This is a genomic window from Sphingopyxis sp. GC21 (genome assembly GCF_025727575.1).
Classification (GTDB): Bacteria; Pseudomonadota; Alphaproteobacteria; order Sphingomonadales; family Sphingomonadaceae; genus Sphingopyxis; species Sphingopyxis terrae_A.
The window spans coordinates 3,114,806-3,230,148 of the sequence record NZ_CP095845.1; the positions used below are offsets into that span (position 1 = coordinate 3,114,806).

The 115,343-nt window shown below is 65.1% G+C and carries 98 protein-coding genes and 3 pseudogenes (2 of these 101 running past the window's edge); 51 read left to right on the forward strand and 50 right to left on the reverse strand.

What is annotated here, in order from left to right:
* The 3 genes from murJ to MU856_RS15130 all read left to right on the forward strand — a co-directional run.
* Positions 1–1,031: the 3' portion of a murein biosynthesis integral membrane protein MurJ gene (gene murJ / locus MU856_RS15120; protein WP_263587836.1), read on the forward strand. It extends 568 nt beyond the left edge of the window; 1,031 of the gene's 1,599 nt are visible here — the last part of the coding sequence; its start codon lies beyond the left edge, outside the window; the stop codon is at positions 1,029–1,031.
* Between the two features lie 3 nt (positions 1,032–1,034).
* Positions 1,035–2,051, forward strand: coding sequence for a tryptophan--tRNA ligase (trpS, locus tag MU856_RS15125; RefSeq protein WP_062901580.1), 1,017 nt, complete (start codon positions 1,035–1,037; stop codon positions 2,049–2,051).
* Between the two features lie 114 nt (positions 2,052–2,165).
* Positions 2,166–2,867: a DUF4136 domain-containing protein gene (locus MU856_RS15130; RefSeq protein ID WP_082813247.1), complete on the forward strand. Its 702-nt coding sequence runs from the start codon at positions 2,166–2,168 to the stop codon at positions 2,865–2,867.
* Positions 2,868–2,930: 63 nt separating this feature from the next.
* Here MU856_RS15130 and MU856_RS15135 read toward each other — a convergent pair whose 3' ends face one another.
* Genes MU856_RS15135 through crtY form a run of 6 tightly spaced genes read right to left on the reverse strand, consistent with a single transcriptional unit; the run spans position 2,931 to position 8,196 of the window.
* Positions 2,931–3,452 carry an AAA family ATPase gene (locus tag MU856_RS15135; RefSeq protein WP_062903093.1) on the reverse strand — a complete coding sequence of 174 codons (522 nt, stop codon included), beginning with the start codon at positions 3,450–3,452 and terminating at the stop codon, positions 2,931–2,933.
* Positions 3,449–4,021 carry a nicotinamide riboside transporter PnuC gene (gene pnuC / locus MU856_RS15140; RefSeq protein ID WP_263587837.1) on the reverse strand — a complete coding sequence of 191 codons (573 nt, stop codon included), beginning with the start codon at positions 4,019–4,021 and terminating at the stop codon, positions 3,449–3,451. The genes MU856_RS15135 and pnuC overlap by 4 nt, the downstream gene beginning before the upstream one ends.
* Positions 4,018–4,989: a phytoene/squalene synthase family protein gene (locus MU856_RS15145; RefSeq protein ID WP_062901579.1), complete on the reverse strand. Its 972-nt coding sequence runs from the start codon at positions 4,987–4,989 to the stop codon at positions 4,018–4,020. Before MU856_RS15145 ends, pnuC begins: the two co-directional genes overlap by 4 nt.
* On the reverse strand, positions 4,989–5,570 hold the full coding sequence (locus MU856_RS15150) for a TIGR00730 family Rossman fold protein (RefSeq protein ID WP_003041684.1): 582 nt from the start codon (positions 5,568–5,570) through the stop codon (positions 4,989–4,991). The genes MU856_RS15145 and MU856_RS15150 overlap by 1 nt, the downstream gene beginning before the upstream one ends.
* Positions 5,570–7,042 (reverse strand): phytoene desaturase, encoded by a 1,473-nt coding sequence (locus MU856_RS15155; RefSeq protein ID WP_062901578.1) that lies wholly within the window; start codon positions 7,040–7,042, stop codon positions 5,570–5,572. The genes MU856_RS15150 and MU856_RS15155 overlap by 1 nt, the downstream gene beginning before the upstream one ends.
* Entirely contained in the window at positions 7,039–8,196 is a 1,158-nt protein-coding gene (gene crtY, locus MU856_RS15160) for a lycopene beta-cyclase CrtY (RefSeq protein WP_062901577.1), read from the reverse strand. Before crtY ends, MU856_RS15155 begins: the two co-directional genes overlap by 4 nt.
* A 45-nt stretch (positions 8,197–8,241) precedes the next feature.
* On the opposite strand from crtY, the gene MU856_RS15165 reads away from it, so the two are divergent.
* From MU856_RS15165 to trmB, 6 genes are read left to right on the forward strand one after another with little or no spacing between them, the layout of a single operon-like run.
* A complete protein-coding gene (locus MU856_RS15165; RefSeq protein WP_062901576.1) occupies positions 8,242–8,775 on the forward strand; it encodes a GNAT family N-acetyltransferase in 534 nt (177 codons plus the stop codon).
* Positions 8,772–9,560 (forward strand): sterol desaturase family protein, encoded by a 789-nt coding sequence (locus MU856_RS15170; RefSeq protein WP_062901575.1) that lies wholly within the window; start codon positions 8,772–8,774, stop codon positions 9,558–9,560. Before MU856_RS15165 ends, MU856_RS15170 begins: the two co-directional genes overlap by 4 nt.
* Positions 9,541–9,915, forward strand: a complete 375-nt coding sequence (locus MU856_RS15175) for a DUF2141 domain-containing protein (RefSeq protein WP_238929765.1) — start codon at positions 9,541–9,543, stop codon at positions 9,913–9,915. Before MU856_RS15170 ends, MU856_RS15175 begins: the two co-directional genes overlap by 20 nt.
* Before the next feature lie 39 nt (positions 9,916–9,954).
* A complete protein-coding gene (gene lnt, locus MU856_RS15180; RefSeq protein ID WP_263587838.1) occupies positions 9,955–11,622 on the forward strand; it encodes an apolipoprotein N-acyltransferase in 1,668 nt (555 codons plus the stop codon).
* Between the two features lie 50 nt (positions 11,623–11,672).
* Entirely contained in the window at positions 11,673–12,899 is a 1,227-nt protein-coding gene (gene metK, locus MU856_RS15185) for a methionine adenosyltransferase (RefSeq protein WP_186401608.1), read from the forward strand.
* A gap of 50 nt (positions 12,900–12,949) precedes the next feature.
* Positions 12,950–13,675 carry a tRNA (guanine(46)-N(7))-methyltransferase TrmB gene (gene trmB, locus MU856_RS15190; RefSeq protein WP_062903090.1) on the forward strand — a complete coding sequence of 242 codons (726 nt, stop codon included), beginning with the start codon at positions 12,950–12,952 and terminating at the stop codon, positions 13,673–13,675.
* 28 nt (positions 13,676–13,703) lie between these two features.
* On the opposite strand, the gene MU856_RS15195 is transcribed toward trmB, so the two are convergent.
* Positions 13,704–14,471: a sulfite exporter TauE/SafE family protein gene (locus tag MU856_RS15195; RefSeq protein WP_062901573.1), complete on the reverse strand. Its 768-nt coding sequence runs from the start codon at positions 14,469–14,471 to the stop codon at positions 13,704–13,706.
* Positions 14,472–14,582: 111 nt separating this feature from the next.
* Positions 14,583–15,509 carry a LysR family transcriptional regulator gene (locus MU856_RS15200; protein WP_003041844.1) on the reverse strand — a complete coding sequence of 309 codons (927 nt, stop codon included), beginning with the start codon at positions 15,507–15,509 and terminating at the stop codon, positions 14,583–14,585.
* 84 nt (positions 15,510–15,593) lie between these two features.
* On the opposite strand from MU856_RS15200, the gene MU856_RS15205 reads away from it, so the two are divergent.
* Positions 15,594–15,926: a hypothetical protein gene (locus tag MU856_RS15205; RefSeq protein WP_062901571.1), complete on the forward strand. Its 333-nt coding sequence runs from the start codon at positions 15,594–15,596 to the stop codon at positions 15,924–15,926.
* Positions 15,927–16,025: 99 nt separating this feature from the next.
* Here the strand turns inward: MU856_RS15205 and MU856_RS15210 are convergent, their stop codons facing one another.
* Together MU856_RS15210 and MU856_RS15215 are read right to left on the reverse strand one after the other, a co-directional pair.
* Positions 16,026–16,871: a hypothetical protein gene (locus MU856_RS15210; RefSeq protein ID WP_062901570.1), complete on the reverse strand. Its 846-nt coding sequence runs from the start codon at positions 16,869–16,871 to the stop codon at positions 16,026–16,028.
* Positions 16,868–17,947, reverse strand: a complete 1,080-nt coding sequence (locus MU856_RS15215; protein WP_238929764.1) for a GNAT family N-acetyltransferase — start codon at positions 17,945–17,947, stop codon at positions 16,868–16,870. The genes MU856_RS15210 and MU856_RS15215 overlap by 4 nt, the downstream gene beginning before the upstream one ends.
* A gap of 172 nt (positions 17,948–18,119) precedes the next feature.
* On the opposite strand from MU856_RS15215, the gene MU856_RS15220 reads away from it, so the two are divergent.
* On the forward strand, positions 18,120–18,968 hold the full coding sequence (locus MU856_RS15220) for a class I SAM-dependent methyltransferase (protein WP_062903089.1): 849 nt from the start codon (positions 18,120–18,122) through the stop codon (positions 18,966–18,968).
* Between the two features lie 3 nt (positions 18,969–18,971).
* Here MU856_RS15220 and MU856_RS15225 read toward each other — a convergent pair whose 3' ends face one another.
* The 3 genes from MU856_RS15225 to MU856_RS15235 form a co-directional block, all read right to left on the reverse strand.
* Positions 18,972–19,766 (reverse strand): TlpA disulfide reductase family protein, encoded by a 795-nt coding sequence (locus tag MU856_RS15225; protein WP_062901568.1) that lies wholly within the window; start codon positions 19,764–19,766, stop codon positions 18,972–18,974.
* A gap of 167 nt (positions 19,767–19,933) precedes the next feature.
* Positions 19,934–21,283: a sensor histidine kinase gene (locus MU856_RS15230; protein WP_263587839.1), complete on the reverse strand. Its 1,350-nt coding sequence runs from the start codon at positions 21,281–21,283 to the stop codon at positions 19,934–19,936.
* A complete protein-coding gene (locus MU856_RS15235; protein ID WP_062903088.1) occupies positions 21,280–21,936 on the reverse strand; it encodes a response regulator transcription factor in 657 nt (218 codons plus the stop codon). The genes MU856_RS15230 and MU856_RS15235 overlap by 4 nt, the downstream gene beginning before the upstream one ends.
* 127 nt (positions 21,937–22,063) lie before the next feature.
* Between MU856_RS15235 and MU856_RS15240 the strand changes: the two genes are divergently transcribed.
* Genes MU856_RS15240 through MU856_RS15250 form a run of 3 tightly spaced genes read left to right on the forward strand, consistent with a single transcriptional unit; the run spans position 22,064 to position 27,505 of the window.
* The gene (locus MU856_RS15240) at positions 22,064–23,173 is read left to right on the forward strand and encodes an efflux RND transporter periplasmic adaptor subunit (RefSeq protein ID WP_062901566.1); all 1,110 of its coding nucleotides are present in this window, start codon (positions 22,064–22,066) and stop codon (positions 23,171–23,173) included.
* A 1-nt stretch (position 23,174) separates the two neighbouring features.
* Positions 23,175–26,285 carry an efflux RND transporter permease subunit gene (locus MU856_RS15245; protein ID WP_263587840.1) on the forward strand — a complete coding sequence of 1,037 codons (3,111 nt, stop codon included), beginning with the start codon at positions 23,175–23,177 and terminating at the stop codon, positions 26,283–26,285.
* On the forward strand, positions 26,282–27,505 hold the full coding sequence (locus tag MU856_RS15250) for a TolC family protein (RefSeq protein ID WP_062901564.1): 1,224 nt from the start codon (positions 26,282–26,284) through the stop codon (positions 27,503–27,505). The genes MU856_RS15245 and MU856_RS15250 overlap by 4 nt, the downstream gene beginning before the upstream one ends.
* Positions 27,506–27,515: 10 nt before the next feature.
* On the opposite strand, the gene MU856_RS15255 is transcribed toward MU856_RS15250, so the two are convergent.
* Entirely contained in the window at positions 27,516–28,067 is a 552-nt protein-coding gene (locus MU856_RS15255; protein WP_062901563.1) for a hypothetical protein, read from the reverse strand.
* A gap of 195 nt (positions 28,068–28,262) precedes the next feature.
* Between MU856_RS15255 and MU856_RS15260 the strand changes: the two genes are divergently transcribed.
* Complete coding sequence (locus MU856_RS15260; protein WP_186401599.1) at positions 28,263–29,399, forward strand: beta-ketoacyl-ACP synthase III; 1,137 nt, start codon at positions 28,263–28,265, stop codon at positions 29,397–29,399.
* A gap of 45 nt (positions 29,400–29,444) precedes the next feature.
* On the opposite strand, the gene MU856_RS15265 is transcribed toward MU856_RS15260, so the two are convergent.
* Genes MU856_RS15265 through hisB form a run of 5 tightly spaced genes read right to left on the reverse strand, consistent with a single transcriptional unit; the run spans position 29,445 to position 33,264 of the window.
* Positions 29,445–30,527 (reverse strand): calcium:proton antiporter, encoded by a 1,083-nt coding sequence (locus MU856_RS15265; RefSeq protein WP_062901561.1) that lies wholly within the window; start codon positions 30,525–30,527, stop codon positions 29,445–29,447.
* A gap of 48 nt (positions 30,528–30,575) precedes the next feature.
* The gene (gene hisF / locus MU856_RS15270; protein ID WP_263587841.1) at positions 30,576–31,340 is read right to left on the reverse strand and encodes an imidazole glycerol phosphate synthase subunit HisF; all 765 of its coding nucleotides are present in this window, start codon (positions 31,338–31,340) and stop codon (positions 30,576–30,578) included.
* Positions 31,337–32,071: a 1-(5-phosphoribosyl)-5-[(5-phosphoribosylamino)methylideneamino]imidazole-4-carboxamide isomerase gene (gene hisA, locus MU856_RS15275; protein ID WP_263587842.1), complete on the reverse strand. Its 735-nt coding sequence runs from the start codon at positions 32,069–32,071 to the stop codon at positions 31,337–31,339. Before hisA ends, hisF begins: the two co-directional genes overlap by 4 nt.
* Entirely contained in the window at positions 32,059–32,667 is a 609-nt protein-coding gene (gene hisH / locus MU856_RS15280; protein WP_062901559.1) for an imidazole glycerol phosphate synthase subunit HisH, read from the reverse strand. The genes hisA and hisH overlap by 13 nt, the downstream gene beginning before the upstream one ends.
* Before the next feature lie 9 nt (positions 32,668–32,676).
* Positions 32,677–33,264 carry an imidazoleglycerol-phosphate dehydratase HisB gene (hisB, locus tag MU856_RS15285; protein ID WP_003041798.1) on the reverse strand — a complete coding sequence of 196 codons (588 nt, stop codon included), beginning with the start codon at positions 33,262–33,264 and terminating at the stop codon, positions 32,677–32,679.
* Between the two features lie 97 nt (positions 33,265–33,361).
* Here hisB and MU856_RS15290 point away from each other — a divergent pair, with 97 nt between their 5' ends.
* From MU856_RS15290 to MU856_RS15305, 4 genes are read left to right on the forward strand one after another with little or no spacing between them, the layout of a single operon-like run.
* Positions 33,362–33,844, forward strand: a complete 483-nt coding sequence (locus tag MU856_RS15290; protein ID WP_062901558.1) for an SspB family protein — start codon at positions 33,362–33,364, stop codon at positions 33,842–33,844.
* A 1-nt stretch (position 33,845) separates the two neighbouring features.
* Complete coding sequence (locus MU856_RS15295) at positions 33,846–34,157, forward strand: hypothetical protein (RefSeq protein ID WP_062901557.1); 312 nt, start codon at positions 33,846–33,848, stop codon at positions 34,155–34,157.
* Positions 34,154–35,569: a class II fumarate hydratase gene (gene fumC / locus MU856_RS15300; protein ID WP_062901556.1), complete on the forward strand. Its 1,416-nt coding sequence runs from the start codon at positions 34,154–34,156 to the stop codon at positions 35,567–35,569. The genes MU856_RS15295 and fumC overlap by 4 nt, the downstream gene beginning before the upstream one ends.
* Before the next feature lie 22 nt (positions 35,570–35,591).
* The gene (locus tag MU856_RS15305) at positions 35,592–35,954 is read left to right on the forward strand and encodes a hypothetical protein (protein ID WP_254535719.1); all 363 of its coding nucleotides are present in this window, start codon (positions 35,592–35,594) and stop codon (positions 35,952–35,954) included.
* Between the two features lie 24 nt (positions 35,955–35,978).
* Here MU856_RS15305 and MU856_RS15310 read toward each other — a convergent pair whose 3' ends face one another.
* Positions 35,979–36,533 carry a DUF2585 domain-containing protein gene (locus tag MU856_RS15310; protein WP_186401594.1) on the reverse strand — a complete coding sequence of 185 codons (555 nt, stop codon included), beginning with the start codon at positions 36,531–36,533 and terminating at the stop codon, positions 35,979–35,981.
* A 61-nt stretch (positions 36,534–36,594) separates the two neighbouring features.
* Between MU856_RS15310 and gmk the strand changes: the two genes are divergently transcribed.
* Entirely contained in the window at positions 36,595–37,257 is a 663-nt protein-coding gene (gene gmk / locus MU856_RS15315; protein WP_062901553.1) for a guanylate kinase, read from the forward strand.
* Between the two features lie 74 nt (positions 37,258–37,331).
* On the opposite strand, the gene MU856_RS15320 is transcribed toward gmk, so the two are convergent.
* From MU856_RS15320 to MU856_RS15335, 4 genes are all read right to left on the reverse strand, one after another.
* A complete protein-coding gene (locus MU856_RS15320) occupies positions 37,332–37,769 on the reverse strand; it encodes an acyl-CoA thioesterase (RefSeq protein ID WP_062901552.1) in 438 nt (145 codons plus the stop codon).
* A 1-nt stretch (position 37,770) separates the two neighbouring features.
* Positions 37,771–38,553: an SDR family NAD(P)-dependent oxidoreductase gene (locus MU856_RS15325; protein ID WP_058812323.1), complete on the reverse strand. Its 783-nt coding sequence runs from the start codon at positions 38,551–38,553 to the stop codon at positions 37,771–37,773.
* 117 nt (positions 38,554–38,670) lie between these two features.
* Positions 38,671–39,840 carry an acetyl-CoA C-acetyltransferase gene (locus MU856_RS15330; RefSeq protein ID WP_263587843.1) on the reverse strand — a complete coding sequence of 390 codons (1,170 nt, stop codon included), beginning with the start codon at positions 39,838–39,840 and terminating at the stop codon, positions 38,671–38,673.
* A 52-nt stretch (positions 39,841–39,892) separates the two neighbouring features.
* Positions 39,893–41,047, reverse strand: coding sequence for an acyl-CoA dehydrogenase family protein (locus MU856_RS15335; RefSeq protein ID WP_003041771.1), 1,155 nt, complete (start codon positions 41,045–41,047; stop codon positions 39,893–39,895).
* Between the two features lie 344 nt (positions 41,048–41,391).
* Here MU856_RS15335 and MU856_RS15340 point away from each other — a divergent pair, with 344 nt between their 5' ends.
* The 3 genes from MU856_RS15340 (at position 41,392) to MU856_RS15350 (ending at position 43,134) form a co-directional block, all read left to right on the forward strand.
* Positions 41,392–42,261 carry an SMP-30/gluconolactonase/LRE family protein gene (locus MU856_RS15340; protein ID WP_062901551.1) on the forward strand — a complete coding sequence of 290 codons (870 nt, stop codon included), beginning with the start codon at positions 41,392–41,394 and terminating at the stop codon, positions 42,259–42,261.
* Between the two features lie 121 nt (positions 42,262–42,382).
* Positions 42,383–42,826: a hypothetical protein gene (locus tag MU856_RS15345; protein ID WP_202988453.1), complete on the forward strand. Its 444-nt coding sequence runs from the start codon at positions 42,383–42,385 to the stop codon at positions 42,824–42,826.
* A 110-nt stretch (positions 42,827–42,936) separates the two neighbouring features.
* Positions 42,937–43,134 (forward strand): hypothetical protein, encoded by a 198-nt coding sequence (locus MU856_RS15350; protein WP_263587844.1) that lies wholly within the window; start codon positions 42,937–42,939, stop codon positions 43,132–43,134.
* Between the two features lie 76 nt (positions 43,135–43,210).
* Here the strand turns inward: MU856_RS15350 and MU856_RS15355 are convergent, their stop codons facing one another.
* Positions 43,211–43,525 carry a hypothetical protein gene (locus tag MU856_RS15355; RefSeq protein WP_263587845.1) on the reverse strand — a complete coding sequence of 105 codons (315 nt, stop codon included), beginning with the start codon at positions 43,523–43,525 and terminating at the stop codon, positions 43,211–43,213.
* Positions 43,526–43,760: 235 nt separating this feature from the next.
* On the opposite strand from MU856_RS15355, the gene MU856_RS15360 reads away from it, so the two are divergent.
* The 12 genes from MU856_RS15360 (at position 43,761) to MU856_RS15415 (ending at position 59,171) form a co-directional block, all read left to right on the forward strand.
* Positions 43,761–45,950, forward strand: coding sequence for a M3 family metallopeptidase (locus MU856_RS15360; RefSeq protein WP_263587846.1), 2,190 nt, complete (start codon positions 43,761–43,763; stop codon positions 45,948–45,950).
* Between the two features lie 187 nt (positions 45,951–46,137).
* On the forward strand, positions 46,138–47,043 hold the full coding sequence (locus tag MU856_RS15365; RefSeq protein WP_263587847.1) for an SPFH domain-containing protein: 906 nt from the start codon (positions 46,138–46,140) through the stop codon (positions 47,041–47,043).
* Positions 47,044–47,054: 11 nt separating this feature from the next.
* Positions 47,055–47,288, forward strand: a complete 234-nt coding sequence (locus tag MU856_RS15370) for a toxin-antitoxin system HicB family antitoxin (RefSeq protein ID WP_263587848.1) — start codon at positions 47,055–47,057, stop codon at positions 47,286–47,288.
* The gene (locus MU856_RS15375) at positions 47,278–48,252 is read left to right on the forward strand and encodes an alpha/beta hydrolase (protein WP_263587849.1); all 975 of its coding nucleotides are present in this window, start codon (positions 47,278–47,280) and stop codon (positions 48,250–48,252) included. Before MU856_RS15370 ends, MU856_RS15375 begins: the two co-directional genes overlap by 11 nt.
* 13 nt (positions 48,253–48,265) lie before the next feature.
* Positions 48,266–48,556 (forward strand): hypothetical protein, encoded by a 291-nt coding sequence (locus tag MU856_RS15380; RefSeq protein ID WP_263587850.1) that lies wholly within the window; start codon positions 48,266–48,268, stop codon positions 48,554–48,556.
* Positions 48,557–48,653: 97 nt separating this feature from the next.
* Positions 48,654–49,322 carry a ribulose-phosphate 3-epimerase gene (gene rpe, locus MU856_RS15385; protein WP_062901543.1) on the forward strand — a complete coding sequence of 223 codons (669 nt, stop codon included), beginning with the start codon at positions 48,654–48,656 and terminating at the stop codon, positions 49,320–49,322.
* A gap of 42 nt (positions 49,323–49,364) precedes the next feature.
* Positions 49,365–51,104: a heparinase II/III family protein gene (locus tag MU856_RS15390; protein ID WP_202988477.1), complete on the forward strand. Its 1,740-nt coding sequence runs from the start codon at positions 49,365–49,367 to the stop codon at positions 51,102–51,104.
* A gap of 202 nt (positions 51,105–51,306) precedes the next feature.
* The gene (locus MU856_RS15395; RefSeq protein WP_263587851.1) at positions 51,307–54,093 is read left to right on the forward strand and encodes a TonB-dependent receptor; all 2,787 of its coding nucleotides are present in this window, start codon (positions 51,307–51,309) and stop codon (positions 54,091–54,093) included.
* Positions 54,094–54,106: 13 nt separating this feature from the next.
* Positions 54,107–55,579 (forward strand): purple acid phosphatase family protein, encoded by a 1,473-nt coding sequence (locus MU856_RS15400; protein WP_263587852.1) that lies wholly within the window; start codon positions 54,107–54,109, stop codon positions 55,577–55,579.
* The gene (locus MU856_RS15405) at positions 55,576–56,610 is read left to right on the forward strand and encodes a phytase (RefSeq protein ID WP_263587853.1); all 1,035 of its coding nucleotides are present in this window, start codon (positions 55,576–55,578) and stop codon (positions 56,608–56,610) included. The genes MU856_RS15400 and MU856_RS15405 overlap by 4 nt, the downstream gene beginning before the upstream one ends.
* A gap of 154 nt (positions 56,611–56,764) precedes the next feature.
* The gene (gene purH, locus MU856_RS15410; RefSeq protein ID WP_062901539.1) at positions 56,765–58,357 is read left to right on the forward strand and encodes a bifunctional phosphoribosylaminoimidazolecarboxamide formyltransferase/IMP cyclohydrolase; all 1,593 of its coding nucleotides are present in this window, start codon (positions 56,765–56,767) and stop codon (positions 58,355–58,357) included.
* A gap of 163 nt (positions 58,358–58,520) precedes the next feature.
* A complete protein-coding gene (locus MU856_RS15415) occupies positions 58,521–59,171 on the forward strand; it encodes a YqaA family protein (protein WP_062903086.1) in 651 nt (216 codons plus the stop codon).
* Between the two features lie 58 nt (positions 59,172–59,229).
* On the opposite strand, the gene MU856_RS15420 is transcribed toward MU856_RS15415, so the two are convergent.
* The 6 genes from MU856_RS15420 to MU856_RS15445 all read right to left on the reverse strand — a co-directional run bounded on the left by MU856_RS15420 (position 59,230) and on the right by MU856_RS15445 (position 67,043).
* Positions 59,230–59,775, reverse strand: coding sequence for a VOC family protein (locus MU856_RS15420; RefSeq protein WP_062901538.1), 546 nt, complete (start codon positions 59,773–59,775; stop codon positions 59,230–59,232).
* Positions 59,772–60,860, reverse strand: a complete 1,089-nt coding sequence (gene hppD / locus MU856_RS15425) for a 4-hydroxyphenylpyruvate dioxygenase (protein WP_062901537.1) — start codon at positions 60,858–60,860, stop codon at positions 59,772–59,774. Before hppD ends, MU856_RS15420 begins: the two co-directional genes overlap by 4 nt.
* 122 nt (positions 60,861–60,982) lie before the next feature.
* Positions 60,983–62,866: an ABC-F family ATP-binding cassette domain-containing protein gene (locus MU856_RS15430; protein ID WP_263587854.1), complete on the reverse strand. Its 1,884-nt coding sequence runs from the start codon at positions 62,864–62,866 to the stop codon at positions 60,983–60,985.
* A gap of 48 nt (positions 62,867–62,914) precedes the next feature.
* A complete protein-coding gene (locus tag MU856_RS15435; RefSeq protein ID WP_062901535.1) occupies positions 62,915–64,465 on the reverse strand; it encodes a DHA2 family efflux MFS transporter permease subunit in 1,551 nt (516 codons plus the stop codon).
* Positions 64,466–64,473: 8 nt separating this feature from the next.
* Positions 64,474–65,616, reverse strand: coding sequence for an efflux RND transporter periplasmic adaptor subunit (locus tag MU856_RS15440; RefSeq protein WP_263587855.1), 1,143 nt, complete (start codon positions 65,614–65,616; stop codon positions 64,474–64,476).
* Positions 65,613–67,043 (reverse strand): efflux transporter outer membrane subunit, encoded by a 1,431-nt coding sequence (locus MU856_RS15445; RefSeq protein WP_062901533.1) that lies wholly within the window; start codon positions 67,041–67,043, stop codon positions 65,613–65,615. Before MU856_RS15445 ends, MU856_RS15440 begins: the two co-directional genes overlap by 4 nt.
* Positions 67,044–67,132: 89 nt before the next feature.
* On the opposite strand from MU856_RS15445, the gene MU856_RS15450 reads away from it, so the two are divergent.
* On the forward strand, positions 67,133–67,747 hold the full coding sequence (locus tag MU856_RS15450) for a TetR/AcrR family transcriptional regulator (protein ID WP_062901532.1): 615 nt from the start codon (positions 67,133–67,135) through the stop codon (positions 67,745–67,747).
* 79 nt (positions 67,748–67,826) lie between these two features.
* Positions 67,827–68,003, forward strand: a complete 177-nt coding sequence (locus tag MU856_RS15455; protein WP_186401581.1) for a hypothetical protein — start codon at positions 67,827–67,829, stop codon at positions 68,001–68,003.
* 22 nt (positions 68,004–68,025) lie between these two features.
* Here MU856_RS15455 and MU856_RS15460 read toward each other — a convergent pair whose 3' ends face one another.
* Positions 68,026–68,730, reverse strand: a complete 705-nt coding sequence (locus tag MU856_RS15460; protein ID WP_186401580.1) for a helix-turn-helix domain-containing protein — start codon at positions 68,728–68,730, stop codon at positions 68,026–68,028.
* 586 nt (positions 68,731–69,316) lie between these two features.
* On the opposite strand from MU856_RS15460, the gene MU856_RS15465 reads away from it, so the two are divergent.
* The 7 genes from MU856_RS15465 (at position 69,317) to MU856_RS15495 (ending at position 76,245) form a co-directional block, all read left to right on the forward strand.
* Positions 69,317–69,904, forward strand: coding sequence for a hypothetical protein (locus MU856_RS15465; RefSeq protein ID WP_263587856.1), 588 nt, complete (start codon positions 69,317–69,319; stop codon positions 69,902–69,904).
* A gap of 145 nt (positions 69,905–70,049) precedes the next feature.
* On the forward strand, positions 70,050–70,805 hold the full coding sequence (locus MU856_RS15470) for a hypothetical protein (protein WP_062901529.1): 756 nt from the start codon (positions 70,050–70,052) through the stop codon (positions 70,803–70,805).
* Between the two features lie 100 nt (positions 70,806–70,905).
* On the forward strand, positions 70,906–71,709 hold the full coding sequence (locus tag MU856_RS15475) for a molecular chaperone (RefSeq protein WP_062901528.1): 804 nt from the start codon (positions 70,906–70,908) through the stop codon (positions 71,707–71,709).
* A gap of 77 nt (positions 71,710–71,786) precedes the next feature.
* On the forward strand, positions 71,787–74,360 hold the full coding sequence (locus MU856_RS15480) for a hypothetical protein (RefSeq protein ID WP_263587857.1): 2,574 nt from the start codon (positions 71,787–71,789) through the stop codon (positions 74,358–74,360).
* Between the two features lie 9 nt (positions 74,361–74,369).
* Entirely contained in the window at positions 74,370–75,278 is a 909-nt protein-coding gene (locus tag MU856_RS15485; RefSeq protein ID WP_062901526.1) for a hypothetical protein, read from the forward strand.
* A gap of 138 nt (positions 75,279–75,416) precedes the next feature.
* Complete coding sequence (locus MU856_RS15490; RefSeq protein ID WP_062901525.1) at positions 75,417–75,830, forward strand: hypothetical protein; 414 nt, start codon at positions 75,417–75,419, stop codon at positions 75,828–75,830.
* Positions 75,831–75,864: 34 nt separating this feature from the next.
* Complete coding sequence (locus MU856_RS15495) at positions 75,865–76,245, forward strand: hypothetical protein (RefSeq protein ID WP_263587858.1); 381 nt, start codon at positions 75,865–75,867, stop codon at positions 76,243–76,245.
* Between the two features lie 665 nt (positions 76,246–76,910).
* On the opposite strand, the gene MU856_RS15500 is transcribed toward MU856_RS15495, so the two are convergent.
* Positions 76,911–82,571, reverse strand: a complete 5,661-nt coding sequence (locus MU856_RS15500; RefSeq protein WP_263587859.1) for an autotransporter domain-containing protein — start codon at positions 82,569–82,571, stop codon at positions 76,911–76,913.
* A 299-nt stretch (positions 82,572–82,870) separates the two neighbouring features.
* Here MU856_RS15500 and MU856_RS15505 point away from each other — a divergent pair, with 299 nt between their 5' ends.
* Entirely contained in the window at positions 82,871–85,126 is a 2,256-nt protein-coding gene (locus MU856_RS15505; protein ID WP_263587860.1) for a sensor histidine kinase, read from the forward strand.
* On the opposite strand, the gene MU856_RS15510 is transcribed toward MU856_RS15505, so the two are convergent.
* The 8 genes and pseudogenes from MU856_RS15510 to MU856_RS18775 form a co-directional block, all read right to left on the reverse strand.
* Positions 85,112–85,738 carry a response regulator gene (locus MU856_RS15510; RefSeq protein WP_263587861.1) on the reverse strand — a complete coding sequence of 209 codons (627 nt, stop codon included), beginning with the start codon at positions 85,736–85,738 and terminating at the stop codon, positions 85,112–85,114. The genes MU856_RS15505 and MU856_RS15510 overlap by 15 nt on opposite strands.
* Before the next feature lie 135 nt (positions 85,739–85,873).
* Positions 85,874–87,049: a TrbI/VirB10 family protein gene (locus MU856_RS15515; RefSeq protein ID WP_062901519.1), complete on the reverse strand. Its 1,176-nt coding sequence runs from the start codon at positions 87,047–87,049 to the stop codon at positions 85,874–85,876.
* Positions 87,046–87,258 (reverse strand): annotated as a pseudogene (locus MU856_RS15520) (TrbG/VirB9 family P-type conjugative transfer protein); the annotation flags it as partial. The gene MU856_RS15515 and the pseudogene MU856_RS15520, both read right to left, overlap by 4 nt.
* A gap of 237 nt (positions 87,259–87,495) precedes the next feature.
* Positions 87,496–88,230 carry a lytic transglycosylase domain-containing protein gene (locus MU856_RS15525; protein ID WP_263587862.1) on the reverse strand — a complete coding sequence of 245 codons (735 nt, stop codon included), beginning with the start codon at positions 88,228–88,230 and terminating at the stop codon, positions 87,496–87,498.
* Positions 88,227–88,886, reverse strand: coding sequence for a S26 family signal peptidase (locus MU856_RS15530; RefSeq protein ID WP_263587863.1), 660 nt, complete (start codon positions 88,884–88,886; stop codon positions 88,227–88,229). The genes MU856_RS15525 and MU856_RS15530 overlap by 4 nt, the downstream gene beginning before the upstream one ends.
* Positions 88,887–88,951: 65 nt before the next feature.
* Positions 88,952–89,194 carry a helix-turn-helix transcriptional regulator gene (locus tag MU856_RS15535; RefSeq protein ID WP_062901505.1) on the reverse strand — a complete coding sequence of 81 codons (243 nt, stop codon included), beginning with the start codon at positions 89,192–89,194 and terminating at the stop codon, positions 88,952–88,954.
* A 102-nt stretch (positions 89,195–89,296) separates the two neighbouring features.
* The gene (locus MU856_RS15540; protein ID WP_263587864.1) at positions 89,297–89,878 is read right to left on the reverse strand and encodes a DUF2285 domain-containing protein; all 582 of its coding nucleotides are present in this window, start codon (positions 89,876–89,878) and stop codon (positions 89,297–89,299) included.
* Positions 89,879–89,903: 25 nt separating this feature from the next.
* Positions 89,904–90,128, reverse strand: a pseudogene (locus tag MU856_RS18775) (transcriptional regulator domain-containing protein); the annotation flags it as partial.
* A gap of 376 nt (positions 90,129–90,504) precedes the next feature.
* Here MU856_RS18775 and MU856_RS15545 point away from each other — a divergent pair.
* Positions 90,505–93,585 carry a TonB-dependent receptor plug domain-containing protein gene (locus MU856_RS15545; RefSeq protein WP_263587865.1) on the forward strand — a complete coding sequence of 1,027 codons (3,081 nt, stop codon included), beginning with the start codon at positions 90,505–90,507 and terminating at the stop codon, positions 93,583–93,585.
* 134 nt (positions 93,586–93,719) lie between these two features.
* Here MU856_RS15545 and MU856_RS15550 read toward each other — a convergent pair whose 3' ends face one another.
* Complete coding sequence (locus MU856_RS15550; protein ID WP_263587866.1) at positions 93,720–95,099, reverse strand: serine hydrolase domain-containing protein; 1,380 nt, start codon at positions 95,097–95,099, stop codon at positions 93,720–93,722.
* On the opposite strand from MU856_RS15550, the gene MU856_RS15555 reads away from it, so the two are divergent.
* Positions 95,047–95,229, forward strand: coding sequence for a hypothetical protein (locus tag MU856_RS15555; RefSeq protein ID WP_263589012.1), 183 nt, complete (start codon positions 95,047–95,049; stop codon positions 95,227–95,229). The two genes, MU856_RS15550 and MU856_RS15555, sit on opposite strands and share 53 nt — an antisense overlap.
* Before the next feature lie 94 nt (positions 95,230–95,323).
* Here MU856_RS15555 and MU856_RS15560 read toward each other — a convergent pair whose 3' ends face one another.
* From MU856_RS15560 to MU856_RS15575, 4 genes are all read right to left on the reverse strand, one after another.
* The gene (locus tag MU856_RS15560; RefSeq protein WP_263587867.1) at positions 95,324–102,571 is read right to left on the reverse strand and encodes an autotransporter outer membrane beta-barrel domain-containing protein; all 7,248 of its coding nucleotides are present in this window, start codon (positions 102,569–102,571) and stop codon (positions 95,324–95,326) included.
* Positions 102,572–102,787: 216 nt separating this feature from the next.
* Positions 102,788–103,654, reverse strand: coding sequence for a hypothetical protein (locus tag MU856_RS15565; RefSeq protein WP_263587868.1), 867 nt, complete (start codon positions 103,652–103,654; stop codon positions 102,788–102,790).
* Positions 103,655–103,751: 97 nt separating this feature from the next.
* Positions 103,752–104,504, reverse strand: a complete 753-nt coding sequence (locus tag MU856_RS15570) for a LytR/AlgR family response regulator transcription factor (RefSeq protein ID WP_263587869.1) — start codon at positions 104,502–104,504, stop codon at positions 103,752–103,754.
* 8 nt (positions 104,505–104,512) lie between these two features.
* Positions 104,513–105,613, reverse strand: coding sequence for a sensor histidine kinase (locus MU856_RS15575; RefSeq protein WP_263587870.1), 1,101 nt, complete (start codon positions 105,611–105,613; stop codon positions 104,513–104,515).
* Between the two features lie 194 nt (positions 105,614–105,807).
* Here MU856_RS15575 and MU856_RS15580 point away from each other — a divergent pair, with 194 nt between their 5' ends.
* Complete coding sequence (locus MU856_RS15580; protein WP_120694184.1) at positions 105,808–106,206, forward strand: DoxX family protein; 399 nt, start codon at positions 105,808–105,810, stop codon at positions 106,204–106,206.
* Positions 106,207–106,265: 59 nt separating this feature from the next.
* On the opposite strand, the gene MU856_RS15585 is transcribed toward MU856_RS15580, so the two are convergent.
* Positions 106,266–106,721 (reverse strand): hypothetical protein, encoded by a 456-nt coding sequence (locus tag MU856_RS15585; protein WP_263587871.1) that lies wholly within the window; start codon positions 106,719–106,721, stop codon positions 106,266–106,268.
* Between the two features lie 313 nt (positions 106,722–107,034).
* Here MU856_RS15585 and MU856_RS15590 point away from each other — a divergent pair, with 313 nt between their 5' ends.
* From MU856_RS15590 to MU856_RS15600, 3 genes and pseudogenes are all read left to right on the forward strand, one after another.
* Positions 107,035–108,192 (forward strand): sensor histidine kinase, encoded by a 1,158-nt coding sequence (locus MU856_RS15590; protein WP_263587872.1) that lies wholly within the window; start codon positions 107,035–107,037, stop codon positions 108,190–108,192.
* Positions 108,193–108,360: 168 nt separating this feature from the next.
* Positions 108,361–109,278: a hypothetical protein gene (locus tag MU856_RS15595; protein ID WP_263587873.1), complete on the forward strand. Its 918-nt coding sequence runs from the start codon at positions 108,361–108,363 to the stop codon at positions 109,276–109,278.
* 211 nt (positions 109,279–109,489) lie between these two features.
* Positions 109,490–110,271 (forward strand): annotated as a pseudogene (locus MU856_RS15600) (IS5 family transposase).
* Positions 110,272–110,302: 31 nt separating this feature from the next.
* On the opposite strand, the gene MU856_RS15605 reads toward MU856_RS15600, so the two are convergent.
* The 3 genes in view from MU856_RS15605 to MU856_RS15615 are tightly spaced (at most 26 nt apart) and all read right to left on the reverse strand, a layout consistent with a single transcriptional unit that may run on beyond the window.
* Positions 110,303–111,394 carry a serine hydrolase domain-containing protein gene (locus tag MU856_RS15605; RefSeq protein WP_202988444.1) on the reverse strand — a complete coding sequence of 364 codons (1,092 nt, stop codon included), beginning with the start codon at positions 111,392–111,394 and terminating at the stop codon, positions 110,303–110,305.
* Complete coding sequence (locus MU856_RS15610; RefSeq protein ID WP_238929760.1) at positions 111,391–113,256, reverse strand: DUF885 domain-containing protein; 1,866 nt, start codon at positions 113,254–113,256, stop codon at positions 111,391–111,393. The genes MU856_RS15605 and MU856_RS15610 overlap by 4 nt, the downstream gene beginning before the upstream one ends.
* Positions 113,257–113,282: 26 nt before the next feature.
* Positions 113,283–115,343, reverse strand: the 3' portion of a protein-coding gene (locus tag MU856_RS15615; RefSeq protein ID WP_202988443.1) for an alkaline phosphatase D family protein. The gene runs 183 nt beyond the window's last position; 2,061 of the gene's 2,244 nt are visible here — the last part of the coding sequence; its start codon lies off the right edge, out of view — the gene reads right to left on this strand; the stop codon is at positions 113,283–113,285.

Genomic DNA, 115,343 nt, shown 5'->3' on the forward strand with positions numbered 1-115,343 from the left:
ACGACGACCGGATCGTCGCGCTCGCGCTCGCGGCAGCGGTCAGCCTCGCGGGGGTTGCCCAGCTTGCCTATCTGTGGTGGGCGGTGCGACGCGCCGGGCTGCGCCTGCATCTGCGGCTGCCGCGGCTGACGCCCGAGGTCCGGCGGCTGGGCATGCTGATCCTTCCCGCCACGTTCGGCGCGGGCATCTACCAGATCAGCCAGTTCGTCGACACCTTCTTCGCCACCTCGCTGCCGCAGGGGTCGCTAACCTTGCTCAAGCTCGCTGACCGGCTCAACCAGTTGCCTCTCGGCATTGTCGGCATTGCGCTCGGCACAGCGATCCTGCCGATGCTGTCGCGCCATATTCACAGCGGCGACGCCGCCGAGGCGCAGCGGTTGCAGAGCAATGCCTTTGAAATGGCAACGCTGCTCACCCTGCCCGCCGCCGCCGCGCTTGCCATTTGCGCGCCCGCCTTCGTCACCGCCTTTTTCGTGGGCGGCAAATTCACTGCGGCCGACGGCGCAATCATGGCCCATATCGTCGTGGCACTGGTCGCGGGGCTGCCGGCCTATGTGATCGTCAAGATATTGAACCCCGGCTTTTTCGCGCGCGAAGACACACGGACGCCGGTGTGGACCGCGCTCGCCGCGCTCACCCTCAATATTGCGATCAACCTCTATGTCGTCGAACGCTATGGCATCGTCGGACTCGCCGGGGCGACCGCAGCGTCGGCAAGCTTCAACTGCCTGCTGCTCTATGCCGTGCTCCACCGCCGCGGCTGGTTCCATTTTACCGCCCGGCTGGCAAGCCGGATCGCGCGGCAGATCGTCGCGGTCGCGGCAATGTCGGCGCTGCTCGTCTGGCTGATGCCCGTCGTCGCCCCCTATTATGGCGGCAATGTCGCCGAACGGGTCGGCGCGCTCGCCGCGCTCGTGCTGGCGGGCGGCGCGACCTTTTTCGCCGTGGCTTTCCTTGTCGGTGCGCTTGACAAGGATCTGGTCGCCATGCTGACGCGGCGCCGCGGCAAGCCCGCGCCAACACAGGAGTAAGACATGCGGATCGTTTCGGGCATCCAGCCCACCGGAAATTTGCACCTCGGCAATTATCTGGGCGCGATCCGCAACTGGGTGCGGATGCAGGATCAGGTGGCGAGCGAAGGCGGCGACTGCCTGTTCTTTCTGGCCGACCTGCACGCAATCTCGATGCCGCACGTCCCGGCCGATCTGACCGCAAACACCCGCGCGATGACTGCGGCGCTCGTCGCCTGCGGCATCGACCCCGACCGTTCGACCCTGTTCAACCAGGCGCGCGTCCCCGCGCATGCCGAGCTGCAATGGTTGCTCAACGGCACCGCGCGGATCGGCTGGCTGAACCGGATGACGCAGTTCAAGGACAAGTCGGGCAAGAATCGCGAGGGCGCCTCGGCGGCGCTCTACACCTATCCGGTGCTGCAGGCGGCCGACGTGCTGCTCTATCAGGCGACGCACGTTCCCGTCGGCGAGGACCAGAAGCAGCATCTGGAGCTGGCGCGCGACATCGCGCAGAAGTTCAACAATGACTATGCGAGCGCGCAAGACCCGGTCTTCACCCTGCCCGAACCGATCATCCCGCCCGACGCGGCACGGATCATGAGCCTGCGCGACGGGTCGGCCAAGATGTCCAAATCCGATCCGTCGGACATGAGCCGCATCAACCTGACCGACGATGCTGACACGATGATGCAGAAGGTGAAGAAGGCGAAGACCGATCCCGAACCGCTGCCGTCCGAGGCCGCAGGGCTGGAAGGGCGGCCCGAGGCGCGCAATCTGGTCGGGATTTACGCCACGCTTGCCGACTCGAGCACCGACGCGGTGCTGCAACAGTTCGGCGGGCAGGGCTTCGGCGCGTTCAAGCCCGCGCTCGGCGAGCTGCTGGTCGAGCGGCTGGCGCCGATCAACGCGCGCTTCGTCGCGCTCAAGGACGACCAGACGGCGCTCGACGCGATCCTCGACAAGGGCGCCGACAAGGCACGCGCGCTTGCAAAGCCGACGCTCGACACCACATACAAAGTCTTGGGGCTTTGCCGCTAAGTCATTGTCTGCGTGGAACGGAGCTGCGACGAAGCGGGTTAAACCAAGGTTCAGCCGCGCCGGCGTAGTCATGCTATAAACGGTGTGTGCTGTGCGCGCACCGAATCACGGAGCATGATGATGAGCAAGACAATCTTTCGGCGTCTGGGACTCGCCGCCATGACGGGCGCGGCGCTGGTGATGGCCGGCTGTGCCGCCACGCCCTTCCGCGCCGATGTCGCGCGCTTCCAGACCCAGCTTCCCGCACCGCAGGGGCAGAGCTTCGCGATCGAGGCGAATGACCCGGCGCTGCAGGGCGGGATCGAGTTCAATCAATATGCGACGCTCGTCGCGGGTGAACTGACGCGCTATGGCTATCGTCCCGCCGCCCCCGGCGAAAAGGCCGACATGGTCGTGCGCATGGATTATGGCATCGACAAGGGGCGCGAACGCGTCGTCTCCTCGCCCGGCTTCGGCAATCCCTGGTACGGCGGCTATTACGGCCGCGGCTTCTATTCGCCGCCCGTGATCGTGCGCGGCCCCCGCGGGCGCCGCTATATTTACGGCTGGCGCGACCCCTTCATGTGGGGCGGCTTCGGCCCGAGCTGGGGCTATAATGACGTCGAAAGCTTCACCGTCTACACCAGCGACCTCAATCTGCAGATCAGCCGCGCCGCCGACGGCTATCGATTGTTCGAAGGCCATGCACAGGCGCAGTCACGCGATAATGACCTGACGCAGATCGTTCCCAATCTTGTCGAGGCGATGTTCACCAACTTCCCCGGCAATTCGGGCGAACGGGTGCGCATCACCGTGGCGCCGCCCGAAAAGAAGTAACCGCCAAAGGTGGTTTTGTAAAAGCCCGCCTTCAGGCCGAAGGCGGGCTTTTTCGTGCGCGGGTTATCGATCAAGCCCCGCCGCCGCGATCGCGGCGAGAGCGCTTTCGAGGCGGGCGTCGCCATCGCCTTCGACCCAGGCCCAGGGCAGGCGGCGGCGGTCGAGTTCAGCGATCGCGACATCCATGAACTGCCGCCGTGCAAGGTCGCTTCCGAACAGCCGCGTGCCGTCCTCGCGCCACGGCAGGTCGAGCGCGGGGACGAGGTAGAAGTCGGCGACATCACTCCAGGCGTCGATTTCGGGCAGGCGCCGGCCGAGCAGCATGATCGCCCACGCCTGCGTCATCAGCGGATCGGTGTCCGAGATCACCCACGCCGGGGCTTGCGCGAGGGCAAGCTTCGTCGCGGCGACATGGCCGTGAAAGATGGCGAGCAGATCGGCGGCATCGAGATCGGTGCCGTTCGCCTCGCAATAGGTGCGACCATATTCGGGGATGACCACGCCGCCCAGACGCGCAGCAAGACGCGGCGCCAGCTTCGACTTGCCGGTCGATTCGGCGCCGTGGAGGCCGATATGGCGCGTCATGCCGGCATCGCTGCGGGCGCGGCGGCGGCGCGGCGCCACTGGATCAGCCCGTCGATCGACAGTCCCAGCAGGACGACATAGACCGCGCTGGTCGCATAAAGGCCGCGCCACGCGAACAGCGGCACCGCGACCAGATCGACGAGAATCCACAGCCACCAGCTTTCGACCCGGCGCCGCGCGAGCAGCCATTGCGCCGCGATGCTGAGCATCGCGATGCCGCCGTCGATCCACGGCGCCGCGGCGTCGGTGTAGCGGTGCATCGCCGAGCTCCACGCAACCCAAGCCACCCCAACGACCGCGCCCCATCGCCAGCGATCGCGGCCGGGCATCCATCCGACGGGCACGCCGCTGTCGTCGCGCGCGCGAACCCAGCTGAGCCAGCCGTAAAGATTGAGGACGAAGAAAAATCCCTGGAGCAGCATGTCGCTGTACAGCTTCGCTTCGAAGAAGACGAAAGCATAGAGGGTGACGGCAGCGAGCGCGAAAGGATAGTTCCACACCTTGCGCATCGCGACCAGCGCAACGTTGATCAGGACGAGCGCGGCGGCCAGCCACTCGAGCTGGCTCACTGCGCCGTCTCCGCGCCGCCGGCGATCCGCGGGCGGGTCCACAGCCCGTCGCGGGCGATCCGCCGCAGCGGCGGGCGGCGCAGCACCGACCAGCCGGCGCGCGCCACCCAGCCGAATTTCGCGGCGCGCGTCGTCGCGGTGCGATGGTCCCACGCATGATCGCCGCGGCGCCGCACCGCCCGCGCGATGTCGCCATAGATGCCCGCGGCCGCAAGCACCGCCCAGCGGCTGCGCGGCGGCAGCTTGCGCGCCCCCCAGCGCGCCGACGCTTCATATTCTCCGGCCATTTCCGCGAGCCATTTCGCCATTACGGCAAGACGCGGACGAAAGGCGGGATGCATATGCTGACCCGGCGGAATATCCAGCTCGACCAGCCAGTCGACCGGCAGATAGCAGCGGTCGGCCGCCGCATCTTCGGCAATGTCGCGCGCGATATTGGCGAGCTGGAAAGCTATGCCGAGGTCGGACGCACGGTCGAGCGTCGTTTCGTCCGTCGGATCGACCCCCATGACGAGCGCCATCGCGACGCCCACCGCGCCCGCGACATGATAGCAATAGCGCAACAGATCGGCCTCGCTGCGCGGGCGCCAGTCGGCGGCGTCGAGTTCGAAGCCTGCGACGATGTCGTCGATCACCGCGCGCGGGATCGCGACCTCGGTCAGCAGCAGGCCGAGCGCGTCGAAGGCGGGGTCGCCGGTCGGATCGCCGGCAAAGGCGCGATCGGTCAGGTCGCGGATGCGCGCGACCGCCGCCACCGCGTCGTGCCCCGCGCGCATGGTGCCGCCATGATCCTGCCCGTCGGTCAGATCGTCGGCGGCGCGGCACCAGGCATAGAGCAGCAGCACCCGTTCGCGTGTCCGCCGGTCGAACAGCCGGCTGGCGAGCGCAAAGCTTTTCGACCCGCGCGCGATGCTGTCGTGCGCAAAGCGGTGCAGGGCCGCCGCATCATAGCCCCCGGCCGCGGTCATTACAGATCGTCGGCCTTCATCGCGAAGATCGGCTCGTGCGGCTGGTAAGCGGCCATCTTGTCGAGCAGTTCGTCGATTCCCGCATCGACAATCATGATCCCGGCGTGCGCGGGCCGGATGAAGCCGACGTCGATCATCCGGCGATTGAAGGCGATCAGATCGTTATAGAAACCCGCCGCGTTGAGTAGCCCGACCGGCTTGGCATGATAGCCGAGTTGCGCCCAGCTGATCGCTTCCCACAATTCGTCCATCGTCCCGACGCCGCCGGGGATGGTCAGAAAGCCGTCCGACAGGTCGGTGAACATCTTCTTGCGTTCGTGCATTCCCGAAACGACGTGCAGTTCGGTGCAGCCGCGATGCGCGACCTCGGTCCCAACGAGCGCATCCGGGATCACCCCGATCACCTCGCCGCCCGCTTCCAGGGCGCTGTCGGCGACCGCACCCATCAGCCCGAGCCGGCCCCCGCCATAGACGACCCCGATTCCGCGGCTCGCCAGCGTCCGGCCGACGTGGCGCGCGGTTTCCATATAGATTGGGTCTTCGGGGGTTGCGGACCCGCAATAGACGGCAATGCGTTTCATCATTCTTCCAACATCAATTGGGCGGTCGCCTTCGCGCTGCCGACGACACCTGGAATACCGGCGCCCGGATGCGTCCCGGCGCCGACGAAGTAAAGGTTCGAAATCATATCGTCGCGATTATGGGCGCGAAACCACGCGCTCTGCCATAGCACGGGTTCGAGGCTGAAGGCGCTGCCAAGATGCGCCGACAGATCGCGGCCGAAATCGGCGGGCGTATAGTGAAAGCGCGTGACAAGATTGGCGCGGAGTCCGGGCGCGACGCGGCGCTCGACCTCTTCGAGGATCGCCTCCGCGAAACGCGCGCCGAAATCGCCGTCCCAGTCGGCCTTCGCCTTGCCGAGATGCGCGACCGGGGCGAGTGCGTAGAAGGTCGAATGGCCGGGCGGCGCCATGCCGGGATCGGTGATGCTGGGATGATGGAGGTAGAGCGAGAAATCGTCGGGCACCCTCCCGCCATAGATGTCGTCGAGCAGCCCCTTGTAGCGCGGGCCGAAGAGGATGCTGTGGTGCGCGACGTCCGGATAGTCGCCCTTCGCGCCGAAATGGATGACGAAGAGCGATGGCGACCAGCGCTTGCGCGCCAGGCTTTTGGCGACCTTTGCCCCACGCGAATGGTCGAGAAGATCTCTGTAGCTGTGCATCAGGTCGCCGTTGCACGCGACCATATCGGCAGCACCCTGCCAGCCGCCGGCGGTCACCACCCCGGTCGCGCGATCGCCCTGCGTTTCGATCCGCGCCACCGGATCGCCCAGCCGCAGCACCCCGCCCAGCCGCTCGAACAATCGCACCATCGCCGCGACCAGCGCGTTGGTGCCGCCGCGCGCGAACCACACGCCGCCGTCCTTTTCGATCGTGTGGATCAGCGCATAGATGCTGCTGGTCGTCATCGGATTGCCGCCGACGAGCAGCGTGTGGAACGAAAGCGCCTGCCGCAGCCGTTCGTCCCTCACATAAGAGGATACGATCGAATAGACGCTGCGCCATGCCTGATATTTCGCGAGCGCAGGCGCCGCGCGTAGCATTGCGGCGAAATCGAGGAAGGCGACCGAGCCGAGCTTCACATAGCCTTCTTCATAAACCCCGCGCGAATAATCGAGAAAACGCTCGTATCCCGCGATATCGGCGGGATCGAGCTTCGCGATTTCGGCGCGCAGCGCCGCCTCGTCGTTCGAATAGTCGAAGTTGGTGCCGTCGGGCCAGTTCAGCCGGTAAAAGGGGGTAACGGGCACAAGATCGACGTCGGCCGCCATGTCCTGACCACTGAGCGCCCAGAGTTCATTGAGGCAGGGCGGGTCGGTGATGACGGTCGGCCCCGCGTCGAACGTGAACCCTTCGCGCTTCCAATGATAGGCGCGCCCGCCGGGCTTGTCGCGCGCTTCGACGACCGTGGTCGCGATGCCCGCCGACTGGAGCCGGATCGCGAGCGCAAGCCCGCCGAACCCCGCACCGATAACGATGGCCCTTCGCGTCATAGCCAGTCGAAACTCCCGATTGCCCTGATCGCCCGTCCGATAGGCACCGGCGGGCGGCCCGACAAGAGCCGCAGCCGGTCGGCACCGCTCGACGCGCTGGCGTAGAAGCGCGCGATCAGTGCCGGCGACAGGCGATAGAAGCGCTGGAAGATGCAATAGCGCTCGGCCGGTTCCGCAGCGCGGAACAGCATTGCGCCGAGCATGCGGTAAAAGCGCTGACGCCGCCACGCGGTCGCCGCATCGGCGCGCAGCCGCGCGCCCAGATCGGCGCGATCGACGAGCGCGGGAAGCGCCGCCGCGGCGCGCACCGCGTCGGGCAGCGAATAGCCGGTCGTGGCGTGAAAGCGACCCGCGCGCACGCCAATACGCGCCACGGCGTCGTCCCGCGGCCAGATCGCGTCGAAATCGCCCGCCATGACGACGGGCAGCCATCCGGTTTCCTCGCGCGCGACTGCACTGACCGTCCACCCGCGCGCCGCCGCATAATCGGCGATCCGCGCGCGAACCGCGCCGACGTCAAGGTCGGCATCGTCGCCATAATAGGTGTCCTCGACGAAGACGGTCTCGGCATCGAAAGGCAGACAGTAGACAAAGCGATAACCGCCAATCTGATCGACCGTCGCATCCATCACCACGGGCTGAGCGAGGCCGTGTCCACCCGCGACGCGCAGAGCCTGCCCGACGAATTTCTGCCAGCCGCAATCGACCCCCGTGAGGTCGCCGATCCCGCGCGCGTCGATGACGTGGCGCGCGGCGAGCCGGTCGCCGCCCTCCAGCAGCACCGATTGCGGCGCGAGCCGCGTCGCCGCCTTCGCGATCAGCCGTTCGGGCGGCAACAGCGCGGCGACCGCCTCCGCCAGCGTTTCGCTGTCGATGCTGTTGTAGGGCATGGCAATCGCCCGGCGATAGGCGGGAAAGGCAACGTCATAGCCGCTCCAGCGATGCGCGATCAGCGGCTCGATCAGCCAGCGGTCGCGCGCCGCGACGTCGCCGTCGAAAAAGGACCAGAGATGATTGCCGCCGACCGGCCCTGGCTCGATCAGCCGCACGTCGAGATCGGGGCGCCGCCGCGCCAGCGCAAGCATTGCCAGCCCGCCGGCGAGCCCGCCGCCGACGATGGCAATGTCGCAAGAGTCGGAATCGGCGCCGTTCATCCAGCAGCCCTAGCGAGGCTGGCGGCGAGCGGCTATCGCTTTCGCATGGCAGCGCTAGTTCCCGTCATCCGCTCCGCGACCCCCGACGATGCCAAGGCCATCGCCGCAATCTACGCGCACCATGTCGCGCACGGAACCGCCAGCTACGACACCGAGCCGCGCAGCACGCTCGCCACCGCGGCGCTGATTTCGGAGCATCGCGCAAAGGGCTGGCCCTTTCTGGTCGCCGAGGCGGCCGACGGCGGGATCGTGGGCTATGCCTATGCCAGCCAGTTCCGCCCGCGCGCCGCCTATGCCTGGGCGTGCGAGGACAGCATTTACGTGGCCCCGACGCAGCAGGGACGCGGGGTCGGCCGGTCCTTGCTCGCCGCGCTGCTCGACGCCGCCGAAGCATCGGGCTTCCGCACGATGGTCGCGGTGATCGGCGGCGCCGAGCCTGCCTCGATCGCGCTCCATACGGCGGCGGGTTTTGTCCATGCGGGGCGCCTCGCCGGCATGGGCTGGAAGCATGGGCGCTGGCTCGACACCGTCTATATGCAGCGCCCTCTCGGCGACGGCACCGCGAGCGCGCCCGCATGAGCGCCGCGCTCGCCATCGCGCTGTCGGCGCTTGCGATGACCTTGATCGTCGGCGGACGCTATCTGCTGAGCAGCGGAGGATTTGCGCTCGCAACGCGGCTCAAGCATCCCGGTCTCTATCGCGGGCTCGAGACGCAGATGCGGCGCGAAATCGGCTGGAGCCTTGCCAGCGCAGCGATTTACGGCATTCCGGCGGGCATCGTCGCCTGGGGATGGCAGGCGCGAGGCTGGACGGGCATCTACACCGACGTCCACGCCTTTCCCCTCTGGTATCTGCCGGTCAGCCTCTTCGTCTATCTGCTTCTTCACGACACATGGTTCTATTGGACGCATCGCTGGATGCACCAGCCGCGACTGTTCCGCATCGCGCATGCCGTGCATCACCAGAGCCGGCCGCCGACCGCATGGGCGGCGATGAGCTTTCACCCCTGGGAAGCTATCACCGGCGCGATCGTCATTCCGGCGCTGGTCTTTGTCGTTCCTGTCCATGTCGCGGTGCTGGGTCTCGTGCTCGCGATCATGACGCTGATGGGGGTCGGCAATCATATGGGGTGGGAGATGTTCCCGCGCGCACTCGTTCATGGACCAGCAGGGCGCTGGCTGATAACCGCGACGCACCATGAGCAGCATCACGCTGCCTATCGGGGGAATTATGGTCTTTACTTCCGCTTCTGGGATAAGGCATGCGGCACCGATATCGGGCTGGGCAGCTTTGGCGGCGCTCGTGCCGCTGCCGGTCGCGGCGACCGCGCCGCCTCACGCTCCGATGCCCGGCCCGACGCTTGAAGTCAGCATTACCGGCCTGCGCAACGTCAAGGGACAGATTCTTGTCTGCCTGACCGCCAGCCCAAAGGCCTTTCCCGACTGCAGCAAGGACAAGGCGTCGGTGCGGATGGCGGTAAAGGCGGCCGACGCCGGCGATTTCAAAATCCGCGGAGTCGTCGCCGGAACCTATGCCATCGCGGTGGTCCATGACGAGAATGGCAACAACAAGATGGACATGGCGCTGTTCCTGCCCAAGGAAGGCTTCGGCTTTTCGCGCGACCCGGCGATCCGCATGGGGCCGCCGAAGTTCAAATCGGCGAGCTTTGCCGTCACTGGCGACATGCGCCAGTCGATCAAGATGAAATATATGCTGTGACGATTGTGGGCTGCGCGGCCGCCCGCTAAAGCAGCGCGCGTGACCGGCCTCCCCACCCGCATCGCTTCGATCGCCGACCGCTGGCCCAAAGGGCTCGCGCTGTTGCTCGGTCTGATTTCCGCAACCGGTTTTGCGCCGCTGAATCTCTGGCCGCTGACGCTGCTTGCGCTCGCCGGGTGGATGCTGCTCGTCGCGCGGAGTCCGCGGGGCACGCGCGCCTTCGGGATCGGCTGGGGCTTCGGGGTCGGCCATTTCGCGCTAGGCCTCAACTGGATTGCGACCGCCTTTACCTATCAGGCGGCAATGCCCGCGTGGCTGGGGTGGATCGCGGTGGTGTTGCTCGCGCTCTATCTGGCGATCTATCCGGCGCTCGCAGCGTGGGGGGCGTGGCTGGTATCCACGCGAGTCGCCCCCGCGAAGGCGGGGGCCGCTGGCGGCTTGTCCAGCGCCGATGGCCTAAGCCCGATTCCGGCCCCCGCCTTCGCGGGGGCGACGCTCTCCTTCATCCTCGGCTTCGCTGCGCTCTGGACGCTCACCGAATGGCTGCGAAGCTGGGCGTTCACCGGTTTTGCGTGGAATCCGCTCGGCGCAATCGCCTCCGGCCCCTTTGCCTCGGCCTCGATCTGGATCGGGACCTATGGGCTGGGTGCCCTGATCCTGCTAATAGCTGGAGGGCTGCTGCTGGCTTCCGCGCGGCGATGGAAAGCGGCCGCGCTCGTTGCGGCGGGCCCGGTGCTGATCACCGCAGCCGCCATTGCCGGTATTGCGAGTTCGAGCGTCGCCGTCGCGATCAACGGCAAGGTCCCTGGTGCGCCCCCACGTACCCTAATCACCGTCGTCCAGCCCAATGTCGGGCAGCAGGACAAATGGGAGGGCAGCAAGGCCGACGCCAATTTCGCCAAGCTCGCGCGGCTGACCGCGCCCAAATCCGACGCGCCGCGCCTGATCCTGTGGCCTGAGGCGGCGATTCCCGACTATCTCGAAACCGGCTATCCCGCGGTCTATTACGACCGCTCGCCCGCTGAGGCACGCGGACGGTTGACCGCGCTGATGAACCCCGGCGATCTGATGCTGCTCGGCGCGCTCAAGCTGGAGTTCGACCGCACGGGGCAGGCCGTGGGCGCGCGCAACGCTGTGATGACGGTCCATGCCGATGGGACGCTCGGCCCGCGGTATGACAAGGCGCATCTGGTGCCCTATGGCGAATATCTGCCGATGCGGCCGCTGCTTTCGGCGATCGGCCTGTCGCGCCTCGCCCCCGGCGATCTCGATTTCTGGCCCGGCCCCGGACCTCATACGCTCGACCTTGGCGCCTTCGGCAAGGCGGGACTGCAAATCTGTTACGAGATCATCTTTTCGGCCCAGGTCGTCGACCGCGCCCACCGCCCCGATTTCATCTTCAATCCGTCGAACGATGCCTGGTTCGGTACCTGGGGTCCGCCGCAGCATCTGGCGCAGGCGCGGCTGCGCGCGATCGAGGAAGGGCTGCCGGTGATCCGCGCAACGCCGACGGGGATCAGCGCGGTGATCGACGCCGACGGCCGGATCGTCGAAGCGCTGCCGATGCACGCCGCCGGCCGCATCGACACCATCATTCCAAAGGCGCATGCACCGACCCTGTTCGCGCGTTATGGCAACATGCTGCCCGTCGGCTTTGCCCTGCTGCTGCTCGCACTCGCCATTGCCTTTCGGCGGCGCGGGCGCTAACAGCGGCGCGACATAAAGTTTCCTTTATATTCGATTCCAAAAGGCTCCCCATGCGCAACAGCTTCCTCTTCACCTCCGAAAGCGTGTCCGAAGGACATCCCGACAAGGTGGCCGATCAGATCAGCGATTCGATCGTCGACCTGTTCCTGGCGAAAGACCCCGAAGCGCGTGTTGCGTGCGAAACGCTGACGACGACGCAGCTCGTCGTGCTGGCGGGTGAGATCCGCTGCAAGGGCGTGTTCGAAGACGGTGAATGGGCGCCGGGCGCGCTCGACGAGATCGAAGCGACCGTCCGGAACACGGTCAAGGACATCGGCTATGAACAGGCCGGCTTCCACTGGAACCAGTTCCGCTTCGAAAATAATCTGCACGGCCAGTCGGCGCATATCGCGCAGGGCGTCGACGAAAGCGCCGACAAGGACGAAGGCGCGGGCGACCAGGGAATCATGTTCGGCTATGCGTCCGACGAAACCCCCGACCTGATGCCCGCGACGCTCGACTATGCACACAAGATTCTCGAACGCATGGCGGCCGACCGCAAGGCGGGCATCGCCCCCTTCCTCGAACCCGATGCGAAGAGCCAGGTCACGCTCCGCTATGCCAACGAACGCCCGGTCGAGGCGACCGCGATCGTCGTTTCGACGCAGCATGCGCCGGGCTATTTCTTCCACGGCGGCGAAGGCGACGAGGCGAAATATCAGGAACTGCGCAAATATGTGCTCGGCGTGATCGCCGACGTGCTGCCGGCCGAATTGCTGACCGCGAACACCGTCTATCACATCAACCCGACGGGACGTTTCGAGATCGGCGGCCCAGACGGCGATGCCGGCCTGACCGGCCGCAAGATCATTGTCGACACCTATGGCGGCGCAAGCCCGCACGGTGGCGGCGCGTTCAGCGGCAAGGATCCGACCAAGGTTGACCGTTCGGCGGCCTATGTCACGCGCTACCTCGCCAAGAATATCGTCGCCGCGGGCCTTGCCCGCCGCTGCACGATCCAGCTTAGCTACGCGATCGGCGTCGCCGAGCCGCTGTCGGTCTATGTCGATCTGCACGGCACCGCGGCGGAGGGCGTGACCGAGGCCGCGCTCGAACAGCTACTGCCGCAGCTCGTCCGCCTGACGCCGAAGGGCATCCGCACCCACCTCGGCCTCAACAAGCCGATCTATCGCCAGACCGCCGCCTATGGCCATTTCGGTCGCCAGGCGTCGGGCGATGCCTTCCCGTGGGAACGCACCGACCTCACCGACAAGCTGAAAGCTGCGTTCGCTGGCTGATGCCGCCGCGGCGCTTGCCGCCTCGGCCCGAGGCGGCTAACGCGCGCGGCATGACGGCTTATAAATCCGGCGATCCGACAACGCTCAACCGCCTTTACGGGCGCGCGAAGGGCAAAGCCCTGCGCGCGGGGCAACAGGATCTGATCGACACGCTACTGCCGCAGATCGCGGTTCCGGCCGAAGGGCCGGTCACCGCGTCATTGCTGTTCGGCGACGCCGAAGGAGCCGGGCGTCCGCTGCACTTCGAGATCGGTTTCGGCGGCGGCGAGCATATGGCGGGGCGCGCCGACATGTTGCCTGACCACGGCTTCATCGGCGCCGAACCCTTCCTCAACGGCGTCGCGCAGGCGCTGGTGCATGTGTCGGGCGACCATGGCCGGAGCCTGCCGCTCGCCAATGTCCGTATCCACCATGGTGACGCGCTCGAGGTGCTGCGCCGCATCCCCGACGGGGCGCTGAGCTTCGCCTATCTGCTTCACCCCGACCCGTGGCCCAAGGCGCGCCATGCCAAACGGCGGATGATGAACGACGGCCCGCTCGACCTGATCGCCGCCAAGCTGAAACCCGGCGGCGAATTTCGCTTCGGCACCGACCATCCGGTCTACCTTGCCCACGCGCTGATGGTGATGCGGCGCCACCGCCACCAGTTCGAATGGCTGGCGCAAAGCGCACAGGATTTTCTGGTGCGCCCCGGCGGCTGGCCCGAAACCCGCTACGAAGCCAAGGCGCGCGCGCAGGGGCACGAGGTCTGGTATTTTCGCTATCGGCGCATCTAGATCGTCCGGTCGATTGCCGGCGGCCCTCTTACATCAACGCGCGATATAGTCCGAAGCAGCTCGTCGCGGTCAGGACGATGCCGACGAGTACGAGCATCAGCTTGGGGGCGATGCGCTTGGCCATGAAGGCGCCGATCGGGGCGGCGCAGACGCCGCCGATCAGCAGGCCGAGCGTCGCGCCTGCGACATCATCGAGGCCGAGGTGCCAGATGAAGGTTGCCGACACCGCGAGCGTCAGGAAAAATTCGACGCTGTTGACCGTGCCGATCACCTTGCGCGGTTCGGCGCCCTGGACGAGCAGGTTGGAGGTCACGACAGGCCCCCAGCCGCCCCCGCCCGCCGCATCGAGGAAGCCGCCGACGAGGCCGAGCGGCGCAATCACCGTCGGCTTGCGAATTTTCGGCGGATAGAGCAGCCCGCGGATCAGCAGCCACACGCCGACGGCGACGAGATAGGCGAGGACGATGGGCTTGACGATCGCACCGTCGATCGAGGTCAGCAGATAGGCGCCGGACACCCCGCCGATCAGGCCCGGGATGAGCAGGCGGAAGAAGAGGCCCCATTCGATATTGCGGTGGAACAGATGGCTGATCCCCGACACTGCGGTCGTGAATACCTCGACGACATGGATGCGCGCCGATGCAGTGGCGGGCGGCACGCCCATCACGGCGACGAGCAAGGTGTTGCAGATCACCCCGAACGCCATGCCGAGCGCGCCGTCGACGAGCTGCGCGGCGAAGCCGATCAGGATGAAGGGCAACAGCGCCGCGAAATCGAAGGTCGACAGATCGAGCATGATTCTTCCCAACTTTTTTAGTTGAGAACTAGCTGCCGCGATTTGCGCAGCTTGACCAGCATAAATTTTCTGCGTGCGGCAAAGAATATTATTTGTGCGGCCAGCAGCCGATCAGGCGCCTATCTGGTCGGGCAGATATTCGCGGACATAGTCGATGAAGGCGCGCAGCTTGGGCATCACCTGCTTGCGGCTGGGGTAATAGAGGAACAGCCCGCTGGTCGCGTCGGCATAGTCGGTGAGCACCAGTTCGAGCTCGCCCGTCTCGACCATCTTCTTCGCCATCGGCTCGGCCATCATCCCGATCGCGACGCCGGTACGCATCGCGACCAGCGCGGCGATCCAGTCGTTGACGATCACCGGCCCGGTCACCCCGACCTCGAATTCGCGGTTCCCCTGCGCAAAGGTCCACGGCATCAGCGCCCCCGTCGCCAGGCGGAAGCGGATGCAGCGATGATCTTTCAGATCTTCGGGCCTTTCGGGACGCCCAAAGCGGTCGAGATAGGCAGGCGAAGCGGCCGCGACGAAGCGAAACGGGCCGGTGAGGCGAATAGCGATCACATCGGCATCGAGCGATTCACCCATCCGGACGCCGGCGTCGAAGCCCCCGGCGCTCAGGTCGGCGAGCGCGTCGTCGGCATAAATTTCCAGCTCGATCTCAGGATAGGCGTCGACGAAGCCCGCGATGATCGGCTCGAACATCGGCTGCACCGCGCCGCGCATCAGGTTGATGCGCAGCCGCCCTGCCGGACGGTTGCCCAGGTTGCGCGCCGCTTCATAGGCGTCAGCCAGCCCGGCAAAGGCAGGCGCGGCGCGTTCGAGGAACATTTCGCCCGCCTGCGTCAGCCCGACGCTACGCGTCGTCCGCATGAACAAAGGCGCGCCGACGCGCGCTTCCAGCGTCTTGATCGTCTGGCTGATCGCCGAGGGAGATACGCCCAGATCGGCTGCCGCGGCGGAAAAGCTCCGCCTTTCCGCGACACGCAGGAAAGCTTCGATCCCGTCGAGCGCCCCATGGGGGATTGTTAAATCCTGCTTCAAGGCACTTGCAGATTATAGAGGATTATCTAAGTGCGCAAGCGCGCCTAAAAAGGTTGCACAACGAAACGAAAGGAAACCTCTCCCATGACCAATCAGCTCTCCTCTTTTCGCCGCTTTCCCACCGCTTTCGCGATCGTCGCCGGTTCGGCGCTCGCCTTCGGCGGCCTGATCGCTTCGACCTCGCCGGCCTATGCGCAGGGCAGCGCCGATTATCGCTGCACCGGCCTTGCCGACCAGGCGAACACCGCCGCCGACAGCGCCCAGGGTGGCAAGCAGGCCAGCGCGAAGCGCTTCGTCGCCACCGGCAAGAAGCTGTGCGAAGCGGGCAACGAACGCGCCGCCGCCAAGCAGTTCCGCGCCGCGCTCAAGGTTGCCGGCGTCGATGAAGCGACCGACAGCCAGGTTGCATCGCGCTGATCGAATAAGCCACGACACCATCTCCGGTCCGTCCTCTCTCCCTCTCCCCGGACGGACGCACAACTGGGGCGGCACCGAAACGGGCCGCCCCATTTTGTTTCAGCGATCAGCAAGCCCGATCCGGTCGCGCAGATACCATAAGGGCAGATGCGGCCGCGCAAGCGCCTTGTTGATCGCATAGGGCCACCAGCCGGGACCGAGCGGGACGTAGAGGCGCGTGCCGACCCCGCGCATCCGCGCCGCGGCCAGCGCGCGGCGCCCGGGCAGCCCGCGCAATTGTTCAAGCTCGCACGGGGTTCCCGCCGCAAGCAATCGGTCGAGCGCGGCAGCAGCCAGCGCAGGCTTGTGCGTCGCCACCGCTACGGGCGCCGCGCGCCCGGCGAGAGCGTCGATCAGCGTCCGATAGGCGGCATCGCTATCCGCCGCATCGCAAAGCGGATCGGCCCATTCGCCCTTCACCACTCGGATACGCGCCGATGTCCCGGACAGGCGCGCGGCATCGGCGGCGCTGCGCCGCCAGCGCGCGGGCAAGGCGATGCCGCTGTCCGGAAAGTCGGGCAGCAGGGCGGCAAGCGCATCCAATGTCGCGTCGGCATCGGCGGGGGCATGGGCATCAAGCAGCACCGGCAGCCCCGCGGCCGCGCCCACCTCGGCAATCCGGCGCAGCCGCCGCGGACAAAAGCCCAGCGGCGGCGCCTTGACCGACAAATAGCTTCCCGGCGGCAGCGGAGTGGCGGCGATCCGGCCGTAAGCAGCCACGATGGCGTCGGCGTCATCGGCATCGCCCTGAAAATAGCCGATCGTCACCGCGATACCGCCGCGCGACAGCCGCCGGGCGACCCGTGCGCCCGCCGCGGCGTCGGGAACCGGCAGCCAGCTGCCCGCCTGCTGCGGCAGTGCATAGCGCCGCGCGCGCAGCCAGCGCCAGAGCGGCCTATCCTTCATGTGCTGCGCCGGACCAGGCGTTGCCACACCCAATGGGCGCCGTCGGCGGCGAGCGCCAGCGCCCCCGACACGCTTGCCGGATAGGTGCGCACGCGCACGCACGCGCGCTGTTCCTGCGTCCAGAAGCGGGTGATCCAGCCCTCGGCCTCGCCGAGCAGTTCGTAGCTGCGCAGGCCCTCGCCCGCCGCCCAGCGCAGCGTGTGGAGCATCAGCAGCGTCCCCGGCGAGCATTTGCCGAAGCGGTCGTCGTGGCCAATCTTGAACAGCCAGTATCGATCGTCGCTGACCAGCGCCAATTGCATCGCCACCGCATTGCCGCAGATCCGCATGAAGGACAGCCGGAACCGGCCCTCGGCGGCGGCATCGCGAAAAAAGCGGCGGAAGAATGTCTCGCGGCGGCGGTCAACCGCGATCGCGCTGCCCGCCTCCAGCTTCCAGCTCTTCGCCTCGACCCCGATCGCTTCGTCGAACAGCGCGTCGAAATCCTCCAGGCCCGGCGCCAGCGTCTCGTACGTGACCGGCCCCAGGGCCTCGGCGCGCCGGGCCGCGCGCCGGAAATCGGACCGGCGGCCCGAATTGAAGTGGCTTTCGGGATCGCGCCAGCTCACGTCGAGCACGATCAGCGGACAGGGCATCGCCGGGCGCACCGACAGCAGGCCGCGCCCGTGCATCGCGCGGCGCAGCGCCGGAAGCAGCGGCGAGTCGGCGGAAATCCGGTCGAAGGAGAGCGGCTGGTGCAACCGCGCGAGCGCGCCCGCGATCGGGGCGGCATCATCGGGCCGCGCCGCAAGAAGATCGCCCGGCTCGAACAGTTCGCGCGATCCCGCGATGCGCCAGCGGCCGATCGCGCCCGCGTCGCGGCACAGCGGCAGGAGCGCCGAAATCGTGCGGCCGGCGCGCAGTCCGAGCAGCTTGCGGCGCTGGCCTTCGATCAACGGGGTCAGCGCGGCGGCGAAGGCGTGACTCTGGGTCGGCCAGCGGGCATGGGGTTCGAGCGCGCGCCATTCTTCGGCCAGCCAGGCGCTGCCGTCCCAGCGCGCAAGATCGATCGCGCGCGCCGAATGCGGCGGCGCCATTTGCGCGTGTCGGTCTGCGCGCCTGAAGAAATGCGCATGCAGCAAATTCTGCCCCTCTCGCCTGCGCGAATAGCGCGGAAAGGCTAATAAATGTCTGCGCGGCGCGGATCATCGCTTGACGCCGCACGGGGCTTGCGGGAGGCAGGCGCGAGCGATGCGACGGGAGGCGGCGATGACGGGCGACAAGACATCGGTGTTCGCGGACGACTGGTCCGGCGAAATGGGGCAGCGCTGGTTGCGCAATGTCGACCATTTCGAAGCGATGCTGGAACCGATCGGCACCGCGCTGCTCGATCGCGCAGCGATCGCGGCGGGCGAGCGCATCGTCGATCTGGGGTGCGGGGGCGGCGCGACGAGCCGCGCGATCGCGGCGCGCGTCGGACCGCGGGGAGCAGTGCTCGGGCTCGACATCTCGCCCGACCTGATCGTCGCGGCGCGCGCGCGGGCCGGCGCCGATCTTCCGGCGCTGCGCTTTTTCTGCGGCGATGCGGCGAGCGCGGTGCTGCCGGCAGCACCTTATGACCGGCTTGTCTCGCGTTTCGGCAGCATGTTTTTCACCGATCCCGCCGCCGCCTTTCGCCACTTGCGAACGCAGCTCGTGCCCGGCGCGCGCTTCGACCTCGCCGTCTGGGGACCGCCGCGCGACAATGTCTGGATGATGGCGGTGATGGCGGTGATCCGCGCGCACGTCGACGTACCGCCCGCGACGCCGCGCGCCCCGGGGCCCTTCGCCTTCGAGGATATCGATTATCTGCGCGGCCTGCTCGCCGATGCCGGCTTTGCCCGGGTCGACATCGACGACTGGCGCGGCGATCAGGCGATCGGCGGGCCGGGGCGCACCCCGGCGGAGGCCGCCGACTTTGCGCTCGGATCGATGTCCGCTGCGCGCGTGCTGAGCGAGGCGGGCGCCGATGTGATGGCAGTGGCGCGCGCCGATCTGGAGCGCGTCTATGGCGAGCATCATGATCCCGAAGCGGGGGTTCGCCTCGGCGCGCGCGCCTGGCTGGTGACCGCCGCCTGAGCCTTAGCGCCGCGCGATCAGCGCCAGCCCGTCGGCGAGTGCGGCGCGCGATATTTCGCCGCTGTGACGGCGGACAATCCGGCCCTTGGCATCGACGAACAGGGTCGTCGGCAGCACCAGCCCGCCCGCGGCATCGCCCGTCCGCCCGCTATGGTCGAGATAGACGTGCGTGCCCGTCACCTTGCGCTCGGCCAGATAGGCGGCGACGGTCGCGCTGTCCTGCCCCTGATTGACCAGCAGGATGGGCACGCGCGATGTCGCCGCAACCTCGGCGAGCATCGGCAGTTCGCGCTGACACGGCGGGCACCATGTCGCCCACAGGTTGATGACCATCGGCTTCCCGCGCAGCGTATCGAGCGCGATCGCGCGCCCCTCCATGTCGGTGAGCATCAGCCCGCGCGCGAGCGGGCGCGGCGCGGGTTCGAGCGCCGGCGCCGCGACCGCATGAACCGCCGCCAGCCCGGCGAGCACGCCGAGCAACAGCGCTCTCGAGCGCGAGCGGCGGAGCCAGACGGCCACCGCCATCCCCGCCGCAGCGATCCCGGCCCAGGGCAGGAAACCACCCTGCCAGACCGCAAGGATCGACCAGGGTTCGGGTGCATAGGCATCGGCGTGGCGCACCACATAGGCGGCGCGCGCCACGAGCAGCCCCACGATGACGGCGATCCAGCTCGCTGTCGCCGCGCGCATATCGCCGCGCGCCGCGATCAGGCTGCCGCCCGCCAGAAACAGCCAGATCAGCGCGACCGCGAGCAGGCGGTCGGCGGCAAGCGCGAGCGGTCCGAGCGAAATCGTCATCGGCGCGGCCGCCGGGCTGCGCGATATGGTCGCGGCGATTTGGTCACATCCAAGTCGATTTCCTTTTGGCTCCCGAAGCGCCCCCTCCGCGCAATCTGATCGGCGAAACGGCGGCGAAAGAAAAGGGATGGCCGCAGGACAGTCGTTCGTTACATGTCGCTCCCGGGTCAATCGCCGATGCGGAGCGTAGCGACCGTGCCGCCCGACGGGGCGCGATCGAGCGCTACATCGCCCCCATAGTCGCGCGCCACATCGCGCGCGATGGCAAGGCCAAGGCCCGATCCGGCGCCGGGGCCGGCGCCGCGCGCGCCGATGCCGAACATAGCATCGCGCTGATCGGGCGGAACGCCCGGCCCGTCGTCGGCAATGGCAATGCGGCGCGCGGCGCCGTCGAAACGATAGTCGATCGTGATGCCCGATCGCGCCCATTTTCCGGCATTGTCGAGCAGGTTCGACAATATCTCGCTCAGATCCTCGGCATCCATGGGAAGCGAAGGGGCAGCGGGATCGAGCGCCGCGGCGGTCGCCGCGAAGCGCTTGCCCGGATGGCAGCGTTCCATCGCGGCGATCAGCGGCGGCAGGATCGCGGCGAGCCGCACGCCGCCGACCACCCCCGCATGCGACCCGCCCGACCGGACGCGCGACAGATGATAGTCGATCTGGCGCTGCATCGTCTCGCTTTCGGACAGGAAGACGTCGGCCGCAGCGCTTTCGGTGCCGCGCTGTTGAAGCCGTTCGGCCTCGTCGGTGACGACGGCGAGCGGGGTGCGCAGCGAGTGCGCCAGCGCGCCCGCGGCGACACGCCCGCGTTCCACGATCTCGGCGTTGCGCGCCAGATAGCTGTTCAACGGATCGACGAGCTGGCGGATTTCGTCGGGAAACAACCCCTCGATGTGATCGGCCTGCCCGCGGCGCAGCGCCGCGATCCGCGCGGCCAGCCGGTTGAACGGCCGGAAGCCGAACGTGATGATCGCAAGGCCGCTTGCCAGAAGCGCGAGCGCGAGCAGGCTGAGCCACAGACTGAGCTCGCGGGTGAAGCTCGCGATTACGGCGCGCAGCAGGCGCTCGTCGGTGGCGATGACGAAATGCAGCGGGGCGCCGCCCGGCACGGCGCGCTCGAAGCCATAGGTGATCGTGGGCCCCGTTGGGCCGTTTTCGATGCGGTGCAGGATGTCCGGGCTGTGCGCGACATCCTCGTCGAGCGCGCCGCGCGTCATAGAGGGCGACTTCAGCGAGCGATAGCCGGGGCGCCCGATCTGCCAGTAAAATCCGGACAGCGGCACCGCATAGCGCGGATCGGACAGCGGCCGCGACAGGCGGGGGTTACCCGCCGCATCGAGCACGGTCAGATCGGCGAGCTCGCGGACATGAACCTCCAGCTCTTCATGATATTGCTGTTCGACATGGCTGCTGAACAGCCGCACCGACGAAAACCACAACGCGCCGATGCCCAGCGCCACCCAGATCAGGATGGCGGCCAGAAAGCGCGCGCGCAGGCTGGAAAAGAGTCGGGTCACAATTCGAGCCGATATCCCAGGCCGCGCACGGTGCGAATAGCGTCGCGTCCGATCTTGCGGCGCAGCCGGCTGATATGCGCCTCCACCGCGTTGCGGTCGCGCTCGGCTTCGAGTGCGTAAAGCTGATCGAGGATGTCGGCTTGCGACAGGATATGTTCGGGACGCCGCATGAAGAGGTGCAGCAGCGCGAACTCCTTGCGACTGAGCGTCAGCGCTTCGCCGTGCAGCGTCGCGGTGGACGCGACGGGGTCGAGCGAAAGCGGGCCGACCGTCAGCGCGTTGCTGCCGCGCCCGCGTCCACGCCGCCACAGCGCATGCAGCCGCGCCAGCAGCTCTTCGAACCGCACCGGCTTGACGATGAAATCATCGGCGCCGCTGTTCAGCCCCTCGACCTTTTCACGCCAGTTGCCCCGCGCGGTCAGGATCAGGATCGGCACCGTCCGCGCGGCGCCGCGCCAGTAGCGCAGCACATCGATCCCGTCGCCGTCGGGCAGTCCCAGATCGAGGATCACCGCGCCCAGCATGTCGATGTCGGGCCAGTCGCGGGCGTCGCCCGCCGACGCGGCGCTGTCGACGGCAATCCCCGCCGCCACCAGCCGCTCGGTCAGGCGGCGGCGCAGTTCGGGATCGTCTTCGACCAGCAATACGCGCATCGGCATCTTGTCCTTATGGGGATGATCTCATCGTCTTCATCCCGGTGTGATGGTCCTAGCGCAATTGCCTGACGCGACACTGACAAAATGTCAGGCTGGCGTCAGACTCGCTTGGCAGAGGGCAGCCATGGACAGGAAAGCCCTCATCACCGCATCGACCGCGCTCGCCCTTGCGGCGGGTGCCGCAACCCTCTGGTGGTCGAAGGAGGCGCCCCCGCCTGCGCCCGACGGCGGCGAAACGGCCATCGCGCCGGGCAAGCTGACCGCCCGACAGATCGAGAAGCTCGGCATCGCGACCGCAGTCGCGGCGGCCGCCAGCAGTGCCGAGCTTGGCGCGGTCCCTGCGACCGTCTCGCTGCCCCCCGATGCGCGGGTCGCGGTGACCGCGCCATTCGACGGGATCGCAGTACGGCTGTTTGTTGTCGAGGGCGAGGCGGTAACGAGCGGTCAGCCGCTCGCCAGCATCCGCGCCGCCGAGCCTGTCCAATATGGCGCGGCGCTGGCGCGCGCGCAGGCGCAGCTGGAAGTTGCACGCGCCGCCGCGGGCCGCACCGGCCAGCTCGCCAAGGAAGGCATTGTCGCGGGCGCCCGCGCCGACGAGGCGCGCGCCGCGCTGCGCGAGGCTGAGGTCAATGTCGCCGAAAACCGCCGCATTCTCGCGCAGGCCAATGCCGACGGCAGCGGTATGATGACGCTGCGCGCGCCGATCGGCGGCCGGATCGCAGCCGTCAATGTGCAGGCGGGCGGTCCGGTGGGTGGCCTCAGCGCGCCGTTCATCGTCGAAAACACGGCGCGGCTGATGCTCGATCTGCAAATCCCCGAACGGCTCGCGGGCGCCGTTCATCCGGGCACCCCCGTCGAAGTCCGAATGCCCGGCACCGCGCCCGCCACGGGCCGCGTCATCGCGGTCGGCGGCTCGATCGACCCTACGACGCGCGCGCTGACGGCAAAGGCGCGCCTCGACGCCGCGCCCGCACTGGTCAGCGGCAAGTCGGTCGTCGCGATCCTCGGCGGCGTTCAGCCCGTCGCCGGTGCGAGCATCCCTTCCGCCGCGCTGACACGGGTCGGCGACAGGGATGCGGTTTTCGTGAAGGGGGCGGACGGATTCGCGCTGCGCCCCGTCACCGTCGCCAGCCGCGTCGGCGCCAGCGTGACGATAACCGCCGGACTGAAGCCCGGCGAACGCGTCGCAACCTCGGCAATCGCCGAACTCAAGGCCGTGCTGGGCGGCGAATAGGATGCTCGGCAAACTCGTCGAAAAGGCGCTCGCGCTGCGTCTTGCCGTCATCGGTGCCGCGCTGCTGCTGGGCGGCATCGGGGCCTGGTCCTTCGCCAATCTGCCAATCGATGCCTTTCCGGACATCAGCTCGACGCAGGTCAAGATCATCCTGAAGGCGCCGGGAATGACCCCCGAGGAGGTCGAGAGCCGCGTCATCACGCCGATCGAGATGGAGATGCTGGGCATCCCCGATCAGGCGAACCTGCGCTCGGTAGCCAAATATGCGATCGCCGACATCACGATCGATTTCAAGGACGGCACCGACATCTATTGGGCGCGCAGCCAGGTCGCCGAGCGGCTGTCGAATGTCGCGGGCGACCTGCCGGCGACGGTCGCGGGCGGGATGGCGCCGATCACTACCCCGCTGTCCGACATGTATATGTTCACGCTCGAAGGGCCACAGGATCTGACCGAAAAGCGGCGGGTACTCGACTGGATCATCCGCCCGGCGCTGCGCACCGTTCCCGGCGTTGCCGATGTCAACGCGCTCGGCGGCTTCGCCGAAACCTTCGAGGTGCGCCCGGACAATGGCGCGCTGGCGGCGGCGGGGCTGAGCGTCGAAGATCTGCGCGCGGCGATCGAGGCGAGCAATCGCAACGACGGAGCCGGTCGGCTCAAGATCGGCGACGAAGCGCTGATCGTGCGCTCGGTCGGCGCTATCCGCACGCTCGACGATCTCGCCTCGGTCGTGGTGCGCTCGCGGGATGGCGGTATCGTGCGCGTCGGCGACGTCGCGGCGGTGCGCGCCGGGCATCTGACGCGCTATGGCGCCGTCACGAAGGACGGCAAGGGCGAGGCGGTCGAGGGGCTGGTCATCGCGCTGCGCGGCGCCGACGCGTCGAAGGTCGTCGACGGAGTCAAGGCGCGGCTCGCGGAAATCCAGCCCAGCCTGCCGCGCGGGATGCGCGTCGACGTCTTCTACGACCGGTCCGACCTCATCGAACGCGCGGTCGGGACGGTCGAGAAGGCGCTGATCGAAGCGACGATCCTCGTCGTCATCCTGCTACTCCTGTTTCTGGGCGATGTCCGCGCGTCGGTCATCGTCGCACTCGCTCTGCCGATGGCGGCGCTGCTGACCTTCATCTTCATGCGGGCGATCGGACTCACCGCCAATCTGATGAGCCTCGGCGGGCTTGCCATCGCGGTCGGCATATTGGTCGACGGCGCCGTTGTCGTCGTCGAAAATGTCGTCGAGCGCTTGTCCGATCCCAGGCATCGCCGGATGGGCAAGTTGCATGCTGTGTTCGTCGCCGCGTCCGAAGTCGCGATGCCGGTCGCCTCGGGGCTCCTCATCATCGCGCTCGTGTTCCTGCCGCTGCTCACGCTCGAGGGGCTGGAGGGCAAGCTGTTCGCGCCCGTCGCGCTGACCATCGTGCTCGCGCTGCTTTCGGCGCTGGTCCTGTCGCTGACGCTGGTGCCGGTGCTCGCCTATTTCATCCTGAAGCAGCAGGACGGCCACCGCGAACCGCGCCTGATGCGTTTCCTGGCGCCGCGTCACGCGCGGGCGCTCGAATGGGCCTTTGCCCACCGCCGGACCGTCGCCGGGATTTCCGCGATCGGCCTGCTGCTCGCCGGGGTCGCTTATACGGTGACGGGCAAGACCTTTCTGCCGACGATGGACGAGGGGTCGACGATCGTTCAGCTCACCAAGCTGCCAAGCATCAATATCGAGCATAGCGCCGCGGGCGACATGAAGGTGCAGCGCGCAATCCTCGAACAGGTGCCCGAAGTTACCAGTGTGATCGCGCGCGTCGGCAGCGACGAGCTCGGCCTCGACCCGATGAGCCCCAATGAAACCGACAGCTTTCTTAAGCTGAAGCCGCGGTCCGAATGGCGCGTTGCCGACAAGGATTGGCTCAACGACCGGATTCGGGCCGTGCTCGCCGATTTTCCGGGGATCGATCCCAGCTTCACCCAGCCGATCGAGATGCGCGTTTCCGAAATGCTCACCGGTGCGCGCGGCGATCTGGCGATCAAATTGTTCGGCCCCGACCTTAAGGAACTGGCGCGGCTCGCGGGCGCGATCCAGGGCCGGCTCGAAACGATCCGCGGGACGAGCGAGGCGATGACGGTCGCCAACGACAGCGTCGATTATCTGCAGATCGACATCGATCGTATGGCCGCAGGGCGGGCGGGAATGCCCGTCGACATGCTGCAGGACATGATGCGCGCCGATGTCGAGGGCGTCCGCGCCGGCACGATCGCCGAAGGCGCGCGCCGGATTCCCGTGGTTATTCGCGGCGAAGGCGGCGACGGCATGGACGCGCAAAGCTACACCGACCGTCTCTATCGCACCCCCGCCGGGACTCTTCTTCGCACCAGCGATGTCGCGGCGATCGCACAGGTCGCGGGGCCGGTGAAGCTCGAACATGAAAATGGATCTCGCTTCGCGCTCGTGCAGGCCTTCGTCAGCGGCCGCGACCTTGTCGGCTACGTCGAGGAGGCTAAGGCGGATATCGGCAAGCATGTGAAACTGCCGCCCGGCTATCGTATCGTCTGGGGCGGCCAGTTCGAGAATCAGCAGCGGGCGGCCGCACGCCTGATGATCGTGCTGCCGATCGCGGTGCTGATGATCTTCGTCGTTCTTTATCTGACGCTGCGCTCGCTGCGCGCGGCGGCGCTGATCCTCGTCAACATACCCTTTGCGGCGGTGGGCGGGATGATCGCGCTCGCACTATCGGGCGAATATCTGTCGGTTCCCGCCTCGGTCGGCTTCATCGCGCTGCTCGGCATCGCGGTGCTCAACGGGCTCGTCATGGTCAGCTATTTCCGTCAGCTGCGCGAACGCGGCGTCCCGCTGCACCAGGCGGTGCGCGAGGGCGCCGCGCGGCGTCTGCGCCCGGTGCTGATGACCGCGAGCATCGCCGCCTTCGGCCTCGTCCCGCTGCTCTTCGCGTCCGGTCCGGGGTCGGAAATCCAGCGCCCACTTGCCATCGTCGTCATCGGCGGACTGGTGACGGCGACGCTGCTCACACTCATCCTGCTGCCCATCCTGTACGAGCGCTTCGGCGAAAGCGCTGCCGAGCGCGGCGCGGGCGATCAGGATCATCCTGCCGGAGCCCCTGCATGACCCGCCTTCTGTTCCTTGCCGCCAGTCTGGCCCTGACGTCGCCTGCCGCCGCCGAGCCGGGACTGTTGCCCGAAGCCGTGGTGCGCGAGGCGCTCGACGCCCACCCCTCGGTCATTGCGGCGAGAGCCCGTGTCGATGTCGCGGCGGCAGAGAAGCGCGCGCTCGAAGCCGGACCCTATGAGTTCAGCGTCACCGGCAGCTATGTCAGCCGCAGCATCGACCGCGAGGGGCGCTTCAACGAATATGACGCGATCCTCGCGCGTCCGGTTCGTATGCCGGGCAAGGCGCGGCTGGACCGCAAGGCCGGCGCGCTGGGCGTCGAGGCCGCCACCAATCATTTCGAAGATGCTCGGCATCAGGCCGCGTTGTTGCTCAACGCGCTGTGGTGGGACTGGGTCGGTGCCAACGCCGAGGCCGTCGTCGATGCGCAGGGCGTCGAAAATTATGCAACGCTGGTCCGGATCGTGCGCCGACGGGTCGATCTGCGCGACGCCCCGCAGCTTGAGGCCGATCAGGCCGAAGCCGCGCTGGCGGAGGCGCGCCTGCTCGCGGCCCAATCGGCGGGGCGCGCCGATCTGGCACGGGCCCGGCTTGCCGCACAATTTCCGGGTATCGCCCTGCCCGCCGAGGCACCGACGCTCGCCACGCCGACCTTCGATTCAGCCGGGGCGTCGCAGATGCGCGATCAGGTCATCGAACGCAGCCACGAAATCGCTGCCGCCGATGCCGAGGCGCGGCGCTTTGGTGCACTCGCCGAACGCGGGCGGCAGGACCGGATTCCCGATCCCACCGTCGGCCTCCGGCTGTTCAGCGAACGCAGCGGCGCCGAACGGGGCGCGGGTCTGACCGTAACGATCCCGATCGGCGGCAATCACCGCGGCGCCATGGCGGCGCGCGCGGCGTCCGAGGCGCAGGCCGCGGCGGCGCAGCTCAGCGCTGTCCGCTTCGATGTGCAGGAAATGGCCGACGGCGACCTCGCGCGCGCTGCCGCGGCTTATTCGGCGTGGCAGCGCGCCGATCAGGCGCGCGCGGCGCAGATGGCGGCGCTCGCCAAGCTTCGCCGCGGGCAGGATCTGGATGCGATCGATCTCGCCGACGTCCTGCTCGGAGAGCGCCAGACGCACGCGTCGTTCCGGGCCGAAACGATCGCCCGCACCGAAGCGCTGCGCGACATCACCCGGCTGCGCATCGACAGCCATAATCTGTGGATCAGCGAATAGGCCGCGCCGTTCAATTCGCCGGCTTCGTCACGTCGATCTTTTCGACCCATTCGGGATAGAAACTCGGTTCGCGCGCCGACCAGCCGGGCGCGGTGGCGGCGGCTTCGCTGATCGACTGGAGCAGCAGCTTGCGCTTGTCTGGGTGCAGGTGCGGCAGCGATGCCGCGGCGCAGAAGGCGCCGGGCAGCCATGGGCGCGCGTGCGCGCCGAGCAGACGTTCATAGAGAAAGCGATAGGCGGCGAAGGTGGGCAGGCGATCCTGCCCCAGATCGAAGGCCGATACCGCGACGAGCGGCGCCATGAAGCCTTCGAGCGCGTCGAGTCCGCTGTCCTCCGGAATATGGGTGCGAATGTCGCATAGCCGCTGATAGACGCGGGCTTGAACGCGGATTGCCGCTTCTTCGACCATGTCGCGCGACCAGCGTTCGATTGCATCGTCACGCTCGAGCCCGATATCGAGCGAGCGGCGAATATAGCGCTGCGTCCCTGCAGCGAAGCCCGCAAATTCCTTGATTTCGGCGAGGGACAAATCGCCGGATGCCGGTCCCGAACGCGTCGCCATGGTCATGCTCCCGCTTGCGCACCCCGGGGAGCCGTCCCCCCGGAGGCTTGCATCGAACAGTCTGCCACTGAAATGGTTAGTGGCCGGTTAACCATGACGTCGGCGCGCGTTCAGCTTCGCTTGTGGGGCGTTGCGCCGCGCCGCGACCGGGCCTAATCAGCGTGTCATCAGACCATAAGACACGCAGGGACAACAATGTCGCACGCACCGCAGCCGGTCATTTCCGCCACCGGCCTCTTCACCCCCGCCGAACGCATCACCAACGAAGAACTTGTCGCCAGTTTTAACCGGTATGTTGCGCTGCACAATAGGGAAAATGCCGCGGCGATCGCAGCGGGCGAGATCGACGAACTCGCTGAATCGAGCGTCGATTTCATCGAAAAGGCGAGCGGCATCGGATCGCGCTACGTCGTCGACAAGGCGGGCATCCTGGACCCCGAGCATATGGCACCGCGGCTTGCCGAGCGGACCAATGACGAGCTGTCGATCCTCGCCGAGATCGGCGTGGCGGCCGCAAAGGACGCGCTGGCGCGCGCCGGCCGCGATGCCGCCGACGTCGATGCGGTGCTGTGCGCGGCGTCGAACATGCAGCGCGCCTATCCCGCAATGGCGATCGAGATTCAGCAGGCTTTGGGCATCGACGGCTTTGCCTTCGACATGAATGTCGCCTGCTCCTCGGCGACCTTTGGCATCCAGACCGCGGCCGACTATATTCGTGCGGGGCATGCAAGGAGCGTGCTGGTCGTGAACCCTGAAATCTGTTCGGGGCACCTCAATTGGCGCGACCGCGACAGCCATTTCATCTTCGGCGACGTCGCCACCGCGATTCTCGTCGAGGACAAGGCCATCGCGCCGGCGGGGCATTGGGACATATTGGGTACGCGGCTGAAGACCGTTTTCTCCAACAATATCCGCAACAATTTCGGCTTTCTGAACCGCGCCCACGGCGCCATCGACCAGTCGGGACCGAAGACCGACAAACTGTTCGTCCAGGAAGGCCGCAAGGTGTTCAAGGAAGTGGTGCCGATGGTTGCCGCCATGATCGTCGAGGAAATGGAGAAACTCGGCCTGCAAGGCGCCGACATGCGCCGTCTGTGGCTGCATCAGGCGAACACCAATATGAACCGCCTGATCGCGCACAAGGTGCTGGGGCATGAGGCAAGCGCCGACGAAAGCCCGACGGTGCTCGACACCTATGGCAATACCTCAAGCGCCGGGTCGATCATCGCCTATCACCTGAACCACGAAGATATGCAGGCCGGCGATACCGGGCTGATCTGTTCGTTCGGCGCCGGTTATTCGGCGGGTACGGTGTTCATTCGCAAGACGTGACCGCCAAAATCGTCACCTCCGCGAAGGCGGGGGCGACGGAACCGCTTACGGCACGAAGGTCGTGAACAGATAGATTGCGAACAGCATCAGGTGGATCGTGCCCTGCAGCACGGTCGTTCGCCCGTTCGCCAGCGTCTGTGACGCGACGATCAGCGACAGGAACAACAGCACCGTCGATTTGGCATCGAGGCCCAGGCTGATCGGCATGTCGGTGGCGATCGACAGGATCGCGACCGCCGGGATGGTCAGTCCAATCGTCGCCAGCGCCGATCCGAGCGCAAGGTTGAGGCTGGTTTGCAGCCGATCGGCCTTTGCCGCGCGTACTGCTGCCAGTCCTTCGGGGGCGAGGATCAGCGCCGCGATCAGAACGCCGAGCACCGCCGGCGGCGCGCCCGCTTCGGCGAGCAGCGCGCCGATCACCGGAGACAGCGCTTTCGCCAGCAGCACGACCCCGAACAGGCACGCGACGAGCAGGGCGAGCGACAGCCACATCCGCTGCGCCGATGGCGGGGCGGCGTGGGCGTCGGGTTCGTCCTGCGCTTCGCCATCGGGCAGGAAATAATGGCGGTGGCGCACGGTCTGGACGAGCGCGAAGGTTGCATAGAGGATGAGCGACACCACCGCGACGAAGCCGAGTTGCGTCGCCGAATAGCGCGGCCCCGGCGCGCTCGAGGTGAAATTGGGGAGCACCAGCGTCACCACCGTCAACACGGTGAGCGTCGCCAGCGCAGCGCCCATTCCGGTGCGCTGGAACCGTTGTTCATGATGGCGGATCGCGCCGCTGAGCAGACAAAGCCCCATCAGCAGGTTGATGATCACCATTACCGCCGCGAACACCGTGTCGCGCGCTAGCGTCGCCGCCTTTTCGGGCTCGGCCTGCATCAGTGTCAGGATCAGCCCCACCTCGATCACCGTCACCGCCAGCGCGAGGATCAGCGTCCCGAAGGGTTCGCCGACGCGGTGCGCGACGACTTCGGCATGATGGACCGCGGCGATCACCGACCCGGCGAGGATAACCCCGACCAAAAAGGGATTGAGCGGTATCGCCAGGCTGGCGATCGCGGTACCGAAACCGAGGATCGGAAGCAGGTCGTTGATACGGTCGGCGAGGCGGAGCTTGGCTGTCATCGGCTTTCTATTGCAGCCGCTTGGCCTCAGCGCCAGTCCTTCAGGACATCAATGCGCGCGCACCGGCAGCCCTGCGGCGGCGAGCCGCGCATGCGCCTCGGCGATCGTCGCTTCGCCGAAATGGAAGATGCTGGCCGCGAGCACCGCGCTCGCGCCGCCTTCGATCACGCCGGCGACCAGATGGTCGAGATTGCCGACACCGCCCGATGCGATCACCGGCACCGACACCGCATCGGCAATCGCGCGGGTGAGCGCGAGGTCATAGCCGTCCTTGGTCCCGTCGCGGTCCATGCTGGTGACGAGCAATTCGCCCGCGCCCAGTTCGGCAAGGCGCACCGCATGGGCAAGCGCATCGACCCCGGTCGGGGTGCGTCCGCCATGGGTGAAGATTTCCCACCGCCCCTCTGCGACGCGGCGCGCGTCGATGCTGCCGACCGCGCACTGGCTGCCGAAACGGTCGGCGATGTCGGCGACAAGTTCGGGGCGCGCCACCGCGGCGCTGTTCACCGCGACCTTGTCGGCGCCCGCGAGGAGCAGCGCGCGCGCATCGTCGGCGCTGCGCACGCCGCCGCCGACGGTGAGCGGCATGAAGCAGACTTCGGCGGTGCGTGTGACCATGTCGAGCAGCGTGCCGCGCCCTTGGTGGCTCGCGGAAATGTCGAGGAAGCAAAGCTCGTCGGCGCCCGCCGCGTCATAGGCGCGCGCGGCTTCGACCGGATCGCCGGCGTCGCGCAGGTCGACGAAATTGACGCCCTTCACGACGCGCCCATCAGCGACGTCGAGGCATGGGATCACGCGGACGCGGACGGTCATGCCCGCCCCGCCGGGATCGCTTCGGCGAGGTCGAGGCGGCCGTCATAGAGCGCGCGGCCGGTAATCACGCCTTCGATCCCGTCGGCGACGCGCGGGCGCAGCGCATGGATGTCGCCAATATCCGCAACGCCGCCGCTCGCGATCACCGGGATGGCGACCGCGCGCGCCAGCGCCACGGTCGCGGCGACGTTGCAGCCCTTGAGCAGCCCGTCGCGCCCGACGTCGGTGAACAGCAGCGCAGCAACGCCGGCATCTTCGAAGCGCCGCGCCAGATCCTCGACGCGCACGTCGGAGACGTCGGCCCAGCCTTCGGTCGCAACCATGCCATCGCGCGCATCGACGCCGACGATGATCCGGCCCGGCAAATCGCGCGCGGCCGATTTGACGAAATCGGGGTCTTTGAGCGCCGCGGTGCCAATGATGACGCGCTCTACCCCGAGCGCGAGCCAGCGATCGACGCCCGCGCGATCGCGGATACCGCCGCCGACCTGCACCCTGCCCGGAAAGGCCGCGACGATGCTTTCGACCGCCGCGCCGTTGACGCTTTCACCGGCGAAGGCGCCGTCGAGATCGACGACGTGCAAATGGCTGGCGCCCGCGTCCGCGAACAGCCGCGCCTGCGCCGCCGGATCGTCGCCATAGACGGTTGCGCGCGCCATATCGCCTTCGGCGAGCCGCACCACCTGCCCGCCCTTGAGGTCGATCGCGGGGAAGATGATCAGGGGCGCCATGCGAGGAATCTTTCGAGGGTCGCGAGGCCATAGGCCTGGCTCTTTTCGGGGTGAAACTGCACGCCGACGATATTGTCCTTCGCCACCGCGGCGGTGAAAGGGCCGCCGTGACTGCTCGTCGCCGCGACATGCGCCGCGTCGGCGAAATGATAGCCGTGCAGATAATAGGCCTCGCCCGCAGCCAGCACCGGATGCGCGAAACTTGGCACGACATCGTTCCAGCCCATGTGCGGGATGCGCAGTCCCGGCGCCGGCGTGAAGGCGCGCACCGTTCCGCCGATCCAGCCGAGCCCTTCGTGCCGCCCATGCTCCTCACCCGCGTCGGCGAGCAATTGCATTCCGACGCAGATGCCGAGGAAGGGCGCGCCCTCGCCGCGAACGCGCTGCTCCAGCGCCTCGATCAGCCCGGGAATTGCCGCCAATCCGTTCATGCACGCGGCAAAGGCCCCCACACCCGGCAGCACGATGCGGTCGGCTTGTCCCACGACATCGGGATCGGCGGTGACGGCAACATCGTCCGCGCCCGCCGCGACGAGCGCATTATGCACCGAGCGAAGATTGCCCGCGCCATAGTCGATCAGGGCAATGGCGCTCATGGACGGCCCCTAAAGGACACCCTTGGTCGACGGAATCGCGTCGCCCTTGCGCGGATCGATCTCCACGGCTGCACGCAGCGCGCGGGCCAGCGCCTTGTACATGCTCTCCGCGATATGGTGGTTGTTCTCGCCATAAAGCGTTTCGATGTGGAGCGTGATCCCGGCGGTCTGGGCAAAGCTGTGAAACCAGTGCGGAAACAGCTCGGTATCCATCTCGCCGAGCCGCGGCTGCGAGAAGGCCGATTTCCAAACGCAGTGCGGGCGCCCCGAAATATCGAGGATGCAGCGAGTCAGCGTTTCATCCATCGGCGCATGGGCTTCGCCGTAGCGGGCGATACCGCGCTTGTCGCCGAGCGCCTTCGCCACGGCTTCGCCGAGCGCGAGCGCCGAGTCCTCGACCGTATGATGCTGGTCGATGTGCAGATCGCCCTTCACGGTCATCGAAATGTCGATCAGCGAATGGCGCGACAATTGTTCGACCATATGGTCGAGGAAACCGATTCCGGTGGACACCGAATAGTCGCCGGTACCGTCGAGGTTGACGGCGATCGCGATATCCGTTTCCTTGGTCGTGCGCTGGACGGTGGCGGTTCGCATGGCATGCCCCTTAGAGCCTAATTTTCGCGTTGCAAGGCGACTCTGCCCCACAGACCCCCCTTGACCCGCGCCCGTCGTCCGTTCATCCCCCACCGCCATGAGTGATGACGTTCGCGACAGCCTGATTCCCTATGACGAAATCGTGCAGGACGCGCTGCGCGCCGTGGTCGGCCGCGTGCTCTCGCAAGTCGAGGGATCGGACCATCTGCCCGGCGAGCATCATTTCTACATCACCTTCAAGACGCAGGCGCCGGGTGTATCGATCCCCGCGCATCTGGTTGCCAAATTCCCCGACGAAATGACGATCGTCCTCCAGAACCGCTTCTGGGACCTGAAGGTCGAAGAGGATCTTTTCAGCGTCGGCCTGTCGTTCAACCAGACGCCCTCGACGCTGGTGATCCCCTATGCCGCGATCACCGCCTTCGTCGATCCGTCGGTCGATTTCGGCCTGCAGTTCCAGGTCAGCGAAGACGAGCTGGAGCAGCCCGAGCCGCATGACGAAGCCGATAATGACCGCCCCGATGTTGCGGTCGAGGACGGATCGAATGTCGTGACGGTGGATTTCGGCAAGAAACGATAGGATGGCGGGCCCCAACTGGCCCCCCAGCCGCTTCTGGCAATATTGGGCACTCGCAGGGATGCTGGTGTTGACCGCCGCCTTCTGGTGGGGTGTCGAGGGCTATGCCCGGTTCGAAAGCGGCGTCGGCGATGCGATCGTCGACGGGCTGCTGCGCTTCAGCCTGCTGATCCTGACCCCGGCGCTGCTGATCGTCTGGGCAGCCGCAGCCTGGTTCCGGCGACGGATTGGCGAAGGCGGCTATTGGCAGTTTCTGGGCATGGTCGCGCTGATCTGGGCCGGCGCGGTGGCCGTGACGAGGATATTGATAGGATGAGCGGCACGCGGATCGAGAGCGACAGCATCGGCGAGATCGCGGTCCCGGCGAACGCCTATTGGGGCGCGCAGACGCAGCGTTCGATCGAGAATTTCCCTTTCGGCGCGCGCGAGCGGATGCCGATCGAGATCGTTCATGCGCTCGCGCTGGTCAAGCAGGCGGCGGCGCGGGTGAACCGTCGGCACGGCCTGTCCGCCGAAAAGGCCGACGCGATCGAAGCGGCGGCGCGCGAGGTCGCCGACGGGAAGCATGACGACCAGTTCCCGCTCGTCATCTGGCAGACCGGCAGCGGCACCCAGTCGAACATGAATGTCAACGAGGTGATCGCCGGGCGCGCCAATGAGATGCTATCGGGCCAGCGCGGCGGCAAATCGCCCGTGCATCCCAATGACGACGTCAACCGCAGCCAATCGTCGAACGACAGCTTCCCGACCGCGATGCATGTCGCCGCGACACTGGCGATGACGCACCGGCTGATGCCCGCGCTCGACCGTTTGATGGACGCGCTGCTTGTGAAGGCGAAGGCGTGGGACGATATCGTCAAGATCGGCCGCACCCATTTGCAGGACGCCACTCCACTGACGCTGGGCCAGGAGTTTTCGGGCTATTATGCGCAGCTCCGCCTGTGCCGGACGCGCACCGAACCGATGGTCGACCATGCCATCACCCGGCTTGCGCAGGGCGGGACCGCGGTCGGCACCGGGCTCAATGCCCCGGCGGGTTTTGCCGAGGATATCGCGGCCGAACTGGCGGCGATCACCGGCCTTGGCTTCAAGAGCGCACCCAACAAGTTCGAGGCGCTGGCGAGCCACGACGTGCTGGTTGATCTGTCGGGCCGGCTCAACACGCTCGCAGTCGCGCTGACCAAGATCGCCAACGACATACGCCTGCTGGGATCGGGGCCGCGCGCCGGCCTGGGCGAGATCGACCTGCCAGCGAACGAACCCGGCAGCTCGATCATGCCGGGCAAGGTCAATCCGACCCAGTGCGAAATGCTGACGATGGTGGCGGCGCAGGTGATCGGCAATCATCAGGCGGTAACCGTCGGCGGGATGCAGGGGCATCTTGAACTAAACGTGTTCAAGCCGCTGATCGGCGCCAATGTGATGCGCTCGATCGATCTGCTCGCGACGGGGATGGAAGGCTTTGCGGTGCGCTGCGTCGAGGGAATCGAGCCCAATCGCGCGCGCATTGCCGAACTGGTCGACCGATCGCTGATGCTGGTGACGGCGCTGGCGCCCGAAATCGGCTATGACAAGGCCGCGAAGATCGCCAAACATGCGCATGAGACGGGATCGACCTTGCGCGCGGCGGCGCTCGACCTCGGCTATGTCGACGCTGCGACCTTCGACCGCGTCGTCAACCCGCGGCACATGCTCGGCCCGGAACCCGAATCGCCTGCCGGGGATTGATAGGGGGAGGAAGGATATGAAGATGATGGGACGGATCATCGGCGGCGTGATCGGGAGCGCGATCGGCCGCAGGAAAGGCAATCATACGATGGCGGGCGCCGTGATCGGCGCCGGGACGCTGTTCGTCGCGCGGCGGATGTTCCCGCAGCGCTATGCGGCGCTCGCCGCGACCGCTGCGGCGGCCTATCTTACCAAGAAATGGGCCGACCGCGCCGAAGCGCGGCATGCCGCCGAGGCCGCGCATCGCGCCGACAGCGCGCTCGCGCAGGAGGGCGTCGTCGATCCCTATGCGGGGATCGTCCACACCGACGGCCAGGATCTGGGCGACGCCCTGCCGCCTGCGATTCCGGTGGACGAAAAGGCGCCGCGCCCCGCCACCCACTGAGCAGCGTGCACCGAGCAGCGAGCGCTATCCGCCCGCCTGCCACTCCTTCACCGCCTCGATCGGTGTGACCAGCATGAGTATGTTGAGCGTCAGATTGTCGCGGATCGCCCACAGGGTGAAGAGTTCGAAGGCGAGCGCGAGCGTGACGGTCGTCCACCAGCGCATCCGGCTGGCGGCCAGAAATCCCAAGATCATGAAACCGGCGTCGCTGACCGAATTGAGTACCGAATCGCCCGCATAGCCATAGGCCATGGTGACCTCGCGGTAGCGGTCGATGATAACCGACGAATTTTCCAATATCTCCCATGCGCCTTCGATCCCGATCGCTACGGCGAGCGCGGCCCACAGCGGCGCGCGCGGCATCAGCCAGCGCGACAGACCGTAAAAGATGAAGCCGTGGATGATATGGCTGAAGCTGTACCAGTCCGAAATCTGCTGGCTGTTCTGGTTTGACTGGACGGTGCCGTGCCAAAGGCTGATCGTGCCGCAGGGGCAGATCGGCGGGCGCCCCATCGCGATAAGTATCGCGGCCAGCAGGCCGAGCAGCCCCGCCGCGACCAGCCAGCCCGTGCGCGACATTCCCCGCATCCCCGCATTCCTTCCCGCTTGACCGCCGCCCTCGCTCGGGCAATTAGCGCCCATGGCTGAAAGCGTCCACCTCAACCGCCGCGGCGTCCTGTTCGTCCTCTCCTCGCCCTCGGGTGCAGGCAAGACCACCATCTCCAAAAAGATGCTCGCGGGCGACCGCGACATTGCGCTGTCAATCTCTGCCACCACGCGGCCGATGCGTCCCGGCGAGCAGGATGGGGTCGATTATCATTTCGTCGACGTCGACACGTTCAAGCAGATGGCCGCTGATGGCGAGTTTCTCGAATGGGCGCATGTCTTCGGCCATCGCTACGGCACCCCTCGCGACCGCGTCGAGCAACTGCTCGCAGCCGGCAAGGACGTGCTGTTCGATATCGACTGGCAGGGCGCGCAGCAACTCTATCAGGAAGCGGGCCCCGATGTGGTGCGGGTGTTCATCCTGCCGCCGACGATGGAGGAGCTCGAACGCCGGCTGCGCGCGCGCAACACCGACAGCGACGAAGTGATCGCGGCGCGGATGGCACGCGCGGCGAACGAGATCAGTCACTGGGACGGCTATGACTATGTGCTGATCAACGACGATATCGAAGGCTGCTTCGAGGAAGTGAAGGCGATCCTGCGCGCCGAGCGGCTGAAGCGCCGCCGCCAGATCGGCCTGATCGGGTTCGCCCGCGATCTGATCCGCTCGGTGCCCGAGGCGGACCCGACGCTTTAGAGCGCCGTCATTGCCACCCCGGCGAAAGCCGGGAGATTACCACGTCGCCGTTGGTTCCTCGCAATGACGAAAGCTCAACCCGGCCGCGCCAGCTTCGCTTCCAGTTCCCTTACCATTTCGGCGCGCAGCGGCTTGGCGGCGCCGTCGGTGCGGCACACCACGACCGTATCACAGGTCGCGATGCAGCGACCGTTCTGGAACATCGCCTGCACGATCGTCCAGCTCGACGTGCCGAGGCGGCCGATGCCGGTCGCAATTTCGACCGGGTCGGGAAAATTTCCCTCACCCAGATAGTTGATCTCGACCGCGGCGACCATCGTGCGCTCGTTCGCCGGGCGCTCCTCCCAAGGACGGATTTCGCGGTTCAGTAGCACGCGGCCGCTTTCAAACAGTGCCGCGAAGGCCACATTGTTGAGGTGACCGTTGATGTCCATGTCCTGGAACCGCGTCTGCAGATCGAGGTGGACAGGGTAGCTGGCGGCATCGAGCCGCCAGCTTTCCGGCTTCGGCATATCAGCGCGGACCCATGCGGATGCCGCCGTCGAGGCGCACGTCCTCGCCGTTGAAATAGCCGTTTTCGATCATGGTCAGCGCGAGACCCGCATATTCGGCCGGGTTGCCGAGGCGCTTCGGATTGAGGACCGAGGCCGCGAGCGCATCGCGGACATTCTGCGGCGCCGCGCCGAGCAGCGGGGTGTCGAAGATGCCCGGCAGGATCGTGTTGACGCGGATGCTTTCCGCCGCAAGGTCGCGCGCGATCGGCAGGGTCATGCCGACGACGCCGCCCTTCGACGCCGAATAGGCTGCCTGACCGATCTGGCCGTCCTCGGCCGCGACGCTCGCGGTGTTGACGATCGCGCCGCGTTCGCCATCTTCCATCGGGTCGAGCGTCATCATGCCCGCCGCCGACTTGGCGATGCAGCGGAAGGTGCCGACTAGGTTGATCTGGATGATCCAGTTGAAGGCATCGAGCGGGAAATGCTTGATGCTGCCGTCTTCTTTCGACCGGCTGGCGGTCTTGATCGCATTGCCGGTGCCGGCGCAGTTCACAAGGATACGCTCCTGACCGATCGCGGCGCGCGCCTTTTCGAAGGCGGCGTCGACCGACGCATCGTCGGTGACATTGCATTCGCAGAAAACGCCGCCGAGTTCGGCAGCAAGCGCCTCGCCCTTTTCGGCCTGCAAATCGAAGATCGCGACCTTGACGCCCTTCGCGGCAAGTGCGCGCGCGGTGGCGGCACCAAGGCCCGAAGCGCCGCCGGTGACGACGGCGGATACGGTGGAATCGAGTTTCATGTCATGTCCTTTCCCTGAAAAATGCGTGTTCCGGCGAAAGCCGGAACCCAGAGCGTGAACAACTGACTTCCGCGTCAGGCCGCCCTGGGCTCCGGCTTCCGCCGGAGCACAAGATCGTTAGAGCCGCTCGACGATGGTGACATTGGCCTGGCCGCCGCCTTCGCACATCGTCTGAAGACCATATTTGCCGCCGGTGGCGTCGAGCACGCCGAGCAGCGTCGCCATCAGCTTGGTTCCCGAGGCGCCAAGCGGGTGGCCGAGCGCGATCGCGCCGCCATGCTGGTTGAGCCGCGCATGGTCCGCGCCAAGATATTTGAGCCAGGCGAGCGGCACCGGCGCGAACGCCTCGTTCACTTCATAGGCGTCAATGTCCTCGATCCGCAGACCCGCCTTCTTGAGCGCCTTTTCGGTCGCGAACAGCGGCTCTTCGAGCATGATGATGGGGTCGCCCGCGGTCACCGAAATATGGTGGATGCGCGCGCGCGGGGTCAGCCCATGATCCTTGAGCGCCTGTTCCGACACGATCAGCGCGGCCGACGCGCCGTCGCAGATCTGCGAGCTGGTCGCCGCGGTGATGGTGCCGCCTTCCTGCAGGATCTTCACCCCGGCAATGCTTTCGAGCGTCGCGTCGAAGCGGATCCCCTCGTCGACCGTGTGGCGCTGCGGCCCTTCGGGCGTCTCCACCTCGATCCCGACGATTTCATTGCCGAACAGCCCCGCCTCGGTCGCGACGCGGGCGCGGCGATGGCTTTCGAGCGCGAAGGCATCGAGGTCGTCCTTGGTGAAACCGTGCTTCTTGACGATCATCTCGGCACCCATGAACTGGCTGAACATGATGCCGGGATATTTTTCCTCGAGCCGCGGCGACTTATAATTGCCGAGCCCTTCCTTCATGAACAGCGTCGCGACGCTGCCCATCGGTACGCGCGTCATGCTTTCGATGCCGCTGGAGAGGACGATATCCTGCGTGCCCGACATCACCGCCTGCGCGGCGAACATCATCGCCTGCTGCGACGATCCGCACTGCCGGTCGATCGTCACCGCGGGGATCGAATCGGGAAGCTTCGAGGCGAGCACGGCATTGCGGCCGAGGTCCATCGTCTGCTCGCCGCCCTGGCTGACGCAACCGGTGATGACATCGTCGATCTTCGACGTGTCGAAGTCGTTGCGGTCGGCGATCGCGTCATAGACCGCGGCGCCGAGGTCGACAGGGTGAACACCGGCGAGCTTGCCGCCGCGGCGACCGCCGGCGGTGCGGACGGCATCTACGATATAGGCTGTGGCCATGGAGAGTTCCTTTCCGATTGTCGCCGCCCCTGCGAAGGCGGGGGCGACGGGATTAAAGCTTGCGCCCGATCAGTTCCTTCATGATCTCGTTCGTGCCGCCAAAGATGCGCGTCACGCGCGCCGCGCGCCAGGCGCGGGCGATCGGATATTCGTTCATATAACCCGCGCCGCCGAACAGCTGGAGACACTTGTCCATCACTTCCCACTGAAGATCGGTGTGCCACAGCTTCGCCGCAGCGCCCTCTTCGGGGGTGAGTTCCTTCTTCAGATGCCGCGCGAGCGCCCAGTCGAGGTGCGCCCAGCCGACCTGCAGCTTTGCCTTCAGATCGGCGAGGACGAAGCGGCTGTTCTGGAAATCGAGGATCGGCTTGCCGAACGCCTTGCGGTCGCGCGTATATTCGACAGTATCGTCGAACGCGCGCTGCGCCGAGGCCTGCGCCGACACGGCGATCGACAGGCGTTCCTGCGGCAGTTCGCTCATCAGATAGATGAACCCCTGTCCCTCTTCGCCGAGACAGTTAGTGATGGGGACGCGGACGTCGTTGAAGAAAAGCTCCGACGTGTCGGCTTCGTCCTGCCCGATCTTGTCGAGGTTACGGCCGCGCTGGAAACCGTCGCGATCGGCCTCGACGAGCACGATCGACACGCCCTTCCAAGCGGGCTGCACCTCGGTGTCGGTCTTGACGCAGACCAGGACCAGGTCGGCGTTCTGGCCGTTGGTGATATAGGTTTTCGACCCATTGATTACATAATGGTTGCCATCCTTCTTTGCGGTCGTGCGCATGCCCTGAAGGTCGCTGCCGGTGCCCGGCTCGGTCATCGCGATCGCGGTGACCACTTCGCCCGACACCATCTTGGGCAGCCAATGCTTCTTCTGCTCTTCGCTGCCGTAACGGACGATATAGTTGGTGACGATATCCGACTGGAGCGAAAAGCCGGTGGTGACGCGGCCATAATAGGCGCTTTCCTCGTCGACGATCGCATTATAGCCGAAGTCGAGACCCAGCCCGCCATATTCTTCGGGAACGGTGGGGCACAGCAGGCCCAGCTCGCCCGCCTTGGGCCACAGATCCTTCGGCACGATGCCGTCCTCAGCCCATTTCGCCTGATTGGGCGCGACTTCTTTTTCGAGGAACTGGCGCACCGTCGCGCGGAACGCCTCATGATCGTCGGTGTAAGCGGTGCGCGACAGATTATCGAGCGACATCCTTCTTCCTTTCCCTGAGCGCGTCCGGACGATTTCGGGGAGCCGGTGCGCGCGAAACGGGGCCGCGCCGGGGCACGTCCTTCGCTTGCTAATGGACCTTACGTTTACGTCCACGTCAAGTGGAAATGCCGTTACGGCATAAAACGCACGCGAAGCCGCCCACCGTCTTGTCGCCCCGGACCGGATACCGGACCCGTGCGCCCCGCGCGGCGAGAATCGACCCCGCATCAAGTCAGTGACGATGAACGGAATCTGCGCCGAGGCGGCTGTTCCATAATCGAATCAGGCACCGAATAGGTTTGCGGGCGCTGGGCAGCGCCGCCGCGCCGCGCTAAGCCGCTGCGATGGTCGATCTCCTTCTCGATGCGCAGGCGCTGCTCGGCGAATCGCCGCGCTGGCACGCCCCCGAAGCACGCCTTTACTGGGTCGATATCGATGCGCATCGCATCCATCGCACCGATCCCGCGACTGGCGCGACCGAAACGATGCAGCTCGACCAGCCCGTCGGCTGCGTCGCGCCGCGCGCGGACGGCGGGCTGGTCATGGGCCTCAAGGACGGCTGCGCGCTGATCGACGCGTGGGGCGAGGACCCGCGCCCCTTCGGTCCGGCGGTGCTGGCGGGCATAGCCGAACAGCGCTTCAACGACGGGTGCGTCGATGCCGCGGGCCGCTTCTGGATCGGCAGCGTGACGCGCGACAAGTCCAACCCGGGCGCAATGCTGTTCCGCCTCGACCCCGACGGGACGCTGACTCCGATGCTCGGCGGGCTGCTGACGAGCAACGGCGCGGCCTTTAGCCCCGACGGCCGCACCTTTTATCATGCCGACACGCCAACGCATGCGCTGCACGCCTATGCGGTCGACCCCGCGACCGGCGCGCTTGGCGACGGCCGGCTGTTCCACCAGTTCGAGCAGGGCAAGGGCCGCCCTGACGGCGGAACGGTCGATGCCGAGGGTTGTTACTGGTCGGCGCTGTGGGACGGATGGCGCGTCGTGCGCCTGTCGCCCGCCGGCGAGATTCTCCAGACGATCGAGATGCCCGTCCAGCGCCCCTCGATGATCGCGCTGGGCGGCGCCGACCTGTGCACCGCCTTCGTCACCAGCGCGGGCAAAGACCTGTCCGATGGCGACCGCGCGGCCCAGCCGCACGCTGGCGGCCTCTTCACCTTTCGCGTCGATGTGCCGGGGATCGTCCAGCCGGGCTTTGGCGGGTGAACGGCGCGCGCCATATGGCATGAAGCGACAGGTTGCAGGCATTCGAGGGCTCTACACATCGTTTATGTTCCCGCGATAAGACGATTATCGATGGTTCCGGCATGAGGATGATACATTGTTAATGCAGTTCATCGTGGCTGTTTTGGCCCAGACGGCTTCCCCGCCGCCGCCACTAACTGCGATAGAGGACTGGTCATCCTACGCCCCAATCGCAAACAGCGACCGTGTTTCCGTCGTCTGCCCCGAGGCAGGCCGAGTAACGGCGGAGTTTGACCGGCAGGGCTATGTGGTTTCTGTCGTTGCAATTGAAGGATTTTCGCGGCGTCTTTCGAAGGATGATCGGTCAGCAATCAACGCCGCCATCGCGCCCCTTCACGTTTTGGACCGGGTCGAGATCGGCTGCAACGGTCCTAACGAAGCACTAATTCACGTTTTGGGAGGATTCGAAGAAGCCAACGGCAAGATGATGCGGCAAGTGGTGCCGATGGTCTGGGGAAAGTCGGGCTTAAGAGGCGTCGGGGGAAGCAAACTTCCTCGGATAGAGCTATCACCAAATCTCCGGTGAAAACCAGAAGCGGTCGGTCGGCATCCCATCCCAAAGTCGCCGTTCACCACCGATTTAAATTGAATCGGAATCGACCGATTGCTGCCATTTCACAGTGATGTATATTCCTCATGATGAAGAGTCTGCTCTGCTTGCTGCTTGCAGCATCTTTTTTGATTCTGATTGGCCGTTCCATCCGAGCGGGCGTGCCGATTGGCTTCACCGATCCACGCCGCGATGAAAGACCGTTTCAATTCTGGCTCGTGATGACTTTCATGCTGCTGCCGGCCATGTGGCTCACAAGCGAAGCGTGGAGTAAACTGCGCTAGTACTGAGGTAAGCTAGGCGCGCTTCCGACCGATTTTGGTCGTCATTCCAAGGTACCAACGATCCTAATAGCCGTCGTTAGTTTTCCCAAACATCTCCGTTTAGCCCGTGATTTTCTTCGAAAATTTCAATTATCGACTGGGCATCTCCGGGTGTCGCGGCGGTCAAATCCTCCAGAGCGACACTGACCCCATCTGGGCTAATGATCCGATTAGTGACTCGCAAAAGTCCGGTGAATGGGTGGGTGTCGCAGAAGGCTTCGACCGACCTTGTAATCCGGAATGACAATACATCGCCGACCTGAGGAATCAGGGGTAAGCGCATGCTGCCTGAGATCATGCCAAACGCGGCGTTCGTGGTGAACAGTGATATGTCTAGATGAACGTCAAACACGGCCTGGCTCCGAAGCGGCTCGGTAGGGGCATAGGCAAGCAGTCTTAACGTCCCCTTTGCACCGATCTAAGGCCGAAAGCCGCCTTTCTGCTCTCCCACCGCATTCCGGTCATTCCCGCAATGACTGGAGCGCTTGCCGGGCTTGACCTCGTCGGCTTGCACACTGCCGCCCTATCGGGTTAAGGCACCTCCCGACATGGTTTCGTCCGAAACCAAAACCCCCGGGAGATCACAGATGCCGCGTATCGCGCCCCGCCCTGTCCGTCATTTGTCGATGCTGCTTGCATCGACGGCGCTGATGATGGGTTATAGCCAGATGAGTATTGCCGCCGAACCCGCCGCCAAGGCGCCCGCTTCCGCCCCGGCCGACGCGAACCCGCTGCTTGCCCCGTGGACCGGTCCCTATGAAGGGGTGCCGCCGTGGGACAAGCTGGACCCCGACCTGTTCCCCGACGCCTTTGAAAAAGGGATGGCCGAGGTGAAGGCCGAGGTGCAGGCGGTCATCGACAATCCCGCCGCGCCGACTTTCGAAAACACGCATGTCCCGATGCAGCTTGCCGGCGAAACGATGGACCGCGTCTTCGCGATGTGGGGCGTGCAGACGTCGAACAAGTCGAACGACCGCGTCGAAGATATCGACGCCGAATGGAGCCCGAAGCTCACCAAATTCTATACCGAGCTGTTCCTCGATCCCAAACTCTTCGCGCGCTACAAGGCGGTGTATGACGCGCGGCTGACGAGCGGGCTCAACGCCCAGCAGATTCGCATTGTCGAGCGCAGCTATGACGAGATGGTGCGCGACGGCGCCAATCTGCCCCCCGCCGATAAGGCGAAGCTGGTCGATATGAACGCCAAGCTGGAAGGGCTGTTCTCGACCTTTTCGTCGAAGCTGCTCGGCGATGAAAAGCTATACACCTTCGTCACGGACAAGGCCGAACTCGACGGGCTGCCGGCAGGTTTCGTGGCTTCGCTGGCCGCTGCGGCCGAGGCGCAGGGCAAGCCCGGCCAGTGGGCGATCAAGAACACCCGCTCGTCGGCGCAGCCGGTGCTTCAGAATGCTACCAATCGCGCGCTTCGCGAGAAGGTGTGGCGCGCCTTCGTCAATCGCGGCGACAATGGCGATGCCAACGACACCAATGCGACGATCGCCGAAATACTGAAGCTGCGCCAGGCGCGCGCCGAACTGCTCGGCTTTCCGACCCATGCCGATTATCGCATGGCCGACACGATGGCCAAGACGCCCGCGAACGCGATGGCGCTGATGATGAAGGTGTGGCCCGCCGCGGTCGCGCGCGTGCATGAAGAGGTAGCCGACATGCAGGCGATCGCCGATGCCGAGGCAAAGGCGGGCAAGGGGCCGAAGATCACCATCGAGCCGTGGGATTATCGCTTCTATGCGGAGAAGGTCCGCAAGGCGAAATACGACCTCGATGAAAGCGAGGTGAAACCGTACCTCCAGCTCGACAAGCTGCGCGACGCGATGTTCTGGTCGGCGGGGCGGCTCTATGATCTGGGCTTCCGCGAAAACACCGGCACGATCCCGGTCTTCGATCCCAAGGTGAAGACGTTCGAGGTCTATAACCTCAAGACCGGCAAGAATGTCGGGGTCCTCTACCTCGACAATTTTGCGCGCGACGGCAAGCGTTCGGGCGCTTGGATGACCACCTATCGCAGCGAACAGGGGCTGGGCGGCGAACGCAACGTCCTGGCGTCGAACAACAATAATTTCACCGAAGGCGCGAACGGCGAACCGACGCTCGTCAGCCTCGACGATGCGACGACGCTGTTCCACGAATTCGGGCACGGCATCCATTATCTTTTGCAGCAGGTCTATTATCCGGCGCTTGCCGGGGTGCCGCGCGACTTCGTCGAATATCCGAGCCAGGTGAACGAGAACTGGCTGATGACGCCCGAAGTGCTGTCGAAATTCGCCACGCACTACAAGACGGGCGAACCGATGCCGCAGGCGCTGGTCGACAAGATCATCGCGTCGAGCAAGTTCAACCAGGGGTTCGAGACGGTCGAATATTTGGCAAGCGCGATCGTCGACATGAAGCTGCACGACCGCAAGGTGCCGGTGACCGACGTCGATGCTTTCGAACGCGAAACGCTGGCCGAAATCGGCATGCCCAAGGAAATCGTCATGCGGCACCGTTTGCCGCAGTTCGGTCATCTGTTCAGTTCCGACGCCTATTCGGCGGGCTATTACAGCTATCTCTGGTCGGAAACGATGGACGCCGACACCTGGGCTGCCTTCATGGAAGCGGGCGGGCCGTGGGACCGCAGCGTCGCCGACAAGTTCCGGACCATCCTGTTGATGACGGGCAACGAGACCGACCGCGCCGAAGCCTATCGCGCTTTCCGTGGCCGCGACCCCGACGTGAAGGCGCTGCTCGAACGCCGCGGGTTCCCGACCGGCGAATAATCAAACGAAAAACCGGGGAGCAAAGGGGGCCGCCGTGCCCCCTTTGTTTTGTCCGCTGTCCACAACAGAGACGATCGGAGGCCTTCCACCAGCGCTGATAGACCAGCTCCAGCCGATTCCTGTTGACGGCCACCGAATCCGATATAAATATGATATCATCTTTATATCGGATGATTCGGAGGGTAAGATGGGAGACGGAACTGCGCCGGCACTGAACCGCAGCCGTGAAACGCGGGCTGCGACACAGAGTGGCTATCTGATGCTGCTGGTCTGGCTGGTGCTGGTCGGCATCGCGATCTGGGCGGCGGTGGCCAACATCAATGGCGAAACGGTTGACTGGAACTGGAAATGGGGCGTTGTTGTCGCAAGCGGCGTCGTCGGCACCCTGATCCTGTGCGGCTTTTACCTGATCAATCCCAATGAGGCGGCGGCGATCCAGCTGTTCGGCAGTTACAAGGGCACCGACCGCGAAAGCGGGCTGCGCTGGGTGTTGCCGTGGCTGACCCGCAAGAAGATCGCGGTGCGCGCGAACAATGTGATTTCGGACAAGATCAAGGTCAATGACCTGCGAGGCAACCCGATCGAGATGGCGGCGCAGGTCGTCTGGCGCGTTACCGACACCGCGCAGGCGCTGTTCGACGTCGACGATTACAAGGAATTCGTCCTCGCGCAGATCGAGGCGGCGGTGCGCGCGATCGGATCGCGCTATCCCTATGACGATCATACGCATGACGAGATCACGCTACGCGGCAACCATGAAGAGGTGGGCGTCGAGTTGCGGAAGGCGTTGATCGAGCGGCTCGACGTCGCGGGAATCACCGTCGACGAATGCGGGCTGACGCACCTTGCCTACGCCCCTGAGATCGCCGGCGCCATGCTGCGCCGCCAGCAGGCCGAGGCGGTGGTCGCCGCCCGCGCCAAGCTGGTCGAAGGCGCGGTGTCGATGGTCGAGATGGCGTTGCAGCAATTGTCCGAAAAGCAGGTCGTCGACCTCGACGACGAACGCCGCGCCGCGATGGTATCGAACCTGATGGTCGTCCTGTGCGGTGAGCGCGACACGCAGCCGGTCGTCAACGCCGGATCGCTCTACTGAGCCCAATAACGATGTCGACAGCCGCCAGGAAAGCCTTTGCCCTCCGCGTCGATCCCGCCCTTTACGCGGCGATCGAGCGGTTGGCGGCGGCCGAATTGCGCAGCGCCAATGCCGAGATCGAAATGCTGCTGCGCGAAGCGCTCGCCCGCCGCGGCGTTGCCGTGAAGGCGAGCGAAAAGCCCCGCCGCGGTCGCCCGCCGGCGGCAGCCGGTACGCGCGCGACGGAGTCCCCTGATGAAGAATAGGATCGCGGCTGCGGCCCTCGCCGCTGCCCTGCTGCTCACCGCCGCGCCTGCCGGGGCAAGCCCGGTCGCCAGCGAAATCAGCGCGCCGGGCCCCGACGGCCCGCTCGCCGGCACATTGCTGAGCGCCGAGAAGGCGGGCGCCCCCGTCGTCTTGATCATCCCCGGATCGGGGCCGACCGACCGCGACGGCAACAGCCCGCTCGGCATCACCTCGGCAAGCTACCGCCTGCTTGCCGAGGCGCTGGCGCAAAAGGGCATCTCCGCGGCGCGCATCGACAAGCGCGGCATGTTCGGCAGCGAGGCGGCGGTCACCGATGCGAATAAGGTGACGATCGCCGCCTATGCTGCCGACGTCGGCGCATGGGCGCGTAGCCTGACTGAGCGAACCGGCCAGCACTGCATCTGGGTGGCCGGACACAGCGAAGGCGGGCTGGTCGCCATCGCGGCCGAAGCCGATCCGCATGTCTGCGGCCTGATCCTGATATCGGCGATGGGACGCCCCTTCGACGTGGTGCTGCGCGAACAGCTTGCCGCCAATCCGGCCAACGCGCCGATCCTGTCCGACGCCAACGGCGCGCTCGACCGACTGGCGAAGGGCGAGCATGTCGATGTGAGCGCAATGCACCCGGCGCTCGCCCGCGGTCTCTTCAATCCGGCGGTGCAGGATTATCTCATCGACCTGATCAAGCACGATCCCGCCGCGATGCTGGCCGCCACCACCAAGCCGGTGCTGATCGTCGCGGGCAGCGCCGATTTGCAAATTCCCCTCGCCGATGCCGAAAAGCTGAAGGCCGCGCGCCACGACGCGACACTGTCGGTGATCAAGGGGATGACCCATGTGCTGAAGCAGGCGAGCGCGAGCGACCGCGCCGCCAATATGGCGACCTACACCGATCCGAGTCTGGCGATCGACCGTTCGCTCGTCGCCGACATCGTCCATTTCGTGCGCGCGAACAGCCACTGAAGGAGGCCCGATCATGCTTCACCTCTTCCTCGACAAGAAGCCCTGGTTCCGCGCCAAGAACCGCGGTTATGGCACCGGCCTGCCGATCGCGTGGCAGGGGTGGGTCTTCATGGCGCTCCACATCGCGCTGATCGCCGGGCTGTCGATGGCGCTGCGCAACCAGCCGGTCGCGATGACCATCGTTGTTGTCCTCGCCGCGCTTGCGCCCATGCCCATCTACCAGGCCCGCACCGAGGGCGGCTGGAAATGGCGCTGGGGCAATCGCGCCGCGGAAAAGCGCGGCGACAAGCGGCGGAAAAAATAGCCGCGCTGTCCGCCCCGACCGATTATCGACAGTCTCCGCCGGGCGGCGACGTCCAGCGCCTTGCCCCCATACCGCTTGATGGTTAAGGGCGGTCGTCATGACCGCCGATCCATCCTCCGTCCGCATCGCCCCTTCGATCCTCAGCGCCGACTTCGCGCAGTTGGGCGAAGAGGTGCGCCGCATCGAGGCGGCGGGCGCCGACTGGGTCCATATCGACGTGATGGACGGGCATTTCGTGCCCAATCTTACCATCGGACCGATGGTGGTAAAGGCGCTGCGTCCCCATTCGACTTTGCCTTTCGACGTTCATCTGATGATCTCGCCGGTCGATAATTTCCTCGACGCCTTCGCCGCGGCGGGCGCCGACATCATCACCGTCCATCCCGAAGCCGGGCCGCACATCCATCGCAGCATCCAGCACATCAAGTCGCTGGGCAAGCAGGCGGGCGTGTCGCTCAATCCCGCGACCCCGGCGAAGATGCTCGACTATCTGATCGACGACATCGACCTCGTCCTCGTGATGAGCGTCAATCCGGGTTTCGGAGGGCAAAGTTTCATTTCGAGCCAGCTTCGCAAGATCGAGGCGGTGCGCAAGATGATCGACAAATCGGGCCGCGACATCCGGCTGGAAGTCGATGGCGGCATCGACGCCGCAACTGCCCCGCTTGCCATCGCGGCGGGGGCCGACGTCCTGGTCGCCGGCACCGCAACCTTCAAGGGCGGTCCCGCGGCCTACGCCGACAATATCAAGCGCCTGCGCGGCTGATCGATGGAAGGGAGACCGTTGACCTCTGCTCCCGTCGATCCGATGCCCGAAACGGGCGACCCCGTCGCGCCGCTCGACGACAGCATCGAACCCGGCAAACGGCTGATCCGCCTGCCCGCCGACAAGGGCCTGTCGCTGGGCGACCGCATCGCCAATCATTTCACCCGCCTGACCTGGCGCACCCCGCTCCATGCGCTGCGGCTGAAGGGGCGTTTCCCGCTCAAGCTGCTGGGCGTTCCGGCCGATCCGGTTCCCGGCGACACGCGCGCCGGCATGGCGATCCGCGCCGGCCATTTCCTCCACCGCGGACTCAAGCTGCCGATAAGGGAGATTGATTTCGCGGCGCTCTCGGTCGCCCCGGCCTTCGCCGATTATCTGCACAGTTTTGCCTGGCTGCGCGATCTTGCCGCCACCGGGACGCGCGCCGACGGCGCCCCGATCGCCGAAGCGCTCGTCCGCCAATGGCTCGCCGCGCACGGCGAAACGGTAAGCGAACCCGCATGGCGCGCCGACAATGCCGGCTGGCGCATCCTGTTCTGGGCCGCGCACGCGCCGCTGATCCTGTCGTCGAGCGATCTCGTCTATCGTTCCGCCGTACTCAACCATCTCGCGCGCGCGGCGCGCCACCTCGATCGCGTCGCCGACAAGACGCGCCCCGGCACCGGCCAGCTTGTTGCCTGGATCGGCATCGTCGCTGCATCGCTGCTGATGCCGGGCGGCGAGCCGCGCCAGGTGTTCGGCGAAGCAGGGCTGCGCAAGGTTCTCGAGACCAGCTTCTATGCCGACGGCGGCAATATCGCGCGTTCGCCGCAGGCACAGCTCGACGCGATCATGGCGCTGTCGATGCTCGCGCGCATTTACGACATGCGCCGGATGGAGGTGCCGCCCTTCCTGCAGGAAGTGCTTGCGCGCACCGTGCCAGCGCTGCTCGGGCTCGTCCACAGCGACGGCGGCATGGGCAATTGGCAAGGCAGCGGCGCGACGCCGGCAGCGGTTATCGAAGCGGTCGTCGCGGCAAGCGGTGTGCGCACCCGGCCGCTCAAACAGGCGCGCGACTGGGGCTATCAGCGCTTGGTTGCGAACAAGGTGGTCGTATTGGCCGACGCCGCGCCGCCCCCGATCGCGCGGGTTACCGAAGCGGGCTGCGCCTCGACGCTGGCGTTCGAGCTTTCGGATGGCGACGAACGCATCGTCGTCAATTGCGGCGGCGCAGCGCTGACCGGCGCGACGATTCCCGCCGACCTGGCGCGCGGGCTGCGCACCACCGCCGCCCATTCGACGCTGACCATCGCCGACAGCAATTCGACCGCGATCCTGCCCAACGGGACGCTTGGCCGCGGCGTGACCGAAGTCGAGCTCGACCGGCGCGAAACGCCGCAGGGCAGCCGGGTCGAGATGGGGCATGATGGCTATGTTCGCCGCCACGGTCTGATCCACCGCCGCCTGCTGATCCTTTCGCCCAACGGGCGCGAGCTGCGCGGTGAGGACATGCTGCTCCCCGCCCCGCGCAGCCGGCGCAAGGGCGACAAGGCTTTCACGCTGCGTTTTCACCTCGGCCGCAATATCTCGGCCAGTCTGACCGCCGACAAGCTCGGCGCGCTGCTGCGCATCGCGGGCGGCCCGCTGTGGCAGTTCCGCACCTCCGAAGGCCAGCTCGCGATCGAGGAAAGCCTGTGGGTCGACGGCGACGGCCGGCCGCATCCGACCGAGCAACTCGTCGTAACGGGTGCCGCGCCCGCCGGCGGTGCCAGCATCGGCTGGATCTTCAAGCATATCGGCTGACCGCCCATGCCGCGCGCAGCAGCGCGGGAAAAAATCCTGGGCCGAATTTTAAACGGATTTTCCAGCGGTTTAGCATAGCCGCACCCCTGCTTGTTTCACTCGTGTGACACCGACGTAACACAGCCGTCATGGGCGATTGTCACAGGCCCCCTCGATCCGCCGGCACAGGGCGCCGGCGGCCATCTGGACAGGGGCTCTTTCCATGACACTGATTCGCAGTTGCCGTTCGCGCATCCTTCTCGGCACCGGCCTGGTCGCGGCCATGCTCGCTCCGGCGAGCGCCTTCGCTTCCGACATCGTCGGCATCGTCACCGACGCCACAGACACGCGCGCGCTGCAGAGCGCTGAGGTTCGCATCGTCGAACTGGGCCGCGTTGCCGAAGCTGGCCGCGACGGCAGCTTCCGTTTCGGCGACGTGCCCGCGGGTACCTACACGCTCGAGGCGCGCTACGTCGGCGCCGAGCCCGTACGCAGCACGATCGACGTGCCCGCAACCGGCGGAGTCACGGTCAATTTCAGCCTCGGCGGCGCGAACGACATCCTCGTCGTCGGACAGGCCGCGAACCAGGCCAGCGCGCTGTCGCGTCAGAAAGCCGCCGACGGCGTCGAAAGCGTCCTGACGCGCGACGCGATCGGTCAGTTCCCCGACCAGAATGTCGCCGAATCGCTGCGCCGCCTGCCGGGCGTCAACATTCTGAACGACCAGGGCGAAGGCCGCTTCGTCTCGGTGCGCGGGCTCGATCCCGAACTCAACGCCTCGTCGCTCAACGGCGTGCGCCTGCCGGCACCCGAAAGCGATGTCCGTTCGGTGGCGCTCGACGTTATTTCGTCGGACACGATCGAATCGATCGAGATCAAGAAATCACTGACTGCCGACATGGATGCCGACACGATCGGCGCCTCGATCGAGATTCACACAACCAGCGCGTTCGACCGCCAGCGCGACCTCTATTCGGCGCGTATCGAGGGCAGCTACAATGATTATTCGGGCAAGCTGACCCCCAAAGGCAGCCTCGATTTCGCGACGCGGGTCGGCGACAATTTCGGCATCGCGGGCAGTATCAGCTATTACAAGCGCAAGTTCGAAACCGACAATGTCGAAGCCGGCGACTTCTGGAAAGAAGCCGACGGCGTCGCCTTCGCCCCCGAAATCGAATATCGCGACTATGACGTCACCCGCGAGCGGATCAGCGGCGCGCTGTCGTTCGACTGGCGCGCGTCGGACACCACCAAGGCCTATATCCGCGGCAATTTCAGCCAGTTCGACGACCATGAATATCGCCGCCGCACGACGATCATCTTCAACGAAGATCCCGCCTCGGGCGACGCGAACAGCGCCTTCTTCACCGATGCCGACGGCCGCATCGAAGTCCGCCGCGACCTCAAGGACCGGTTCGAGCGTCAGCGCATCCGCACCGTCGTCGTCGGCAGCGACACCGACACCGGCGTGTGGAAATTCAACTGGTCGGCAAGCTGGGCCAAATCGAGCGAGCGCGAGGATTTCTCGATCGACCCGCTGCGCTTCCGCGCCCGCTTCAACGACGATGGCGTCGATGTGAACATGGATTACAGCAATCCGCGCGTGCCGCTCTACAGCGTCACCGCCGGCGCCGCGCTGTTCAACGATCCCACCGAATATGGCTTCAACCGCCTCGAACTCACCGACCTGTCGGACAGCCAGGACGAGGAATATGCGGTCAAGGCCGACCTCGCCCGCACCTTCGCCGGCGACAAGGGCGACTTCACGATCCAGGGCGGCATCAAATCGCGCTGGCGCGACAAGAGCTATAATTTCAACCTCATTTATTATGGCGATTATAACGGCGACTTCACCCTCGCCGACGTGCTGGGCCAGCAGACCTATCGCCTCACCGATATCGGCCCCGTGGCGAGCAAGACCGGTCCGGCCGCCTTCTACAATGCCAATCTCGGCAATTTCGAGGTCAACCAGTATGAGACCGACCTCGGGTCGAACAGCAGCGACTATTCGGTCAGCGAGAATATTCTGGCGGGCTATCTGCTGGGCCGCTGGGACAGCGACACGCTGCGCGTGATCGGCGGCGTCCGCGTCGAACGAACCAAGAATGTGCTCAACGGCAACCTCGTCGCCGACGACGGGTCCGACGTGTTCGTCACGCCGGTGTCCTACCGCCGCAACTATACCGACTGGCTGCCCAGCATGACGATCCGCTTCCAGCCGCAGCAGGATCTCGTGCTGCGCCTGGCGGGCGCGCGCAGCATCGTGCGTCCGAAGCTGTCGAAGCTCGCGCCGCGCTTCACGATCAACGAGGATGACGAGGCCGAATTCGGCAACCCCGACCTGCTGCCCTACAAGGCGTGGAATCTCGACGCGGGCGCCGAATATTATTTCGGTCGCAACGCCGCGCTGAGCATCGGCGGCTTCTACAAGTCGATCGACAATTTCATCGTCGATGGCTTCTTCGAGGACAGCGACGCGCCCTATAACGGCGTGTATCGCGGCACCGCCTTCAGCGAGGCGATCATCCCGGTGAACGGCGACAAGGCCGAGGTCGCCGGGCTCGAAGCAAGCTACAGCCAGGTGTTCGACATGCTGCCTGCACCCTTCGACGGGCTGCTGGCACAGGCCAATTACACTTACACCTGGTCGAAGGCGAAGCTGTTCGACGGCCGCAGCATCGCGCTGCCGTCAAATTCGCGCAACACCTTCAACCTCGTGCTCGGCTATGAAAAGGGGCCGATCGACATCCGGCTGGCGGGCACCTACCGCGACAAATATCTCGACGAAATCGGCGGCGATGCGGAAACCGACCGCTATGTCGACAACCACTTCCAGCTCGACCTGTCGGTCAAGTTCAAGCTCACCGACAATGTCCGCCTCTATGGCGAATGGGTGAACATCAACAACGCCAAATATTTCGCCTATCAGAATTATGCGAGCAGCCAGCGGCTGCTCCAATATGAAGAATATGGCTCGACGTTCAAATTCGGCGTCAAGGCCAGTTTCTGAGGAGGGCGAGGCCATGACGACGGGAGCGCGGCGCCGCCGCAGTCGCTGGATCCTGCCGATCGCGCTCGCCGCGATCGGCGCCATCCCCGCCGTGGCGGGGGCGTCCGCCGCCGGCGGCGCCCTGCCCCGTTCCCCCGGCATGCCCTATGCGCCGCGCAACCTGCCCGACCGCATAGTCCTCACGCCCGGCTCCGATCCGGCGCGCGAGATGGCGGTCGCCTATCGCACCGACACCGCACAGGCCGAGTCCCAGGCCCAGATCGCGGTGTCGGTCGACGGGCCGACGCTCGAGGAAAAGGCCCGGCTCGTGACCGGCACCGCGGTGCGGGTCGACAGCAGCTACGGGCCGGCGCTCTATCACCAGCTGCGCTTTACCGGGCTCACGCCCGACACCGTCTATGCCTACCGCGTGAAGGGCGCGGCGGGATGGAGCGAATGGTATCAGTTCCGTACCGCAGCAGCCGAAGCCAAACCCTTCCGCTTTCTGTATCTTGGCGATGTCCAGAACGGCATCCTGACCTATGCCAGCCGCGTCATCCGGCAGGCGTTCCACGCCAACGGCGACATTCGCCTCGTCCTCCATGCCGGCGATCTCGTCGGCCAGCGCGACGACCTCGACCATGACGACGAATGGGGCGAATGGAACCAGGCGGGCGGCTATAATTACGCGATTGTCCCGCAGCTGCCCGCGACCGGCAACCATGAATATGTCGACGCTCTCGCGCCTGACGGCAGCGAAAGCCGCCGGCTCGGTCCCTATTGGCCCGCGCAGTTCGCGTTGCCGTCGAACGGCGCCGATCCGGTCAAGGCGACGACCTATTTTGTCGATTATCAGGGCGTGCGCTTTATCGTCCTCGACGGCACTTCTGCCCTCGACCTCGGCACGGTGGCGGCGCAGACGCGCTGGCTCGATGCCGCGCTGGCATCGAGCAAGGCCAACTGGAATGTCGTGCTGTTCCACCAGCCCGTCTTCACCTGTGCCCGGCCCGACGACACCAAGGAAATCAAGGCGGCCTGGAAGCCGGTGTTCGACGCGCGCAAGGTCGATCTCGTCCTGCAGGGACACGACCATTGCTACAGCCGCCTGACGTCCGAAGCCGGTCGCGAGGCCAGCGCCAGGGCGCGCGCCGACGGCAGCGTGCAGGGGCCGGTCTATCTGGTCTCGGTCACCGGATCGAAGATGTACGCGCTCAACGACCGCACCCCATGGCAACCCGACAAGGTCGCCGAGGCGACCGAACTCTATCAGATCGTCGATGTCGAACCGCGGCGGCTTGCCTTCCGGACCTTCACCGCGTCGGGCCGCCTCTATGACGGTTTCACGCTCGAACGCCGCGCCGATGGCGCCAATATCCTGCGCGAAATCGATGAACCGACGATCGCGGCGCGGCGGTGCAGCGGCCCTGTCGGGCCCGACGGCGGCGCCTGCGTCGCGCGCGGCAAACGACCGGGCCGCTTGATCGGCATGACAGGGGAATTTCGATGATGTCTTTGCGCCCGCGGCAGCTCGCCGCTTCGATCGGCTTTGCCGCCCTGCTCGCCGGATGCGCCGCGCAGCAGGGGCCGGCGATCCACGGCCTGCCGCCGGTCGCCGTCACCGCCGACGGCGAAACCGCCCCCGTCGGCACGGCGAAGGCCGACGCCGCCGACGATCCGGCGATCTGGGTCGATCCGGCCGATCCCGGCCGCGCGCTGATCATCGCGACCGATAAGAAGGCGGGGCTGCACCTTTATGACCTTGCCGGCCGCGACCTCGCCTTTCTGGAAGGCGGACGCGTCAACAATGTCGATGTCGCCGGCAATATCGTCGTCGCGAGCGACCGTAACGACGGTGTGAACGCGCATCTCGCGGTCTTCGCGCTCGACGGTGCCAAGCCCGCGCTGACCAGCCTCGGCCGCGCCTCGGCCGGCCTCGGCGAAGCCTATGGCCTCTGCCTCAAGCGCAGCGCGCCCGGCGAGCCGGTGACGGCAGCCCTCATTATCAAGGACGGCACGGTGCGCGTCGGCACGCTGAAGCTCGCCGAGGGGGCCAAACCCGCCTTCGCCGTGCAGTGGGAGCATAAGATACCGACCCAGTCCGAAGGCTGCGTCTTCGACGGCGACACGCTGTATGTCGGTGAGGAGGACGCTGGCATCTGGCGGCTGACGCCGAACGCGAGCGGCGTCGATGCGAAGCTCGTCGCGCCCGTCGACAACCAGCGGCTCGTCGCCGACGTCGAGGGGCTGGCGACGATCGACCACAAGGGGCAGCGCTATCTGATCGCATCGAGCCAGGGCGACAGCGCCTATGCGGTCTTCCGCCTGCCCGACATGGACTATGTCGGCCGCTTCGCCATTTCGGCGGGACGCTATGGCGCGACCAGCGAGACCGACGGCATCGAGGCGGTCGCGGGCAATTTCGGCGCGGCCTATCCCGGCGGCCTGTTCCTGGCGCAGGACGGCGACAATGCGCCCGCAGCGCAGAATTTCAAGCTGGTGCGCTGGGACCGGATCGCGGCGGCGCTGGGCCTGCAATAGGAAACCTCCCTTCCGCGAAGGCGGGGACCGCTGGCGATATATCGCATGGCCCCCATGCGGCCCCAGCCTTCGCGGGGGCGACGACCCTTGCCCAAATGCCCGCACCCGCCTAGGGGGGCCGCGTCTTTCCCGTCTTGCAAAGGCCGCCCTTCCCATGACCGATCTCGTTCCCGTCCGCCGCGCGCTCCTTTCCGTCAGCGACAAGGCGGGCCTCGCCGATCTTGCCGCGGCGCTCGTCCGCCATGGCGTCGAGCTGGTTTCGACCGGCGGCACCGCCAAGGCGCTGCGCGATGCGGGGCATGACGTGCTCGACGTCTCTGACCTCACCGGCTTTCCCGAGATGATGGACGGCCGCGTCAAGACGCTGCATCCGACGGTACACGGCGGCATCCTGGCGGTACGCGACGATGCCGCGCATGTCGCATCGATGAAGGCGCATGGCATCGGCGGCATCGACCTTGTCGTCGTCAACCTCTACCCTTTCCTTCAGACGGTGATGAGCGGCGCGGACCGCGATACGATCATCGAGAATATCGACATCGGCGGGCCCGCGATGGTGCGCTCGTCAGCGAAGAACCACGCCTTTGTCGGCATCGTCACCGAGCCCGAGGATTATGCGGCGGTAATCGCCGAGATGGACGCCAATGGCGGCGCGACGACGCTCGGCTTGCGCAAGCGGCTCGCCGCGACCGCCTTTGCACACACCGCCACCTATGACAGCATGATCGCGCAATGGTTCGCCTTTGCCGATCAGGGCAAGCTTTTCCCCGACACGCTGCCGCTCACGACCAGGCTGTCGGGCGAACTGCGCTATGGCGAAAATCCGCACCAGAAGGCGGCGCTCTACCTCCCCGTCGGTCCGTCGGCGCGCGGCGTCGCGCAGGCCGAGCAGGTGCAGGGCAAGGAGCTTAGCTACAATAATCTCAACGACGCCGACGCAGCGCTCGAACTTGTCGCCGAATTCCGCGACGCCGACCCGACCTGCGTCATCGTCAAGCACGCCAATCCCTGTGGGGTGGCCACCGCAGCCACGCTGACCGAGGCTTATGACGCCGCGCTGAAATGCGACGACGTCTCGGCCTTTGGCGGCATCATCGCGGTCAACCGCAAGCTCGACGGCGCGACGGCCGAGGCGATCAGCAGCATCTTCACCGAAGTTGTCTGCGCGCCCGATGCCGAAGCCGACGCGCGCGCGGTGTTCGCAAAGAAGAAGAACCTCCGCCTGCTGCTCACCGGCGACCTGCCCGACCCGGCGCGCGGCGGGCTGGTGATGAAGGCGATCGCCGGCGGCTGGCTGGCGCAGACGCGCGACAATGGCCGCATCACGCGCGATGACCTGAAAGTCGTGACCGACCGCGCGCCGACCGACGAGGAGCTGGCCGACGCGCTCTTCGCCTGGACCGTCGCCAAGCACGTGAAGTCGAACGCCATCGTCTATGCCAATGGCGGATCGACCGCTGGCATCGGCGCGGGACAGATGAACCGCCGCGACAGCGCGCGCATCGCCGCGATCAAGGCGCGTGAAGCGGCCGAGAGCCACGGCTGGGCGAGCCCGCGCACCGTCGGCAGTGCGGTCGCGAGCGACGCCTTCTTCCCCTTCGCCGACGGGCTGCTCGCCGCGGTCGAAGCAGGCGCCACCTGCGTCATCCAGCCGGGCGGCTCGATCCGCGACGACGAGGTGATCGCCGCGGCGAACGAAGCCGGCCTGGCGATGGTGTTCACGGGGATGCGGCATTTCCGGCACTGACGCTGATTTTCGAACCGTCATCCGGGCGAAGGCCGGATTGACGAGAGATGAAGGAAGCGTGCTCCTGTCTCGACTTCGGGCACCGCGAACGGCATAGGGAAGCCGGGATCGTCCTGATCCGCAACCAAGGACCAGCATGACCGCCATCCCCCGCAACAAGTCGATGATCCAGCGCCTTTATGGTTGGACGATGGAGAAGTCGGCGCATCCGCACGCCGAATATTGGCTGGCGTTGGTGTCGTTCGTCGAGGCGAGCTTCTTTCCTATCCCGCCGCATCCGATGCTGGGGCTGATGTGCCTCGCCGAGCCCAAGAAGGCCGTGCGCTATGCGCTTATCTGCACGCTCGCCTCGGTCGCGGGCGGGATGCTGGGCTACGGGATTGGCTTCTTCCTGTACGAAAGCGTCGGACTGTGGCTGCTCGGCGTGCTCCATCTGACCGAGAGCTTTCCTGCCGCTGCCTGCTATCTGCGCGACTATGGCGCCGAGATCATCCTGGTGAAGGGGGCGACGCCGATTCCCTTCAAGCTGCTGACGATCACCGCCGGCTTCATCCACATGAACTTCGTCACCTTCCTGTGGGCAAGCCTCGCGAGCCGCGCCTTTTCCTTCATGCTGGTGGGCCTGTTGTTCCGCCTGTTCGGGGCGCCGATCAAGGCGTTCATCGACAGATATCTCGCCTGGGTCGCGGGCGGCTTCATCATCCTCGTTGTCGGTGGCTTCATCGCCGCGAGCGCGCTGTCGGGCGGCGGCAGCAAGACCGCCGACAAATGCAGCCATGCGACGCTGGAAAGCATGGGGCTGGGTCGGGAGTAATCAAATATCTTCGTCATTGCGAGCAAAGCGAAGCAATGACGGGCCCTTTTAGATTAGACTACTCGTTCGCGGCCTGATGCAGCCAGTCGGCGTGGCGCGGGGCCTTTTTCGTTCGGCTCCATTCTTCGAGCATCAGCGGCGCGACGCGCGCGAGTTCGGCATATTGTTCGTCGGTGCCGATGTCGCACGCCAGTTCGACGCGGTGGCCATTGGGGTCGAAGAAATAGATCGACTTGAAGATGCCGTGATGCGTCGGACCGAGCACATCGACGCCATTCGCTTGGAGATGCGCCTTGGCGCCGACCAGCTCGTCATAACTGCCGACCTTGAAGGCGAGGTGCTGGACCCACTTGGGCGTATTTTCGTCGCGGCCCATGTCGGGCTGGTTCGGCAGCTCAAAAAATGCAAGGATATTGCCGTTCCCCGCGTCGAGAAAGACGTGCATGTACGGATCATATTCGCCGGTTGAGGGCACATGATCCTCGGCAAAGGCGGTGGTATAGGTCATGCCGAGCATGGCCTCATACCATTCGACCGTCTCCTTCGCGTCCTTGCAGCGATAGGCGGCGTGGTGGACGCCGCCCAATTTGATCGGACTCGTCATTCGGCGGGCTCCTCGACATTGAGCGCGCCGCGGCGGATCTGGTCGAGTTCCATCGACTTGAACAGCGCGGTGAAATTGCCCTCGCCGAAGCCTTCATCCTTCTTGCGCTGGATGAATTCGAAGAAAACGGGGCCGATCACGGTCTGCCCGAAAATCTGGAGCAGCAGGCGGGGATCGCCCTCGGTCGTCGATCCGTCGAGCAGGATACCGCGCGATTTGAGGTCATCAACCGGCTCGCCATGGCCGGGCAAGCGGTCGGCGAGCATCTCGTAATAGGTTGCGGGCGGCGACGGCGCGAAGGGATTGCCGAGCGCCTTGAGCTTGTCCCACGACGCGTAGAGATCGTCGCAGCTGAAGGCGATATGCTGGATGCCCTCGCCATTATAGGCGCGCAGATATTCCTCGATCTGGCCGCCACCGCCCGCACCTTCTTCGTTCAGCGGAATGCGGATCTTGCCGTCGGGGGCGGTCATCGCCTTCGAGGTCAGACCGGTATATTCGCCCTTGATGTCGAAATAGCGAATTTCGCGGAAGCCCGCGATGCGTTCGTAAAAGGCCGCCCAATGCGCCATGCGCCCGCCATAGACATTGTGCGTCAGGTGATCGATCACCTTCAGCCCCGCCCCTTCGGGATAGCGGTCGACGCCATCTTCATAGACGAAGTCGATGTCATAGATGTTCAGCCCGTCGCCATAGCGGTCGATCAGATAGATGATCGAGCCGCCGATGCCGCGGATCGCGGGCAGGCGCAGTTCCATCGGGCCGGTCTTGACCTCAACCGGTTCGGCCCCGCGCGCAATCGCCTCGGCATAGGCTTTCGCCGCGTCGCGGCAACGCCAGCCCATGCCGCACGCTGACGGGCCATGTTCGGCGGCGAAATAGGCCGCGGGCGATTTGGGTTCGTAATTGGCGATCAGGTTGATGTCGCCCTGCCGCCAAAGCGCCACATCCTTCGAGCGGTGCCGCGCGATGCGCGTGAAACCCATGCGTTCGAATACCGGTTCGAGCATGCCCTTTTCGGGCGCCGAAAATTCGACGAATTCGAAGCCGTCGAGGCCCAGCGGATTGTCGAACAGGTCGGCCATGGTCAGTCCCTTAATGTGGTTTCAATTGAAACTATTATGATGGATCGCGGACCGCGAGTCAATGCCGGGGCGCTTCAGATAGACCGTCGCCTGCGCTGGGGCGACGCTTCTCGTCTCAGCGACTAAGCCGCTTCCTCGATCGCCTCGAGCGCGCTCATCCATGCCGCCTCGACGCGTTCCAGCTCGGATGCGAGCTTGCCGCGGCGCTGCGCGAGATCACCCATCGTCAGCTTGGCAAGCGCCGGCTCGGCGCTCGCGGGGTCGAACATTGCGCGGTCGATCGCGCTGACCTGCTGCGCGAGCTTGGCCGCGCGCGCCTCATGATCCTTGGCGGTCTTGCGTAATGCCGCCTGGACTTCGCGGGCTTTTGCCGCTTCCTGCCGCGCCGCCTTTGCATCCTTCGGCTTCGCGGGCGCGGCCTTCGCATCGTCGCCCGACGGCGACTTGCCGAGAATGAACGCGACATAATCGTCCATGCTGCCGTCGAAATCGCGCGCCGTTCCGTCATCAACGAGGACCAGCCGGTCGGCCGAGAGTTCGAGCATATGGCGGTCGTGGCTGACGATCAGCACCGCGCCCTCGAAGCCGTTCAGCGCCTGCACCAGCGCCTCGCGCGCATCGACGTCGAGGTGGTTGGTCGGTTCGTCGAGGATCAACAGGTGCGGCGCCTCGCGCGTGATCAGCGCGAGCGCGAGCCGCGCCCGCTCGCCGCCCGACAGCTTGCCGACCTCGGTCGTCGCCCTGTTACCCGAAAAGCCGAAGCGTCCCAGTTGCGCGCGCACTGCGCCGGGGGTCTTGCCCGCCATCACGCGCGTCATATGACCGAGCGGGGTATCGGCGCCGTCGAGTTCCTCGACCTGATATTGGGTGAAATAGCCGACGCGCATCTTGCCGGCGACCGCCATGCCGCCCTCTTCGGGCTTCAACTGAGCCGCGAGCAGGCGCGCCAGCGTCGTCTTGCCGTTGCCGTTGCGGCCGAGCAGCGCGATGCGGTCGTCGGGATCGATACGCAGGTTCAGGCGGCGCAACACCGGCGCGCCGGGCGTATAGCCGACGCTGGCAAGGTCGAGCGTGATCAGCGGCGGCTTGAGTTCGTCGCCGGGGCTCGGGAAATCGAACACCAGGCTCGGATCGTCGGCAATCGCCGCAATCGGCTGCATACGGGCGAGCTGCTTGGCGCGCGACTGCGCCTGCTTCGCGGTCGAGGCGCGCGCGCTGTTGCGGGCGATATAGTCCTGCAATTTGGCGCGCTGCGCGTCCTGCGCCGCCTTCGCCGCCGCAAGCTGCGCCGCGCGCTCGGCGCGCTGGCGCTCGAACGCGTCATAGCCGCCGGCGTAGAGCGTCACCTTCCCGCCTTCCAGATGCAGAATATGGTCGACGACATTGTTGAGCAGGTCGCGTTCATGGCTGATCACGACAAGTTGCCCCGGATAGGCGCGCAGGAAGCTTTCGAGCCACATCGTCGCTTCGAGGTCGAGGTGGTTCGACGGTTCGTCGAGCAGCAGCAGGTCGGGGTTCGAAAAGAGCAGCGCGGCAAGCGCGACGCGCATTTTCCACCCGCCCGAAAAGCTGTCGAGCGGGCGCCCCTGCATATCCTCGTCGAAGCCGAGACCGATCAGGATGCGGGCGGCGCGCGCTGGCGCGGTATAGGCGTCGATCGCGATCAGTCGCTCGTGAATGTCGGCGAGCCGGTCGGGGTCGGATTCGATCTCTGATCGTTCGAGCAGGTCGGCGCGTTCGGCATCGGCGGCGAGCACGGTTTCGAACGGCGTCGCGCTGCCGCTCGGCGCTTCCTGCGCGATATAGCCGAGACGCGTCTTGCGCGGCATTTCGATCCCGCCGTCGTCGGCTTCGAGTTCGCCAATCATCACTTTCATCAGCGTCGACTTGCCCGCACCGTTGCGACCGATCAGCCCGGTGCGGCTTTTCGGCGGCAGGCTGGCGCTCGCGCGGTCGAGGATGGTGCGGCCGCCCAGTCGCACGGTCAGATTGTTGATCGTCAGCATGGGCGCGCGCCTAGCACGGCTGCCCGCCGGTGCGAAGCCCGATCGGAGCTAGTGCGAAGCGCCCATCGAGATCGTCTTGGGCCGCGGGATCAGCCACACCGCCGCTGCCGCGATGACGAAGACCGTGCCGGCCGCGAGGAAGATATGCAGCACACCGAGCGTCGAGGCCTGGACATCAACGATCCGGTCAAGCGCGGCGCGCGCCTGTTCGGTCGTCAGCCCGGCATTCTGCATCTTGTCCATCGTCTCGGCCGCGCCGTTGAGCGCGGGCACCAGTTCGGCGCGCGATACGCGGCTTGCATCGTCCCACGCCGTTGTCGCGATGGCTGTGCCGATCGCGCCGCTCAGCGTGCGCAGGAAGCTCATCAGGCCGGCCGCCGAGGTCTGATCCTTCGCCGGTACCGAGCTCAGCGCCAGCGCGGTCAGCCCGACGAAGAAGAAGGGCATGCCCATCCCCTGCAGCAGATGCGGCAACGCGAGGCTCCAATAATCGACGTCGGTATTCCAGCGCGCGCGCAGGATCGACATCAGCGCCATCCACAAGATGCCCGCGCAGACGGTGATCCGCACGTCGATCTTGGTCAGCAGCCCCGCCGCCAACGGCGAGAAGAGCACCGCGAAACAGCCGATCCACGCGACGATGAAGCCGGTTTCGGTCGCGGTGTAACCCGCCACCTGCTGCAACCATAGCGGCGTCAGCACGACCTGCGAGAAAAAGGCCCCGAAGCCTAGCGAAATGGCAACGGTCGCGAAGCTGAAGCCGCGAAAGCGGAAGACCCGGACATTGACCACCGGATTGGCGTCGGTCAGCTCCCAGATCAGAAAGGCGGCGAAGCTGATCGCGGCGACGATCGCCAGCATGACGATCCATGCCGATCCGAACCAGTCGTGCTCGCGCCCGGTGTCGAGCATGATCTGGAACGACCCGACCGACAGGACGAGCAGGATGAGGCCGACGATGTCGATCCGCATCTTCGCCTTCTTCGTCTCGAACGCGCCGAGCATGCTGCCGACGCCGAAGGCACAGACCGCGACGACGGGCAGGTTGATGAAGAAAATCCAGGGCCAGCTCCAATTGTCGCTGATCAGTCCGCCCAGAATCGGCCCCAGAATCGGGGCCGTCGTTGTCGTCATCGACCAGATCGCGAGCCCGACACCGGCCTTTTCCTTCGGAAAGATGCGCAGCAGCAATATCTGCGACAGCGGCATCAGCGGCCCGCCCGCGAGCCCCTGCAGGACGCGGAACAGGATCAGCGCGTCGAGCGTGCGCGAAATGCCGCACAGGAAGGAGAAGATGCCGAAGCCGACGATCGACACGATGAACCAGCGCACCGTGCCGAACCGCGCGGCGAGCCAGCCGGTGAGCGGGACGCTGATCGCGTCGGCGACGGCGTAGCTGGTGATCACCCAGGTTCCCTGGGTCGGCGATACGGCAAGGCCGCCCGCGATGTGGGGAACCGACACATTGGCGATCGTCGAATCGAGCACGACGACGAAATTGGCGAGCGCAAGCGCGAAGGCCGCGGCGAGCAGCTTGACGCCGCTCAGCGGCTGCGGCCCGGCCGGTGTCGATGCAGCGGATGCGGCGGCGCTGGCCATCGTTCAGCTCACTTTCCGCGCGTGTCGATCGTCGCTTCCATCGACAGGCCGACGCGAAGCGGATGGGCCTGCAATTCCTTGGGATCGAGCGCGATGCGCACCGGCAGGCGCTGCACCACCTTCACCCAATTGCCCGTCGCATTCTGGGCGGGGATCAGCGAAAAGGCGGCGCCCGTGCCGCCCGCAATCCCGATCACCTTGCCGTGATAGACGACATCGCCGCCATAATAGTCAGAGGTGAGCTCGACCGGCTGGCCGATGCGGATCTTGCGGAACTGGCTTTCCTTGTAATTGGCGTCGACATAGGCGGTGGCGATCGGAACGATCACCATGATCGGTGCGCCGGCCGCGATCCGCTGGCCGACCTGGACCTGACGATTGGTGACGATGCCGGCGACAGGCGCGCGGATGATCGTGCGCTCAAGATCGAGTTGCGCCTTCTCGAGCCGCGCCTGCGCCGCGGCAACATCGGGGGCGGTCTCGATCGTCGTGCCGCGCACCACCGCTTCGGCGGCACCAAGATCGCCGCTCGCCGAACCGCGCGTCGCTTCGGCCGAAGCGATCGCCGCCACAGCAAGATCACGCGCCGCGCTGGCGGATGCAAAGGCGGCGCGCGCCGCGGTCAATTCTTCGCCCGACACCGCACCCGTTCCGGCAAGGCCTTCGCGGCGCGCGAGTTCGGCACGCGCTTTCGCCACCGCCGCATCGGCGTCGCGCAGCCGCGCGCGGGCCTGCGCGATATCGGCGCCGCGCGCCGAAACGCGCGCTCGCGCGGCATCGGCATTGGCGCTCGCCTGGCCATAACGCTGGCGCGCCTGCCGCAGCGCGGCTTCGGCATCGGCAAGCGCGATGCGCTGATCGGCATCGTCGAGGATGACGAGGATATCGCCCTTCTTCACCGCCTGGGTACCGCTGACGCGCACCTCTTTGACCGGGCCGGAGACGAGCGCGGTAACCGCGGCCGAATCGGCGCCGACATAGGCGTTGTCGGTCGACACGCGCCCGGCCTGCGTCAGGAAATACCAGATGCCCCACAGCGCCGCGATCGTCACCACGACGAGCGCAAGGATGCGCAGCGCCTTGCGGCGCGTCGCCGGGCGCCCCTCGGCGGCGGCGGGGGTTTCGCTGTCGACCGCGGGAGTATCGGTCATTGCTTGTCTCCTGTTGGCGATGCGGCCGTAAATCCGCCGCCCAGGGCACGGATCAGGGCAATGTCGAGCGAAAGCCGGCGCGCTTCGAGGTCGGCGACCGCGCGCGCGAGCGCGACCTGGCTGTCCTCCGCGGTGAGCTGCGCAAGCTGGTTGGAAAGACCGGCACGGTAGCGCATCCCGGCAAGGTTGGCGGCGTCGGCCGCGGCCTTCAGCGCGTCGCGCCGGTCGGCAAGTTGGCGCGCTATGGCGTCACGGCTGGCGACGATGTCGGCGACATCGCGCAGCGCGGCGACGAGCGTGCGGTCGTAGTTGGCGACGGCGCCGTCATAATCGGCCCGCGCCCCGCGATACTGGCCCTGCAGCCGCCCGCCCTCGAAGATCGGCAGGCTGATCGCGGCGCCGCCATTGCCATATTCGGACCCGGTCTTGAACAGGTTTGACAGCCCGAGCGACTGGAGCCCGACGAGCGCCGACAGGTTGATGTTCGGATAAAAGGCGGCACGCGCGACGTCGATGCGCTTCGCCGCCGCCTCGGCCCGCAGCCGGGCCGCGACGATGTCGGGCCGGCGGCCGACCAGGTCGATCCCCGCCTGCGGCGGCAGTGCGAGCGACGGCGCGGCGAGCGCCGGACGCGCGATGCTCCGGCCGCGATCGGGTCCGGCGCCGAGCAGGGCGGCAAGGCGGTTGCGGGTGAGCGCGATCGCCTCCTCGATCGCGGCGACATCGCCGCGCGCCGAGGCGGCGCGGCTTTCGGCCTGCCGCTGCGTCGCCTGATTGTCGAGCCCGGCGGCGGTGCGCTTCACCGACAGGTCGGCGCTCGCGCCGCGGATACGGATCGCGTCCTGCGCGACGTCGAGATCGGCATAATAGCCCGCCAGATCAGCGTAGGCGGTGGCAATCCCGGTCGTCAGCATCAGCCGCGCCTGCGCAGCATCGACGCGCGCCGCTTCGGCTTCGGACGTGGCCGCCGCCAGCGCCGCGCGGTTCTTGCCCCAGAGGTCGAGATCGAAGCCGAAGGTCGCGGCAATGCTGCCGGTATCCTGAATACCGTCGGGCACGAAAGCCGGCGGGATTCCCATATTCTTGCTCTGCTGGACGCCTCCTGCGCTGCCCTGGATGCCGGCGCGCGGGAGCAACGCCGCCCCCGCCTGCTGCGCCAGCGCCTCGGCGGCGCGGACCCGCGCTGCCGCCGCCGCAATGTCGGGCGATCCCGCCAGTCCTTCATCGATCAGCGCATCGAGCTGCGGGTCGCCGAAGCGCTGCCACCACCCCTCGACCGGCCAGGCGCCCGCCTGATCGGCAAGTGTCGCCTGCGAATCGAGCGCCGCGGCGGCGACCGGCGCGGGCTTCTGCCCAAGATCGGGGACGCTCGCACAGCCCGCCAACAGGCCGAAAACCACGGTGGAGAGGAAAAATGATCGGGGCATGGCTTCCAACGATACTAGCTGGTATCATGCGCCATTGGACTTCGGAGGATGGCTTGTCAACGGAAATGATACCAGACAGTACGGTTGTGATGGATGACGCCGCGACCGCGCGCCGCAAGGCGTTCGTCGATGCCGCGCGCGAACTCTTCTTTGCCAATGGCTATGCCGGCACCACCATGTCCTCAATCGCCAGCAAGGTCGGCGGCTCGAAAACCACGCTGTGGACCTATTTTCCGTCGAAGGAGGATTTGTTCGAAGCCGTGGTCGACGATATTGTCGAACGCTATGGCGACGCGCTGGCCATCGACCTGCCGCTCGACGAGCCGGTGCCCGACGTGCTGCGCCGGTTCGGCAATGTGCTGATGACCAAATTGACCGCGACGCCCCTACTGTCGCTGTTTCGCCTGGTCGTCGGCGAGGCCGAGCGTTTTCCGCACCTGTCTAAGACATTCTATGATCGCGGGCCGCGCAGGGGCAAGGCGCGCGCCGCCGACTGGGTGGCGGCGAAGATGGCGCGCGGCGAACTGCGCCCCGGCGATCCGATGCGCGCCGTCCAGCATTTTTCGGGCCTCTGCCAGTCGGGACTCTATCAGTTCGCGATCCTAGGCATGACCGACCCCGACGATGTCGAGCGGCTGCAGGCCGACGTCGAGGCCGCGGTCGAAACCTTCTATCGCGGCTGGCGCCCCGACACGGCAGCCTAGATCCATCCCTGTCCCAAAAGGCGACAGTTACGAGGGCGGTCGCTGCTGGCGCGGGCGGCGATCATGCTAACGAGGCGGCGTGGAACCGATTCGCGACGCCATTTATTACGAGCAACTCGCCCGGGTCGCGCGGCTTAAGGCCGACGCGAGCGACGACCCGTTTCTGGCGCGGCGGCTGCGCGAGGCGGCGATCCGCAACGAGCGGCTGGCGCGCCGGTTGCGCCGCGAGGAAGAGGGCGGGGCACCCGATGCGTAAGCCTGAGCCGCCCGCGGCAGCGTTACAGTTCGATCATGATCCGCACGCTGTCGGCATCGACACCCGCGGCGAGCGCGATGCGGCGGCGTGCCGCGGCAATTTCCATTTTCAGCATGTCGCTCTCGGCATCCGCCTCGGCACGCGCCGAGGCGCGCAGGCCGACCATCGCGGCGACACCGCTCAGCTGCTGCTCGGGAACGTCGAGCGCACGCGCCAGCGCGAGCAGGCTCGTGCGGCGCGGCGCGGTGGTGCCATTTTCCCACGCCCAGATACTCGGCTTGCTGAGACCGGCCGCCTGGGCGAGCCCCGCGAGGCTCAGCCCGCGCGCCTGCCGCAGCCGCCGCAGCCGCGCGCCGAGCGTCTCCTCAGCATCGGCAGCGGCATCGGCTTCAGCCCGGTCGGCGGGATCGAAATCGGAGGGGAGCGGATTGCGCAGCCGCGCCGCGCTGAGCGCTGCGCGCGGCAGCGGCTGGCGAAAGCGGCAGCCATAGAGCCGCTCGCTCTGCCAAACGACCGCGGCGACGACGTCGCCGGCCTCGGGCAAGGCGATCGTTATATCCTGTCCCATCGTAAGATCGGCGGCGGTTTCGATCAGCACGCCGCTGACAGACAGATTGTGGACGATAACCTCCGTGCCCTGACCGGGCGCCACCGCGCCCGCCACCGCAAGATTGAGACGCAGGCGATCCGCCCGTTGCTGCCCTTCGCCCGCGGGGGGCTCAACCATCGTTCCGTGAATGACCATAGGCGGCTGCTTGTCGCAGCGCAGGGTAAGCGAGGGGTTAATGCGCACGCTCGTCTCATCCGATTCGTGCGGCAGCTGGGGCGAGCCGGGGACGCAGGCGAAGGAGCCGGCGGACGGTCCCGCGGGACTTCGGGGCGCGGATGCACGCCGGGGCAGGCTGGACATGGCGACTTTCTGTTCTTGCTGTTCTTGCACCCCGCAAACCGGAATGGCGACCGACAGAAACGCCCGAAAGCCGCGCTTTGTTGCCGCGACTCACCGCACGCTTGCCCCGCCGCGGCGCAGAAGAGCGCCGATACGGCGTCAAATGTCGTTCACTTTTCCGTTAAGAAGTTAACCGCCGCTGTTTCATATCAGGACGGCCGCAAAGGTGATCCGCGGAGCCGATTTTCGGATTAACCCTCGAAACCCCCGCGAATCCGGTAATTATCAATCCTTCCAATGGCATCGGCAGTGTCGAATCTTGCCAAGATGCAATTTTGAGGGTTCACATCTAACTGAACCATCGTATTAAATCCCTCTTAACGGAAAGGGGGGTTAGTCGGGTCGCGACTTCCCCGGGCATCCAGTGCCCGAGACCGCCACTGAGCCGGTCGAAAGCCGTTCTAGGTTTTTTGAGGGGAGAGCCATGCGTCCGCTGCTTATCGCGCTTGCTGCGTTTGCATTCGCTTCGCCCGCCCTCGCGGGCGAAATCGAGAACGCCCGGTCGATCGACATCGCGGTCAGCGGGTCGATTCGCGAACATTGCGGCATCGGCAGCATCGGTGACATGGACTTCGGCAATATCGAACGCCGCGGGCTGGGCATCCAGACGCGCGTAGCCTTTGACTGCAACGTCCCCTTTACGATGACGATCAAGGGCGCCAGCGGCGCACTGACGCACTCCACCATGCCGAACGGCCAGGGCCCCTATGGCGGCAAGCTGCCTTATAATCTGGCGGTGCAGATGCCGGTGCGGTTCCCGTCGTCGCAGACGATCAGCAAAAGTTTCAGCAGCGCCCAGCTTCAGGCCGGCGGCGTGATTTCCAGCAACGGCGGCATCGCCACCGACGGCATGACGCTGGCGGTCGAACTGGGTCAGCCTACGGGTGAGGCCGGGATGCTGCTGGCAGGCGAATATTCGGAGACGATCACGATCACCGTTTCTCCGACCTGACGAAATTCCTTCGCGAGGGGCGACTTCGCGGACGGATCAGGCCCTTGGGGTGGCACCGACCCCCTGGGTTCTCCGACCAGCCGGTGCATATGAACAGCCGCCTCCCCGCGACGGGGGCGCGGTTCAAAAATGAGGGAAGAAGGTTATGAAAAAGATTCTTACCGGCGCCGTTGCCGCCATCGCTCTTGTCGGCATCGCTTCGCCGGCCGCTGCGCAGACCAATCAGCGTCACTATGCTGGCGTCGTTGCGGGCATTCCGTACACCTCGACGAACCCCGGCCCGTTTGCGACCTTCGGTCTCGAAGTCGGCCTCGCTCTTGGCGTTGGCACCCGCTACACCGCCGTCGCCGATGCGCCGAGCGACAGCGAAAGCGCGACCCCGACCGTCACCACGACGTTCAACCTCACGGGTTCGGTGAACAAGGACTGCTCGTTCTATGCCGGCAACAACGCCAGCGCGACGAACATCGACTTCGGCGTGATCGGTGTCCGCACCGGCAACAACGAAAACGTCAACTCGGCTTTCGAAATGGTCGGCCCGGCGTTCGCCAACATCGAAACGCTGACCGCTGGTTGCAACTTCAACAACGAAGTTTCGATCACGAAGAACAACGTCAACGGTCTCGTGAACAGCGCTGCCGGCGGCTATGACACCGACGAATTCCAGGCGAACATTCCGTACAGCGTCACGGCTGCCTGGACCGGCGTTCCGGTGAACACCGTCACCAGCGGCACGGGCCAGTCGCTCGCCGTTTCGACGTCGCAGCTCGGCAACACCATCCAGCAGGGTGCGTGGCGTTCGAACATGACGATCAACTTCAACGCCCCGGCGATCACGAACAAGGGTCTGGTCGCCGGCAACTACGCGGGTTCGACCACGCTGGTCCTCAGCGCGCTCTAAGCTCGTGGCGTAACCACAGGGAAAGGGGGAAGAGCAATCTTTCCCCTTTCTTCATGAATTAATGCAATTATTCCGGGAAATGCAGGGGGGAAGGGGAATCATGGCTATCTTGTCCGTGCTGAAGCGCCAGTCGAAGGCGCTGCTGGCGGCGATTGCCGCGCTGTTCATTCTTGTCCCCGCGGCATACGCCATGCGCGTTTCGCCGATGGTCGTCGAAATGGAATCGAACGGCAGCAACACCGTCGCCCGTGTCGAAGTCCAGAATATCAACGCCGGCAAGCTCGCTTTCCAGACGCGCGTCTTTCGCATGGAAATCGACAAGGACGGCAAGATTACCGAAACGCCGGCCGACGACAAATTCCTTGTCTTCCCGCCGCAGGGCGCGCTGCCCCCCGGCGGACGCCAGGTGATCCGCCTGCAATGGGTAGGCGACCCCGAAATTCCGACGTCGCAGGCTTATTATGTCTCCGTCGAACAGCTTCCCGTGCCGTTCGAGCCCGGGAGCAAGGACGCTGCCTCTGCGCAGGTGCAGGTGCTCTATACGATGCGCGCACTCGTCGTTGTCGCCCCGCCGGGTGCCAAGCCTGACGTCAAGGCAGCATCGGCGCACCAGGTCAATTACCAGCCGCCCGCGCTGCCCGGCGCGACCGAACAACCGCCGCTGCAGGACGGGGTCGCGGTAACGCTGCGCAACGACGGCCGCCGCCATGCAATGATGGCAAATTTTTCTTGGCACCTCGAGGGCACCGACCGCGAAGGCAAATTCCTGCGCGTCGATGTATCGCCCGAAGAATTGGCGCGCGTCGTCGGCACCGGCTATGTCCCGGCGCAGGGTGAGCGCACCTTCAACCTGCCGGTCCCGGGCTTCGGCCCCGGCCCGATCAAGCTGACCTTCGCGAAATGAGGCTGCGGGCGGCCGTCTGCTCGGTCGCTTTGCCGGCCCTTTGGGCCAGCACCGCCGCCGCGCAGGTTTCTATTCCCTTGCCCCAGCGGCCGGGGACAGCTCAACCGACGCCTGCGCCGGCACCAGCGCCGAGCCCGCCGCCGACCAGCATCCCGCTGCCCGGCACGCCGACGCCTGCCCCGACGCCGACCGAGCCCGATCTCGGAATGCCGCAGGTGCCGATGGGCCCCTACGGCCGGCCCGACATCAATCCCTACGACCGCGACATCGAAATGACGGTGCCGCTGACCTTTCTCAGCCGCAGCCTCGGCGACATTCCGATGCGGCTGACCGCAGACGACCGCTTCCAGCTCGACACTGAAACCTTTCTCAAGCTGCTGAAACCCATCCTCAATGACGAGGCGCACGCCAAGCTGGCCGCGCATCTGGCGGGCAAGACGCAATTCGGCCCCGACGACCTTGCCGAAACCGGCGTCGCGCTGACTTATGACCCCAGCACGCTCGCGGTGGTGGTCGTTCAGGTATCGGCAGATCAGCGATCGACGGTTGACCTCTTCGCGCCGCCCAAGGAGGATATGGACGATATCTCGCTGCAACCGGCGGGATTTTCGGCCTATCTCAACCTCAACCTCATCCAGTCCTACCTCTGGGAAGGCAGCAACAACACCGATCCGCCGACGATCAATTTCGACGGTGCGATGCGCGTCGGTGACTTCGTCTTCGAAGGCGATGCGCAGATCGGCCAGCAGATCAGCCTGTCGGGGGGCGACAGCTATAAATTCCACCGCAACTATGCGCGCCTCGTCTATGACCAGCCCGAGGATTATCGCCGCTGGTTCATCGGCGATCTCGACCCCGAAATTCGCGGGCAACAGGCCTATGTCCAGATGGGCGGCGTCGGCGTGCTGCGTCAGCAGCGGCGCTTCAACGCCTTTCGCTCGGCGATTCTCCAGGCCAACCGCCAACTGATCCTGCAGCGCGAATCGACCGTCCGCTTCCTGCGCAACGGCTCGCTCTATCGCGAATTGCGCTTGCAGCCGGGCCGCTATGACTTCAGCTCGCTGCCGCTCGTCGCGGGCAGCAACGACATCCAGATCCAGGTCACCGATAATACGGGCGCGGTCCAGGATCTGTCGTATCAGCAATATCTCGACCCGATCGACCTCGACCCGGGCGATTATGAATATGGCGCCTTCCTGGGGCCGACGAGCAGAAACTTCGGCTATGCCCCCGATTATAAGGGTCCGGTCGCCTTTACCGGCTTTTTCCGCAAAGCGTTCGTCAACGCCCCCGCCATCGGCGTCGGCCTGCAGGCGAGCAAGGATGTCCAGACGCTGACCGGCCAGACGCAGTTCGTGCTCGGCAACGGTGGCCGCCTGCTGCTCGATGCGGCGGGCAGCCATTCGAAGGATGTCGGCACCGGCTTTGCCGCGGGCGTCAGCTACGAACATTTCTTCGATCGCGGCGGTTTGTCCGACAGCATGACGCTGCGCGTCGATTACACGTCGCCGCATTTCGCAACGCTCGGCAACCTCCTTGGCATCAACACGACTTCGGTGACCGCGTCGGCGCAATATACGCACCAGTTCAGCCAGAAATTCCTGACGACCTCAACCGCATCCTACATCAAGGGGCGCGGCACATTGGGCGACAGCTATCGCATCGGCACCACTGGCTATTACCGATTCGATCGCGAATGGACGTTCCGCGCAGGCGTTGAATATGCGAAATATCCGGCCTCCTTTTCGCGCAACAATGGCTTCAGTGTCGTCGCCGGCCTGGTCTTCCAGCCCGATTATCGCCGCCGCGCGGAAGCGCGCTACGAAAGCCGCGACAATCTGGCCGAGCTTTCCTACAACCAGAGCGGCCTCAACCAGCTCAATAGCGTCGGCTTCGGCGGCGTCCTGACGCGCCAGGACAATTCCGCGCAGGCCGCCGGCTATGCGACCTATACGGCCAACCGCTTCGACGCCGCGATCAGCCACGCCGCCTTCGGCCCGAACATTTCGAACTTCGCCAACGTCAATGTGACGACGCTGCGCGTCGGCACGACGCTGGCCTATGCCGACGGCATGTTCGGCATCGGGCGCCGCATCAACGACAGCTTCATGCTGCTCAAGGTGCATGAAAATCTGGGCAAGCGCGACGTGGTCGTCGGCCAGTCGCTCGCGCAGAACGACTATATCGCGCGGAGCGGTTCGCTCGGTGCGGCGGTGCATAATTTCCTCGGCTCCTACACCACCCAGTCGGTGCAGTATGACGTCCAGGACCCGCCGCCGGGATATGACACCGGCCCGGGCGTGTTCCGCGTCCATCCGCCTTACAAAAGCGGCTATGCTGCGCGCATCGGCACCGACGCCTTTGCGAGCGCGATCGGCACGCTGATGCTCACCCCCGAAAAGCCGGTGTCGCTGGTCGGCGGGCGCGTCACGCTGCTCGACGTCAAGGAAGGCGACAATCCGCAGCCGACGCCCTTCTTCACCAACTCGGTCGGGCGCTTTGCGGTATCGAACCTGCTGCCCGGCCGCCGCTATCTTGTCGAAACCTATGGCCCCAACGGCACGGTCGACAGGGCATTCGAATTTACCGTTCCGGCCGATACGACCGGTCTCGTCAATCTCGGTACCGTGAAGTCGGGCTCGTTCAAATAGGAGGCTTCCATGCTTCGCGCATCGCTTTTGCTCGCCGCCACGCTGATGGCCGCTCCCGCCTTTGCCCAGTCGGCCAATTCGGCGCGTCCGACCGATTGCATGGTGCGGATGAACGCCGCGCCGACGAGCTGGATGATCTCCGGCTACGATCCCTATGGCGGCTCGCTGCCCGAAGGGACGTTCAGCGTCACCTATATCAATGACGGCGGGTCCGAATGCCGCTTTGCGCCGCTGTTCGACCTGTCGCAGCCGCCGTTCGGCCTGTCGAAGGGGACGGGCAAGCGCATCGGCTATGCGCTCGTCAACCTCACCGATTCGCAGGATGTGACGCCGCGCGCCGGCCGCTCGCTGCGCACGCCTTCGCAGCGCGAGCTGGTGCTGGCCCCCAATGAATCGAAGACGCTTCTCTACAAGCTCGTCGCCAATCCCGAAGACGTCCGCGATTCGGGCACCTTCACCCAGGACGTCAGCATCGAGGCGCAGGACCGCAGCTTCCGGTCGCTCGGCGGGACGCAGGTCGTTCTCGGCCTCGAGGTGCTGCCGTCGGCGCGCATGGGCCTGTCGGGCGCCTATTCGATGAGCGACGGCCACGCCGTCGTCGACCTGGGCGATCTGCGTACCGGGGTGGCGCCCGTGCCGCTGCAGCTGCGCGTCAGCAGCACCGGCCAATATGATCTGCAGGTGACATCGGCCAATTCGGGCAAGCTGCGCCTCGGCGCCAGCGACTGGACGGTGCCCTATACGATCGCGGTGGGCGGAACCGCGGTGAATCTGGCCGGCACCAGCCGCCTGTCGGGGCCGACCGGCAATGGCTACCGCCGCGATTCGCTGCCGATCCAGTTCATCATTGGCGATGTCAGCGATCGCCGCGCCGGGACCTACAGCGACGTGATCTCGATCTCCGTCACCGCGCGCTAAGCACTTAAATTTCCGATCTTCATGCGCAGAAAGCGCCGGTTCCCGGCGCCTGTTCGCGTGGGCACTTAACTGAATATTAGATGTGAGCGGCTAATCACCATCCAACACGTCGGCCAATTCGGGCGGAAAGGGTGGCGAATGAAACGGAAACTTTCGATTGCTCTCGCGGGCGCCGCGCTCGTGGCAGTACCGACGACGGCGCTGGCCGCCTCGTACGGCTTTAACCTGTTTGCGACGGTGGCGGTCAATTGCACCGTCAATCATCAACTGACCGGCTTCGGCGCGATCGAGGGCGACGCGGTGTCGCTCGGCTCGTTCCGCGAATATTGCAACGCGCCCACGGGCTATGAGCTGATCGTCAGCTATGCACCGGGCACTCTCGTCGGGACGCGCATCATCGCCGGCAGCGACGAAATCCTGCTCAACGGTTCAGGCCAGGCAGTGCTGAGCCGCGCAACCGGCCCGCGAATCCGCGAACGGCCGATCGCCGCGGTTCCGGGCGAGAACGGCTTCGATTCGGACCATCTGGACCTCCAGATCATCCCGAGTTGATCGCGGCGGCGATACGGAAATACGAAGGGGGCCGGTGCAAACCGGCCCCTTTTCTTTTGTCGTCGAGCCTCACCGATCGGCTTTGGCGCATGCGAAGGCGATCGTCGACGCCTTCGCCGGCATCGAGGCAGTAATCGAACCCGCTCCAGATAAGACAGTCGCGGTCCTATTCGAGCCACCAATCCCGGCGGCCGACCACTGCCTTTCGGTATCCGGGCGGCCGCTCGTGAAAAGCGGGTCTCGCAAAGCCAAATGCAGGACAAGCTACCTCTGTTCGGACGGATATCGCCTACGCCGGGTCGATCAGGGAATGACCATCACAAGCCGCCGCACCGACGATCTCGGAGCCTTCTGCGATGCGAATATAAAACCGCTCGCGCCGGTCGATGCGGACGTCGGACGACGCCAACTTTAACGCAAGAATTGCCGAAGATAGTCCGGACCGCGCGAGAGCGCGGCCCGGTGGAAAGCACTCAAACCCTTATCGTTTTGAAGCTCGCCGGGAATACCCCGATGTCCGCCGCCCGGTTCCCTGGCGACACGATATTTTTGCCTGAAGGCATGAGGTTATGGCAATGCCAGCGTGAAACCGGGCCTTTAGCGCAGGTTTCGACCACCAATGGCCAAGCTGGTTCCAGTCATCATATTGCCCGGTTCTAGCGAGCCAACGGCGGGTTCTGGCATCATTGATGGAGCAGCTGAACGACCGAAATCGGGAGCGTTGCCGTCCCGCTGCTATTCGGCTCGAGTTGGAGATTTGCGGCCAGGCGGCTTTGAGCGCTGCACAGAAACCGCTTCGCCGTCATGGCGACCGGATCCGCCGGTAGGATTTGTCCAGCGTAACGGCTCGCCGGCGACATGCTGTTTCGCGCTAGGCGGCACCAGACCCAGCTCCTTTCAACAAAGAAAGGGCTCGCCCGAGGGCGAGCCCTTTCGGATTCCCGACAATCACTGCCGTGAACCCATTCTCCGCTCGGGGTCGCGACGAGCTTCGAATATCGTCTATTGTCAATCGGGGCCGGAGCATTTTGACCCTGCTCCGGCCCCAGCTGCATGTTGCCTTTGATCGGGGTAGAATGATCAGAAGGCGATCCGCGCGGTCACGCGTGCGCCATGGGTGTTGCGATCGCCGGCCAGCGTGCCGCTATAGGCGGCGCCGATCCGGAAATTGCCCGCGCTGTAATCGAAGCCCGCTTCGATCTCGGCCGAATTCTTCGGGATCGGCGTGCCGATCAGGGCGAAGCTGCCGCCCCCGGTGGTGAAGGCCGCGGCCACCGGCGCACCGCGGTCGCCCGAAGCCCGGTTCCACGCGGCCGACACATAGGGCTGGAAGCCCTCACCGATGTTGAACCGTGCGCGGCCGCCCAGGCTGACGAAGGTCGTTTCCTGCTTCGCCGCCGCGATCGAAAGCGCGGCATTGCCGCCGGCTTCGGCAAAGGCGTCGCTCTTGGTGCGGACATGGGCGAGACGGAAGAAGGGCGTCAGTGCAAGGTTGCCCATCCGCACGTCATAACCAAGTTCGCCGAAGATCTGCATCGTGTCCGCATCGCGCTTCGACGTCAGCGTCTGCGCCAGCGTCGCGACGCTGATCGAACGACTGGTGTCGATATCGTGCCAACCATAGGCAAGGCCGGCGGCGGCGCGAGCGCCCTCACCCGTGCCATAGCTGACATGCGCGGCCAGATATTTGCTGTCCGCCTGTGCATGGTCGTTGCGGCCGCCGAGACGGAAATCGCTGTCGCCGATCCCTGCTGAGATTGCCGCCGCGAAGCCGTTGCCGCCATAGCCGAAGCCGGTAACGAAGCCCTTGTGGTCGGTATCCATGCCAAAGCGTCCACCCTTGGCATCGAAATCGCCCCAGCCGCCGAAGGCCGAACCCCAGAGGAAGAGGCCGGCCTCGGCCGGACCCGACATGCTGTACAACGCATTGCGCAGGTGCCGGCTATCGTCGGTCAGCCCGCTGAGCGTGCTGGCAAGAATTTCACCTGAGAGATCACCAAAGGCGGCCTGCGCGCCGGCGGCATTCTGGTTGACCACCGCTTCGAACAGCGGATCGTCGATGCCGCGCGACTGGACCGCCGCGGCAACGCTGGCCTGGTTGAAGCCGATCGCCACGTCGGCGAAATCGACGTCGTTTCGATAGAGCGACAGCGTCACCGAATTGGCGCCGTAACGCAGCAGCGGATCGAGGAAGGCCAGGTCGCTGGTCACCGAACCGAAGGTGCCGTCGATCCCGCCCGCACCCGTCAGGATCACATAGTCGGTGCGGCCGTTATAGTCGCCGTCCTCTGCAAGCACGGCCACGCTCGCATCGCTGTCGATGGTGACGAGGCCCGTCGCATCGACGCGGTCACCCGCACCCGCGGCATTGACCTCCACCTCATAGACCGAACCGGCTGCGAAATTGAGATCGCCGTTGACGGTAAGGCGCCCGATCGAATTGCCCGGCGTCAACTTGCCGTCGCCATTGATCGTCGTCGTGCCGACGCTGCCGTTGCCGCCCAGCGCGCCGCCCGCATTGACGGTGACGTCGGAGACGATCGAACCGTTGACGGCAAGCTTGCCGCCATCGACGGTCGTCGGGCCGGTATAATCGCTGTCGCCCGACAGGTTGAGCGTGCCGTCGCCCGATTTGACGAAGCCGCCGCTTCCCGAAATGGTGCCGGCAAATTCGCTGTTGTCGTCCTGATCGACGGTCAGTTGATTGTCGCCGAGTACGACTTGGGCGCCGCTCTCGCCAGCAAGGCCGCCGATCGTCTGGTCCTTTCCGGTGATGTCGAGCGACCCGCCTTCACCCAGATTGAAGTCGGTACCGGGGTCGATCGTCCCGCCGATCCGCACCGCGCCTCCGAAGATGTTGGTCACGCCCTGGAAGCCATAGTCACCCATGAAGGTCAGCGTGCCATCACCCAGCTTGTCGAGCGTACCGCTACCCGAAAAGGCGCCGAGGAAGTCGTAGTCGTCCGAACGGTTGAAAACGAAACGCCCGTCGTTGACGATGTCGCCGGCGAAGCTGCCTTCGGTGCCGCCCGCGCCGAGTTCGAAAAAGCCGTCGCCCTCGGTCTTCACATCGCCCTGAAGCAGGCCGGTGAGGACAAGGCCGCCGTTCGACACGATCGTCCCGCCGGTGTGCGCCACCGTATCGGTATCGACGGTAAAGACCGCATCGCCGATCAACTGCAGCTTGCCGCTGCCGCTGATCGTCAGTTCGTCAAGGTTCGAGACGGTCTCATCGTCGCCGAAGTTGAGCACGAGCAAGCCGTTGGTCGTCACCGCCGGGGTAAGGATGGGCGATTCCGCGCCGTCTTCGCCAACCACTTCATTGACCTGCAACGCAGCGCCTTCATCGATCACGACGTTGCCGAATTCGCCGACCATGCCGCTGGTCGACCAATAGCCCGCGGCGACCGTCAGCGCTTCAAAACCCGATACCGCAGTCAGTTGCTGCGCCTCGGTCAGTTCAAGGATGTCGCCATCGAGCACCAGATTGTCTTCGCCCGCCCCGGCATCGATCAGGCCATCGACGGCGCTCCCGGTGTTCAGCGTCACCACATCGTCATACGCATCGAGCTGGATTGCGACGCCATTTCCGCCGCTCAGCGTGCCCGCATTGGTGACGTTCGACTGGACATGGGCAATGATCGGCGCGCCATCGGTGCTGGTGATCGTCCCGCTGTTGATGAAATTGCCGAGCAGGCCGGGCGTATCGGCAAGGTCGCTCTGAATGAGGACGCCGCCGGTGGTGCCGGTGATCGTGCCCGCATTGTCGACGGTGCCGCCGCCCGACAGGATGATACCGAACCGGTCGCCACCGATCGTTCCGCTCGCGCTGTTGACGACATTGGCCGCAAAGCTCTCGCCATCCTGTCCGTCATAGGCGTACATCGACACGCCATCGGCAAAGGAAGCCCCCGCACCGGTAATGGTGCCGCTGTTGGTTACGGTGCCGCCGCCGATCAGACGGACGCCATCGTTCGATTCGCCGCTGATCGTGCCGCTGTTCTCGACCGTGGTTCCGATCGCGATGCCGACCAGATCGCCAATATCGTCATCGAATTGATAGGCGGTGGTGATCCCTGCGCCCGCGCCCGAGATGGTGCCGCTGTTCTTCACGCTCGACGCTGCGGTCGTGATCGTGATCCCGGCGTCGGGCGCGGCGGCGAAGCCGTCGTAGCTGCCGTTGCCGCGGATCGTCCCGGCATTGTCCACCGCGAGCGTCCCGGTCGCATTGGAATAGATGCCCGACGTCGCGCCCTCGATCGTTCCGCCTTCCAGATTGGTAACGATGGCGTCGGCACGCGATCCTTGCGAAACCGCGGCACCGAAGTCGCTGAGGATCGTGCCGCTGTTTTCGAGCGTGGCGCTCGACATGTCGCTGCCAAAGCCCACGCCATAGCCGTCGCCGCCGCTGCCGCCCAGGTCTCCCGTGCCGTGGATCAGCCCGCTGTTGACGACGCTGGCCGTCAGCCCGCTGCGATCCTCGCCCGGCGCGCTGTTGAGTGCGGTCCCCTGGATGAACATGCCGCCGACGACGCCGACGATCTCGCCCGCGTTATCGACCGAACCGCCGCCCGACAGGATGATGCCGAAGCGCTGCCCGGCGATCGAGCCGCCGTCCTGATTGGTCACGCTAGCCGCATAATCCTCGTTCGCCTGGTCGGCATAGCCATACATCGAGACGCCGTCGGCGTCGACGCGGCCGGCGCCGCTGATCGTGCCCGAATTGGTCACGCTGCCGCCGCCGATCAGGCGGACGCCGTCGTTGCTCTCGCCTGCGATCGTGCCGCTGTTGACGATCTCGGTATCGATCGCGCGACCCTCAAGCTGTCCGGTTTCGGGGTTGAAATAATAGGCCGTGGTGATACCGGCGCCGGCGCCCGAGATGGTGCCGCTGTTGTCGATCGTCGATGGAGCCCCCGCGAGGGTGACGCCGGCATGGGGCGACGCGTCGAAGCCGTCGTAATTGCCATTGCCGCGGATCGTACCCGCGTTGACCAGATCAATGCCTCCTTCGTCGTCGTGGACGCCGATCGTTGCACCCTCGATCACTCCGTCTTCGGAATTGACTATCGAGAGGCGGCCGTACGAGCCGTTGGCGACAGCATAACCCGTCGTCCCCACGAGACTGCCGCTGTTAACGAGTTCGGACGATTCGAGGTTGCCGCCGAAGGTGATGGCATTGCCACCCGAAATCGTCCCGCTGTTCGTCACCGACGCGGTTTTGCCCGTTTCCTCCACGGTATTAGTCTGAATATAGAGGCCGCCCGTATTGCCGTTGATCAGCCCTTCATTCTCGACGACGCCCCCGCCCGAAATGATCGCGCCGAAGCGATCGCCCCGGATCGTGCCGTCCTCGCTATTCGCGATCGTACCGATGGCCGTGACCCCCGACAGATCCTGCCCGGCAAAACTGAACATCGACACGCCGTCGGCGAGCGTCGAGGGCGTGCTGGCGACGCCTTCGATCGTGCCGCTGTTGGTGACGCTGCCGCCACCGATCAGGCGGACACCATCGTCGGTCTCGCCGCGGATAAGCCCGCTGTTGGTTACCGCGGTATTGACGGCATCATGCACCGACACGCCCGGCGCGGTCTGAAGCGCGTTCGTCGTAATTCCAAAGGTCTTGCCGCTGATCGTGCCGCTGTTGTTGATGACGGCATCGGCGCTCTGGATGTTGACGCCGATCTGGCTCTGGCTCTGGATCAGCCCGACGTTGGTGAGGGTCAGCGTACTGGTTCCGGCCGTAACCGCATTGCCCCCGGCCAGAATCTGGCCGTCCTCGGTATTGTCGATGACAAGCGCCCCGGCCGATGAGCCCAGGATACCCAGTACCTGTCCGTTGATGGTGCCGCTGTTTTCGATCGTTACGGTTTCGAGCGACCCCGTCGCGACGATGCCAAGGAAACCCTGCACCAGACCCGTGTTGGTCAACGTCGCGCTGCGGCCTTCCTGGGCCGGCGTCGCTCCCATCACGATGGCGATCGGCGTCTGGGCACCCGGAATGGCCGGATTAAACTGCCCCGTGGTGCGGATGATGCCGCTGTTTTCGATCGTTCCGCCGCCCGACAGGACCACCCCGAACGTCTGCCCCTCGATCACGCCGTCGCTGTTGTTGACGATCGATCCGACGCCCGCAACCCCCTCGGCGATCCGGTCGGGAAATTCGGCGATCGCGACGCCGATGCCGTTGATCCCGCTGCCCGGCGCGCCATTGGCGCCGCGGATGGTGCCATCGTTGGTGACGCTGCCGCCGCCGACGAGCGACACGCCCGCTCCGCCTTCCCCGCTAATCAGACCGCTGTTGACGACGACCGTGTCGGCGGCGAGCGCCGCCGGCGGCAGATTGTCGCCATTTTCATCCTCGCTGAAGAAATAGGACGTGGCGATCCCGTTTGCCGCACCGCTGATCGTCCCGCCGTTGGTGATCGACGCCCCCGGCTGCGCGATGACGATGCCACCGGCTGGCCGGCTGTCCAGCCCCGCAGGCGAAAAGCCGTTGCCGCGGATCGTCCCCGCATTGTCGACGATGACTGTGCCATTATCCGCGTAGATACCGATATCGTCACCAACGATTTCCTCGTCCTCGCCGACATTGATCTCGACCGTCCCGGGTTGGTCCACATGTACGCCGAAAGCGGGGGTCTGTTCCTGCGCATGGGCGGCAGCGCCCAGTTGCAGGATCGAAAGTCCGGCGATCGCGCTCGTCGCGAGCAGGCGCGATTTTGAATTATTCGATATCATCTGGAATTCCCCTTGGTTCACCATAGTGCGCGAAGGGGTGCCGGCGGACGCGCAGCGTCACCGTGTATAACCCTCCACCATGTTCATGCGCCCCGCATGGCCGAATGACGCCTCGCCTTCGACCTTTACGAGGCCAGCTAGGGGACCGCGGGAGCGAGCGTCTACCCAATGTTTTTTAGGGTCGCGGGTCTCGTGAGGGACGTTCGTCTTGCCAGGCGCGGAAAACCGCGGCGACACGCCACCACATTGATTTCAATGAAATTTGACTTTGGCTTAGCAGATGGCGACGAACGTTAATCATGCCACACCGATTTCGCGCCATCCTCCACCTGCTCGCGCTGCTTGCCGCTTTCGGGTTTACCGAAGCGCGCGCAGCCGAGCTCCCGCTTCTCGATTTGCAGGCGGGAAAGGACGCGCCATCGCTCACCCCTTATGTCCGCTATGCCAGGAATCTCGGCGATCCGGCGGCAATCGGCCTTGACCGTCTGCTCGGCTCGCCACTCGTGCCGATCCGCGGACAGGCGACCCATTTCGGCCCGCCGGGAACCAAGACTACGGCCCTTCTTCGCGTGCGTAATGCCGGGGACAAGAGTGCGGCATGGATATTCACGACCGGGCGCGGTTCGCTCAAATATTTTCGGCTCTACGAGGTTCAGGACGGACGCTTCGATCTGACTGTCGATGGTGCCGACGCCGCTTCAGCGAGCCGCAACCTGCGAACCTATCAGGCGTTCAGCAGCGAATTGGTGCTCGATCCGGGCCAGGAGAAAATCCTCGTCATCGACTTTCTGTCCGAAAACTCGACCTACATGCCGCTGAGGATCGAAACCTACGGCAGCTTCTTCAAGGCGAGACGCGAAAATATCGCAATGGTGTCGGGCGTCGTGATAGCGGTTGTCGTGCTGATCCTGCTCAATTTTCTCTTCTTCTCGATCACCGGTCACCGCGAATTCATCTGGCTCGCGATCGCGCAGGCCTTTTTCGCCCTCAACACCGTCCATTCGGAGGGCTATTTCACCATCTTCTTCCTCGCCGACACCCCGCTCCTCGGGGTCGCCATCGAGGAGATCTTCAAATGCGGCTTCGCTGCCGCCATGGCTCAGTTCGGCCGCAGCTTCGTCGGCACCCGGCAGCGCTTTCCGAAGCGCGATTTTGTGCTTCGCACCCTGATCGGCGCGGCGCTTGCGATCATGCTGCTCCAGCCCGGGCTTTGGCTCTATCCACCGGGCCTGCGCAGCGCTCTCCACATCGGCGGATGGTTTGTCGCGGTCGCGGTTGCGTTGTTCCTGCCCTTCATCGGCTTCGCCGCCATGAAGCAACTGGGGCGTCAGCTCTGGCCGCTGTTTGTCGGCTGGGGCAGCCTTGCCGCTTTCATCATCTATGCCGCCGTGGCTTCGATGGGGATTTTCTCGTGGCTACCGATCAACTGGCATCTTTCGGGCCCCGTGGGGCTCTTCGAATCGCTGATGGTAACACTAGCTCTCGGGCTCAATCTCAAGAAGATTCAAGGCGACAAGCTAGAGGCTAACTCCAACTATGCTCGCTCGATGGAAGAACGCCTGGCGATTAGCGAGCAAGCGGCGCGACTGGCCAAGGAAAAAGCCTTCGCGCTTGAGACGGTCAACAGCCAGAACGCTCTTTTGCACGCCTCGGGGCATGACAGCCGCCAGGTAATCCTCGCGCTCAACAGCGCGATCGGCGTGCTGAAGCGCGGCGATGGCGCGAATGCGCATGGCGAATTGACGGCCATGCTGCAAAGCTCTGCCGACTATCTGAACGAAATCGTCTCGACGACGATCTCGGGCGCCAATATCGTCGGGGACGACACCGACTTCCTCGCGCTGTCAAGCTTTCGGGCGCAGGCGCTCGTCGAGCCGCTGGCCATGATGTTCCGCACCCCCTTCGCGGGCAAAAAGCTGACACTGACCGTTCAAGTCGAAGGAGAGGTGACACTGGTGTCCGACAAGCCTTTGCTGATGCGCGCGCTGGCGAACCTGCTCAGCAATTGCTATCATTATACCGAGCGCGGTGGCGCCAGCCTGACTATCGGTACGGAGGCGAGCGGCGCGGCAATCCATATCCGCGACAGCGGCCGGGGCATGCCCCCGGCGATCATGCACGCGCTGAACGGCGACGACACGGGGCGGCTGCGCGGGCATGCAGATGTGGGCGGCACCGGCTCGGGATTTCGGTCCGCCAAGCGGCTCATCGAACGTCTGTCGGGTTCGCTGGAAATCCTGTCTTCGGATTCGAGCGGAACCCTTATCCGAATTCTTCTGCCCTGCGCTTGGCCGGAGGTGACGCCGTGCGACGCAGAGACCATCCAGGCCGGCCTTCCAGACTGGCAACTTCTCGACTTTGATCAGCGCGCGGCGTTCGAAACCGGGCTGGCCGGCTCGACCGTCGCGAAGCGGCAGATAATCGCCTTGAGCTATGACGACACAACGGTCACGCGCAGCCGGCTGAGAAATCAGGTCGGCTTGATGATCATCAAGCCAATTTGCCGCGAGTTGCTTGGCCACCCCGTTTTTGCAGCGAGATCAGAGAATGTTTAGCTCCTGCGCGCGTTCGACGATCTTGCGGTTGTTGGCCACCTCGAGCTTGCGCCGGAGTTCGGCGATGTGAAAAGAGACAGTCGGCTGCGCGATTGACAGTCGGTAGGCAATTTCCTTGTTGCTCTCGCCCTGGGCCAGGTAATGAAGAATCGCCATTTGCCGCGAAGAAAGGGTGACGGGGGGCTGGCGATAGCGACCGAGCGCGTCCCGCATGTGCGGAGAAATATAGAGCTCGCCTGCGAGCGCCGCCTCGCAAGCAGCGATGACTTCTTCGGCCGGATCCGCTTTGCTCACCACGGCCCGAGCGCCGAGTTTCAGCGCATATTCTACCTCGCCATAAGCATTTTCGCCCGTCAGGATGATCACCGTCATGTCGCGCGAACCGACGATCTCAGCAAGGATGTTGATGCCTTTCACATCGGGTATGTTGAGGTCCAGGATGACCAGATCGACTGGCTGCGACTGGACGAAGGCCGCCACCGTAGCGCCGCGATCGAGGGCACCCACGACGATATATTCGGGATAGGCCTGAAATAGCATCCGCAAGCCGGCCTGCGTGATCTGGTGATCGTCAACGATCAGAATCTTTTGTTCGCCAGCCATCCCGCCCATTCCGAAGCCTCGATCGCATCGTCGATGCCCGAAACAGGCGATTTTTCACACTCAAATTAATTTTGGATCGGGCCGACTGCAGATCCGAAAGCCTCAACGGCCTTTCCGCGGCGACGGAGCCGAGCCGCAGCCGCCTCATCGACCCTCCTCCATTGGCTCGAACATAAGATCGCGGGTCACGATCACGCGGAAGCCAAAGCCCGGCCGTATCCGGATGGTCGGCGCGATTGCGAGCTCGCGCTCGACGAGCCTGCGCCCGGTCTGGCCGAAGCTGTCCTGTGCGCCCTCGCGGACCGCCCGGACCAGTTCATCATCTCGGCCCGATCCAAGTTCGGCACCAGCCCCCAGCAAGGTCGAAACGAAGGCGGCGCGCAGCATCCTGCCCCAATGATGGTCGGTTCGATCGGCGAGCCCCGACATCCCGGCCGCGTCGGCGCCCGGCTGGCGATCGAGCATGATCGAGCGCCCGCCCGGAAGGATCAGCCGATCCCATGCGAGAAGGACCCGGCTCTGGCCGGGCGCGACCTCGGTGTCATAGGTGCCGATTAGCCTCGCCCCCTGCGGGATGAGCAGATGGCGTCCCGTCGGGCTATCGAAGATGTTCTGGGTAACCTGCGCGGTGATCTGACCCGGCAGATCCGAATGGATGCCGGTGATCAATGCGGCCGGAATGATGCTGCCCGCCTGCAATATATAAGGCGAAGCCGGGGTGCGGATCCGCTCAGCACTTTCGGCATGTTCCGCGCGCGGCGCAAGGAACCCGGTTCTTCCCGCGGACGCCATGGATGGAACGTCCGGTTCCGCGCGCCCCGTCGATCCACGCACGGGAGCCGAAGTCCCCGTCGCAGCGCCGAAAAGACGACTCGACCGCGCCGTCTCTCGTTCTTGCTGTGCCCGCTGAAGCGCCTGCTGACCTGCATCGGGAGGCGGCTCTACCGGTCCGGTCGCCGGCTCGGGTAGCGACTTTCCATCGCGCTGCGCCGATATGATCGGCCGCCCGAGATCGCCGGACAGATGAGGCCCGAGCTTCGGCATGACAGTATAATCCTTCGGCGCCCCGGTTACGGTCTCGGAGCGGCTGCTGGCCGCCGCATCGTAAAGATTTTCCGGCGTCTCATGTGCGGTCGGCCTAAGCGCGTAGAGAAGCGCGCCGCCAATCGCGACGCCCGCCGCGCCGCCCGCGATCACCAGCGCCTTTCGCGACAGGCGCATGACGCGCGGCGGGTCGGCGGCAAGCCGAAAGGGTTCGGCGGCAGCGGGGTCTGGATCTGGCAAGTCCGCCGCCGGGATCTGCCGCTGGCTGCCGGTCATGACGCGCTCCGTCCGCGCTTGATGCGAACGGATTTAGCGGCCCGCCCAGCGCCGAGCCGCAGCTCGGCGCGCTCGAACAGGCGATCGACGACGATATAGCGGCCTTCGACCCGGTAGTTGACGAGCTCCGCCTGATCCTTTTCGTCCAGGATGAAGAGCGGCGGCATGTCACCCGCCGCAATGCTCTCGCCGAACTCGACGAATGGCTGAAGCGAAGATGACGGCGTAGCGTCTCGGCATGGAGCCGGCGGTCATAGGGCTCGCTCATGACCGCTCCCTTGCTGCCGCCCGTTGCCGGTCATCGGCCCCGTAGATCTCGGCGGCTATGGCTTCGTCGGTCTTGCCGCCCTGCGCGCTGCGCCGGGCAGCGCCAGGGCGGCAGGAGCGCCGCGCCAATACCGGGTGAATTGACGCGCGCGAATGCGAGTGGATTGCGCGATCAGCCATCACCGAGCCTTTCGTGACCGCAGCGGGAAAAGCCGATCGGGACCGGCGCCAGGCGCGCGGCCATCGTCCCCCGGCGCGTCCGAACCGGGCGACGATGCAGCGCCGGGGTCATTCTCCAAGCCCCTCGAGAGGACAGCGAAAATATCGGCGCCGCGCCAACCGGGCGCTGGGGGGAGCTGAGCTTCGGCGCGGCGACCGGGCGAGCCGGCTTCGAGGTCGGGCGCAATCGCTGCGACATAGGCGAGGGTTTCGGCGGGCAATTGCCGGCGCCCGGCGACATAGGCGTCGACGCGCCCGGGACCCGCATTATAGGCGGCGAGCATCAACCGAAGGTCGTGATAGCGATCCCACATCGCGCGCAGATAAGCCGTGCCGGCGTGGATATTGGCGCGGGCGTCGAAGGGGTCGGGCCCGAGACGATGCCTTTGCGTCAGCATCGCCCATGTCGCGGGCATGATCTGCATCAGGCCCCTCGCGCCCGCTCGCGAGACGGCGCGCGGGTTGCCGCGGCTTTCGGCATGCATGACGCGCCAGATCCATTCCTCGGGGATGCCGAAGCGCCGCGCCGCATCGGACACCGAGGCCGCGTAAGGATGCACAGGCAGCGGCGTTTCGGCTGCCGCCGCGATGCTCGGCACTGGCGCGGCAAGCGCGGCTGCGGCGGCACCCGCGTGAGCGGCGCGGCCCAAGGCGCGCGCAAGAATGATGCCGCGAAGATGCGTGGAGCCGGTCATCGATCGGCGGCGCCGCGCGCAAGCAAGGAACGCGCGGCGGCCTTGCTCGCGTCGCGCCGGCGGCCGAATGGCTCGAAGCTGCTCGATATTGCTTCCCCAAATTGGAAGATGGGCGGGATGGAGTCGCGAGGAGCGCCGGCGCGCGGGTCGATCGATGTACCGCGGGTGACGAGCGGCTGCGCCGTGCCGATCAGCCCGGAGACGGGGATCGGCCCGAAATAGCGGCTGTCGAGACTGTCGCGCGCTGCGTTGATCAGGAATATCTCGCCATGCGCGACGGTGCGGCATCCGGTCCAGATGGGAAGCGGCCGGTTCGCCCGGTCGCGCGCCAGCGCGCGGGCGACGCCCACCCCGTCGATCGTCACGAAGGTGCCCGATCGGCAGACGAGCGCGCCGGGGCGTCCGGCGACGCGCTTGAGAAGCGGCACATCGGGCGGCAGATATCCGCGCGCGCCGAGGAAGCTCGCAAGCTCGGGCGGCGGCACGATCGCGACAAGGTCGCCGGTTCCGGGCGCTGCGCCGACATGGATCCAGTAGAGGCCTACCGCCGCGCTGGCGCTTGCATTCCAGAGGAGACGCGGCGCCGGTTCCAGCCAGCAAATGGCGGTAAAGAGCGCGCCGAACAGCGTCGCCGCCGCGGCGCTCGAGCCAAGCATCGCGCGGTTCGCGCGCCTCCGGTCCGACAGCAGGATCGAACATGGAAAAGAAGGAGGCCCGCACATCAGCGCGATCGCTTCCGCGCGGGATATACCGTGCTGATGCCGGGATCGAAGGTCGATGTGCGGCGGCCAAGGTCGACCCAGGCGTCGAGTTCTTCGATCACATAGAGCACACGCCCCCCAACCTTGCGGAAGACCGGTCCGGTTCCGTAGCAGCGGTGCTTCTCCATCGTGCGATTCGAAAGGCCGACGCGTTTTGCGGCTTCGGGGGTCGTGAGAAAGCGCGGCGGGTGGCGGGTTGCCATGGTAAGCTCCTTTCAGACGCCGGATCGAAGAGCGCTGGCCGGCGGGCGGTGTCGGCTCATGGCGTGAAGCATGAGGCTGGGGGGAGCGGCTGAATTCTGCGGCTATTTTTGTCGCACCGCACGGCCCGAAAGCAGAGCGCGGTAGCCGCCGGCTGCGAGCGCCTCAGCCTCGCGGATCAGGCGCTGGGTGCGTCGGCGCTCGGGCGATGCCTTCCATACCGCGCCGCGGCCGGTAGCCAGCCGAGGGTAAACGAGCCGACTGGCGATGGCGTGGCTCGTGGCCCTGGCGGCCTGCCGCAGGTCGAGGATCGAGAGGAGAAGGTCGAGCCGCTGCGCCTGGTAAGCGGTCGGACGCGGGACCGCGGCAGGCGCGGATGCGCCGCGCCGCCACCGGTCGAAATCGCTAAGAGCGGCGAGGCGCGTCGCGGTCATCGCATCGAAGGGGACGATAGCGGCGAGCGGCCCATCCCGCCGAGCGCCGCGCAGCCAGACCCGGTAAAATGATGCACCGCCGCCAAGGACCAGGTGCGTCCCCTCGGGCCCGCTATACCGGTGCGCAGGTTGCGGCCAGCAGGCCGGATCGAAGCGCGGCGTGGCCGGGATGCCGGGAGACGCCGCATCGAGGATGACGACATAGGGGCAGAGCGCCGCGTCCCAGAAGGCCGGCGCGTCGACGGCCGGCACGCGGGGGTCGAGCGGGAAAGCTGAGTCCCCATCGCCGGGCCATCACCTCCTGCGACCCGGGCCGCGCGTCGCGCTGCGCGATCAGGCGGGCGTACTGACTGCAATAATCCGGGCTGCGACGAAGAAATTCCTGGGCATAGCCGGGAAAGTCGAGGCGCGGTCGCCGATGCGTTTCCTCTTTCGCCGCTGCCATGACCGCCTCCCCGCAAGCCAGCAGATTCGGGGCTGGAGCGGCAAAGGCCAATTCCATGCCAGGGGCATATATATGCCCATTAGTGGGTATCCCGCCCGGCCAGGCCGGGCGTGAGAGCGGCTCAGTCGCCGCGCCTCGCCAGGGCGTTCAATCCGCCGCGCGACTGCCGACTTTAACTCAGAGCCCCAAAAGACGGCTCCGTCGCACCGCGGGCGACTTCCGTCGCTTTCATAGAGTGCCTCGCCGGGCGTGACCTACCAATCGCGCTGCGGCCTGCCGCAAACGGGCGCGGTACGGCAAGGCGATTGCGCCAAGCTGCCCGGGGTTGGGTTGTCGATGCTCCCTGCCCCCTTCCGCGCCATCAACTCAGGAGGCCCGCCAACACTCGACGCTCAGAGGTGCGCAGGTGGAGGGCGGGGAAAAAGGGCAATTTATGAAAAAACGAAATATGATGATGGCCAGCTTGCTGGGCAGCTCAAGCGCTGCTTGCGTTCTATTGCCGGCGAGCAGCTTGCTTTTTGTGGCGCCAGCCTATGCCCAGAGCCAGCCGGCGGCCGATACACCATCGCCCCAAACCGAGCAGCTTGTCGGCGTCGGCGAGGCGGCAGAGACGGGCGAAGAAATCGTCGTCACGGGTTCACTGTTTCGCCGCGCCAACACCGAAACACCCTCGCCGGTTACAGTGCTCTCGTCGACAACGCTCGAGCAGCGCGGTTTGAACACCGTCGCCGAAGCCCTTCAGCGCGTCACCGCAGGCAATGCGGGCACGATGACGCAGGGCTGGAACTCGGGGAACAATTTTGCCGCCGGGGCCAATGCCGTAGCGCTTCGCGGACTGACCGTCCAATCGACGCTCAGTGTGTTTGACGGACTGCGAATGGCGCCTTATCCGCTCGCGGACGACGGCCAGCGCAATTTCGTCGATCTCAACACGATTCCGAACGCCGTCATCGAGCGCATAGAAGTCCTGCGCGACGGCGCGTCATCGACCTATGGCGCTGACGCGGTCGCCGGCGTCATCAACGTCATCACCAAAAAGCAGATCGAGGGCCTGCATGCCAATGGATCGGCCGGTGTTTCGCAGCGCGGCGACGCGGGCGAGGTCCGGTTCGACGCGACCTATGGCTATGGCAGCCTCGCTGATCAGGGCTTCAACGTCTATGTCAGCGGCGAATATCTGAAGCAGGATGCGCTATGGGCCCGCGACCGCGGCTATCCCTACAACACCTCCGACTGGAGCAGAATCTGCAACGCGGCGGGCTCCTGCCTGCCCAACCTCAATCCGAATGGCGTAAGTCCCGACGGCTACTTCAACGGCTTCTCGGCCGTTCCGGGCGTAGCCGCCGTTCGTCCCGTGACGACCGACGGGGCAAGCATCGGCTCCGGCCGCTTCGCCTATCTGAATCCGGCGGCGGGATGCGGACGTTGGGACACCATCCAGGTGACACCCGCGCAGGTCGACGAAGCGGTGACGGCGCCGGCCGACGGCCGTGTCTGCACCTATAATCCGACGGGCCAATATTCGATGCTGCAGCCCGATATTGAACGCTATGGATTCACCGCGCGCTTTACAGCGAACCTCGGCGAGGATCATCAGCTTTACGCGCAGGGCAATTTCTATCAGACCAATACCTTCTCATCGTCGGCACCGCGCAGCTGGACCGATCGTCCGACCGTTCCACGCAGCGGCGCGGTTGTCTATAATGTGATCGCGCCCGTCTATGTCTGCCCCACGGGGGTCGGCACGCTCAACGGCGTGGGAACCGGGTGCAACGCCACCAATGGTGTGCTCAATCCTTACAACCCCTATGCGGGCGCGGGGCAGACTGCCCAGATCCAGTTCATGCCGGATCGTCCAACAACCGACGAAACGTCCGGGCGTTCTCTGCGCGGTGCGATCGGCCTGTCGGGTTCCTTCGGGGACAGCTGGCGCTATTCGGCAGAATTCACGGCGTCTAACGTACAGCTCACCCGCGTCCAGAACGGCTATGCGATTCCGCAGCGGATCATGGACGTCGTTGCGCGCGGGACATTCAACTTTGCCAATCCCGAAGCCAATTCGCAGGCGGTGTGGGATTATGTGATGCCGACGAACATCACGCGATCGGAATCGAACCTGTGGCAGGCCACCGCCAACGTCACCCGTTCGCTGTTCGAATTGCCGGGCGGCACGCTCGAAGCTGCCTTGGGCTTGGCCTATCGTCACGAATCGATCGATGCGCCCAGCGCCAATCCGCAGAACGACGCCCATCCCTATGATCGCTATTATGTGATCAATGCCGTCGGCACATCGGGCAGCCGCAACGTCTTCTCCGGCTTCGGGGAAATCAATGCGCCGATCCTCGATCAGCTCGAAGTCAATCTGTCGGGACGCTACGACAGCTATTCTACCGGACAGAGCAATTTCTCGCCGAAGGTGGGCGTCAAGGTCACGCCGATCCCGCAGATCGCTCTGCGCGGCACCTGGTCAAAGGGCTTCCGCATTCCGAGCTTCAACGAATCCTTCGGCACTCCGACCACCGGCTTCGTATCGCAGGGCGGCGGCACCTTCTGTGCGACCTATGCGGCATTCTGCGCGGCGCATGGCAACAACGCCTATGCCACCTCGCCGTTTTCGGTGGGCCTGACCAACGTCGGCAATCCGAAACTGTCCCCGGAACGGTCCGAAAATATCACCCTTGGCGCAATTTTCGAGCCGATTCCGAACCTGAGTTTCACGATCGATTTGTGGCGGATCAAGGTCCGCGACCAGATCGTCGGCGTCAGCAACATCGGCCCGGTCATCGCTGCCTATTACGCCAACAACGGGGTAGTGAATATTCCGGGCTTCACCGTGACTCCCGGCGTTGTCGACCAAGCAAACCCCAGCGCGCTGCCGCACATCGGCACCATCCTTGCCTCTTATGCCAATGCCAACCGGCAGGAACTTCAGGGTGTCGATCTTGGCGTCAACGCACGGTTCGACCTGACCGACAATCTGCGCCTGACGAGCGCGTTCGAGGCGTCCTATCTCGACAGGAACCATCTGACGCTGGTCGATCCGCTGACGGGCGAAGCCCAGGATCCGCAAAAGTTCGAGGGGACGCTCAGCCCCTGCAACACGACGTCCTGCTCAGGTTCGCCCAAGTGGCGCGCCACGTGGCAGAACACGCTGGCGTTCGGCAATACGACGGTTTCGGTAACGGCCTACTACACCGCCGGCTATCACGTCTCGCAAGTCGATTTCGGCGCGACGCCGGGCGATTGCGCAAGCGCGGTAGACGCGGGTGCAGCGGCCTATCCCGACGGAAGCCCGGTGATGTGCAAGTCGAAGGCGATCTGGAACGTCGATCTGACCGCGTCGCAAAAAGTGAACGACAAATTCACCCTCTATGCCAACGTCCTGAACCTGTTCGACACCAAGGCGCCGTTCGATCCGAACGCGGCCTATGGCATTTACGGTTACAACCCGGCGTGGGCGGGCCCGAACATCATGGGCCGCTACTTCCGCATCGGCGCCAAACTCGACTTCTAGGACTTCGGTACCCAGCAGCTGGGGGGCGGCGTTTATCGCCTCCCCCCTTTTTTTGCGCGTAATTGGCGGCGATAGTCTTGCCCGGAACGACGTCTTTCTGATCAATCGCCGGGTGCGCAGATAAATTCGCCAGTCTATTCGGGCCGAAAGCGCGTCAGCCTTCCATCGGCAGCGGCGGATGCGGTCCAGACGACCGCCTTATATTGGAACGCGAGCCTGTACCGCCGCTCACCGTCCGCTTTGACCTCCAGCAATTCCACCGTTCGCAGCGGGCCCATGCCGCGCAGCATCGCGCGCGCGAATGGCGAGACGATACTCGATGCGGCATCCTGCCCCGTCGGAGCGAACGCCGCCGCCGCGCCGGTATCGCCCGCCGCGGCCTTTGTCACCGCGACGCGAATATTTGCCGCGATCGCCGGGCGATCATCCGCGATTACGGGTTCCGGCGCCAAGGGCGGCAACAAGGTGTCGATGATCGCCTCTGCGATCAGCGGGTGCAGGACCTGCTGGTTCGTCAGCACGATGACCGTCAGCTTGCGATCCTCGATGCGCCAGATGTCGGCAAGCGCCGGCCCACCGCTATGCCCCGCCAGCGTGACGCCGCGATAGGGGCGCGCGATCCAGCCCAGGCCGAAAGGCGCGCGGCGGCCGTTGGTCAACGTCGCCGCTTTCTCGAGCTCACGGATGCTTTCCGGTTTCAGCACGCGCCCAGCATCGAGACCTGCGAACAGCTTGGAAAGGTCTTCGATTGAAGAATAGAGGCCGCCCGCGCCATATCCTTGCGGTGCAAAGAAGAAATCGCTCGTCGTCAGCCTGTCGTCGCGCAGACCATAGATCTGGGCGCGTCGCGGCAGCAGGTCGCCGATGCGCACGGTGCCGTCGTCGCTCGCATTGGCGAACGCCGTTGCGCGCATATCCAGCGGCTCGAACAGCTGCTTGTGTAAAAGTCGCGGCAAGGTGTCGCCGCCCGCTTTCTCCAATATGACGCGCAGCACCGCAAAATCTGTAAATCCATATCGCGCCTCGCTCCCCGGGACATAAGCGAGCCGCGCGGCCATCGTGGTGGCGAGAATGCTCTCAAGCGTCGCATCGCGCGTCGCGCCGCGTTGCTCAGCCAGCCCCGATGTGTGATCGGCCAATTGCCTGACGCGGATGGCTGACCAACTGGCAGGCGCGTCCGGAAGCCAGCGCGTCACGGGGTCGTCGAGACCGAGCTTGCCCTGTTCGGCAAGCCGCATCAGCAGCATGCCGGTAAACATCTTGGTTGCCGAAGCGAGCTGGAACCGCGTGTCGAGCCCGACCGGTGCATCCCATTCAAGATTGGCGGTGCCATAGGCCGCGATCTTCACGATCCGCCCCTGCTCGACGACCGCGACCGCCACGCCGGGAATGTGGTTCAATTCCATTTGCCGGCCGACGATCAAGTCTATCGGATCGGGACGGGGCGCGCAAAGCGCTGGGGTGGCCCAGGTGCCGACGGCGGCTGCAAGGAGGATCGCGAGCGTGCGCGGCACCCTTTTGCTCTTGCGCCGGCTCGTGCTGCCCGAAATCCGCATCGCGCATATCCTCTGGTCTTTGGCCGGTTCCTGCCGCGACGCCCGCTATGGTAAGGATGACATCGCGATCAGCAACCTTGATGAATGACCCCGCTCAAAAGCCAATGGCACGGTCCGGATTTTCATCCAGACCGTGCTATCGTACCCGCTTGGGGTGGGACTAATCCCCAAGGGGAGAGACGTCAGAAGCGGACCGTGAGGCCGCCCATGACGCTATTGCGCTTCGTGCCCGCGAATTCCCCGGCATATCCGGCCTGGACGCGGACACTGTCGGTGAGGTCGAGACCAAGGCCGACGGCGACGCGCATCGCGGTCTTCTCGCGCTCGATGCCGTTCACCACGATCGCGCTGCCGGCGCCGGTGAATTGGCCCGAGACCAGGACGTCGCCATCGCTCAGCATCTGGCGCACGCCCAGCTGGGCATAGGGCGTGATGCCGATGCCCCCGGTCTGGAAGCGGCCCGACACATTGACAGCCGCCTCACCGAAGAGGCTGCTCTTGCTGCCCTTGTCGATGGTAAGACCGAAATCACCGGCCCCCTGCTCGACCGCCGCGCCGCGGCTGGTGCGGACATAGGTCACGCCCAATTTGGGTGCGATCGACCACGAACCCAGCTGCACCTGATAGTCGACGCCCAGATCGACCACCCAGCTATTAAGGTCGTATTTCGCCTTCGCCTCGCTGTCGGTCACCAACAGCCGGCGATGGGTCTCGGCCTTGCCGCCGCTGACCGCCAGCAGCCCATGGATGCCAAAGCCGCCCAGCGTCGCGTCGGCAAAGACACCGCCAGCCAGCGCATCCATATCGGTCTTCGCACCCAGGCCACCGATCGTCTGATCGCTGTTCAGGCCGCCGAAGAACAGGCCGACCTGCGCATCTTCCCCGAAGCCGTAGCCGACGCCGCCGAAGAAGCCGGTGCGGGTCAGATGGCTGTGCGAGGCGCCAGTGTTGCCGCCGGTGGCATTGACGTCGGCACTTCCGGTGAGGAACTGGCCAAAGCTGTACAGCCCGCTATGCCCAGCCTTGGCCGCCTTGGCGCTTTGAGCCCCATCGACCAGCGACAGGCTGTTCTCGATCCCGAGTTGCAGCGCCGAGCCATAGGCTTCGGGCGTGAGCTGGCGGAACGCCGCCTGGTTGACGACGCCTTGCGCATCGACGAGCACCGGCAGCCCGGCCGTGAAGGCTTGCACGCCATAACCGCCGCGCAGCACCTCGTTGGCATAATCGACACTGGCGTGGATGTTGGTCGGATAGGCATCGTCGTTGAGGAACTCGCTCTGAATCTGGAGCTTGTTGCCATTCTGGACGACGAAGCCGAAGACGTCCGCCGATTTGTTGATCGTCGTGAAGCGGCCGGTGATGCCGCCCTGCGCCACGACAAGGTCGAGCGTGTTGCCCGGCGTCCCTTGCAGTACGCCGGTGATGTCGATCGCGGCGCCGTTCGCGATGGTCAGCTTGCCCGAGATGTTGAGCAGGTCGCTGACTGTCGGCGAGACTTCGATGAGCAGGTTGGAACCCGCCGCGAAGTTGACATTGCCGTTGACGGTCATCGTCCCCGGCGATGCGCCCGGCGAGAGCGTGCCCGCCACATTGATGTCGGCGTTCACGATACCCGCCGAGCCAAAGGTCGCGCCATGGGCCACCTCGATCGCGCTGCTCGAGGAGATGACGCTGCCGGCCTGACCGATCAGGCGTCCGCCGGTGATGCTGACATTGTCCCAGCTGCTGGTGCCCGCGATCGAGACCACGCCGCCCGCGACGTCGAACTTTTCGAAGCTGCTATAGTTTGATCCGTCGAACGCGGTCGGCGAGGCATAGGTACCGCTGGTGTCGAAACGCAGGCGATCGGTGCCGGCGCCGCCCGTGACGGTGCCCGAGATGCCGTCGAGACCGGTCAGGGTGAGCGTGTCGTCGCCGTCGCCCAGATCGACATTGCCCTCGATCGACCCGGCGACAATCAGCGTGTCCGCCCCCGCGCCGCCCGTAACATCAGCGATCAATTGCTTGCCCGCCAGTATATTGACGGTGCCGTTGTTCAGGAACACGCCGCCGGTGTGGGCGGCGTCCTCGTCGATGCGCAGCTCGCCCGCACCGGACGCCTCCAGCCGCTCGAACCCGCTCTGCTGCAGGCTGCTGAGCAGGCGTGTCGTGCCGGCATTCTGGATCAGCGCCAGCGTGTCATTGCCTTCGCCGCCGGCCACAACGCCCGCGACGGTCGCGCCGCTGCCCAGGGTGAAGCGGTTGTCGGCATCGTCGAAGATCACGCCCGACGCGGTAAGGTGGGTGTCCTCGCCAAGTTCGAAATGCCCGCCCTTCACATTCACCGTTTCAAAGCTGTAATTGCCGCCCGTTAGCGCCAGCGTCCCCTCGCCTTCGGACACCAGATCCTCGAACGAGATGATCTGCGACGCGACCACGGTGCGGCTATCGGCCGCGCCCGACTGGACGCGGAGCAGGTCGCGACCCGCGCCGCCGTTGACAATGCCTTCGAAATTCACGCCTTCGCCGATGATCAGCTCATTATCGATATCGCCGGTGAAGTTGACCTGCTGGCCCGCACCCAGATCGCCAGTCAGGGTAAGCGGCGATGCGCCCGACACATTCGCGATTTCAAAGCCGTACATGCCCGCGATCGACGATGCACCAGTCAGGTTGAGGTTGAGCGTGTCGGTGCCTGCCCCGCCATCGAGCGCGCCTTCAAGCAGTCCCGAAAGCTGCATCGTCAGCGTGTCGTCGCCGCCGCCAAGCGAAACGCCGCCCGTCAGCGCGCCCTCGATGGTCACGGATTGCGCGCTGTCGTCGCCGATCACGTTGCGAACCGAACCATTGCTGCCGGTGAGCACCAGATTGGCATTTTCGAGCAGTTCGAGATTGTTATAGGTCTGCCCGGCGTCGAGATTCACCGTCAGCGTACCCGGGCCATAGGCGCCGAACGAGTCGAAGTTGACCACCGAGCCGGGGATCGAGCCGTTGCCGCCGTCGAGATTGAACACGAAGGTGTTGTTCCCCGCGCCGCCGTCGATCGTTCCGGTCACGGTGCCGCCGCCGCGTGCGATATAGCGATCGTCGCCATCGCCAAGATCGAGATCGCCATCGATCGTGCCCGCGTTGGTGACGACGTCGTTGCCGCCGTTCATATAGACGCTGCCGTCGACCGTGGCGCCGGCCTTGAGCGTCAGCGTGTTCGCGCCATTGTTGCCGCCGATATCGCCGCTGAAGGTGACGCCTTCGGCAATGCTGGCGTTACCGCCATCTTCACTGGCCAGCGACACCGTCGCGCCGTCGCCGAGCAGCAACCGCCGATAGCCGTCGGTGCTCTGGTCGATGTTGAGCATGCCCGCGCCTTCGGCGGCAAGCTGTTCGAAGCCGGTGATGTTGCCGGTCGAGCTCAGATTGCGCGTCTGCCCCTGCGCGAGTTTGAACGCCAGCGTGTCGATGCCGTCGCCGCCGTCGACAAGGCTGTTCACATTGCCTGTGCCTTCGAGCGTCAGCTTGTTATTGCCTTCGCTGAAATTGACGCCGCTGGCCGATGACAGCGACGCGCCGTCGCCGATGCTGAGATTGCCGGCGATGTCGACCGACTCGAAGCTGTAGCTCTCGCCGTTCAGGGCCAGCGTGCCGTCGCCGCCGGTGATCAGACGCTCGAACGAGACCAGCTGCCCCGCGATGATCGTGCGGTTGCTCTCGGCGCCGGTGTTGATCTCGATCGTATCGGTGCCGGCACCGCCATCGGCGCGTCCGTTGAAGGTCGCCTCCGTATCGACGATGAAAAGATTGTCCGCCTCGCCGAAATTGATCGACTGGCCCGCACCCAGCGTGCCTGCGAGCGTCAACGACGCGCTGCCGGCGACATTCACCACTTCGAAATTGAACAGGTCGTTGACCGTCGAGGCCGCAGTCAGCTTGAGATTGAGCGTGTCGGTGCCGGCCCCGCCATCGAGCGCGCCCGACAGCTCACCGCCCAGGTTCAGCGTCAGAACATCGTCGCCGCCGCCCAGTGAAACGCCGCCGGTCAACGCGCCGTCGATCGTCACATTCTGGGCGCTGTCATCGCCGATGACATTTTCGACCGAGCCGTTCGAACCCGTGAGGACCAGATCCGCCCCTTCGAGCAGTTCGAGATTGGTATAGCTCTGTCCCTTGTCGAGGTTGACCGTCAGCGTGCCCGGACCATAGGCGCCGAACGAGCTGAAATTCAGGACCGATCCCGGAATTTCTCCCTCGCTTCCTTCCAAGCGGAAGACGAAGGTGTTGTTGCCGGCGCCGCCGTCGATGTCGCCGGTCACGATCCCGCCGCCCGATGCGATATAGCGATCGTCGCCGTCGCCGAGGTTCACATTCCCCTCGATCCGGCCCGAATTGGTGACGACGTCGTCACCCGCCCCCATGTCGACGTCCCAGCCGATCGTGCCGCTGTTTTCGAGGCTGTCGTTGCCGCCGCCCATCGACGCGCCGCCCGCGATCGTTCCGGCGTTGACGATCTGTTCGTCCTGGTCGGTTCCGGTGAAGGTATAGCCGCTGTTGCCGCTCGCCGACGAAACGCTGTCCCCGGCATCGACGTGCACGGCGATATTGGCAAGCTGCAGCGAATCGGAGTCGATATTGCCAAAGATCGACACCTTGCCCGACCCTGCGGTGCCCTGCAGCCGGGTCAGCGCCTCGAACCCGAAGAACTGGCCTGCATTGATGCGCTTCGCGATGTCGCCGGTGAGATCAACCGCGATGATATCGTTCCCGTCGCCGCCATAGGCCGATCCGGTCAGGCTGCTGCCGCCACCCAACACATAGGTGTCGTCGCCTTCGCCAAGCCGCAGATCGCCATCGAGTTTGCCATAATTGCGGAACTGGTCGTCATAATTGCCCGGATCGACATTGCCCTGAATCAGGTTGCGATTGGTGATGCTGTCGGTCGTGCCCACAGTGTGAATGGCGCCGGCCAGGCGGCGATAGGCCTCGGTTACGCCCTGATCCTCGCGGAACAATGTTTCCGCGTGCCCGCGAATTGTTCCGTCATTTTCAAGCTCGAAGGCCGCGCCCGCCGCCCCGTCGCCGCCGACGATAACGGCACTGGAACCGGCGCCCATCGCCTCGATGGTGCCGCTGTTGACGACGCGACCCTTGGCGGTGTCGCCATTCAGCCCAATAACAACGGCGGCATTGAAACGGACGGTGCCATCATCCGAATTCGTCCATGCGCCGCCATTGGCCGAAATCAGGCCGCTGTTGACCAGTGACGACACCAGCATCGGCTGATCGGGATCAAGGCGCGATACGATAAGGACGCCTCGTCCACCCATCCCGTCGACCCGGATCGTGCCGCTGTTCACCACCTCATTGTGGGCACTGTCGAGCGAAACGCCGCTCACTCCGCGACCGGTCGTTTCAACCAATCCTTCGTTGCGGAAGCGCAGGCTGTTGTCGACCTCATAGCTGATGTCATAGAGGCGGACGCCGTATTGCTCGTAATCATAGAATGTTTCTTGCGCGCCGCTGTTGCGGATCGTCCCCGTGTTCACGACGTTGGCAAGCGGACCATCGGAGTTCGAGGCATCGAACTGCATCCCCACCGCATGATCATAGTCCGATGTCGTTTCGATCGTTCCCTCGTTGCGGAACTCCAGCGTTTTCACCGAGCTGCCGAGGTCGCCGACATTGAAGAAAACGCCATCGCCGTCGGTCGCGCGGATCAGCGCGGTGTTGAGGAAGCTGGTGACGCCTGCCCGGCCATAGACGCCCTTGGTGCTGACCACATCGGCATTGTTGGTAAAGCGCATACCGCGCGTCACGTTGGCAATGTCGCGCAGATAGACGCCGAAACCATCAGCATTGATCTTCGCTGAGTTGACGACCGAGCCATCGCCGACGAGCATCAGCCCGGCGTCGAGCGTCTGCGACGCCGCGACGGTGACGATGGTATCGGCGCCCGATGCTTCGATCCCGTGCATTTCGAAGCCGCTGTTGCCGTTGCCGAGAATGTCGTTCGACAGCGTGTTGGTCGCACTTGCGACAAAGGAACGGCCATAGCCGTCGAGACCTTCGCCGCCCTCGATCGTGCCGGTCACGCCATTGGTCGCACCGTTATAGAGGAACATGTCTTCGCGATTACCAAGATCGACGTCGCCGGTGATCGTGCCCGAATTGACCACCATGTCGGTGCCATCGCCGCCCTGAACGGCGATGCGGCGGCCGTCGACCATGCCGCCAGTGATCGTTCCGGCGCGGGTGCCGCCTTTCGAGAAGTTCCATACGGTATTGCGAAGCACCATCGTGCCGCGCAGGCTTTCGACCGCGGCGCCGGTATTGGCGCTGATGTCGCCGACATTTTCGATATAATTATCGCCGTTGGCGGCGAGAACGCCGCTGGAGCCACCGATGATGTTGCCAAAACCGCCACTGGCCGCGCCCGTTCCACTGCTATTCTCGGTCAGGATATTATAAAGCTTCCCGCCGTCCAGCCGGACCCCGACGCCGGAGGCATCCGAATTGCCAAATTGCCCGCCCACGCTGATCTTCGTCGAATTGAAGACCCGGCCCGAGCTTTTGATCAGCGTCACGTTCGGGAAAGCCGCATTGGTCGAATTGACCCAGGTATTGGCTTCAAGAAAGATATCCGCATTGCCGCCGACAATCGCGGTGCCTTCCAGAATCTGGACGCGCGAATTATTCCTCAGCCGCAGCGATTCGGCGTTGGTCACGTCGATCAGACCCCTGAAGGTGCTTCCACCACCAACGTCGCCCTCGATAATGAGCGAGAGCTTGCCGTCGCCCCCAGCTCCCTGGTCCTGCGACGTCGACCCCGACAGGACGCGGATCGCCTGCTGTGTTTCCTTGGGCTGGTCGGCCGCCGCCACCGAAAAGGTCAGCACGACCGTGCCGTCACCGGCAAATTGAAGCGGCCCGTGACGTAGATTCATAAGCGCATTGTCGGGCAGTTTCGACGGATCGCTGGGAATCGGCGAGCGCGAACGATTTTCGAGCGTGAGGACCGTGTCATTCCCCGACGCTTCATAAACCGTTCCACCGTCGAACGGCGTGCCCGTCGCCGCATCCGCGCGCACGAACTGCTGCGTCGTATTGCCCTTCGGTTCGGTGAACACGACATTCTGCGTCTGGCTGGAATTTGCACGGAGCCACACCGTGTCGCGCCCGCCGGCATCGGTAAGCGGGCCGGTCGTCAGGCCGGTCAGATCGAGGACGCCGGTGTCGGCATTGACGCGCGAGATGTCGACGACGACCCGGTCGTTGCCCGTGCCCAGCTCGACCGCGACCGGGGCCTGCCCCTCTTCCAGAACGACCGTCTGATCCTGCGCCCGGGCAGACGCCGCCATCATCAGGGGGACGAGCGCGCCGCCGAGCAGAAGCGCGGCCCGGCCGCGGATTGCTGCGCTGCCGCGGCTGGGAGAAAGGGCGGCGGAATTGATACGGTTCACTGGAAACATCCTTCGGTTCGATTGCATTGAAGCTGGACGCGCGTGAGGCGCTCGCCGTGCCGCTAGGATGAAGCGAAGGGTGCAGGCCGCGCTTTTGCGACCGATCCGGACGAGCCAGCGATGAAAATTCCGCTGAAAATTCAAGCAGGAACAGATGAAGGGTGCGCAGATCACCGTCGCGGCAAGCTGCGCACCCTTCTTTCCCGGGGAGGGAAATCAGTTGATGAGGTCGACCAGCAATTGCCAACCGCTCGCGTCATGTCGCCAGATGCGGACATAGTTGCGCGAAGGTTGCGCACCATCGAAGGTTAATCGACCATATGTGGTTGCCAAATCCTCGGCGCGCGAAACCCGCATACCGAATCTTTGAGCTGTGGAGACGCGCAGATTATCTCCGACGGCGTCGACGGCTGCCGCTTTTGGAACCCTTCCTCGCTGCAGCCGTAAGACGAATCCGTCGTCTGCGAGACGGCCAGGAATTACCGCAGTCCCCTGCGCGATGACTTCCGCATTCAGCGCCGCATCGGCATCGATCACACCCGACGGTCGTCGACGAGGGCCGGGCTGCCCTTGGCGCATAATTGCGACCTCACCCGGCAGACCGGCCGGCGCAGACGCCTTGATCGGCAGCAGCCCATGATCGAGAAGCCAGCCCCACCGGCCATCAGCGCCACGTACCCAGACGGTCAGCGTGTCGCCGTTCATGACCTCGGCGCCCTGGAACAGACGATAAGGTCCGGTGGTGAAGCCAAGGTCGCCCGAGAGCGACATGCCCGCGATTGCAGGTTTCCATTCGAGACGCACACCCGGCGTATCGACATTGCCTTGCAGGACTTCGAGCGCTGGCGCCGGGTCGGGCCGCATCAATATGCCATCGGTCGCGGCATAGCGGCGGAACGCTGGTGCGATGCCGATCCGCTGCGCGTCGGCCGCAAAACTGAGCTCAGTCGCGATCATCCGGTCGACAGGACCGGTGCCGGACTCCGCGGCAAAAGCGTATGCGACGACAAGCGGCAGGACGGAAAAGGACAGCGTACGAGTGAATAATCCAACGCCGCTTCGGAATGGGGTGACATGCGCCATTTCCCCAACCGGCCTTACTTTCGCCGCGACGTAAACCGCGCTGCGACCAGCTCCGTTCGCCCCGCGACAAGCATTGTCGCGGGGCCAAGATCAAGCGCTAAAGCCGTAAGGCCCGTACGACGTTGGATTGGAAGTTGGATCCGACCTGAAGCGTGGCGCCATCGTTCAGTAGCAGGCGCAACACCCCTTTGCCGGGCCGCTCGATACCCACGACACTATCAATGCGGACCATATGCGAGCGATGGATTCGGATCATGATCTTCGGGTCGATACGCTGTTCGATTTCGGTCATTCGCGCCCGCAAAATATAGCATTTGGTCGCCGTGTTGAGCAGCACATAATCGCGCGCCGCTTCGATCCGGTCGATCGCCTCGATAGGCACTCGCACCGCGCCTCCCCGTCCAGGGACCCATATTCCATCGTCATAGCCAGCTTGGCCCCCATCACCCCGATCCGTCCCGGCGGGATCCGCTCGCACGAAGGCGTCGGGATCCGGCAGAGCGCGGCGACGGCGGACGCGATCGATCGCCATTCGCAACCTGTCAAAGCTGACTGGCTTGAGAAGATAGTCGACCGCGTCGACGTTGAAAGCTTCCATTGCGAAATCGTTGAAGGCCGTAACGAACACAAGTTCGGGCCGGCGCGGCGCATCGGCCAGGCGATGTGCCAGCTCCATCCCGCTGACTTCGGGCATTTGTATATCGAGGAGGACCATATCGGGATCGAGCTGCGCGATCTGACGCCCCGCTTCCTCGCCATCGGAGGCGCTTCCGACAACCTCGACATCGTCCATCTTATCGAGCGCCACGCGCAGCCGCGCGGCAGCAAGAGGTTCATCATCGACCAGCAATATTCGCATCACGCCGTCGCCCTTTTCATTGCCCGCCGCAGCGGAAGGGTCAGCTCCACAGCGAACCCTCCGTCGCTCGCGCGGATATTGACCGCGGCATCGTCGCCATAAAAGGCCGCCATCCTGCCCCGCACGTTTCGCAGCCCCGATCCGCTCCCTTCTCGATCTTCGGATGGAAGGGCGACCGCTCTGCCCCCATCGTCCTCGACCATCAAATGCAGCCGGTCGTCCACCTGACGGCAACGGACACTGAGCGTCACCAGCCGGCGCGAAGTCTGCACCGCGTGCTTGACGGCATTTTCGACAATCGGCTGCAAAAGAAATGTCGGCACGTGCGCGTCGAGAAGAGCGCTCTCACAGTCGAACGTCACCTGCAGCCGCCCGGGAAAGCGAGCCGCTTCAATATCCAGATAGGCCTGCGCGATCGCCCATTCTTCGACCAGCGTCACCTCGGCCTCGGGGTCGGCCTCGAAGGTCAGGCGCAGGAAGTCGGACAGCCGCATCGTCAATCGGTCAGCTTCCGCCGACGCATTCGTGACAATGAGCGATGAAATGGAATTGAGAGTATTGAACAGGAAATGCGGGTTGAGCTGGAATCGCAGGGCGGCGAGTTCAGCGCCTTGGGCCGCGCTGCGCGCCTCGACCAAGCGTCTCGCGCTGTCCCGAACCGCATTCTCGCTAAGCCGCAGGCCGAGCGCCAAGGCATAGAATCCGTATATGAGGACGAAGGGCATCAGGCTGCGGTTGAACAATTCCGCCAGCGGCATCGACCGCATTCCCATCGACGGACCCAATATCTGCATCAATATCGCATCGATTAGCGCATGCAGCAGGGCGAGCGCCGTCGTGACAAGCGCGACAAGAGCCGTCATTGCCGGATTGGGCAGCCGCCGGGCGAGCATGATGAACCCGGCCAGCGCTCCGCAGAATATGACGCCCAGCCCCAAAGTCATCGCCTGAAGGACTTTCAGCGCATCAGGTATCGGTTTGCCCGAGGCGATGTCCTGCGCGGCCCATAGTAGAAGTACCATGACCCAAAATATCAGGGTCATCGCTGCGCCAAGCGCAAAACCATTCAGTTTGAGGCGGAAAGTCGGGAGCCGGTTCACGGCGCGCGTCTTAGCACAGGCTGGCGTTTCGGCCGACCGGATTGGTCGCATCAAGGTCCGCGTTGGTCGAATTTCGGACGGGGATGATTTCGTCGTCGCTTGCGTGTCGAGCTTTGTCGCGTGCCCATCGCCAGACCGCCCGCCCCCTGTGATTGCTCATGGAGGGCGCGACAGTCGCGCCGTGGAGAAAAGCGATGATCACATCAGCGACGCGCCGCCGGCTGGCACTGGCTCTGCGCCTATCGGCTATATTGATACTGGGGGCGGATGCCGCCGTGATGGCATTTCGTCCAGACGCACTCGCGGCGGAATTTGCAGCGACTGGCTTTGAAGCGGCGCAAGCGCCGCAGATTGCCGCCATTCTCGCCGTCTCGATCCTTCTCTATGCCCTCCCGCGGACAGCGCTGCTCGGAGCGATTTGCATCACCGGCTTTCTTGGCGGCGCAATTTGCGCCCATGTCCGGCTGGGCGAACTGGCCTCACCCCCGCAGTGGATATGCGTAATCCTCGGGATCATGACCTGGGCGGGCGTGAGAGGTTCGAAGAGCTGGCAGCCTTGGCTGGACTATATTGAAACTGCAGATAGGCAGTAGAGAGCAGAGGGTCGGAAGACATCGGCGGGGTGCCCTCTGACGCCCCACCGATGTCATGATCAGCACTTCTTCTCGTCGAATATGCCCATCAGCCGCTGCTTGCGCTGGTTGCGCTGGAGCATCGCTTCGGCATCCTCTTGACCGGAGCCGCCCATCCCGCCCGCTACGGACCCGGCGGCGCCCATTGCGGTAGAGGCGACCGCGCCGCCGCTACCGGCAACCCCGAGGATTGGGCTGGCGGCACCGAGCATCTTGAGAAAGCCAAGACCCTTCTTTTTCTTCTGCTTGGCACTCGCATCCGCCTGCCGCTGCCCGTCGAGCGAATTGATTTCCGCAGCCAGCGCCTCGCAGCTCATTTCACGGTCACCAGGCTTTACCGTTTGGAAGGCCGGTGCCTCCACCTGCTTTTTGGCGTAGGACGGCGCCGGCACGAACAATGTCGCCGCGATCAGGCTGCCCAGTATCGACCATTGAATTTTACGCATTATCGGCTCCTTGCACATTGATGAGGTCAAAGGCCGAGCTTGCCCCGAGCTTATCCATCGCGAGAGCCGATTGCGATCAAGCCCGCCCCTGCCGCGTTCGGGCCGGCTGCGCATTCGATCGAAATGAACTGGCAGTACCAAGCGAAGAAACGCCCGCCGGGACTGTAAAGCGATCTTTGTCTTGCAAATGTCGGACTTGGTCGCGACGAGAGGCTTGTTTGTCGCGATATCGGCTAGGCGTCCTGACCGCTGACGCTTGGGCCGACTCGCCCGCCCGCCAATCTGCCCGCAACCCGGCAAGAACATGCGCAGCAATGGATCCGCCGGTTCGCAAGGAGGAAGCATGCAGGATCGCAGTTTTATCGCATGCGCCGCAGCATCGCCCGCGGCGCGGGTTTCGCTGATCCTGTGGGGTTTCGGCTTTGCGCTGGTTGCGATACTGGCCGGACTGATGGGGCGAGGCTTTTTGGTGCAGGCCATGATCCAGCTGCCCCTCTGCCTCACCGCGCTGAGCCTGGCCATGGCGCTCTTTTTTCTCTGGCAACGCCTCGAGCCGGCCGCGCCGGCGCTGCGCTGGCCGTCAATCCTCGTCGGCTGCCTTTGCGCCGGCGCCCTTCAGAGCGCCCTCGATCTTGTGCTTTATCGGTGGCTCACGGACACATTATTTCCCGAGTGGCAAAGCTGGACCAATATCGATTTCAGGCGAATTGGTTTTGTCTTCATCCTCTACACCTGGACTTTCTGCCTCAACGTCACGCTGTTCTGGGCCCTTGGCATCAGCGAGCGCGCCAAGAAGCAGGAGATGCTTGCCGCGGCAGCCGAAGCCCGCGCACAGGATGCTCGGATCGAAGCGCTACGCTTCCAGCTCAACCCGCATTTTCTGCTGAACACATTGAACGCGATATCGAGCCTGATCGTGCAGGGCCGCCCCGACGATGCCGATGCGATGACTATGAAACTGGCTACTTTTTTCCAAATCAATCTGGGCGGCGATGTCAAAACGCCTATTGCACTTGCCGATGAGATTGCGACGATCGAAGCCTATCTCGACATGGAAGCCATTCGTTTCGGCGAGCGGCTCAAGGTCGAAATCGACTGCCCGGCCGATCTTGGCAACGCGAGTGTTCCAGGCTTCATCCTCCAGCCGCTGGTCGAGAACGCCGTCAAATATGCTGTGGCTTCGTCGCGGCTCGGTGCCACGATTTCCATCGTGGCCCGTGCCGCGGACGATATGCTGACAATCTGCGTAAGCGATGACGGGAGAGCCGAACTGCCCGGACCAGAAAATGGAACAGGGGTCGGACTTCGCAACATTCGTGACCGGCTGGCCGTACTTTACGGAGAGAGGGGGCAATTGCACACGTCGGCCAGCGAGTCCGGTTTCACCGCGACCCTTCATATTCCGCTGATGCCCTGCCAAGCCCGCGGAAGTCGCGCCTTGATGCAAGTCACGGCGAGAAACCCATCCTATAGCCGGCGTGCATTCGGCGGCCGATCCTGATGCAGTCAGCAGCATTGACATTCGTATGAAGCATCAAGATTTTCCTCGCGCGCTTTCCGAAGACACGGAGCCGGCGAACCGCGCGCCGCCTTACCCAAAAGTTGAAGGCAGAGCCGCTCAATCGAAAATGATGATGGCGGCACTTGGGCCTTATCGATGAGGTGCAGAATGAAATTTCGCAGTCTTTTACTGGGAGCCTCGCTAGCCCTGGCTCAGATTTCCACCTCCTCGCCCGCGCAGGCGAGAGAGCAGGTCACGCCGCGCACAGATGCGTCTCCGGACGCGGTCATACCGCTGGAACGCTGGCGCACGCGTTGGATGCTTCGCGCCGAGTTCGGCGGGGCGGAACGCAAGCTGCTGTTCGATTCCGGCGCTGGTCTGACGCTGCTCCATCCCGATGCTCTTGCGGCAGCAAAGTGCGAGCTGAGGGGCCGCGTGACAGGCTTTCGGATGTTTGGGCAACGGGGCGATGGTCCCCGCTGCAATGCCATGGATATCGTCATCGCCGGTCGCGCTTTCAGGCCGCCGCTTCTCGGCGCGATCAATCTCGGGAAGCTCAATCCTGCCGACGCCGAACTGGAAGGAATCGCCGCGCTCAACATGTTTGAAGGGCGGGCCATTACCTTGAACCTTGGCGAAGGCGAGATCATCGTGGAATCTCCGGCGAGCCTTGCTGAACGCATACACTGGATGCATCCCTTCCCGATCCGCTTGAAGCGCGAGGTGGAGGGCACCGCGCTCGCCGTGATGGCGGAAGTGCCTACGCCGCGCGGCCCCGTCTGGATGGAACTCGACTCGGGCAATGGGGGCACCGTGCTGGTGGCGAAGCACAACGCCTCGCTATTCGGCTTGCAGGCTGACGCAGAGGGACCTCAATCGGGGCATTTCAAGGTGGCCGATGGCGTCGAAATCGAGTCACAGCATATGTTCACACCCGACATGATCATGGACGGCAATCTGGGCATGCCCTTTTTGCACGACTGGATCATCACGCTCGACTTGCGCGAGGGTCGCGGCTGGATCATCCGCAATCCGGAAGCCGGGCCCGCGCCGAAAGCGGCGCTGCCCGGCAAGAGTTCACCATGAATTAGCAATTCGAAAGCTTATCAGAGAGCATCAATGGCCGATTCCAGACATGCGGCTTCCGGGCGTCAGCTTGAGACAGCTGACCTTCGCGAGCATCTGACGGGTACAACGAATAGTCAGGTTCGGATGGTCGGAATACTAGGCCGTGTTGACAAAAGGGATTCCCAAGCCCGCCTCCTTCTGATTCAAGACTGCTTTTTGAGGAGCAGTCATGGGTCGCGGGGATTTGTCGGATGCGGAGTGGGAACTGATCGGGCCACTGCTGCCGCCTGAGCGCGGCCGTTGGGCGCGGCCCGCGGGCGATAACCGGCTCTTCCTCAATGGAATGCTTCACGTGCTGCGGGTCGGCTGCCCCTGGCGCGACATGCACGAGCGGTACGGCAAATGGAACTCGGTCTATGTGCGCTTCCGCCGCTGGGCCGAACAGGGTGTCTGGGATGCCTTGCTGCAAACGCTGGTCGAATTGGGTCTAACCGACGACTGGCAACACATGATCGACAGCACCAGCGTTCGCGGCCACGTCTCGGCAGCGGGCGGAAAAGGGGGGCTTGTGCGAACGCTCTTGGTCGATCACGCGGCGGCTTTACGAGCAAGATCCACGCCCGCTGCGACAATCAAGGACTGCCTGTCGGCTTCATCCTGACCGGCGGCGAGGCCTCTGATTACACGGCCGCCGAACCGCTGATGGCGATCCCCGTCGCCACACCCAAGGCGCTGCTCGCGGACAAGGGCTATGATGGTAATCGCTTCCGCGACAGCCTGCTCGTCCGGGGCATCCTGCCGATCATCCCGCCCCGCTCGAACCGCAAGGTGCCAGAGCATCCCGACTATCGACGCTACCGGGACCGCAACCGCGTCGAGCGAATGTTCGGCAAGCTCAAACAGCAACGACGGATCGCCACCCGATACGACAAGACACTTCTCTCGTTCGAGAGCTTCCTCAACCTCGCCGCCTCGCGCCTATGGCTGAAGTCTTTTGTCAACACGACCTAGCCGATCAGCGCAGCGGCATCTTCGCGCAGAATCACCGCATGGGCACTTTCGCGCGCACGATGGACACCAAGTCGCCGTACCCCTCTTGGTTCGTCGTCACACCCGCAGCAGCGGTTCTCGTCGCCGGGTCATAGAGAGCGTAGGTTCCCCAAAAGCCGCTGTGCCAATAGACATCGCGCCCTCCGATATGGCCGACAAATATCCCCAACCGGTACTGATCGCTGCCTTTGTGTTGTCCCGGACGCAGCATCTCTTGCAAGGTTTCTGATCGCGCGAACACCCTGCCTTCGAAAAGCGCCTTGAAAAAACGCGCCATGTCGCGCGCGGACATGAGCAGTCCGCCGCCGCCGTAAAGGTCGATAGACGCGTTGACGTCCGTTACGTCATGATCGCCAAGCCATTGTCGCGCGCGCGGACGAGTGCCCACCGGCGGTTCTTCCATGATTTCCCACCAGCTATCGGTAAGCCCGAGGCGATTGAGAGCGAGTTGCTCGCGTACCGCCGCTGCAAGCGTTTGTCCGGTTATGCGCTCGATGATATGGCCAAGCAAGATATAGCCGTCGTCGGAATAGCGAAATTCGGTGCCGGGCTCGCTTTGGGGGTCGGCATATTCAGTCATCAACGCGACGAGTTCGATGGGTTTCCACACCCGCGCCGGATCGGCAAGAAAGCGCTTGGCAAAGCGCGGATCGCTGCCGTGGTCGGAAAGCCCTGCGCTATGACTGAGCAAGTGTCGAACGGTGATCCGCCCGGGATCGTAGCCGTCGGAACGCAGAAGCCTGTCGAATTCGGGCGCTATCAGCTCGACAATCGGCGCGTCGAGGTCAATTCGTCCCTGCTCCCAAAGCCGCAGGACGGTGGCTGCGGTGAACGTCTTGGTGTTGGATGCGATCCGCAAAGGGGTGTCGACCCCAAGCGGACGGCCTGCATCGGCGTCGGCCATGCCTGTCGCCGCTACGCTGTCACCATCGTCGCGCAACACGTAAATGGCGGTGGGATAGCGCAGCTTGCGAACGGCCTCGAAAATGTCGGACGGTGCATTTGCTACTTGAGATGCGCATGCCGGCAGCGTGGAGCAGAGAGCGAGGCACAACGCGGCGAAGAGAGTCATCGACCGCTTCATGCGCTCTTTCCATGAAGGCAATCGGCGATCCATTCGTCGACAACGGTTTCCAGCGCCGCCAGCGGCATCGCACCGGCGAGCAATATGGTGTCGTGGAAGGCCTTGAGGTCGAAACGTTCGCCGAGCGCGCGCTCGGCCTTCGATCGAAGCTCGACTAGCCGGTTATGCCCGACCTTGTAGCTAGTCGCTTGGCCGGGATGAACCGCATAGCGTTCGACCTCGGTTGTCGCTTTGCTCTCGGCCTCGCCCAGCGTATCCATGAAATATCGTATCGCCTTCTCGCGCGACCAACGCATCCGGTGGATACCGGTATCGACAACGAGCCGTGCCGCCCGGAATAGCTGGCTCTGCAAATAGCCGACACGTCCGAGCGGATCGTCGCGATAGGCTCCCATCTCGTCGGCGAGTTGCTCGGCATAAAGCCCCCAGCCCTCCGAATAGGCCGAATAGCTCATGATCTGGCGCAGCGGCGGCATCTTCGGCGTTTCAGCGGCAATTGATAGCTGCCAGTGATGGCCCGGAACGCCTTCATGCACGCTGAGCGTGGGCAGACGCCAGCGTGGCCATTCGGCCGTATCGCGCAAATTAATATAATAGATGCCGCCGCGCGAGCCATCGAGTGCCGGCGGATAATAATAGCCGCCCGGCGCGCCCGCCTCGATCGCTTCCGGAACACGGCGAATTTCGAGCGGGGCCTTTGCCAGAACGCCGAAATAGCGGGGTAATTGCGTTCGCATGGCAGCTGCGTGCTGATTGAGATCGTCGAGCAGCTGCGCCCGTCCCGCCGCATCGTTGGGATAGATTTGGTCAGGCTGGCGCTGAAGCCTTGCCAGCCGCGCGCCGACGCTGCCTTCCGTCATACCCTGCGATTGGAGAATCCGATCGATTTCCGAGCTAATTTCGGCAACCTGCCGCAGACCTATCCGATGAATTTCCTCGGCCGACAGGTCAGTGGTCGTAAAATAGCGGAGCGCGAAGTCATAATAGGCGTCCCCGTCGGGCAAGCGCCAGACACCGGCATCGTGCGTCGCGGCAGGTTGCAGCGACCGAATAAGTGCGATCTGACGATCGAGAGCAGGCGTTACTGAAGTCTGCACGATCTCGACCGCACGGCCGACATGCGCCGCATCGAGATTGGCGGCAGCCAATCGCTTGGCGAAGGCCGTCACGAGGATCGAAGCCGCCGGATCAGCCGCTCGCAGTGCGCCCAGCTGCTCAAGCGTGCGCGCAAGTATGAAGTCCGGAGGCGCAGCGCCCTCCGCGGCTTCGCGGCGCACCTGCGCGCTCTGCTGATCAAGTGATGTGGCAAAGGCACCAAGGCGCGCAAGATAGGCCTCGGCATCGGCTTCGGTCTCGAGCGGGTGCTGCTCGGAGAGAAGGTCAGGTATGTCGCGATAGGCACCGTCGAGCTGCGAGACGCTATAGGGCGCAGGATAAGCGGCGGCACCATAATCGAACCGCTGCTCGCCCTCGCCCGCAACGCGAAGCTGAAAGATGACGGCGTCATAATTGCGCCTCTGACGCGGCGAGAGCGCCCTACGGTCGACGGCATTCAGACGCGTAAGCAATGCCGCGCTGCGCAGACGCGAGGCGGCCCGCGCCTCAGCCGATAGATCGTCGAGCGCCGACCTCGCCCAGCTGTTTTTGCCGCTGTCCAGCCCAAGCAGCGTCATCGATTGCGGCTGCTCCTTGACCGTCGTGCGGAACACTTCGAGCATCAGCGCGTCAAGTTCCGCATCTGCCGCCGCGGCGGGCTCGCTTGGCGAGGCCGTATCCGCGGCGGCAGGCTGCACGGCACCGGGGATGGCCGCGCAGAGCATCAGGGCCGCTCGAAGCGGCCGCAGTTCGATTTTCGTCATCATCTTCATTCCTGTCAGTTGGAGGTCGATTATTCGCGGCCTGTCGGGTCAAGATCGAGAAAGCGTGCCGCAAGCGCGGGACCGTCTGCATCCAGACGCCCGACCCCGGGCCGCTCGCCCGGCGCCCAGGCGGCCACCCGATGCGTCACGCGATAGAGGGGATCCGGGTCGGCATCGGTAATCGGCGCCGGGACGCAGATGAATTCGACGTCGATCGCAGATGCGGTGACCCGAACAGTGGCAAATCCGTGTCCGGCCATATCGGCAAAGGCGAGATGCGGCGCCACGTCGGGATTTCGCAGCGCCAGCGCCGCGCTCCGATCGCCATCCTCGGCAAGCTGCAGGCTGGCGGCAACGCCGTGCGTGACGGTCATATTAATCGCGGGTGCAGCATCGTCGCCTTGCAGATAGAGCGGGCGCAGCGGGTGATCATCGGGAACCGCATGCGCCGCGGCTTCGGCGAGCGTGGGCGTTCCGATCGATCCCACGACAAATTCGGCGGCGACGGGCGCAAATTTTCCGGGGCACAGCGACGCCGAGACCGTCCCTGCGCAAAAGGCATGTCGATCGCCCGCCAGCGACACGAAATTGCTCACCCCCGCCGCTCGCGCCGCGCCTAATATCTCTGCGCGTTCGGTCGGATAGCCGCCCCAGTCGTGGGTGTTGGTAATGGCGAAGCCGTCGAGCTTGGCCGATGTCGCCAGAGATGCCGGCAAATTGCCCAGGTCGGCGCGAATGTCGGTCATCGCGACCGAGTTACCCCAGAATTTCCATCGCGCGGTCGATCCGCGAAGGCGATCGAGAAACCAGCGCTTCTGCTCTTCGCCCAGCATGGTGCCCGCTTCCATCCCGGCAGCGGGATTCGCGATCGCGATGCCGCCGTAAACAATCTCGGCGGGCGGATTCCCGCCCGCGAAACTCTTCCCGGCGTCAAGAATCTCGACCACCTTCTGCGGGGCGAAATAGGGAGGCATCCCGCGGCGGAAAGGAGCGGCGAAATCGGCTTCATAGACCGGCTGCGTCCGGAAGGACCGCGTGTCGGTGAGCAGCAGATGGAGCAGCGCGCCCCAGCGCAAGTCGCGATATATCCGCAAGCTGTGAATGGCGCGCTGATTATTCGGCTCCCTAGCGGCGCTATCGCGAATGGGTTCTGCAAGCGGTACGTCTGCAACGGCGGGCGCCCGAAAGCGCATCGGGTCGGCCTCGCCGGGCTGCGACACGCGTGCCGGCACATATTCAAACCAGGCCTGGTTTGCCGCAACGCGTAGCCGCTGCGCAGCCCGGGCGCGATCATAGACGGCGACGCTTTGCCAGCCGCGGTTCGAAAACTCATGGTTGTCCCACACGCAAATGAACGGCCAACGCGCCCGCGCATCCTGAATGTCTGGGTCCTCCAGATAGGCGCGGTATATCGCGCGATAGTCGTCGACTCCGCGCGGAACATGATAGACACCGATTTTTTCACCCTCGGGCACCCGGACATGGCCTCTCATCGGCCGGCCCTGCAGCATCCCGCCGGGTAAATCCTCAGGATAGAAGAGCATTTCGTAGATGAAGTCGCCGAGATGGAGGACGAAACGCAGCTGCTCGTGCGCAGGCCTCGCGCAGTCCTCGGCAATCATGCGCCGGAAGGCCGTCGCATAGCCCATGTTGACATTCTGGCAGCTGACGAAGGCAAAGCGCGCCTCGCGCTCGGCGTCGGGACTCGGCGCGGTAAAGGTTCGACCGGTTCGGCTCAAGCGCCCATGCTCATCGCGAAAGCGGTACCAGTAGGTGCGATCGCAGTGCAGGCCGGTGACCAGTATCCGGCACGTCCAGTCGCCGTCGGCGTCGATCGAACGAGTCCCCGATACCAGAATATTGTCGAAATCGGATGTCTCCGCGACTTCTACCGTTAAACGCGATGCCTTGCGTCCCGCGGTCGGCGGGCGGCGCGTCCACAGCAATATGCTGTCGCAGGTCGGATCGCCCGACGCGACGCCTTGCGGAAAGGCGCTGCGGTCCTCGACCCCTGCGTCCGCCGCACGCACAGGCGCAGGCCAGGCCAGGGTGGCGCCCATGGCCGCTGCCATTTTCATCAGTTCGCGCCG

Excerpts from the sequence above, each read along its gene's own strand:
- trpS (WP_062901580.1), top strand. The coding sequence starts at position 1,035 with ATGCGGATCGTTTCGGGCATCCAGCCCACCGGAAATTTGCACCTCGGC.
- MU856_RS15130 (WP_082813247.1), top strand. The coding sequence starts at position 2,166 with ATGATGATGAGCAAGACAATCTTTCGGCGTCTGGGACTCGCCGCCATG.
- MU856_RS15135 (WP_062903093.1), bottom strand. The coding sequence starts at position 3,452 with ATGACGCGCCATATCGGCCTCCACGGCGCCGAATCGACCGGCAAGTCG.
- MU856_RS15145 (WP_062901579.1), bottom strand. The coding sequence starts at position 4,989 with ATGACCGCGGCCGGGGGCTATGATGCGGCGGCCCTGCACCGCTTTGCG.
- MU856_RS15150 (WP_003041684.1), bottom strand. The coding sequence starts at position 5,570 with ATGAAACGCATTGCCGTCTATTGCGGGTCCGCAACCCCCGAAGACCCA.
- MU856_RS15155 (WP_062901578.1), bottom strand. The coding sequence starts at position 7,042 with ATGACGCGAAGGGCCATCGTTATCGGTGCGGGGTTCGGCGGGCTTGCG.
- crtY (WP_062901577.1), bottom strand. The coding sequence starts at position 8,196 with ATGAACGGCGCCGATTCCGACTCTTGCGACATTGCCATCGTCGGCGGC.
- MU856_RS15165 (WP_062901576.1), top strand. The coding sequence starts at position 8,242 with ATGGCAGCGCTAGTTCCCGTCATCCGCTCCGCGACCCCCGACGATGCC.
- MU856_RS15170 (WP_062901575.1), top strand. The coding sequence starts at position 8,772 with ATGAGCGCCGCGCTCGCCATCGCGCTGTCGGCGCTTGCGATGACCTTG.
- MU856_RS15175 (WP_238929765.1), top strand. The coding sequence starts at position 9,541 with ATGCCCGGCCCGACGCTTGAAGTCAGCATTACCGGCCTGCGCAACGTC.
- metK (WP_186401608.1), top strand. The coding sequence starts at position 11,673 with ATGCGCAACAGCTTCCTCTTCACCTCCGAAAGCGTGTCCGAAGGACAT.
- trmB (WP_062903090.1), top strand. The coding sequence starts at position 12,950 with ATGACGGCTTATAAATCCGGCGATCCGACAACGCTCAACCGCCTTTAC.
- MU856_RS15195 (WP_062901573.1), bottom strand. The coding sequence starts at position 14,471 with ATGCTCGATCTGTCGACCTTCGATTTCGCGGCGCTGTTGCCCTTCATC.
- MU856_RS15205 (WP_062901571.1), top strand. The coding sequence starts at position 15,594 with ATGACCAATCAGCTCTCCTCTTTTCGCCGCTTTCCCACCGCTTTCGCG.
- MU856_RS15210 (WP_062901570.1), bottom strand. The coding sequence starts at position 16,871 with ATGAAGGATAGGCCGCTCTGGCGCTGGCTGCGCGCGCGGCGCTATGCA.
- MU856_RS15215 (WP_238929764.1), bottom strand. The coding sequence starts at position 17,947 with ATGGCGCCGCCGCATTCGGCGCGCGCGATCGATCTTGCGCGCTGGGAC.
- MU856_RS15220 (WP_062903089.1), top strand. The coding sequence starts at position 18,120 with ATGACGGGCGACAAGACATCGGTGTTCGCGGACGACTGGTCCGGCGAA.
- MU856_RS15225 (WP_062901568.1), bottom strand. The coding sequence starts at position 19,766 with ATGACGATTTCGCTCGGACCGCTCGCGCTTGCCGCCGACCGCCTGCTC.
- MU856_RS15235 (WP_062903088.1), bottom strand. The coding sequence starts at position 21,936 with ATGCGCGTATTGCTGGTCGAAGACGATCCCGAACTGCGCCGCCGCCTG.
- MU856_RS15240 (WP_062901566.1), top strand. The coding sequence starts at position 22,064 with ATGGACAGGAAAGCCCTCATCACCGCATCGACCGCGCTCGCCCTTGCG.
- MU856_RS15245 (WP_263587840.1), top strand. The coding sequence starts at position 23,175 with ATGCTCGGCAAACTCGTCGAAAAGGCGCTCGCGCTGCGTCTTGCCGTC.
- MU856_RS15250 (WP_062901564.1), top strand. The coding sequence starts at position 26,282 with ATGACCCGCCTTCTGTTCCTTGCCGCCAGTCTGGCCCTGACGTCGCCT.
- MU856_RS15255 (WP_062901563.1), bottom strand. The coding sequence starts at position 28,067 with ATGGCGACGCGTTCGGGACCGGCATCCGGCGATTTGTCCCTCGCCGAA.
- MU856_RS15260 (WP_186401599.1), top strand. The coding sequence starts at position 28,263 with ATGTCGCACGCACCGCAGCCGGTCATTTCCGCCACCGGCCTCTTCACC.
- MU856_RS15265 (WP_062901561.1), bottom strand. The coding sequence starts at position 30,527 with ATGACAGCCAAGCTCCGCCTCGCCGACCGTATCAACGACCTGCTTCCG.
- hisF (WP_263587841.1), bottom strand. The coding sequence starts at position 31,340 with ATGACCGTCCGCGTCCGCGTGATCCCATGCCTCGACGTCGCTGATGGG.
- hisA (WP_263587842.1), bottom strand. The coding sequence starts at position 32,071 with ATGGCGCCCCTGATCATCTTCCCCGCGATCGACCTCAAGGGCGGGCAG.
- hisH (WP_062901559.1), bottom strand. The coding sequence starts at position 32,667 with ATGAGCGCCATTGCCCTGATCGACTATGGCGCGGGCAATCTTCGCTCG.
- hisB (WP_003041798.1), bottom strand. The coding sequence starts at position 33,264 with ATGCGAACCGCCACCGTCCAGCGCACGACCAAGGAAACGGATATCGCG.
- MU856_RS15290 (WP_062901558.1), top strand. The coding sequence starts at position 33,362 with ATGAGTGATGACGTTCGCGACAGCCTGATTCCCTATGACGAAATCGTG.
- MU856_RS15295 (WP_062901557.1), top strand. The coding sequence starts at position 33,846 with ATGGCGGGCCCCAACTGGCCCCCCAGCCGCTTCTGGCAATATTGGGCA.
- fumC (WP_062901556.1), top strand. The coding sequence starts at position 34,154 with ATGAGCGGCACGCGGATCGAGAGCGACAGCATCGGCGAGATCGCGGTC.
- MU856_RS15305 (WP_254535719.1), top strand. The coding sequence starts at position 35,592 with ATGATGGGACGGATCATCGGCGGCGTGATCGGGAGCGCGATCGGCCGC.
- MU856_RS15310 (WP_186401594.1), bottom strand. The coding sequence starts at position 36,533 with ATGTCGCGCACGGGCTGGCTGGTCGCGGCGGGGCTGCTCGGCCTGCTG.
- gmk (WP_062901553.1), top strand. The coding sequence starts at position 36,595 with ATGGCTGAAAGCGTCCACCTCAACCGCCGCGGCGTCCTGTTCGTCCTC.
- MU856_RS15320 (WP_062901552.1), bottom strand. The coding sequence starts at position 37,769 with ATGCCGAAGCCGGAAAGCTGGCGGCTCGATGCCGCCAGCTACCCTGTC.
- MU856_RS15325 (WP_058812323.1), bottom strand. The coding sequence starts at position 38,553 with ATGAAACTCGATTCCACCGTATCCGCCGTCGTCACCGGCGGCGCTTCG.
- MU856_RS15330 (WP_263587843.1), bottom strand. The coding sequence starts at position 39,840 with ATGGCCACAGCCTATATCGTAGATGCCGTCCGCACCGCCGGCGGTCGC.
- MU856_RS15335 (WP_003041771.1), bottom strand. The coding sequence starts at position 41,047 with ATGTCGCTCGATAATCTGTCGCGCACCGCTTACACCGACGATCATGAG.
- MU856_RS15340 (WP_062901551.1), top strand. The coding sequence starts at position 41,392 with ATGGTCGATCTCCTTCTCGATGCGCAGGCGCTGCTCGGCGAATCGCCG.
- MU856_RS15345 (WP_202988453.1), top strand. The coding sequence starts at position 42,383 with ATGCAGTTCATCGTGGCTGTTTTGGCCCAGACGGCTTCCCCGCCGCCG.
- MU856_RS15350 (WP_263587844.1), top strand. The coding sequence starts at position 42,937 with ATGATGAAGAGTCTGCTCTGCTTGCTGCTTGCAGCATCTTTTTTGATT.
- MU856_RS15360 (WP_263587846.1), top strand. The coding sequence starts at position 43,761 with ATGCCGCGTATCGCGCCCCGCCCTGTCCGTCATTTGTCGATGCTGCTT.
- MU856_RS15365 (WP_263587847.1), top strand. The coding sequence starts at position 46,138 with ATGGGAGACGGAACTGCGCCGGCACTGAACCGCAGCCGTGAAACGCGG.
- MU856_RS15370 (WP_263587848.1), top strand. The coding sequence starts at position 47,055 with ATGTCGACAGCCGCCAGGAAAGCCTTTGCCCTCCGCGTCGATCCCGCC.
- MU856_RS15375 (WP_263587849.1), top strand. The coding sequence starts at position 47,278 with ATGAAGAATAGGATCGCGGCTGCGGCCCTCGCCGCTGCCCTGCTGCTC.
- MU856_RS15380 (WP_263587850.1), top strand. The coding sequence starts at position 48,266 with ATGCTTCACCTCTTCCTCGACAAGAAGCCCTGGTTCCGCGCCAAGAAC.
- rpe (WP_062901543.1), top strand. The coding sequence starts at position 48,654 with ATGACCGCCGATCCATCCTCCGTCCGCATCGCCCCTTCGATCCTCAGC.
- MU856_RS15390 (WP_202988477.1), top strand. The coding sequence starts at position 49,365 with ATGCCCGAAACGGGCGACCCCGTCGCGCCGCTCGACGACAGCATCGAA.
- MU856_RS15395 (WP_263587851.1), top strand. The coding sequence starts at position 51,307 with ATGACACTGATTCGCAGTTGCCGTTCGCGCATCCTTCTCGGCACCGGC.
- MU856_RS15400 (WP_263587852.1), top strand. The coding sequence starts at position 54,107 with ATGACGACGGGAGCGCGGCGCCGCCGCAGTCGCTGGATCCTGCCGATC.
- MU856_RS15405 (WP_263587853.1), top strand. The coding sequence starts at position 55,576 with ATGATGTCTTTGCGCCCGCGGCAGCTCGCCGCTTCGATCGGCTTTGCC.
- purH (WP_062901539.1), top strand. The coding sequence starts at position 56,765 with ATGACCGATCTCGTTCCCGTCCGCCGCGCGCTCCTTTCCGTCAGCGAC.
- MU856_RS15415 (WP_062903086.1), top strand. The coding sequence starts at position 58,521 with ATGATCCAGCGCCTTTATGGTTGGACGATGGAGAAGTCGGCGCATCCG.
- MU856_RS15420 (WP_062901538.1), bottom strand. The coding sequence starts at position 59,775 with ATGACGAGTCCGATCAAATTGGGCGGCGTCCACCACGCCGCCTATCGC.
- hppD (WP_062901537.1), bottom strand. The coding sequence starts at position 60,860 with ATGGCCGACCTGTTCGACAATCCGCTGGGCCTCGACGGCTTCGAATTC.
- MU856_RS15430 (WP_263587854.1), bottom strand. The coding sequence starts at position 62,866 with ATGCTGACGATCAACAATCTGACCGTGCGACTGGGCGGCCGCACCATC.
- MU856_RS15435 (WP_062901535.1), bottom strand. The coding sequence starts at position 64,465 with ATGGCCAGCGCCGCCGCATCCGCTGCATCGACACCGGCCGGGCCGCAG.
- MU856_RS15440 (WP_263587855.1), bottom strand. The coding sequence starts at position 65,616 with ATGACCGATACTCCCGCGGTCGACAGCGAAACCCCCGCCGCCGCCGAG.
- MU856_RS15445 (WP_062901533.1), bottom strand. The coding sequence starts at position 67,043 with ATGCCCCGATCATTTTTCCTCTCCACCGTGGTTTTCGGCCTGTTGGCG.
- MU856_RS15450 (WP_062901532.1), top strand. The coding sequence starts at position 67,133 with ATGGATGACGCCGCGACCGCGCGCCGCAAGGCGTTCGTCGATGCCGCG.
- MU856_RS15460 (WP_186401580.1), bottom strand. The coding sequence starts at position 68,730 with ATGGTTGAGCCCCCCGCGGGCGAAGGGCAGCAACGGGCGGATCGCCTG.
- MU856_RS15470 (WP_062901529.1), top strand. The coding sequence starts at position 70,050 with ATGAAAAAGATTCTTACCGGCGCCGTTGCCGCCATCGCTCTTGTCGGC.
- MU856_RS15475 (WP_062901528.1), top strand. The coding sequence starts at position 70,906 with ATGGCTATCTTGTCCGTGCTGAAGCGCCAGTCGAAGGCGCTGCTGGCG.
- MU856_RS15485 (WP_062901526.1), top strand. The coding sequence starts at position 74,370 with ATGCTTCGCGCATCGCTTTTGCTCGCCGCCACGCTGATGGCCGCTCCC.
- MU856_RS15490 (WP_062901525.1), top strand. The coding sequence starts at position 75,417 with ATGAAACGGAAACTTTCGATTGCTCTCGCGGGCGCCGCGCTCGTGGCA.
- MU856_RS15500 (WP_263587859.1), bottom strand. The coding sequence starts at position 82,571 with ATGATATCGAATAATTCAAAATCGCGCCTGCTCGCGACGAGCGCGATC.
- MU856_RS15505 (WP_263587860.1), top strand. The coding sequence starts at position 82,871 with ATGCCACACCGATTTCGCGCCATCCTCCACCTGCTCGCGCTGCTTGCC.
- MU856_RS15510 (WP_263587861.1), bottom strand. The coding sequence starts at position 85,738 with ATGGGCGGGATGGCTGGCGAACAAAAGATTCTGATCGTTGACGATCAC.
- MU856_RS15515 (WP_062901519.1), bottom strand. The coding sequence starts at position 87,049 with ATGACCGGCAGCCAGCGGCAGATCCCGGCGGCGGACTTGCCAGATCCA.
- MU856_RS15525 (WP_263587862.1), bottom strand. The coding sequence starts at position 88,230 with ATGACCGGCTCCACGCATCTTCGCGGCATCATTCTTGCGCGCGCCTTG.
- MU856_RS15530 (WP_263587863.1), bottom strand. The coding sequence starts at position 88,886 with ATGCTTGGCTCGAGCGCCGCGGCGGCGACGCTGTTCGGCGCGCTCTTT.
- MU856_RS15535 (WP_062901505.1), bottom strand. The coding sequence starts at position 89,194 with ATGGCAACCCGCCACCCGCCGCGCTTTCTCACGACCCCCGAAGCCGCA.
- MU856_RS15545 (WP_263587865.1), top strand. The coding sequence starts at position 90,505 with ATGAAAAAACGAAATATGATGATGGCCAGCTTGCTGGGCAGCTCAAGC.
- MU856_RS15565 (WP_263587868.1), bottom strand. The coding sequence starts at position 103,654 with ATGGCGCATGTCACCCCATTCCGAAGCGGCGTTGGATTATTCACTCGT.
- MU856_RS15580 (WP_120694184.1), top strand. The coding sequence starts at position 105,808 with ATGATCACATCAGCGACGCGCCGCCGGCTGGCACTGGCTCTGCGCCTA.
- MU856_RS15590 (WP_263587872.1), top strand. The coding sequence starts at position 107,035 with ATGCAGGATCGCAGTTTTATCGCATGCGCCGCAGCATCGCCCGCGGCG.
- MU856_RS15595 (WP_263587873.1), top strand. The coding sequence starts at position 108,361 with ATGAAATTTCGCAGTCTTTTACTGGGAGCCTCGCTAGCCCTGGCTCAG.
- MU856_RS15605 (WP_202988444.1), bottom strand. The coding sequence starts at position 111,394 with ATGAAGCGGTCGATGACTCTCTTCGCCGCGTTGTGCCTCGCTCTCTGC.
- MU856_RS15610 (WP_238929760.1), bottom strand. The coding sequence starts at position 113,256 with ATGATGACGAAAATCGAACTGCGGCCGCTTCGAGCGGCCCTGATGCTC.